This window comes from Arsukibacterium sp. UBA5043 (assembly GCA_002415085.1).
Taxonomy (GTDB): Bacteria; Pseudomonadota; Gammaproteobacteria; order Enterobacterales; family Alteromonadaceae; genus Alishewanella.
This window is the reverse complement of sequence record DIBV01000006.1, coordinates 285130-378529: the sequence shown is the minus strand read 5'-3', so window position 1 is coordinate 378529 and position 93400 is coordinate 285130. Positions and strand designations below refer to the sequence as shown.

Annotated in this window: 86 protein-coding genes, 3 tRNA genes, 1 other RNA gene and 1 pseudogene (2 of these 91 running past the window's edge); 25 read left to right on the top strand and 66 right to left on the bottom strand. The window is 48.4% G+C overall.

Features of this window, described 5'->3' with window-relative positions:
• The 8 genes from B2Q61_RS08310 to rlmE all read right to left on the bottom strand — a co-directional run.
• Positions 1 to 23: transfer RNA gene (locus B2Q61_RS08310), tRNA-Met, on the bottom strand; it reaches 211 nt to the left of the window's first position.
• 75 nt (positions 24 to 98) lie between these two features.
• Positions 99 to 183 (bottom strand) — tRNA-Leu (locus B2Q61_RS08305).
• 12 nt (positions 184 to 195) lie between these two features.
• Positions 196 to 519 carry a preprotein translocase subunit SecG gene (secG, locus tag B2Q61_RS08300; RefSeq protein ID WP_290618808.1) on the bottom strand — a complete coding sequence of 108 codons (324 nt, stop codon included), beginning with the start codon at positions 517 to 519 and terminating at the stop codon, positions 196 to 198.
• Positions 520 to 521: 2 nt separating this feature from the next.
• On the bottom strand, positions 522 to 1259 hold the full coding sequence (tpiA, locus tag B2Q61_RS08295) for a triose-phosphate isomerase (protein ID WP_290618810.1): 738 nt from the start codon (positions 1257 to 1259) through the stop codon (positions 522 to 524).
• Between the two features lie 119 nt (positions 1260 to 1378).
• The gene (glmM, locus tag B2Q61_RS08290) at positions 1379 to 2713 is read right to left on the bottom strand and encodes a phosphoglucosamine mutase (protein ID WP_290618812.1); all 1335 of its coding nucleotides are present in this window, start codon (positions 2711 to 2713) and stop codon (positions 1379 to 1381) included.
• Positions 2710 to 3549: a dihydropteroate synthase gene (folP, locus tag B2Q61_RS08285; RefSeq protein ID WP_290618813.1), complete on the bottom strand. Its 840-nt coding sequence runs from the start codon at positions 3547 to 3549 to the stop codon at positions 2710 to 2712. Before folP ends, glmM begins: the two co-directional genes overlap by 4 nt.
• Before the next feature lie 145 nt (positions 3550 to 3694).
• Entirely contained in the window at positions 3695 to 5617 is a 1923-nt protein-coding gene (gene ftsH, locus B2Q61_RS08280; RefSeq protein WP_290618815.1) for an ATP-dependent zinc metalloprotease FtsH, read from the bottom strand.
• Positions 5618 to 5671: 54 nt separating this feature from the next.
• Positions 5672 to 6301 carry a 23S rRNA (uridine(2552)-2'-O)-methyltransferase RlmE gene (rlmE, locus tag B2Q61_RS08275; RefSeq protein WP_290618817.1) on the bottom strand — a complete coding sequence of 210 codons (630 nt, stop codon included), beginning with the start codon at positions 6299 to 6301 and terminating at the stop codon, positions 5672 to 5674.
• An 82-nt stretch (positions 6302 to 6383) separates the two neighbouring features.
• On the opposite strand from rlmE, the gene yhbY reads away from it, so the two are divergent.
• The gene (gene yhbY / locus B2Q61_RS08270; protein ID WP_290618819.1) at positions 6384 to 6680 is read left to right on the top strand and encodes a ribosome assembly RNA-binding protein YhbY; all 297 of its coding nucleotides are present in this window, start codon (positions 6384 to 6386) and stop codon (positions 6678 to 6680) included.
• Between the two features lies 1 nt (position 6681).
• Here the strand turns inward: yhbY and B2Q61_RS08265 are convergent, their stop codons facing one another.
• Positions 6682 to 7083 (bottom strand): hypothetical protein, encoded by a 402-nt coding sequence (locus tag B2Q61_RS08265; RefSeq protein ID WP_290618821.1) that lies wholly within the window; start codon positions 7081 to 7083, stop codon positions 6682 to 6684.
• Positions 7084 to 7237: 154 nt separating this feature from the next.
• Between B2Q61_RS08265 and B2Q61_RS08260 the strand changes: the two genes are divergently transcribed.
• Positions 7238 to 9001: a DEAD/DEAH box helicase gene (locus B2Q61_RS08260; protein WP_290618823.1), complete on the top strand. Its 1764-nt coding sequence runs from the start codon at positions 7238 to 7240 to the stop codon at positions 8999 to 9001.
• Positions 9002 to 9137: 136 nt separating this feature from the next.
• Here the strand turns inward: B2Q61_RS08260 and B2Q61_RS17800 are convergent.
• The 3 genes and pseudogenes from B2Q61_RS17800 to B2Q61_RS08250 form a co-directional block, all read right to left on the bottom strand.
• Positions 9138 to 9191: pseudogene (locus B2Q61_RS17800) on the bottom strand (hypothetical protein); the annotation flags it as partial.
• The gene (locus tag B2Q61_RS08255; protein ID WP_290618825.1) at positions 9184 to 9462 is read right to left on the bottom strand and encodes a hypothetical protein; all 279 of its coding nucleotides are present in this window, start codon (positions 9460 to 9462) and stop codon (positions 9184 to 9186) included. The pseudogene B2Q61_RS17800 and the gene B2Q61_RS08255, both read right to left, overlap by 8 nt.
• A gap of 53 nt (positions 9463 to 9515) precedes the next feature.
• On the bottom strand, positions 9516 to 9782 hold the full coding sequence (locus B2Q61_RS08250; protein WP_290618827.1) for a DksA/TraR family C4-type zinc finger protein: 267 nt from the start codon (positions 9780 to 9782) through the stop codon (positions 9516 to 9518).
• 211 nt (positions 9783 to 9993) lie between these two features.
• Here B2Q61_RS08250 and B2Q61_RS08245 point away from each other — a divergent pair.
• Positions 9994 to 10067: transfer RNA gene (locus tag B2Q61_RS08245), tRNA-Gly, on the top strand.
• A 63-nt stretch (positions 10068 to 10130) separates the two neighbouring features.
• Here B2Q61_RS08245 and greA read toward each other — a convergent pair.
• The 5 genes from greA to B2Q61_RS08220 form a co-directional block, all read right to left on the bottom strand.
• Positions 10131 to 10607, bottom strand: coding sequence for a transcription elongation factor GreA (greA, locus tag B2Q61_RS08240; RefSeq protein ID WP_290618829.1), 477 nt, complete (start codon positions 10605 to 10607; stop codon positions 10131 to 10133).
• On the bottom strand, positions 10604 to 13825 hold the full coding sequence (gene carB, locus B2Q61_RS08235; protein ID WP_290618832.1) for a carbamoyl-phosphate synthase large subunit: 3222 nt from the start codon (positions 13823 to 13825) through the stop codon (positions 10604 to 10606). The genes greA and carB overlap by 4 nt, the downstream gene beginning before the upstream one ends.
• A gap of 30 nt (positions 13826 to 13855) precedes the next feature.
• A complete protein-coding gene (gene carA / locus B2Q61_RS08230; RefSeq protein ID WP_290618834.1) occupies positions 13856 to 14986 on the bottom strand; it encodes a glutamine-hydrolyzing carbamoyl-phosphate synthase small subunit in 1131 nt (376 codons plus the stop codon).
• Between the two features lie 209 nt (positions 14987 to 15195).
• Positions 15196 to 16005: a 4-hydroxy-tetrahydrodipicolinate reductase gene (dapB, locus tag B2Q61_RS08225; RefSeq protein ID WP_290618836.1), complete on the bottom strand. Its 810-nt coding sequence runs from the start codon at positions 16003 to 16005 to the stop codon at positions 15196 to 15198.
• Between the two features lie 300 nt (positions 16006 to 16305).
• Complete coding sequence (locus B2Q61_RS08220) at positions 16306 to 17460, bottom strand: iron-containing alcohol dehydrogenase (protein WP_290618838.1); 1155 nt, start codon at positions 17458 to 17460, stop codon at positions 16306 to 16308.
• Between the two features lie 162 nt (positions 17461 to 17622).
• On the opposite strand from B2Q61_RS08220, the gene B2Q61_RS08215 reads away from it, so the two are divergent.
• The gene (locus tag B2Q61_RS08215; RefSeq protein ID WP_290618840.1) at positions 17623 to 18267 is read left to right on the top strand and encodes an SCO family protein; all 645 of its coding nucleotides are present in this window, start codon (positions 17623 to 17625) and stop codon (positions 18265 to 18267) included.
• Positions 18268 to 18271: 4 nt separating this feature from the next.
• On the opposite strand, the gene B2Q61_RS08210 is transcribed toward B2Q61_RS08215, so the two are convergent.
• Both B2Q61_RS08210 and B2Q61_RS08205 read right to left on the bottom strand, forming a co-directional pair.
• Positions 18272 to 19999 carry a tetratricopeptide repeat protein gene (locus B2Q61_RS08210; RefSeq protein ID WP_290618841.1) on the bottom strand — a complete coding sequence of 576 codons (1728 nt, stop codon included), beginning with the start codon at positions 19997 to 19999 and terminating at the stop codon, positions 18272 to 18274.
• Positions 20000 to 20079: 80 nt separating this feature from the next.
• On the bottom strand, positions 20080 to 21951 hold the full coding sequence (locus tag B2Q61_RS08205) for an MFS transporter (protein ID WP_290618843.1): 1872 nt from the start codon (positions 21949 to 21951) through the stop codon (positions 20080 to 20082).
• A gap of 166 nt (positions 21952 to 22117) precedes the next feature.
• Here B2Q61_RS08205 and B2Q61_RS08200 point away from each other — a divergent pair, with 166 nt between their 5' ends.
• A complete protein-coding gene (locus B2Q61_RS08200; RefSeq protein WP_290618845.1) occupies positions 22118 to 23455 on the top strand; it encodes a Na+/H+ antiporter NhaC family protein in 1338 nt (445 codons plus the stop codon).
• A gap of 17 nt (positions 23456 to 23472) precedes the next feature.
• Here B2Q61_RS08200 and B2Q61_RS08195 read toward each other — a convergent pair whose 3' ends face one another.
• From B2Q61_RS08195 to hrcA, 15 genes are all read right to left on the bottom strand, one after another.
• Entirely contained in the window at positions 23473 to 24531 is a 1059-nt protein-coding gene (locus B2Q61_RS08195; protein WP_290618847.1) for a nucleotidyltransferase family protein, read from the bottom strand.
• On the bottom strand, positions 24525 to 25391 hold the full coding sequence (locus B2Q61_RS08190; RefSeq protein ID WP_290621866.1) for an HprK-related kinase A: 867 nt from the start codon (positions 25389 to 25391) through the stop codon (positions 24525 to 24527). The genes B2Q61_RS08195 and B2Q61_RS08190 overlap by 7 nt, the downstream gene beginning before the upstream one ends.
• Positions 25388 to 25582 carry a hypothetical protein gene (locus B2Q61_RS08185; RefSeq protein WP_290618851.1) on the bottom strand — a complete coding sequence of 65 codons (195 nt, stop codon included), beginning with the start codon at positions 25580 to 25582 and terminating at the stop codon, positions 25388 to 25390. The genes B2Q61_RS08190 and B2Q61_RS08185 overlap by 4 nt, the downstream gene beginning before the upstream one ends.
• A gap of 2 nt (positions 25583 to 25584) precedes the next feature.
• A complete protein-coding gene (locus B2Q61_RS08180) occupies positions 25585 to 26172 on the bottom strand; it encodes a hypothetical protein (protein WP_290618853.1) in 588 nt (195 codons plus the stop codon).
• 175 nt (positions 26173 to 26347) lie between these two features.
• Positions 26348 to 27148 (bottom strand): M48 family metallopeptidase, encoded by an 801-nt coding sequence (locus B2Q61_RS08175; protein WP_290618855.1) that lies wholly within the window; start codon positions 27146 to 27148, stop codon positions 26348 to 26350.
• A 99-nt stretch (positions 27149 to 27247) separates the two neighbouring features.
• On the bottom strand, positions 27248 to 28393 hold the full coding sequence (gene dnaJ, locus B2Q61_RS08170; protein WP_290618857.1) for a molecular chaperone DnaJ: 1146 nt from the start codon (positions 28391 to 28393) through the stop codon (positions 27248 to 27250).
• A 57-nt stretch (positions 28394 to 28450) separates the two neighbouring features.
• Positions 28451 to 30364 carry a molecular chaperone DnaK gene (gene dnaK, locus B2Q61_RS08165; RefSeq protein WP_290618859.1) on the bottom strand — a complete coding sequence of 638 codons (1914 nt, stop codon included), beginning with the start codon at positions 30362 to 30364 and terminating at the stop codon, positions 28451 to 28453.
• 135 nt (positions 30365 to 30499) lie between these two features.
• Positions 30500 to 32131, bottom strand: coding sequence for a diguanylate cyclase (locus B2Q61_RS08160; protein ID WP_290618861.1), 1632 nt, complete (start codon positions 32129 to 32131; stop codon positions 30500 to 30502).
• Between the two features lie 66 nt (positions 32132 to 32197).
• Positions 32198 to 34594, bottom strand: a complete 2397-nt coding sequence (locus B2Q61_RS08155) for a PAS domain-containing protein (RefSeq protein ID WP_290618863.1) — start codon at positions 34592 to 34594, stop codon at positions 32198 to 32200.
• Positions 34595 to 34703: 109 nt separating this feature from the next.
• Complete coding sequence (locus B2Q61_RS08150) at positions 34704 to 35093, bottom strand: response regulator (RefSeq protein WP_290618865.1); 390 nt, start codon at positions 35091 to 35093, stop codon at positions 34704 to 34706.
• Positions 35094 to 35110: 17 nt separating this feature from the next.
• Positions 35111 to 38026, bottom strand: coding sequence for a response regulator (locus B2Q61_RS08145; RefSeq protein ID WP_290618867.1), 2916 nt, complete (start codon positions 38024 to 38026; stop codon positions 35111 to 35113).
• Positions 38027 to 38094: 68 nt separating this feature from the next.
• Positions 38095 to 40848, bottom strand: a complete 2754-nt coding sequence (locus B2Q61_RS08140) for an FAD-binding and (Fe-S)-binding domain-containing protein (RefSeq protein WP_290618869.1) — start codon at positions 40846 to 40848, stop codon at positions 38095 to 38097.
• A gap of 97 nt (positions 40849 to 40945) precedes the next feature.
• Entirely contained in the window at positions 40946 to 41902 is a 957-nt protein-coding gene (locus B2Q61_RS08135) for a sugar kinase (RefSeq protein ID WP_290618871.1), read from the bottom strand.
• Between the two features lie 232 nt (positions 41903 to 42134).
• Complete coding sequence (gene grpE, locus B2Q61_RS08130; RefSeq protein ID WP_290618873.1) at positions 42135 to 42728, bottom strand: nucleotide exchange factor GrpE; 594 nt, start codon at positions 42726 to 42728, stop codon at positions 42135 to 42137.
• A gap of 29 nt (positions 42729 to 42757) precedes the next feature.
• Positions 42758 to 43786, bottom strand: a complete 1029-nt coding sequence (gene hrcA / locus B2Q61_RS08125) for a heat-inducible transcriptional repressor HrcA (RefSeq protein ID WP_290618875.1) — start codon at positions 43784 to 43786, stop codon at positions 42758 to 42760.
• A gap of 146 nt (positions 43787 to 43932) precedes the next feature.
• On the opposite strand from hrcA, the gene nadK reads away from it, so the two are divergent.
• The 3 genes from nadK to B2Q61_RS08110 all read left to right on the top strand — a co-directional run bounded on the left by nadK (position 43933) and on the right by B2Q61_RS08110 (position 47061).
• Complete coding sequence (gene nadK / locus B2Q61_RS08120; protein WP_290618877.1) at positions 43933 to 44814, top strand: NAD(+) kinase; 882 nt, start codon at positions 43933 to 43935, stop codon at positions 44812 to 44814.
• Between the two features lie 155 nt (positions 44815 to 44969).
• The gene (recN, locus tag B2Q61_RS08115; RefSeq protein ID WP_290618879.1) at positions 44970 to 46643 is read left to right on the top strand and encodes a DNA repair protein RecN; all 1674 of its coding nucleotides are present in this window, start codon (positions 44970 to 44972) and stop codon (positions 46641 to 46643) included.
• A 64-nt stretch (positions 46644 to 46707) separates the two neighbouring features.
• Positions 46708 to 47061: an outer membrane protein assembly factor BamE gene (locus tag B2Q61_RS08110; protein ID WP_290618881.1), complete on the top strand. Its 354-nt coding sequence runs from the start codon at positions 46708 to 46710 to the stop codon at positions 47059 to 47061.
• A 54-nt stretch (positions 47062 to 47115) separates the two neighbouring features.
• On the opposite strand, the gene B2Q61_RS08105 is transcribed toward B2Q61_RS08110, so the two are convergent.
• Positions 47116 to 47448: an RnfH family protein gene (locus B2Q61_RS08105; RefSeq protein WP_290618883.1), complete on the bottom strand. Its 333-nt coding sequence runs from the start codon at positions 47446 to 47448 to the stop codon at positions 47116 to 47118.
• Complete coding sequence (locus B2Q61_RS08100) at positions 47441 to 47884, bottom strand: type II toxin-antitoxin system RatA family toxin (protein ID WP_290618885.1); 444 nt, start codon at positions 47882 to 47884, stop codon at positions 47441 to 47443. The genes B2Q61_RS08105 and B2Q61_RS08100 overlap by 8 nt, the downstream gene beginning before the upstream one ends.
• Before the next feature lie 127 nt (positions 47885 to 48011).
• Between B2Q61_RS08100 and smpB the strand changes: the two genes are divergently transcribed.
• From smpB to B2Q61_RS08080, 4 genes are all read left to right on the top strand, one after another.
• Entirely contained in the window at positions 48012 to 48494 is a 483-nt protein-coding gene (gene smpB / locus B2Q61_RS08095) for an SsrA-binding protein SmpB (RefSeq protein WP_290618887.1), read from the top strand.
• Positions 48495 to 48686: 192 nt separating this feature from the next.
• Positions 48687 to 49047, top strand: a transfer-messenger RNA (tmRNA) gene (gene ssrA, locus B2Q61_RS08090).
• A gap of 214 nt (positions 49048 to 49261) precedes the next feature.
• On the top strand, positions 49262 to 50983 hold the full coding sequence (locus B2Q61_RS08085) for a diguanylate cyclase (RefSeq protein ID WP_290618889.1): 1722 nt from the start codon (positions 49262 to 49264) through the stop codon (positions 50981 to 50983).
• Positions 50984 to 51099: 116 nt separating this feature from the next.
• Positions 51100 to 53169, top strand: a complete 2070-nt coding sequence (locus B2Q61_RS08080) for an amidohydrolase family protein (protein ID WP_290618891.1) — start codon at positions 51100 to 51102, stop codon at positions 53167 to 53169.
• Positions 53170 to 53236: 67 nt separating this feature from the next.
• Here the strand turns inward: B2Q61_RS08080 and arfB are convergent, their stop codons facing one another.
• A complete protein-coding gene (gene arfB / locus B2Q61_RS08075) occupies positions 53237 to 53656 on the bottom strand; it encodes an alternative ribosome rescue aminoacyl-tRNA hydrolase ArfB (RefSeq protein WP_290618893.1) in 420 nt (139 codons plus the stop codon).
• A 317-nt stretch (positions 53657 to 53973) separates the two neighbouring features.
• Between arfB and B2Q61_RS08070 the strand changes: the two genes are divergently transcribed.
• A complete protein-coding gene (locus tag B2Q61_RS08070; RefSeq protein ID WP_290618895.1) occupies positions 53974 to 54816 on the top strand; it encodes a PEP-CTERM/exosortase system-associated acyltransferase in 843 nt (280 codons plus the stop codon).
• Between the two features lie 43 nt (positions 54817 to 54859).
• Positions 54860 to 55828, top strand: a complete 969-nt coding sequence (locus B2Q61_RS08065) for a metal-dependent hydrolase (protein ID WP_290618897.1) — start codon at positions 54860 to 54862, stop codon at positions 55826 to 55828.
• A gap of 26 nt (positions 55829 to 55854) precedes the next feature.
• Here the strand turns inward: B2Q61_RS08065 and B2Q61_RS08060 are convergent, their stop codons facing one another.
• A complete protein-coding gene (locus B2Q61_RS08060) occupies positions 55855 to 57111 on the bottom strand; it encodes an ABC transporter permease (protein WP_290618899.1) in 1257 nt (418 codons plus the stop codon).
• Positions 57102 to 57815, bottom strand: a complete 714-nt coding sequence (locus B2Q61_RS08055; protein WP_290618901.1) for an ABC transporter ATP-binding protein — start codon at positions 57813 to 57815, stop codon at positions 57102 to 57104. The genes B2Q61_RS08060 and B2Q61_RS08055 overlap by 10 nt, the downstream gene beginning before the upstream one ends.
• Positions 57816 to 57872: 57 nt before the next feature.
• On the opposite strand from B2Q61_RS08055, the gene B2Q61_RS08050 reads away from it, so the two are divergent.
• Positions 57873 to 58418, top strand: a complete 546-nt coding sequence (locus B2Q61_RS08050) for a DUF3299 domain-containing protein (RefSeq protein WP_290618903.1) — start codon at positions 57873 to 57875, stop codon at positions 58416 to 58418.
• Positions 58419 to 58546: 128 nt separating this feature from the next.
• Here the strand turns inward: B2Q61_RS08050 and B2Q61_RS08045 are convergent, their stop codons facing one another.
• Positions 58547 to 59170 (bottom strand): ZrgA family zinc uptake protein, encoded by a 624-nt coding sequence (locus B2Q61_RS08045; protein WP_290618905.1) that lies wholly within the window; start codon positions 59168 to 59170, stop codon positions 58547 to 58549.
• A gap of 158 nt (positions 59171 to 59328) precedes the next feature.
• Between B2Q61_RS08045 and B2Q61_RS08040 the strand changes: the two genes are divergently transcribed.
• From B2Q61_RS08040 to B2Q61_RS08030, 3 genes are read left to right on the top strand one after another with little or no spacing between them, the layout of a single operon-like run.
• Positions 59329 to 60855 carry a cryptochrome/photolyase family protein gene (locus B2Q61_RS08040; RefSeq protein WP_290618907.1) on the top strand — a complete coding sequence of 509 codons (1527 nt, stop codon included), beginning with the start codon at positions 59329 to 59331 and terminating at the stop codon, positions 60853 to 60855.
• Positions 60852 to 62237 (top strand): DASH family cryptochrome, encoded by a 1386-nt coding sequence (locus B2Q61_RS08035; protein ID WP_290618909.1) that lies wholly within the window; start codon positions 60852 to 60854, stop codon positions 62235 to 62237. Before B2Q61_RS08040 ends, B2Q61_RS08035 begins: the two co-directional genes overlap by 4 nt.
• 4 nt (positions 62238 to 62241) lie before the next feature.
• On the top strand, positions 62242 to 63753 hold the full coding sequence (locus tag B2Q61_RS08030; RefSeq protein ID WP_290618911.1) for a cryptochrome/deoxyribodipyrimidine photo-lyase family protein: 1512 nt from the start codon (positions 62242 to 62244) through the stop codon (positions 63751 to 63753).
• Here B2Q61_RS08030 and B2Q61_RS08025 read toward each other — a convergent pair whose 3' ends face one another.
• Genes B2Q61_RS08025 through glnB form a run of 3 tightly spaced genes read right to left on the bottom strand, consistent with a single transcriptional unit; the run spans position 63754 to position 66204 of the window.
• Positions 63754 to 64659, bottom strand: a complete 906-nt coding sequence (locus B2Q61_RS08025; protein ID WP_290618913.1) for a M28 family peptidase — start codon at positions 64657 to 64659, stop codon at positions 63754 to 63756. It abuts the gene before it with no gap.
• Positions 64659 to 65834 carry a tetratricopeptide repeat protein gene (locus tag B2Q61_RS08020; RefSeq protein WP_290618915.1) on the bottom strand — a complete coding sequence of 392 codons (1176 nt, stop codon included), beginning with the start codon at positions 65832 to 65834 and terminating at the stop codon, positions 64659 to 64661. The genes B2Q61_RS08025 and B2Q61_RS08020 overlap by 1 nt, the downstream gene beginning before the upstream one ends.
• Before the next feature lie 31 nt (positions 65835 to 65865).
• Positions 65866 to 66204, bottom strand: coding sequence for a nitrogen regulatory protein P-II (gene glnB, locus B2Q61_RS08015; RefSeq protein WP_290613161.1), 339 nt, complete (start codon positions 66202 to 66204; stop codon positions 65866 to 65868).
• Between the two features lie 146 nt (positions 66205 to 66350).
• On the opposite strand from glnB, the gene nadE reads away from it, so the two are divergent.
• The gene (gene nadE / locus B2Q61_RS08010) at positions 66351 to 67181 is read left to right on the top strand and encodes an ammonia-dependent NAD(+) synthetase (protein WP_290618917.1); all 831 of its coding nucleotides are present in this window, start codon (positions 66351 to 66353) and stop codon (positions 67179 to 67181) included.
• A gap of 138 nt (positions 67182 to 67319) precedes the next feature.
• Positions 67320 to 67829, top strand: a complete 510-nt coding sequence (locus B2Q61_RS08005; RefSeq protein ID WP_290618919.1) for a GspH/FimT family pseudopilin — start codon at positions 67320 to 67322, stop codon at positions 67827 to 67829.
• 13 nt (positions 67830 to 67842) lie between these two features.
• Here the strand turns inward: B2Q61_RS08005 and B2Q61_RS08000 are convergent, their stop codons facing one another.
• The 19 genes from B2Q61_RS08000 to murJ all read right to left on the bottom strand — a co-directional run bounded on the left by B2Q61_RS08000 (position 67843) and on the right by murJ (position 86738).
• Positions 67843 to 68253 (bottom strand): type IV pilin protein, encoded by a 411-nt coding sequence (locus B2Q61_RS08000; RefSeq protein ID WP_290618921.1) that lies wholly within the window; start codon positions 68251 to 68253, stop codon positions 67843 to 67845.
• Positions 68253 to 69431 carry a hypothetical protein gene (locus B2Q61_RS07995; RefSeq protein ID WP_290618923.1) on the bottom strand — a complete coding sequence of 393 codons (1179 nt, stop codon included), beginning with the start codon at positions 69429 to 69431 and terminating at the stop codon, positions 68253 to 68255. Before B2Q61_RS07995 ends, B2Q61_RS08000 begins: the two co-directional genes overlap by 1 nt.
• On the bottom strand, positions 69421 to 69804 hold the full coding sequence (locus B2Q61_RS07990; protein ID WP_290618925.1) for a hypothetical protein: 384 nt from the start codon (positions 69802 to 69804) through the stop codon (positions 69421 to 69423). Before B2Q61_RS07990 ends, B2Q61_RS07995 begins: the two co-directional genes overlap by 11 nt.
• Before the next feature lie 92 nt (positions 69805 to 69896).
• Positions 69897 to 70847, bottom strand: a complete 951-nt coding sequence (locus B2Q61_RS07985; RefSeq protein WP_290618927.1) for a PilW family protein — start codon at positions 70845 to 70847, stop codon at positions 69897 to 69899.
• 2 nt (positions 70848 to 70849) lie between these two features.
• On the bottom strand, positions 70850 to 71347 hold the full coding sequence (locus B2Q61_RS07980) for a hypothetical protein (RefSeq protein WP_290618929.1): 498 nt from the start codon (positions 71345 to 71347) through the stop codon (positions 70850 to 70852).
• 78 nt (positions 71348 to 71425) lie between these two features.
• The gene (locus tag B2Q61_RS07975) at positions 71426 to 71848 is read right to left on the bottom strand and encodes a type IV pilin protein (RefSeq protein WP_290618931.1); all 423 of its coding nucleotides are present in this window, start codon (positions 71846 to 71848) and stop codon (positions 71426 to 71428) included.
• Positions 71848 to 74991 (bottom strand): pilus assembly protein, encoded by a 3144-nt coding sequence (locus tag B2Q61_RS07970; RefSeq protein ID WP_290618933.1) that lies wholly within the window; start codon positions 74989 to 74991, stop codon positions 71848 to 71850. Before B2Q61_RS07970 ends, B2Q61_RS07975 begins: the two co-directional genes overlap by 1 nt.
• A 19-nt stretch (positions 74992 to 75010) precedes the next feature.
• Positions 75011 to 75523 carry a pilus assembly PilX family protein gene (locus tag B2Q61_RS07965; protein ID WP_290618934.1) on the bottom strand — a complete coding sequence of 171 codons (513 nt, stop codon included), beginning with the start codon at positions 75521 to 75523 and terminating at the stop codon, positions 75011 to 75013.
• A 4-nt stretch (positions 75524 to 75527) separates the two neighbouring features.
• Positions 75528 to 76463, bottom strand: a complete 936-nt coding sequence (locus B2Q61_RS07960) for a PilW family protein (protein ID WP_290618936.1) — start codon at positions 76461 to 76463, stop codon at positions 75528 to 75530.
• Entirely contained in the window at positions 76460 to 76870 is a 411-nt protein-coding gene (gene pilV / locus B2Q61_RS07955) for a type IV pilus modification protein PilV (RefSeq protein WP_290618938.1), read from the bottom strand. The genes B2Q61_RS07960 and pilV overlap by 4 nt, the downstream gene beginning before the upstream one ends.
• A 10-nt stretch (positions 76871 to 76880) precedes the next feature.
• Positions 76881 to 77483, bottom strand: a complete 603-nt coding sequence (locus B2Q61_RS07950; protein ID WP_290618940.1) for a GspH/FimT family pseudopilin — start codon at positions 77481 to 77483, stop codon at positions 76881 to 76883.
• A 167-nt stretch (positions 77484 to 77650) separates the two neighbouring features.
• A complete protein-coding gene (locus B2Q61_RS07945; RefSeq protein ID WP_290618942.1) occupies positions 77651 to 78373 on the bottom strand; it encodes a LytR/AlgR family response regulator transcription factor in 723 nt (240 codons plus the stop codon).
• Complete coding sequence (locus B2Q61_RS07940; protein WP_290618944.1) at positions 78373 to 79419, bottom strand: sensor histidine kinase; 1047 nt, start codon at positions 79417 to 79419, stop codon at positions 78373 to 78375. Before B2Q61_RS07940 ends, B2Q61_RS07945 begins: the two co-directional genes overlap by 1 nt.
• Before the next feature lie 29 nt (positions 79420 to 79448).
• Positions 79449 to 80378 carry a 4-hydroxy-3-methylbut-2-enyl diphosphate reductase gene (gene ispH, locus B2Q61_RS07935; protein WP_290618946.1) on the bottom strand — a complete coding sequence of 310 codons (930 nt, stop codon included), beginning with the start codon at positions 80376 to 80378 and terminating at the stop codon, positions 79449 to 79451.
• A gap of 4 nt (positions 80379 to 80382) precedes the next feature.
• On the bottom strand, positions 80383 to 80820 hold the full coding sequence (fkpB, locus tag B2Q61_RS07930; RefSeq protein ID WP_290618948.1) for an FKBP-type peptidyl-prolyl cis-trans isomerase: 438 nt from the start codon (positions 80818 to 80820) through the stop codon (positions 80383 to 80385).
• The gene (lspA, locus tag B2Q61_RS07925) at positions 80817 to 81308 is read right to left on the bottom strand and encodes a signal peptidase II (protein WP_290618950.1); all 492 of its coding nucleotides are present in this window, start codon (positions 81306 to 81308) and stop codon (positions 80817 to 80819) included. The genes fkpB and lspA overlap by 4 nt, the downstream gene beginning before the upstream one ends.
• Positions 81308 to 84136: an isoleucine--tRNA ligase gene (gene ileS, locus B2Q61_RS07920; RefSeq protein WP_290618952.1), complete on the bottom strand. Its 2829-nt coding sequence runs from the start codon at positions 84134 to 84136 to the stop codon at positions 81308 to 81310. Before ileS ends, lspA begins: the two co-directional genes overlap by 1 nt.
• 22 nt (positions 84137 to 84158) lie before the next feature.
• Positions 84159 to 85109 carry a bifunctional riboflavin kinase/FAD synthetase gene (ribF, locus tag B2Q61_RS07915; RefSeq protein ID WP_290618954.1) on the bottom strand — a complete coding sequence of 317 codons (951 nt, stop codon included), beginning with the start codon at positions 85107 to 85109 and terminating at the stop codon, positions 84159 to 84161.
• A 54-nt stretch (positions 85110 to 85163) separates the two neighbouring features.
• Complete coding sequence (murJ, locus tag B2Q61_RS07910; protein WP_290618956.1) at positions 85164 to 86738, bottom strand: murein biosynthesis integral membrane protein MurJ; 1575 nt, start codon at positions 86736 to 86738, stop codon at positions 85164 to 85166.
• A 175-nt stretch (positions 86739 to 86913) separates the two neighbouring features.
• Between murJ and rpsT the strand changes: the two genes are divergently transcribed.
• Complete coding sequence (gene rpsT / locus B2Q61_RS07905) at positions 86914 to 87183, top strand: 30S ribosomal protein S20 (protein WP_046555958.1); 270 nt, start codon at positions 86914 to 86916, stop codon at positions 87181 to 87183.
• Positions 87184 to 87244: 61 nt separating this feature from the next.
• Here the strand turns inward: rpsT and B2Q61_RS07900 are convergent, their stop codons facing one another.
• On the bottom strand, positions 87245 to 87538 hold the full coding sequence (locus B2Q61_RS07900; protein ID WP_097111986.1) for an ArsR/SmtB family transcription factor: 294 nt from the start codon (positions 87536 to 87538) through the stop codon (positions 87245 to 87247).
• Positions 87539 to 87674: 136 nt separating this feature from the next.
• Entirely contained in the window at positions 87675 to 88052 is a 378-nt protein-coding gene (locus B2Q61_RS07895; protein WP_290618959.1) for a response regulator transcription factor, read from the bottom strand.
• Between the two features lie 150 nt (positions 88053 to 88202).
• On the opposite strand from B2Q61_RS07895, the gene B2Q61_RS07890 reads away from it, so the two are divergent.
• A complete protein-coding gene (locus B2Q61_RS07890; protein WP_290618961.1) occupies positions 88203 to 89543 on the top strand; it encodes a M20/M25/M40 family metallo-hydrolase in 1341 nt (446 codons plus the stop codon).
• A 2-nt stretch (positions 89544 to 89545) separates the two neighbouring features.
• Here the strand turns inward: B2Q61_RS07890 and B2Q61_RS07885 are convergent, their stop codons facing one another.
• Positions 89546 to 89929 (bottom strand): hypothetical protein, encoded by a 384-nt coding sequence (locus B2Q61_RS07885; RefSeq protein WP_290618963.1) that lies wholly within the window; start codon positions 89927 to 89929, stop codon positions 89546 to 89548.
• A 291-nt stretch (positions 89930 to 90220) separates the two neighbouring features.
• Between B2Q61_RS07885 and B2Q61_RS07880 the strand changes: the two genes are divergently transcribed.
• Both B2Q61_RS07880 and smrA read left to right on the top strand, forming a co-directional pair.
• Complete coding sequence (locus B2Q61_RS07880; protein WP_290618965.1) at positions 90221 to 90508, top strand: hypothetical protein; 288 nt, start codon at positions 90221 to 90223, stop codon at positions 90506 to 90508.
• 84 nt (positions 90509 to 90592) lie between these two features.
• A complete protein-coding gene (gene smrA / locus B2Q61_RS07875; protein ID WP_290618967.1) occupies positions 90593 to 91168 on the top strand; it encodes a DNA endonuclease SmrA in 576 nt (191 codons plus the stop codon).
• A gap of 368 nt (positions 91169 to 91536) precedes the next feature.
• On the opposite strand, the gene B2Q61_RS07870 is transcribed toward smrA, so the two are convergent.
• Entirely contained in the window at positions 91537 to 92457 is a 921-nt protein-coding gene (locus B2Q61_RS07870) for a 2-hydroxyacid dehydrogenase (RefSeq protein ID WP_290618969.1), read from the bottom strand.
• 174 nt (positions 92458 to 92631) lie between these two features.
• On the opposite strand from B2Q61_RS07870, the gene B2Q61_RS07865 reads away from it, so the two are divergent.
• Positions 92632 to 93400, top strand: the 5' portion of a protein-coding gene (locus B2Q61_RS07865) for a lysophospholipid acyltransferase family protein (protein ID WP_290618971.1). It continues 971 nt past the right edge of the window; only the first 769 of its 1740 coding nucleotides appear in the window; it begins with the start codon at positions 92632 to 92634; the stop codon falls past the right edge of the window.

Sequence of the window (93400 nt, the reverse complement as noted above, 5' to 3'; positions counted from 1 at the left end):
CTACCAGACTGCTCCATCCCGCGTCCGTGTAATGGCGCACATTATATAGCGCCTTGCCTGTTATCGCAAGCCTTGCATCACAAAGCTATTGATTTAGTTGGTGCCGAGAGCGGGACTTGAACCCGCACGTCCGAAGACACTACCCCCTCAAGATAGCGTGTCTACCAATTTCACCACCTCGGCTTTAAAGAGAGATTAACCTACCGGGATATCGCTGTTATCTTCTTTCTTCACCGGCGCTTGTTCAACAGCCGGAGCAGATAAATCCCATTCATCCACTGGCGTGCTTTGCTTGGCAGTGTAGTTACCCAATACGATACTCAGTACAAAAAACAACGTTGCCAGAATAGTAGTGGTTTTAGTTAAAAAGTTGCCGGTACCCGAAGAACCAAACACGGTGGACGAGGCACCTGCACCAAATGCAGCACCCATATCAGCGCCTTTACCGTGCTGAATCAATACCAGGCCAATCAGCGCCATGGCTACCAATAAATAAACTACAATTATAATCTCGTACATGCTTAGTCCTTTGCGCTTTGGCAAATTTGCATAAATTCTGCTGGTTTTAAGCTGGCACCGCCAACCAATGCACCATCAATATCGGCCTGTGTAAACAGTGCCTGGCAATTTGCCGCGTTTACACTGCCACCATATAGTATTCTTACCTTTGCCGCAGCGGCACTATCGTACTTTGCCAGCTCGCGACGGATAAACGCATGAGTTGCCTGCGCTTGTTCCGGTGTTGCCGATTCACCCGTGCCAATAGCCCATACTGGCTCGTAAGCAATTACTGATTTCACCAGTAATTCGGGGTGCGAAGCATACACCGCCGCTAATTGTTTCGCAATAACCTGCTCAGTATTTTCTTGCTGGCGTTCTGCTAATGTCTCGCCAATACAAAGTACTGGCGTCAAACCGGCATCAATTGCCTGCTTTATTTTTGCGCAAATCAGCTGATCTGACTCGCCATGATATTGCCGGCGTTCTGAATGACCGGCTAATACAAAACTGGCGCCCGCTTCGTTAATCAGCGCGCCGCTGAGTTCTCCGGTATAAGCGCCGTCAATATGCTCGCTAATATCCTGAGCACCCAGCGAAAAATGCTCACTTGGCGTAAAGAACGCCAACAATGTCGCCGGCGGACAGATCAAGACGTCAACCTCTGAATTTAAGGTTGCTAACTGCTGCGAAACAGTCTCAACCAGTGCCCTGGAACCATTCATTTTCCAGTTGGCAGCGATTAATTTTTTTGCAGACATAACGTTATTTCCTGATGTAATACGCCGAGATACTAACTAAGCGTGCCGCTAAGAACAAGTAATAACAACGCAATGGCGTACTAACTGCGTTTAAAATGGTCAACGGCGTTGATTCACTTTCAGCTTGCCAGTTTGACCGCTGCGGCTATTTGCTCTGCGTACTCACGCACCAGGGTAGCGTCTTCACCCTCCACCATTACCCTGATAAGAGGCTCAGTACCGGATTTACGGATTAACACCCGGCCTGTGCCGGCAAGCTGCTTTTCCACTTCAGCTATTTTCTGGATAACATGCTGTTTTTCAAGCGGCGCGGTACCTTTTTCAAATTTAACGTTTACCAATACTTGTGGCAGCTTATGCATGCCCTCGCTCAGTTGAGCCAGACTTTCACCGGTTACCAGCATGGCATTCAATACCTGCAAGGAAGCAATAATGCCATCGCCAGTACAGGCATAATCTAAATTAAGCACATGGCCAGAGTTTTCACCACCAATCCGCCAGTTCTTCTCACGCAGCAGTTCCATCACATAGCGATCACCTACCGCACTTCGGGCAAACGGGATATCCAGTGCTGCCAGCGCTAACTCCAAACCGAGATTACTCATCAGGGTTCCGACCACACCACCTTGTAAGGTTTTTTCACGTTGGGCGCAACGGGCAATAATATAGACAATTTCGTCACCGTCCAGCACCCGGCCTTGCTGATCAACCATCATAACCCGATCGCCGTCACCATCGAAGGCAATACCTAAGTCGGCTTGCTGCTCAAGCACCGTTTGCTGCAATAAATCAGTATGAGTTGCACCACACTTTTCATTAATATTTAAGCCATCTGGTTTGCAGCCAATTGCAACCACGTCGGCACCCAGTTCTTTAAATACTGAGGGCGCAATATGATAGGTAGCACCATGAGCGCAATCAATAACAATTTTCAGGCCTTTTAACGACAAGTGGTTTTTAAGATGACTCTTACAAAACTCTATATAACGCCCCGCCGCATCTTCAATCCGCATGGCGCGTCCCAGCTTCTCAGAGGGCTCACACACCATGGGCTGTTCCAGTTCATGTTCAATGGCCAGTTCGACTTCATCGGGCAATTTGGTGCCATCAGCAGAGAAAAACTTAATGCCATTGTCATAATAAGGATTGTGCGAGGCACTAATCACAATTCCCGCCTCAGCCCGGAATGTCCGGGTTAAATATGCTACTGCCGGAGTTGGCATAGGCCCCAGTAAACGAACATCAACGCCAGCAGCCACCAGGCCAGCTTCAAGCGCAGTCTCCAGTAAGTAGCCGGAGATCCGGGTATCTTTGCCTATTAGTACTTTCCGGGTACCGCGTGCTGATAATACCCGGCCTGCTGCCCAGCCCAGTTTCATCGCAAATTCCGGGGTGATTGGAAATTCTCCCACCCGGCCACGCACACCATCGGTACCAAAATATTTTCTACTCATGCTTCTACTCCATAGCGTACAGCAGTAGCTACCTGCACTGCCTGTACCGTCTCTTTCACGTCATGCGCCCGAATTATCCGGGCACCTTGTAATGCAGCAATTGTGGCACAGGCCAGACTGCCTGCCAAACGCTGTTCAACCGGCACCTGTAACAAATTGCCAATCATCGATTTTCTAGACATGCCTGCCAACACCGGATAACCCAGCTCGCTCAGCTGTGCTAACGCAGCCAGCAACTGATAGTTATGGGTCAGGTTTTTACCAAAGCCAAAACCTGGATCCAATATCAGCTGATTTTTGGCAATACCGGCAAACTGACAATCCATAGTCCGACGTTGCAAAAATTTTATAACGTCGACAACGACATCATCGTACTGCGGCTGTTGTTGCATAGTGCGTGGCTCACCCAGCATATGCATCAAACATACCGGCACCTGTAATTCTGCGGCGCACTGTAATGCACCATCGCCCTGCAAAGCCTGAACGTCGTTGATCATATCGGCACCTGCCTTAACCGCCGCTGACATGACGCCAGCTTTACTGGTGTCTATTGATATCACACAATCAAAACGTTGCCGTATAGCTTCAATGACCGGCACTACCCGGTCCAGCTCTTGTTGCAATGACACGGCTGTTGCTCCCGGCCGGGTGGACTCCCCCCCAAGATCAAGAATAGTCGCGCCATCAGCTAACATTTGTTCAGCCTGGCGCAACGCTGCATCCGGAGCGAAATGTTGACCACCATCTGAAAATGAATCGGGCGTAACATTTAAGATGCCCATAACCACCGGGCGGGCTAAGTCTAACTGGCGTTGGCGGGGAAGTTGAAGCAGCATAATGATGACCTTTAACCATATGACGTTAAAACCGGGTTCTGAAATAAACAAACCCCGGCGTGCCGGGGTTTGGAGTATAAACAGACTTTACGTTAAGTGCATGCTGTTAATGCATACTGGCAACGCAGAACTTTAACACCAGAGCTTAATGTAAATTACCTTCAGAAGGCTTATCTGTTGCTACCGGTCCATCGCTTTCAGCTTTCGCTTTACCCGATGTGTCGTCATCATTATTGCCTTTGTCACGCGGTTCCCAGTTTTCGGGCTGGCGAACTTCCCGGCGCTCCATCAAGTCATCAATCTGTTTAGCGTCTATGGTTTCATATTTCATCAGCGCATCTTTCATCGCATGTAATATGTCCATGTTCTGTTCAATTAACTCTTTGGCACGCACGTAGTTACGATCAATAAACACCCGGATCTCAGCATCTATCGCTTTTACCGTATCTTCCGACATATGCTTATTTTTACTGACCGAGCGACCTAAAAATACTTCACCCTCTTCTTCCGCGTACAGTAAAGGGCCAAGCGTTTCAGAGAACCCCCACTGGGTCACCATTTTGCGCGCCAGGTCGGTCGCTCGCTCAATATCGTTGGAGGCACCAGTAGTAACTAATTCAAAACCATAAATCACTTCTTCAGCAATCCGGCCGCCGAACAACGAACTAATCATGCTCTCCAGGTGACGCTTGCTGTGGCTGACCCGATCCCGCTCTGGCAGATACATGGTTACACCCAATGCCCGACCCCGCGGAATAATACTGACTTTATAAACCGGATCATGATCCGGAACCAGCCGGCCAACGATTGCATGCCCTGCTTCGTGGTACGCCGTTGCTTCCTTTTCTTTTTCGGTCATCACCATAGAGCGGCGCTCGGCACCCATCATGATTTTATCTTTAGCTTTTTCAAACTCGTCCATCGATACAACCCGACAACTGCTGCGCGCGGCAAACAACGCGGCTTCGTTAACCAGATTGGCCAAATCGGCGCCTGAGAAACCCGGCGTACCACGGGCAATCACTGAGGGATCAACCCCATCGGCTAATGGCACTTTACGCATGTGGACTTTCAAAATCTGCTCACGACCTTTGACATCGGGTAACCCTACCACTACCTGACGGTCAAACCTGCCCGGGCGTAACAATGCGGGGTCAAGCACATCTGGCCGGTTAGTGGCAGCGATGACGATAATCCCTTCGTTGCCGTCAAAACCATCCATCTCGACCAACATCTGGTTTAACGTTTGTTCACGCTCATCATGACCACCCCCCAAACCAGCACCGCGCTGCCGGCCGACCGCATCAATTTCATCGATGAAAATAATACAGGGTGCAGCCTTCTTGGCTTGTTCGAACATGTCGCGTACCCGCGATGCACCAACACCAACAAACATTTCAACAAAATCAGAACCAGAAATAGTGAAAAACGGCACTTTCGCTTCACCGGCTATCGCTTTAGCCAATAAGGTTTTACCCGTGCCAGGCGGGCCTACCATCAACACGCCTTTAGGAATTTTGCCACCGAGCTTTTGAAAACGTGACGGATCACGCAGATAGTCAACCAGCTCAGACACTTCTTCTTTGGCTTCGTCGCAGCCGGCAACATCGGCAAAAGTCGTTTTGATTTGGTCTTCGCCCATCAGACGCGCTTTACTCTTACCAAACGACATCGCACCTTTGCCACCGCCGCCCTGCATCTGGCGCATGAAGAAAATCCAAACCCCAATTAACAACAACATCGGGAACCAGGAAATAAAAATAGTGGCTAACCAGCTGCTTTCCTCTGGTTTAGCGCCAACAACCCGTACGTCATGGTCGAATAAATCTTTTATTAAACCAGGATCATTCACTGGCAATACCGTTTCAAACCGCTCGCCGCTGCTGCGTAAACCGGTAATCACGCCGCTGCGCTCAATCTTGACATCACGGATCTGGCCCTGATTTACGTCTTTAATAAACTGGGTGTAACTGGTTTGCCTGTCTGCATTTTCACTGGGGCCGAAGCTGTTAAACACCGACATCAGTACTACTGCGATAACCAACCAGACAATCAGATTTTTTGCCATGTCGCTCAAGGTTATAACCTCATCTTCGCTAAAAAAAATTTACCGGCTACTTTACTAGACTTTGAAGCCGGTCGCCACGATATATGTTTCCCGAGACCTGGCACGGGATGAATCGGGCTTGCGTATTTTTACTGTGGTAAATAACGCTCTGATATCCTTCAAAAAGGCTTCAAAGCCATCACCCTGAAACACTTTGACAACAAAACTACCATTTTGCTTCAATGTTTTTCCACACATATCTAAAGCCAGTTCTACCAGATACATTGAACGGGCCTGATCGGTTGTATCATTACCGCTCATATTTGGCGCCATATCAGATAGTACCACATCTACGGTTTTACCACCGATCCGGCTCAGTAATGCGTCCAAAACAGCTTCCTCCCGAAAATCTCCCTGCAAAAAAGCGACACCTGCCAGAGGATCCATCGGCAATATGTCACACGCTATCACCGTGCCACTTTGTCCGACGACACCTACAACGTATTGCGACCAGCTGCCTGGCGCTGAACCTAAGTCGACCACTGTCATTCCCGGCTTCATCAGCTTATCCTGCTGCTGAATTTCTTCCAACTTAAACGAAGCCCGCGACCGCAAACCCAACTTTTGTGCTTTTTGCACAAAATGATCATCAAAATGCTCTTTTAACCATCGGGTTGAACTGGCAGAACGCTTTTTCTTGGTCATAGTACCACTCTTAAATAGTGTTATGCCTGAGATGGCGCTACAATAGGCAAAAATCAAGCTTGAATCTGGATATTCTACCCATATGAGTTTAACCAATAAACAAAAACAATTTTTAAAAGCCAAAGCCCATGAGCTTAAACCCGTAATTTTACTGGGTGGCAATGGCCTGACGGAAGGCGTGATCGCTGAGATTGAAGTGGCGCTGGGTTTTCATGAGTTAATTAAAATTAAAGTGCCGACCGAAGATCGCGAGCAAAAAGTACTGATCATGGATGCAATTATCCGGGAAACCAAAGCTGAAAAAGTACAGGTTATTGGTAAAACGCTGGTACTGTATCGCCAGAGCGAAGCCAAAAAAATTCAGTTGCCACGTAACTGATTTATCCGGCCAGATAGCCCGCTGTCTGCAGCGCGATGCGGGCAGCTTTATCGTCTATTGCAACCTGACTGATCAAACTTGCCGGCCGGTTGTCCACTTCTGTCGCTTTCTCAAACTGCCACATCACCACTGCATTGTCGGCATAAATGATTTCAACGTGCATTAAATTATGCTCAAAGCACCAATGGGTATTGTCTTTTAAGATACCGAAAACCGCTGCCGGGCTAAGTTGCCAGTGCCGGATATCCAACACAATTGCCCAGGGCTGAGCGATCAGACCCTGCACCAGGGTGCGAAGCTCCAGCACATAATCTTTTGCGGTTCTTTCATTCCAGATGCCATCTGCCCGTACCCACAACACCCGTTGTTCAACAGCAAGACTGAACGCTTTTTTATTTTTCATTAATTACTCCCGCTATAGCCTGGTTACTGTACCCTATACGCGGTAAATCTAAACTCTGACCTGTGTTTAAATTGTAAATATTTATGAATAGATAGCTCATTGAAGTTACCAGCAGCTAATAAGCAAATTAAAAACCCGATAAGCCACTAAGATTATGAAATTAAGAGACTACCAGCAGCAGGCCGTTGCCACAGCTATCGCCCACTTTAAACAGAGTCATCAGTCCGCAGTCATGGTACTACCTACCGGCGCGGGCAAAAGCCTGGTGTTGGCAGAACTGGCCAGGATAGCGCACGGGCGGGTGCTTATTCTTACTCATGTGAAAGAGCTGGTTGCCCAGAACGCTGAGAAAGTGGGATTACTCAGCCAGCCTGCCAGTATTTATGCCGCTGGTCTTAATCAGAAAGACAGTTCGGCGAAAACGGTGATTGCCAGCGTCCAATCCGCTGCTCGTAATCTGGCGCAGTTCAATCAGGCATTTTCCTTACTGATTATTGACGAGTGTCACCGGGTTAGTTTGAATGCTGATAGCCAGTACCAACTGTTATTCACACAATTGCGCCGGCAAAACCCCGCGCTGAAAATTCTGGGCCTGACTGCCACCCCTTATCGATTAGGTACTGGCTGGATCTATCAGAGTCATTATCATGGCCGGATTGGCTCTGCTGAAAATGCCAGTTTCGAACATTGTATTTTCGATCTGCCGTTAAGACCGTTAATTAACCAAGGGTATCTGGCTAAACCGATATTGCTCGATGGGTTGGCCGCTCAGTATGACTTTAGCGCCCTGCAGCCTTTGAGCGGGATGGATTATAGCGAACAACAGATTGAATCTGTGCTGGGAAAAATGGGCCGGGCTACAAAGCTGATTGCTGGCCAGTTAGTTCAACTGGCCGCCAGTAAGCAGGGTGTTATTATTTTTGCGGCTACGGTGCGTCACGCCAATGAAGTGCTAAGCCTGCTGCAACAGCATAACCAGAACGCGGCGCTGCTTATCGCGACAACGCCTGACAAAGAACGTGATCAGTTGATCGCAGCATTTAAAGCAAAACAACTGAAGTTTCTGGTGAATGTGGCGGTATTGACTACCGGCTTCGATGCGCCTCATGTCGATTTAATTGCTATCTTGAGACCCACCGCATCGGTAAGTTTATTTCAGCAAATGGTCGGTAGAGGCCTGCGCAGTGCGCCGGACAAAAAGCAGTGCCTAATCATTGACTACGCGGCCAATGGCTACGATTTGTTTTATCCGGAAGTAGGCAGCCCGCGCCCGAGCAGCAAGTCGGTGCCGGTGCAGGTACCCTGCCCTGAGTGTGGCTTTGCCAATATTTTCTGGGGGCTTACTGATAGCGACGGCGATCTTATTGAGCACTATGGCAGGCGCTGCCAGGGATTACTGGCGCACCATACGGGCGCCGCAGCCAAGCAATGCAGTTACCGCTTCAGAGCCAGAATATGCCCGGACTGCGGCGGCGAGAATGATATTGCCGCCCGGCAATGCCAACAGTGTCAGTCACAGCTCATTGATCCGGATAAACGCTTAAAAGAAGTGCTCAGTAAGCAGCATCATCATTTATTTCGCTGCCAGCAGATGCAACTTTTTGATCATAATGGCGATTTAAAAGTACATTACCAGGACAATGACGGTAATCCGTTTTACCGCTATTTTAAAATGCAAACAGTGGCACAGCGCCGGGCTGTATATGCGTTATTTATTAAACCGCACAGTCGCACGCCCGGTATTACACAAAAGAAATATCATACTGCCAGCGAGCTGGTAGCGGATCAGCATATATTCCGCATGCCGCAACTTATTCTGCTTAAAAAGCAGGCCAAAGGCTGGCAGCAACTGGATATTTTCTTTGATTACAGTGGCCGTTACCATAATTCTGATACTTATTCTGATGCAGCCGAATAATCTGATTCGGTATTTAAAGAGTGTTACTTTCTTCAATTAACTGTAAAAGCCCAATAACGGCATCCGTCATTACTCTTCGCTGCTCTGCAGCAGAAATGGTGGCTTTTTTATCCATCGGCTGGAAACCATACCAGCCAAACTGGGAGTGATTCGCCCCTTCTATCCACAACCAGTGTGTATGTTCAGGCAATAAATAGGCGTTTGCTCTTACCTTCCGGGGTGATGCCAGTCCATCCCGGGAAAAACAGCTGTGTGGTTGGTTGCAACCCTATTGCAGGTTTAAACTGCCAGATACCGTCAGTAAAGCTAACCGCAACATTAGCATCACTGACGGCTGCCGTTTTAGCCTCAGTGTCGGCCCGGTAAGCATACAACGACCATATAACGAATATGGCCGTTGCACTGAGGGCCACGGTTATCCAGATGCGTCGAACTACACGCCAGTATTTACGAATTTCCATTTATGTCTGTTTATCCCTATAGCCATGTAATCAGACCAATTGTCGCTGTATCGTTATCTTAGTTGACTGTCCTTGCTGCCGCGACGGTTAATGCCACCAGCTTGCTTGTCCTTTTTTTCAAATGCGGCCTGGCAGGCAATACACAAACGAACGCCCGGCACCGCCTCACGCCGCTGCTCAGGAATACGCTTGTCACATTCCTCACAATGAACTGCACTATCACCCACTGTTAATTTATTCCGGACCCGTTGCACCGCATCATCCACGCTCGCATCAATTTGATCCTGCACCGCGCCATCACGCGACCATCCGCCTGCCATAGTGTGCTCCTTCTTTGGGGTCAGTAAGGTGTTGATACGGTCTTTCACCGCCGTTAATAACATAAAGGTTAGCAGCTGCTATTGCTGCTGCAACACAGATAGCGCTCGAATTAATCAGGAAAGTGCAACACCCTGATAAAAAGCAACCTACCCAGGTACCTGACAGTTGACTGCATAGTAAGCATTGCAGTAATTTAGCGCAGTGCTATTGGCGGGTGTAGTTCAATGGCAGAATGAAAGCTTCCCAAGCTTTAGACACGGGTTCGATTCCCGCCACCCGCTCCAGATTTTCAAATAAAAAAACGCCAGGGCAAGCCTGGCGTTTTTAGTCAGTTAACGCTTTTAGCGTCAGATATATTTAACGTCCGTTATTTCAAACTCAACCACACCTTTCGGGGTAGTAATATTTGCAACGTCATCGGTTGTTTTGCCAATTAAACCGCGGGCGATGGGTGAATTAACAGAAATTAAATTGTTTTTAATATCTGCTTCGTCATCACCTACGATGCGGTAAGTCACTTCTTCGTCGGTATCCAAGTTTAAAATAGAGACCGTGGCGCCAAAAATAACTTTGCCGTTGTTTGGCATTTTGCTGATATCAATAATCTGTGCATTAGACAGTTTACCTTCGATATCCTGAATACGGCCTTCACAAAAGCCTTGCTGCTCCCGGGCAGCGTGGTATTCGGCGTTTTCTTTTAAATCACCATGGGCGCGGGCTTCAGCAATAGCCTGAATAATGGCAGGCCGCTTTACCGATTTAAGCTCGTGCAGTTCAATCCGCAATGCTTCTGCGCCCTGAACTGTCATCGGAATTTGACTCATCCGTTCACTCTCTTATGTAATTCCTGAATAGAATTGACGTTATTAAAAGCACTGGCTGTATTTGCTTTACACGTCGCAAATGCAGCGTTAAGCGTTGTAGTATAGTTGGCTTTATGCTGCAGTGCACCACGGCGTAAAACTTTAGAGTCTTCAATAGCCTGGCGCCCTTCGGTGGTGTTAACAATGTAACTGTATTCGCCGTTTTTAATCCGGTCCAGAATATGCGGCCGGCCTTCGTACACTTTGTTCACAGTACGACATGGCACCCCTGCAGCCGCCAGTGCTCTAGCAGTGCCGCCAGTGGCGTCAAGCTCAAAACCAATTTCCACCATCCGTTTTGCCAGCTCAACAACGCGCACTTTATCGCTGTCACGTACCGAAAGCAAGGCACGGCCACCGGTTGGGATCAAGGTACCCGAACCCAGCTCACCTTTGGCAAAGGCTTCTTCGAAAGTATCGCCTATACCCATTACTTCACCAGTAGAACGCATCTCAGGGCCAAGAATAGGGTCAACGCCCGGGAATTTATTAAACGGAATGACCACTTCTTTCACCGAGAAATACGGTGGAATAATTTCTTTGGTAATACCTTGCGACGCCAGTGACTGCCCCGCCATACAGCGGGCACCAACTTTGGCCACCGCCACCCCTGTCGCTTTTGACACGAAAGGTACGGTACGGGCAGCACGTGGGTTAACTTCGATTAAGTAAACCTCATTGTCTTTTACCGCGAACTGGGTATTCATTAAGCCTACTACGCCCAGCTCCATTGCCAGCTTTTTAACCTGATCGCGCATCACGTCCTGAATAGCCGGACTTAAGCTGTGTGGTGGTAATGAGCAGGCCGAATCCCCGGAGTGCACCCCGGCTTGTTCGATATGCTCCATAATACCGCCGATAATGACTTCCTTGCCATCACAGATCGCATCGATATCCACCTCAATCGCATCATCAAGGAAGTTATCCAATAATACCGGCGAGTCATTCGACACGCTGACAGCTTCTGTCATGTAACGACGTAAATCCTGGTCATCGTAAACGATTTCCATAGCGCGGCCGCCCAATACGTACGACGGACGCACCACCATCGGAAAGCCAATTTCATGGGCACGCGATAACGCTTCTTCGACACTGGTTACCGTGGCATTTTGCGGCTGCTTTAAGCCCAAACGCTCTACGGCCTGCTGAAAGCGCTCGCGATCTTCAGCGCGGTCAATCGCGTCGGGCGAAGTGCCGATAATTGGCACGCCATTCGCTTCAAGAGCCCGGGCTAATTTTAATGGCGTCTGGCCGCCATACTGGACGATAACGCCTTTTGGCTGCTCGATGCGCACAATTTCCAGTACGTCTTCTAAGGTAATAGGCTCAAAGTATAGCCGGTCAGAGGTATCATAGTCGGTTGATACGGTTTCCGGGTTACAGTTAACCATAATGGTTTCATAACCATCTTCACGCAGCGCCAGGGCGGCATGCACACAGCAGTAATCGAATTCGATACCCTGACCAATCCGGTTAGGGCCGCCGCCAATAATCATTATTTTGTCACGATTGGTCGGCGCAGCTTCACACTCTTCATCGTAGGTGCTGTACATGTAGGCGGTATCTGAGGCAAACTCTGCCGCGCAGGTATCTACCCGCTTGTATACCGGATGTAACTTGTAGCCATGACGCTTTTTGCGTACTTCGTTTTCACTGACACCCAACACGGCCGCGATGCGACTGTCGGCGAAACCTTTGCGTTTCAGTCGCTTTAAGCGTACTTCGTCAAGGGCCGCAAAACCATCTGTCGCCAGCGACTGTTCTTCTTTCACTAAATCTTCAATCTGTACCAGAAACCAGCGGTCGATATTGGTCAGGCTGAAGATTTCATCCATGCTCATACCAAAACGGAACGCATCCGCAATGTACCAAATGCGGTGTGAACCAGGCTCACGCAGTTCACGGGTTAATTTTTCTTTCGCTTCAGGCTGACTCAGGTCGATGATCGGGTCCAGGCCAGAGACGCCGATTTCCAAACCACGTAACGCTTTTTGCAACGACTCCTGCTGGTTACGGCCGATGGCCATCACTTCACCCACCGATTTCATCTGAGTGGTCAGGCGATCGTTGGCTCCGGCAAACTTTTCAAAGTTAAACCGTGGCACCTTAGTCACCACATAATCGATGCTTGGCTCGAACGACGCCGGGGTACGGCCACCGGTAATGTCATTGGCCAGTTCATCCAGGGTATAACCCACTGCCAGTTTTGCCGCCACTTTAGCTATCGGGAAACCGGTTGCTTTTGACGCTAAGGCCGATGAGCGTGACACCCTGGGGTTCATCTCAATGATTACCATCCGGCCATCAACGGGGTTAATCCCAAACTGGACGTTAGAACCGCCGGTTTCAACGCCAATTTCCCTAAGTACCGCCAGCGATGCATTACGCATAATCTGATATTCTTTGTCGGTCAGGGTTTGCGCCGGAGCTACCGTGATCGAGTCGCCGGTATGTACGCCCATCGGATCAAAGTTCTCGATGGCACAGACGATAATACAGTTATCGTTTTTATCACGTACCACCTCCATTTCGTATTCTTTCCAGCCAATTAACGACTCATCAATGAGCAGCTCTTTGGTCGGCGATAAATCAAGGCCACGGGTACAGACTTCTTCAAATTCTTCGCGGTTATAAGCAATACCGCCGCCCGAACCACCCATGGTAAAAGACGGCCGGATAATACAGGGGAAACCAATATCATCCAGTACCTGATAAGCTTCTTCCATTGAATGGGCAAAGCCGGCCCGCGGGCAGGCCAGGCCAATGGAGCGCATCGCTTTATCAAAGCGGCTGCGGTCTTCTGCTTTGTCGATAGCATCCGCAGTCGCACCTATCATTTCCACGTTATATTTAGCCAGCACACCGTGCCGCTCTAAATCCAGCGCACAGTTAAGTGCAGTTTGGCCACCCATGGTAGGTAATACTGCACAAGGGCGTTCTTTTTCAATAATTTTTTCCACTACCTGCCAGTGAATCGGCTCAATGTAAGTGGCATCGGCCATTTCAGGATCGGTCATGATGGTAGCAGGGTTAGAGTTCACCAGAATGACCCGGTAACCTTCTTCGCGCAGTGCTTTACAAGCCTGGGCGCCTGAGTAGTCAAATTCGCAGGCCTGGCCAATTACGATAGGGCCGGCGCCAATAATCAGAATGCTTTTTATGTCGGTACGTTTTGGCATGGGGTCGCTCTCTCCGTAATTCGTGTTTGCTTAGGCTGTGTGCTGTTGCATCAGCGTAATAAAGTGGTCGAACAGCTCAGAGGCTTCATGCGGTCCGGGGCTGGCTTCAGGGTGACCCTGAAAACTAAATGCCGGCTTATCAGTGCGGTGAATACCCTGCAGTGAACCATCAAACAGCGATTTATGGGTGGCCCGTAAATTGGCCGGTAGTGTCGCTTCATCTACCGCAAAACCGTGGTTTTGGGCAGTAATCAGCACCTTTTTACTATCAACATTTTGCACCGGGTGGTTGGCACCATGGTGACCAAACTTCATTTTCGAGGTTTTGGCACCGCTGGCAAGCGCCAGTAATTGATGGCCTAAACAAATACCAAACATCGGAATATCGGTTTCTAAAAATTGTTTAATCGCAGCAATGGCATAGTCACACGGTGCCGGGTCGCCAGGACCATTTGACAGAAAAATACCATCGGGCTTCAGGGCCAACACATCACTGGCCGGGGTTTGTGCCGGCACTACGGTCAGTTTGCAGCCACGGTCAGCCAGCATGCGCAGAATATTGCGCTTAACGCCATAATCGTAAGCGACAACATGAAATTGCTCAGCTGCGCCCGCGCGATGGCCTTCACCTAAAGCCCAGCTGCCTTCAGTCCACTGATATTGCTGTTTTACGCTTACTTCCTTGGCTAAATCCATTCCGGCCAGGCCGGCAAAGCCTTTAGCAAGTTGCAGTGCTTTGGCCTGGTCAAGGTTGTCTCCGGCCAGAATACAGCCGTTTTGGGCACCTTTTTCGCGCAAAATGCGGGTTAACTTACGGGTATCGATATCGGCGATACCAAGGATATTATGTTGTGACAGGTATTGACTAAGAGAGAGTTGATTACGAAAGTTACTGGCTAACAGCGGAAGATCACGGATAATCAGGCCTTTGGCCCAAACCTGGCCGGATTCTTCGTCTTCACTATTGGTACCGGTGTTGCCAATATGTGGGTAAGTGAGTGTTACTATCTGCTCTGCGTATGAGGGATCAGTTAATATTTCCTGATACCCGGTCATCGAGGTGTTAAACACCACCTCACCTACAGAAACTCCTTCAGCGCCAATGGCTGTACCGTGAAATACGGTGCCGTCTTCCAGTACGAGCAGGGCGGACTTAGTCAAAATAACCTCCAAACAGCAAAAAACGGGCGAAAACTTACTGTGTTTTACAACCCGTTTTGACCCAAAATTCTAAACTTCGTATTCGACCGGGCAAGTGACCGGGCAAACCTGATTATTTTAGGCGATAAGCATGCTTTTGGCTATGGCTATTTTGCATTTTTACAAAAATACCTGCTTTAACTCATTTTTATGTTTAGTTGCTCAAAAGCTTATGTTAAGTCTGCCAATCCCAGCACTTGCTGCATAGAATAAAGTCCCGGCTGTTTATTTTGCAACCACAAAGCAGCACGCAGCGCGCCTTGGGCAAAGGTATTACGGCTGGATGCTTTGTGGCTTATTTCCAGTCTTTCGCCTAAATCTGCAAAAAGTGCGGTGTGATCGCCAATAATATCACCGCCCCGAACCGTGGCAAAACCAATGGTGTGCTGCTCCCGCTCACCCGTTATGCCCTCACGGCCATATACCGCCACGTCGTTTAAATTACGACCAAGTGTTTTGGCAATACTGGCGCCAATGGCCATGGCGGTGCCTGAAGGGGCGTCTTTTTTATAGCGGTGATGCGCTTCGATAATTTCTATATCGGCGGTCTGACCCATGACCCGGGCTGCCGTTTGCACCAGGTGCAGTAACAGGTTGACACCGACACTCATATTCGGCGCCCAGACAATCGGAATATGCTCACTGGCCTGTTGTAACTGCTGATACTGCTCATCAGTTAGGCCGGTTACGCCAATTACCATGGCTTTTTTCGCGGCGACTGCCAGCTTAAGATGGGTCAGCATGGCGTCAGGCATAGTGAAATCAACCCAGATATCGGCATTGTTGATACTGCTTGCGCCGGTTTCACTCAGCGCCAGCCCCAGCTTGCCACAGCCGGCCAGCTCACCGGCATCAACGCCAACTAATGTCGAACCGGCACGCACCGTCGCCGCCGTTAAATTCAACTGCTGCTCATTGGCAACAGTGGTAAGGGCACGCCCCATCCGGCCGTTCGCGCCGAAAATTCCGATTGCAGGCATATTCTGACTCAAAAATTAACAAGAATGGCCGCTATTAAAACAAAAGCGGCCGTTACTAGGAAGCAAAATAGCCATCTTAATGGCTATTTCTGAACTATTACAAATAATGTTGCGCAGTCCGGGCCCTAACACCTGCCGGGCTCGCCACAGCAACTACTGCAGGCGTCCAGCCTTTCGCCCTTCGGGCCAGCTAAGCTGTTCAAATTCGTTCCTGACGAATTTGTCGCTACCGCTTACGCGTTCGCTCAGACACTCTGTGTCGCCCCATCAGGTATTAGCCCCCTCCCCGATTAAACTTCGTTACACCGCTTTTTGCAAAATCTGCCGTGAAACGTCTAAATCAATATCGCCATGCTCGCCCAGTTTTACCATGCCATTGGCTTGCAGCTTGGCCAGCAGTTTATCCACCGCATCGGCAGCGATGCCATAATCCGCCAGGCGGGTTGGCACACCCATCTGCTCGAAAAACGCCCGGGTGTGGGTAATCGTGTCATCAATTAGCCGCTCTTCATCCTGATGACTCAGCTGCCAGACCCGCTGACCGAACTGCAGCAACTTGTCGCGCTTTTGCGCGCGCTGCTGTTGCATTAAGGCTGGTAACACGATGGCCAACGTCTGGGCATGGTCCAGGCCATACAGTGCGGTAATTTCATGGCCAATCATATGGGTCGCCCAGTCTTGTGGCACCCCCTGACCTATCAAGCCGTTGAGCGCCATCGTCGCGGCCCACATAATATTTGCCCGCACCTCGTAGTCATCCGGGTTACTTAGCGCTTTCGGCCCTTCTTCAATCAGGGTTTGCAATAAACCTTCAGCAAAACGGTCCTGCACCGGCGCATTAACCGGGTAGGTTAAATACTGCTCTATCACATGGACAAAGGCGTCAACCACACCGTTGGCAACCTGGCGCGGAGGCAGGCTGAAGGTGACAGAAGGGTCAAGAATAGCAAATTGTGGATACACTAACGGGCTGCTGAACGCTAGCTTTTGCTGGGTTTCATAACGGGTGACCACAGAATTACCATTACTCTCAGTGCCTGTCGCTGGCAGGGTTAACACGCAGCCAAGCGCTACCGCCTGCTCTACTGTGCCGCGATTGGCCAGAATATCCCAGGCATCACCCGGATATACCGCAGCAGCAGCGACAAATTTAGCACCATCAATCACACTGCCACCGCCTACCGGCAACAGAAAGTCAATTTTTTGTTCGCGGACTAAATCTGCTGCTTTCATCAGGGTTTCAAAGCTGGGGTTAGGTTCAATACCACTGAATTCCTGCCAGTCATAATCTGCCAGGGCGGTTGTAACCTGCTCATAAACGCCATTGTGCTTAATGGAGCCGCCGCCATACAACATCAACACCTTACTGCCAGCGGGAATTAATTTGGCTAACTGGCTGAGCTGATCTTTACCAAACACAATGCGGGTGGGGTTCTGATAGGAAAAATTAAGCATTTATACTCCGGGTAAGCTACTGCATCGTTGCAGACATTCCAGAGTTATGTGGGCAAACGCCGCTAGTTCAAGTTGCAGTTAGCTATTTTTACCTTTTACCGTAATACTCTTTAGTCTTACTATGAACGGACATAGCCGGCCATCCTGGATGAAATCACTGTTATGCCATCACTAAACCAAGCGATTGCCGTGCCGGTACTGGCACTGATGATGACGCTTATCGGCTGCACCGAACCTCAGCCAGCTTCGACACTGCCAACGGTATCCAGCCCCTCCTTGGCGCTGTCCCCATTGACGCTGCGCTATGGCACGGTGCTGCCAGCGCCACGGCCATTGGCGGCGTTTGTGCTGACTGATCAGCATGGTACTGCCTTTGCCAATGCCAATTTTGTGGGTCAATGGACCGTGATTTTCTCAGGTTTTACCTCCTGCCCTGATATCTGTCCGTTAACCCTGGCACTATTAAAGTCGGCCGAGGAACAGATGCGCGGACAACGACATCACCAGGTGGTATTTATAACGGTTGACCCAGAACGTGATACTGCAGCCAGCCTGAAACAATTTATAAACTGGTTTGAACCCCGCTGGACCGGCCTGACCGGGGCGAATAAAGAACTGAGTTCTTTATTGGCAAGTTTAGGCATGGCGCAGGTAAAACTGCCCGCCTTAGAGGGTGAAAATTATAGTATTGAACACTCAACCGCGCTGGTGTTGCTGGACCCGCAAGGTCGCATGGCCGGGTACTGGAAGGCGCCGTTGGATCCGGCTGAGCTGGCAGCGGATTTCTCAGCGCTGCCAGCGCCTTAGCCTGCTACAACCTGGACGCAGTCAGGGTAATATCGGCATGTATCCACGCCTGCTCAAACCGTTTTGCCACCGTATCCGCATCGTCAGTTTTACCTTGTTGCCGTAATGCCTGCTCCAGGCCGAACAGTGACCAGCCGTTCTCCGGGTTGCGGCGTAACTCTTCCTGGTATACGGTTTCAGCCTCGGCCGCCTGCCCTGAATTCAGCAGCATAAAACCAAGAGTCTGCCTGACCGGGGCATGCCATGCCGGTGGCTCGTCATACAAAAGCTTATCTTCAATTGTCAGCGCCTGACGCAGCGCCGTAAAGGCTGCATCAGGCTCTTTAGCCTGCCATGCCAGTTCTGCTGCGAGTATCCGCTCAGCCAGCTTTACCGAGTGGATCAGCGAATAGCGGTTCCAGACTGTCATCGCGTCGATGACTGGCGATGTGGTAAGCCCGGTTAAGGCTTCATGATGAGCAGTAGCCTGGCTGATATTACCGGTACGCAGCGCTGCCATTCCCCGGGCGTATTCCCATATCGCAACCATATAGGGTAAATCGTCAGCCGGTCTTGTCATAGCAGTGATATCCTGCCACTGACCAAACCGGACCATCGCAAACAACGGGGTAGACGCGAAATTCTGCATTGCCTCCATCCCCGGCATCCGCATCAGATTAGCGTCACTGGTTCGCTGATATGTTGAGTCGGCAGCAGCCAGAGCCACTTTTTTATTACCCGTCATCGTCGCCGCAAACCACAAAAAATGGTGATTGTGTGGCACATAACCAAGCGGATAAACACCCGGGCCAGGCCTGCATGCTGCAAGGTAAGCATCATCAGCTTCAATTGCCCGTTGGTTGGCAATCACTGCATCCTGCCAGCGCCCGACGCGGGCATAAATATGGGCTGGCATATGCACCAAATGGCCAGAGCCCGGGATCAGGGTGCGCAACCGATCAGCTGCGACCACACCGCGCTCTGGCTCAGCTGACGCTTCCACCGCATGAATATACAAATGCAGAGCACCGGCGTGATTGGCATCGCGCGCCATAACGCCTTCTAATACCTGGACAATGTTAAGGGTGTCACCAACAGGCTTACCGCTGTCGTCCCAGTAATTCCAGGGCTGCAGGTTCATCATTGCTTCGGCATACAAGGTAGCCGCTTCCAGATTATCCGGCAGGGACTTTGCCAGACTGGCCATCGCGCTGGCATAGGCTTTATCCAAAGCAGCGCGATCTGCGTTGGCCGGCACAGCATAACGTGCCGCTAACGCGCTAATAAATGCCTGCTCCCAGGGTTTGGCAGCGTCGGCCAGTGCTTGCGCCTTTTGCAACCGCTGCCATGCCGGCGCGTTGTTCGCCGGATCCATCGCGGCATTAACATGAGGCCCCAGTACCAAAGCCGCCCCCCACCAGCACATTGCACACGCAGGATCTGACTCAATCGCTTTCAGAAACGAGCGCTCTGCCGCCTGATGATTAAAACCATAGGTCAGAATCATCGCCTGATTAAACCAGCGCTGCGCTTCCGGGTTAGTCGTGCTGACTGGCAGGCTGAAGCTACCGAGGCCTTCGAGAAACGTGGCGCCGACAGGGGCAATTTCAGGTAAATAGTTTTTAGCGGCTATTGCTGCTGATGTTGATGCTGGTGTAGCCACTGCAGAATGATTCAGTTGCCTGCTGTACACGGTATAACTTATGCCGGCAACAGTACTGATTACAATCAATAACATAACTAGCTTTTTCATAGTGTATCTCCTTAAACTATTAAAAAAGTTTTTCGATACACGTCATATCAGGTGTGATTATTGATTGCCTATGAAATATCTCAGACTGCATCACCACGCAATAACCGCACTTTTTGCTCCAGTACTGCCGCACTTACGGTAATGGCTGGTATTGCGTTGCTGGCGTGCAGAGTAATTCTAGACCACAATCGGCCTTTTGGCTTAAAAGCGCCTTTGCCATGATGACTGAAAAACGATCCCCATAAGCCCTGCAGCGCCATGGGCACCACCGGTACCGGACTTTCAGCGATAATACGTTCGATACCGGGCCGGAAATTATCAATATCGCCGGTTTTGGTCAGCCGCCCTTCCGGAAAAATACACACCAGATTGCCTGCAGCCAGTTCACGCTTTATCGCAGTAAAGGCCGCTTCATACACCTGCTCATCTTTTTGTTTGCTGCAGATAGGAATAGTGCGGGCGGCCCGGAATAACCAGTTAGCAACCGGCAAATCATAAATCGCTTTTTCCATAACAAAGCGCACGGGCCGGCGCACCGCACCGGCAATCAGCAGCGCATCCACATAGCTGACATGGTTAGCCACCAATACCGCTGCACCTTCATCGGGAATATTATCCAGCCCCTGACTTTTAACCCGGTACAGGGTGTGGCTTAGCAGATAAATCACAAACCGCAGGGCAAATTCCGGTACCTGACTGTAAACATATAAAGCAACCACCGCATTCATAACGGCCAGAATTAAAAAATACTCCGGTATGGTTAATCCCAGCACTGCTAAAAACACGACAGCAGCCACGGCGCTCGCCACCATAAAAAGCGCATTAAAAATATTATTGGCCGCAATCATTCTGGCCCGCTGGCCAGGCTCAGCCCTTTTTTGCAATAACGCATACAAGGGCACAATAAACAAACCGCCGGAAACGCCAATTAGCGTAAGGTTAAACAGCACCCACCAGCCGTATCCTGATTGCAAAAATGCGCTTAGATTAAGTAGCTCGCCTGAGATAAATTGCGGTGTGCTGAAATATAAACTGCAACCAAATACTGTTAAGCCAAGAGAACCCAGCGGCACTATGCCAAGCTCCACCCGGTTACCCGATAAACGCTCGCACAACATGGAACCCAGCCCCACCCCAACCGAAAAAGCAACCAGTAATGCCGTGACCACCGTATTGTCACCGGCCAGCACCGTTTTGGTAAAATTTGGGAACTGGGTTAAATAGCTGGCCCCCAGAAACCAGAACCAGCTGATCGCCATTATGGCCAGATATAAGGTGCGGTTAGCATAACTGATTTTAATGGTCTGCAAGGTTTGCTTAAGGGGCGCGAAACGAAAACGCTCAGCATTATCTATTTTACCGACAGCTGGAATGGCCCGGCTGCTGAGATAGCCAAGCACTGCAAACACGATCACCATAGCGCCAATCCATAATGAAGCATGCGCCACCCCGACAACCAGTCCACCGACGATGGTGCCCAGTAATATCGCAATAAAAGTGCCCATTTCCACCCAGGCATTGCCTGCTAGTAATTCCTTGTCATCCAGTAACTGCGGCAATATGGCGTATTTTACCGGACCAAAAAACGCTGACTGGCTGCCCATCAGAAACAATAAGCCCAGCAGTACCAGATATTGCTGGAAAAAGAAGGCAACGGCAGCAGCTGCCATCAGGATAATTTCGGTGAGCTTCAGTACCCGGATAAGCCTGCTTTTACACATGCTGTCGGCCAGGGTGCCGGCCGTGGCCGAGAACAGCAGAAACGGCAAAATAAATAAGCCTGCAGCCAGGTTCATCGTCACGTCGGTACTCCAGGGCAAGGCCTGAGCGGCAGTAAATGTCAGTAATAACATCAGGGAGTTTTTAAATACGTTGTCGTTAAAGGCCCCCAGCGCCTGAGTTAAAAAAAACGGTAAAAAGCGACGACTGTTAATAATGTTACGCTCTGACATTGCAATACCCTATGTGACGGCGTCCAGGCTTTCGCTGCACTGAAAAACGGTAGGTTTTTTCATCAAAATACCCTAAGTTAGTCACCTGATACCAGCAGTTCCTGCAAATATTGACAAGACGTCTGGCCATCTATATAGTTCGCAGCCGTTTTTGATGAGGTAAATCATGGTTAACCCACTAAGCCCGCCTGGCGCTAAACGCTCTCTTATCCCGTTAGGGCTGTTTGTATTGCTGTTTTTAGGCAGTGGTTTGTATTTTCAGGCACAACAAATTGACTATGCGTTTTATCAGCTGCCTGGTCATGTGGCAATTATTCCGGCAATTATGTTGGCTATCTGGCTGCACCGGGCGCCACTGCAACAGTCAATAGACGTGCTGATTAAAGGTGCCGGTAACCATAATATTATTACCATGTGTCTGATTTATCTGCTGGCCGGTGCCTTTGCCAGCGTTGCCACTGCCACCGGCGGCGTAGATGCTGCGGTAAATGCCGGCCTGAGTATTGTTCCGGCGGCCTGGCTGTTACCGGGTTTATTTATTATTGCTGCGCTGATTTCGACAGCCATGGGCACGTCAATGGGTACCATCGGCTCTCTGGCGCCTATCGCTGCAGGTTTGGCTACCCAGGCTAACCTGGACCCGGCACTGGTAGCAGGGGTGCTGCTAAGCGGGGCGATGTTTGGCGATAATTTGTCAATTATTTCCGACACCACCATCGCTTCGACCCGTACCCAGGGCGCCAGAATGGCAGATAAATTTAAAGAAAATATAAAAATTGCCTTGCCCGCTGCCATTCTGACCCTGCTGCTGTACTCATTTCTGACCAGCGCTACGGCTCCGGTTGCAGCAGCTGATTTCAGCTGGACCGGGGTGCTGCCCTACGCCGCCATCCTAGTATTAGCCGTGCTGGGATTAAATGTATTTGTTGTACTGGTGCTTGGCATTATTCTGGCAGCATTGCAGGGCAGTATATTTGCTGACTATCAGCTTGCGGGTTTAGGTAAAGATATCGCGACCGGCTTTGTCAGCGTGCAGGAGATTTTCTTGCTGGCAATGCTGGTCAGCGGCTTAAGTGAGTTTATTAAACAACAGGGGGGCTTAAGTTGGATTTCCGCCCAAATTCAGCGCCTGACCGGCAGGCTGAAACTGGCGGGCAATAAAGCGCAGCAGCTGGCAATAGCGGCGCTGGCCTTTAGCAGCAACCTGTGTATCGCCAATAATACTGTTGCTATCGTGCTGACCGGCGATGTTGCTAAAAATCTGGCGCAGCAACACCAGATCACACCACGGCGAAGCGCCAGCTTACTGGATATCTTTGCCTGTATCAGTCAGGGCTTAGTGCCCTATGGTGCGCAGGCGCTGCTGCTTGGTGCCAGCTTTGGTATCTCGCCCTGGCAGGTGGTAACGCACAGCTTTTACTGCCTGATTTTACTGGTAGTTGCCAGCTTCGTTATTTTACTGCGCCAGGCTGATGTAAACGCAGCTAACACTGAAACCGCATAAGCCGAGCGCAGATGCGATCAACTGGTTCGCTGCCGGTACTGTCGGAGCATCAGGCTGCTTTTAACCCAGATATGGCGTAGTAATACCCGCCAGTGCATTTTGTGCCGGTAGCCCCGCAGGTACCAAATTGCACCGGCTAATGTTGCTATTGTCCCTGCTTGCAGTTGCCTGAGCAGTAAAGCCCGGGCAAAATTCCGGCGCTCAGGGCTATTAGCCAGTTGGCTGGCAATCTCTGCTGGCAACTGGCGGTTGAACAGTTTTTCAACCAGCAGCAGCGTATTCACAACAGGTTCCAGCGCACCAAACTGCTTGCTGTCGTTCAATAGCTGCTGCAACAGCTGTCTTTCAGCTAGCTGGTTGTACAGCAGATCCAAATCAATTAAATCTTTAATTAACTTATGCCGTTCTTCTTGCCAGAAGAAGTGGATAGCAGCATGAATATATAAATAACTCAGGCTGGGCACCTGAAAACAGGAACCCTCGAGTAGGCTGGCACTGGCAAAAACCTGCTCAGTGACGAGATTTTTGTGGCCTGCCAATGGAAACAAGGCAAAATGTAAATCCAGCGTCGTACCACGTTTTACATGGTAAAGCGGCGGGTTTTCATGCGACAGCTCCAGGTAAAAATGTTTGTCGTATGCTGACATGGCCGGTTCGAAAAAACCGGCAAAAAATAACTTAGCTTTGCAATCCGATAGCTGCGACCGGTTTACCAGCAAATCAATATCAGAATAGAGTCGTCCTTCACTTACTGCCAGGCCCAGCGCCTGATAGGCTGCGCCTTTAAGCAACACGCAAGGATAATTAGTCTGCGCCAGTGCGGGCTCAAGCTGCATTAATTCGTAAAATAAACTGGCTCGCTGTTTCTGATAATAACGCCAACCCCAGGCACAGTGCTTTTGTACTGTCTCCGGTAACTCGTTCAGCATATTATGACGTTCAAACAGCGCTTTCAGCTGTGCCGTCAACCCCAGACTCCGTGCCTGTTGCAACAAGTCACTCCAACAGGCAGCATTGGCTGTGGCCAGAAATTGCTTCGGGTTTCGAAAGCACTGAATCAACAATGGCACTAACATAGCACCTGCTCCAGTAATTCCAGCATTTGCCTGGTATCATGGTACTCCAGCCGGAAGCTCTCGGTGTTTTCTACCAGCTGACTTAATAAATTAAAACCTTCAGCCGCAAAAACGGCGTAATTAAAGCTGTTTTGCGCCAGATAAAGCAGGGTATCGGCTTTGGGCATAGTAAACAGCGCAACCGGCTCTGTTGCGTCAGCCTGATAGGCGGGAAATAGGATCCAGGCTGGCTTTGCCTGGGTGTCCAGTTGCTGCCAGCTGAAATCAGTGGGTCGTAAATAGGCGACAGTGCCTTTTTCAGTATCTGGAGTACGATGGAATACTTCCACCCCGGCTTGATGCTGCTGAACAACGTCAATTGAAGCATTTTTTAAACTTACCGGACGCACGTAAGGTTGCAACTGGCCGTTAGTTGGGTCAATCAGGCACATTTCGTCCGATAATAAGCGCCAGCCCTTTAGCATCAGCAGCGCACATAAGGTACTTTTACCACTACCTGGCGGCGCCGGCATAATTAACGCATTGCCATTTTTTTCCAATACTGCAGCATGAATGGCCAGATATTGCTGCTGATAAGCAGAGACACACCAGTTCAGCCCCCACTCAAAGGTAGGAATCAGCTGATTGGCATCGGCCATCCGGAAATGATCACTGCCAGCTCGAAAATGATAAGGCCGGCTTTTGCCGCTGAAATGTTTTTTATAATCGATTTGAAAGTCATAGATATGCTCAGCAAGAGGCGCAGAACGCAACACATCAGCTGGATAAAGCCTTAATAAATCGTTAAATAACGTCGGGCTGTCAGTTTCGATACGAACGGTGAACGGCGGGGTATGTAGTGAAAAAAACGGCAAGCTCACTCCTGCACAGCAGACTGTTCCGATATCACTTTGGCAGTAGCATAACTGATATTGTCAAAACTGACAGCAGTATTATCTGCAGAAAAACTAACGCTGACCAGATGCTGCTGTTCCGTTAATATCTGCCTGGCTTGATTTAGCCAGACAGCATAGCTACTCAATGACGTTAAAGGTGAGCCGTCATTGCTCATTGCTAATCAGGTACTCCATCTATATAGAGCACTAAAATTTCTTCCAGTTCTTTAGTTCTGCCATAAAGAATAGCATTATTATATGAACTAACAACGACTTCCGGATCAGGAAACATTTCCTGGTGTCTGTAAAACATAGAGTGAAGGAAAAGGCTAGTGATGTTTCTTCGTAGTGATGGACCACCACCTTGTAAGGCCATTTTAAGTTTAGTCGTATCGCCGCCACCAAAAATATCACTAAAAGTGGTATTCTCATTAATGCTCACGGATCCAAAATTAAAAGTTTCAGCGCCCTTTGAATGGTAGTTACTGTGTGTTGATAAAAAATAACCAAATTGTTCATTGCCAGAATTGGTTTTAAAATACTGCTTTCCTGAACCGTGAGATTTAAATCCCCCTACACAGGATTCAAACTGATCCGCCTGTGTCGACTGCATTTGCGACATCGACGCACTTAAATTACAATTCTGGGTAGTGTAACCCCAGGCACCCTTGCTTTTCAGGGCCATTAGCACTGGCAACGAACCCATACCTGCCCGCACTATAAATTTACGGCGGCTGTTCGTTGTTTTAATATCCTTATTATCCATAGACTCTGTCACCCTTGTCCTGATAGTGCAGTGCAAATTGAACTATTGCCTGCATCATGCAAATTCCAATCCAACACTGTAATTCGTTGAAAATAGCAGATTTATCAAAAATCGTGCTTCAGAAAACAGTTATATTGTAAATTTATCTGACGGCTACAGCCCGCTGCCGCCTCCATTATTTACGGCAAGCTGGTAAACGCCCCGCCTGTTTCCGTTCCGTAAAAGTAGCCATCGCAGCCGGCATTCTTGTGCGCAATTCCGCTATCCTGTTTTCCGGTATCGGATGGCTGGATAGAAACTGCGGGGTGTTATTGCTGCTGGCTGCTGCCATATTCTGCCACAAATTTACCGCCTGGCGTGGTTCAAAGCCAGCTTTAGCCATTAAATCCAGTCCGATTACATCTGCTTCAGTTTCATGCGTTCGGCTAAATGGCAGAGTTACCCCTAATTGTGCGCCCAAACCAAGAGCAGCCATAATTTCCTGTTGATACTGCACACCATAAGCCTTGGTGCCTGCATCGCCCAGCGCTAACGCGGACTGTAAAAACTGGTTGGTGGATAAGCGCTCATTACTGTGACTGGCAATAACGTGGGCTATTTCATGACCAATAACGGCAGCCAGTTGCTCTTGATTCTCGGCTACGTTTAACAGACCGGTATACACCCCTATTTTACCGCCAGGCAAAGCAAAGGCATTTACTTGTTCACTGTCAAATACCACAACTTCCCATGGGTTAATCAAATATTCTTCCGGCGTTACCCGCAATAAAGCACTGGCGATGCACTGCACATAATCATTGGTTCTGACGTCTTTACTGATCGGTGTTTCAGCCTTCATTGTTTCAAAAGTTTGCTCACCCATCGTACTCAACTGTTTGCTATCAAACAGCATAATCTGATTACGCCCCGTTGGTGATTGTGCGCATGACATAACAACCATAGCAGCTACTGCAGCCAGTGAAAACTTCTTCAACATATCAAAATCCTTATTAAGGCAGGGCCACCGAATGTACCCATGTTGTTAATTGTATCGGCAGTTGAAAAAAAAACCACCCGAAGGTGGTTTTATGTTTATTTAACCAGTTAAATCATCGAAGAATTTTTTTACACCATCAAAAAAACCCTTTGATTTAGGCCGATGTTTTGCTTCACCTTCACCGCCCATGGTGTCTTCAAGCTGTCGCAACAACTCTTTCTGCTTGTCGCTCAGGTTAACTGGCGTTTCAATCACCACTTTGCAAACCAAATCGCCCACCCCGCCACCGCGGACCGATTGCACACCTTTGCCCCGCAAGCGGAACATTTTGTCGGTCTGGGTTTCCGCTGGTATTTTCAGCTTGATCCGTCCATCCAGCGTAGGCACCGCAATTTCACCACCAAGGGCTGCAGTAGCAAAGCTCAGTGGTACATCACAGTACAAGTTATTACCATCGCGTTGAAAAATAGGGTGCGCTTTAACATTAACCTGCACATACAAATCGCCTGCTGGCGCACCATGCATGCCTGCTTCGCCTTCGCCGGTTAGACGAATACGATCGCCGGTATCAACACCTGCCGGAATTTTAACCGATAGCGTTTTGGTTTTCTCAACCCGGCCTTCGCCATGACATTTGCTACAAGGCTCCGGAATAATTTTACCGCGACCATTACAGGTAGGACATGTTTGCTGTACTGCAAAAAAGCCCTGACGCATGGTTACCTGACCCGCGCCATGGCAGGTTGGACAACTTTTGGCAGACGTACCTTTTTTTGCACCTGAACCATCACAGCTGTCACAGTTAACGTAAGTTGGTACTTTAATATCAACCGACTTACCTTTAACCGCTTCTTCCAGATTGAGTTCCAGATTGTAACGCAGATCTGAACCACGCTGCGCCCGCGACTGGCCGCGACGAGCACCGCCGCCACCAAAAATATCGCCGAACACATCGCCAAAAATATCACCAAAGTCGCCAGCGCCCGCGCCGCCACCAAAACCACCGCCGCCGCGGTTAGGATCTACCCCGGCATGGCCAAAACGATCATAGGCAGCGCGTTTTTGCTCGTCTGATAAAACCTCATAGGCTTCCTGAACTTCTTTAAACTTCTCCTCCATGCCTTTATCACCCTGAGTACGGTCAGGGTGAAATTTCATAGCGAGGCGTTTATAAGCCTTTTTGATGTCTTTATCATCGGCGCCTTTAGCGACACCCAATACTTCATAGTAGTCACGCTTTGACATAAATTCAGTACTTACTTCTTAGTCATAGGGCTGCATTAGATGCAGCCCGGGCCCGTATTATTTGTTGTCGTCTTTTACTTCTTCAAACTCAGCGTCAACAACATCGTCAGCACCAGCAGATTGTTGCTGGCCGGCATCGGCACCGCCCTGTTGGGCTTTCGCCTGAGCCGCTTCCATCAACTTCTGTGAAGCCTGAATCAGCGCCTGCGATTTAGCATCAATTTCTGCCTTATCGCTGCCTTTCAGTGCAGTTTCCAGCTCGTTGATTGCCGTTTCAATAGCGGCTTTGTCTTCACTGGCTAAACTATCACCTGCTTCTTCCAGTTGCTTACGGGTAGCATGTACCATCGCATCAGCCTGATTACGGGTTTGCACCAGTTCTTCAAACTTTTTGTCTTCCTCAGCGTGTGCTTCTGCATCACGTACCATGGCAGCAATTTCATCTTCTGATAAACCTGAAGACGACTTGATGGTAATCTTCTGCTCTTTACCGGTGTCTTTATCTTTCGCCGACACATGTAAAATACCATCAGCATCCAAATCGAAGGTCACTTCAATTTGTGGCTCACCACGACGCCCCGGACGAATACCTTCCAGGTTGAACTGGCCTAGTGATTTATTGTCTGTGGCGCGCTTACGCTCGCCCTGCAACACATGAATGGTAACTGCCGCCTGATTATCATCGGCGGTTGAGAACACTTGCGACTTTTTAGTCGGGATAGTGGTGTTTTTCTCAATCAGCGCGGTCATCACGCTACCCATCGTTTCAATACCCAGCGACAGCGGAGTAACATCCAGCAGCAATACGTCTTTAACGTCACCAGAGAGTACCGCACCCTGGATGGCTGCACCTACCGCTACCGCCTCATCCGGGTTGACATCTTTACGTGGCTCTTTACCGAAGAAAGCCGTTACCGCTTCCTGCACTTTAGGCATCCGGGTCTGGCCACCAACCAGGATAATTTCATTAATTTCGCTTACGCTTAAATCGGCATCAGCTAAGGCTTTTTTCAGCGGCTCTAAAGTACGCTGCACCAAATCTTCTACTAAAGATTCCAGCTTGGCGCGGGTCACTTTAATATTTAAATGTTTCGGGCCTGACGCATCCGCAGTGATGTAAGGCAAATTAACTTCAGTTTGCGAGGCGGATGACAACTCAATCTTAGCTTTTTCAGCAGCTTCTTTTACCCGCTGCATCGCTAACGAATCGTTACGCAGGTCCATGCCCTGCTCTTTTTTGAATTCATCAACCAGATAGTTAATTACCCGGTTATCGAAGTCTTCTCCACCTAAGTGGGTATCACCATTGGTGGACAACACTTCAAAGGTTTGCTCGCCGTCTACATCGTCAATTTCAATGATAGAAATATCGAAGGTACCGCCACCTAAGTCATACACTGCAATCTTGGTGTCGCCTTTCTTCTTATCCATACCATAAGCCAGCGCCGCAGCAGTTGGCTCGTTGATAATCCGTTTTACGTCTAAACCAGCAATGCGGCCAGCATCTTTGGTTGCCTGGCGCTGTGCATCATTAAAATAGGCCGGCACCGTAATAACGGCGGCGGTAACCGGTTCGCCTAAGAAATCTTCAGCCGTTTTCTTCATTTTTTTCAGCACTTCAGCTGAAATTTGCGGCGCGGCCAGTTTTTTGTCTTTAACTTCAACCCAGGCATCGCCGTTATCCGCTTTAATAATTTTAAACGGCATAATTTTAATGTCGCGTTGCACTTCTTCGTCTTCAAAGCGACGACCAATTAAACGCTTTATCGCATACAGGGTATTTTTAGGATTAGTAACAGCCTGACGTTTTGCTGGCTGACCTACTAATACTTCACCATCTTCAGCATAAGCAATAATTGAAGGCGTAGTACGTGTGCCTTCTGCGTTCTCTAAAACCCGAGGTTTGTCGCCATCTAACACAGCAACACATGAATTGGTTGTACCCAAGTCAATACCGATTATTCTACCCATAACTGCTCTCCACTTATATTCTGAACAATTAAAAATTGCGTTGACTGATTAGTGGGGATTAGCCCTGATCGATTCAAGGTTATTAGTTAAAAAAATTTAGAAAGAGTGGCTGTTATGTGCAAACCGGCAAAATAACTAACATACCTGATTGCGTCCGGCACGTTTTGCCCGGTATAAGGCCTCATCGGCAGCGTTAATTAATTCTGCTGCGCTTGCAATATTATTGGCTGGTGCCGACGCAACTCCAGCCGAAAAGGTACAGGAAAATGGCCGATCATTAATGTTGAACTGCAAGGTGGCAAAAGCCGTCAATAACTGATTGGCCAGCATTCTGGCTTGCTCTGCAGGACACTCTGGCAATACCAGCATAAACTCCTCCCCCCCGTAGCGACCAGCCCGGTCGGTTTTACGGATCCTTTTGCGCAGCAGTGTCGCCAATGATGTAATAACTAAATCACCCACCGCGTGGCCATAGCTGTCATTGACCTTTTTAAAATGGTCGATATCCAGCATCACCACACTCATTGGTTTTTTGCTCCGTTCACTGCGTTCGTATTCCAGTTCAGCAGCCTCTTTGATAGCGCTGTGCTTAATCAGTGCCGTTAAACTGTCTTTTTCAATCAGGTTTTTAATTTGTAAACTACGTGCCAGCCGCACTTTTATTGCCTGAGCTAGTTGCAGGTCATCTATAGGTTTGGTAATAAAATCATCAGCGCCATGAGCCATGGCTTTTATTTGCAATGTTTTGTTGGTTTCAGAAGAAAGATAAACGATCGGCAGTCTTTTTAACGATTTATATTGGCGGATTAACCCTGCCACCTCGGCACCGGAGAATTCCGGCATATACATATCCATCAAGATCAAATCAGGCTGAAACCGGGTTAACTCATCGATAATATTACGGATCCGACCCACTACCTGGGTTTCGATTCCCATACTACTCAACACCAGTGCATAATGCTCTGCCAGCAACTTATCATCTTCGACAATAAAAACTCTGCCGGTTTTACCAATGCTTTCTTCAAGCATTTCGCCAATGGATGTAACCATGTCTGGAATATTCAATGGCGAAATAAAAAAAGCAGCCGCCCTGTATTCTGCTGCTTTAATTCTCAGTTCAAAGCTATCGGTGGTTGAATATACCAGCAATCGCGCGTGTCTTTTAACCAGAGACTCCAGCAATAGCTTTTGCTGAAACAGTGAGCCGCCCCGCTTCAGTTCAGTGTCGGCGAACAGCACTGCGGGTGCTGTTTGCTGCAACTGTCTTAAACAGCTGTCAAAATCTGAAAACAAGGTCACGTTATGACCAAAAGCCTCTAGCTGCCCGGTAAGCTCAGCAATAAGCTGCTGGTTATCAAGCAATAACCATACACTGGTATTTTCAGCCAGCGGCATGATGCTGGCAACTGTATCATGCTGACCAGACTGCAATGCCATACTCACGGCAACATCAAATTCCAGCAATAAGTGCTTTAATTGTGATAATGAATACAGCTGCTCTGCGGATGTTTTACCCTGCACCGCCACCGCCAACTGTTCAATCTGGCGGGCAAGACTACCCAGAGTAGCAAAGCCAAAGGTACCACAAGCTCCCGCCAGTTTATGCGCTTCATTGATCACTGACGGTAATAAAGCGGCAGCTTCAGTGTCGGCGGCGGCCAGTATAACCTGCAAATTTGCGGCGCGTTCCGGTAATGTTTGCTCGAACCTCAGACGCAAGGCGGAAAATGCGGATGACAAATCAACTTTACTTTTGCTACTACTCATTCAAATACTGCCCGGGCTAATAGTGTTGTCGCCACATGCCATTGCTCACCATTTTGCATAAACGGCTTAATGGTCACTGTTGTCACTGATACTAACGGACACCAGCGGCAATTCAAAATAAAAAGTAGTTCCAACATCCTGCTGCGTCTGAAAACCGATTTGACCATTCATTTGCATAAGTAAACTTTTACTGATGGCCAGGCCTAAGCCAGTGCCCCCTTTATGGCCACGGTTGGAGCCATCAGCTTGCGCAAACCGTTCAAATAATCGGGATTGAAATTCTAACGGGATCCCAGGGCCCTGATCCTGTACTGATACTCTGATGTTATCCGCTACAACGGCTGCTGATAACGTTACCGTTTTACCGGCTCCGGAAAACTTAATCGCATTTGACAGCAGATTTGCCAGTATCTGCTGTAATCGCTGGCTATCGGCAACTATTTGCAATTGCGTTGAGCAGGGTTTTAATGCCAACCTTACCTGATAGTCCAACGCGTAGGGTTGCAAATTACTTAGCGCCAACTCAAGCTGAGGCTGTAGCAATAAGGCCTCTGTATTCAGCTCAATCTTACCTGCTGTCAGTTTTTCAATATCCAGCAAATCATTAATCAAATGCTGTAAGCGATTATTATTACTCTGCGCAATATGCAGCAACTTACTCACTTTGGGATCAAATTCAGCAAGCTGGCCAGACAGCAGCAGACCGAGCGCACCATTCATTGCGGTTAATGGAGTACGTAGCTCATGACTTACCGTTGATACAAACTGATCTTTCATCTGCTGCAGCTGCATTCTCTCGGTAACATCCTGAACTGACCCTACCATAATCAGCTGGGGATTTTCCTCTGGCGGTAACATTCTGGCAAGTTCATGTACCCAACGGATCGTGCCGTCTTGCCTGATAATCCGGTGCACAACATCGTGCAGCCCGGTTTCAAGTGCGCGCTGTTCACTTTCTGCAACCAACTGAGCATCTTGCGGGTGTAAGGTGCTTTTAAACAATTCAACACTTGGCGTTATTGTTTCACTAAAACCAAATATCTGGTAAATCACCGGCGACCACCAGAGTTCTCCGGTTTTCAACGAAGCCTGCCAAAAACCAATTAGCGCATTTTCACTAGCGGTATCGAGTCGTTGTTGGGTTATTTTTAACGCTTTATTTACGCGCTCAAGCTCCAGATAGTGCAGCTTGATGTCGGTAATATCCTCAATATATCCATGCCAAAGGGTACTGCCATCAGCCATTCGCTCTGGAGTGCCGCGACCAGACAGCCATATTGGTTGTTCATTATCCTGATAAATCCGGTACTGATACTGCCAAAGCGATAAATTCTTTGCTGACTTTTCTATACTCAGAGCCAGGCCTTCCAGGTCATCCTGATGAATTTTATCAAACAGGAAAGTAGAATCCTGTTTAACCTGCTCTGCTGTTACCCCATAAATCTTCTTTATGTTATCACTGGTGTAGGGAAAGGCGGCTTTGCCATCAGGCCACTGCTGATACTGGTAAACCATACCCGGAATATTGGCTAATAAATTTTTAAACTGGTCACGGCTGGCTTTTACCTCCAGCTCGACTTGCTTTTGTTCAGTAATATCGGCATGGGTGCCGTACATCATTAACGGCTTGCCATCTTCGGTCCGGCTGACGACCCGGCCACGGTCATGCACCCATACCCAATGTCCGTCTTTGTGGCGCATCCGGCATTTACAATCATAGAAAGCTAACTCACCATTAAAATGCTGCTCCAGTAATCGACCCGATTCAGCCAAATCTTCCGGGTGGGCCAAACCCATCCAGGTGTCGATGGATACCGGTGCTAATGACTCGAGAGTATGCCCGACAATTTCCGCCCAGCGCTCGTTAAATACCGTTTCTCCGGTCTGAACATTCCACTGCCAGGTACCAATTCGGGTGCCATCTAGTACAGATCTGTGCATCAGTTCACTGGCAGCAAGTTTTTGATGTGCTTGCTCTTGTAACCGGTCCGCAATTTCCTGCTCAATAACATTAGCAAAATTGCACAGGATTAGCCGCTCTGTGTCTGTTAACTGCCTGGGCTTTGACTCAATAATACAAAGTGTACCAATGCGTTGATCATTAAATTGCAGCGGAGCCCCGGCGTAAAAGCGAATAAAAGGGGCACTGGTAACTAAAGGGTTATCAGCAAAGCGAGGGTCCTTACTGGCATCAGCCACTTCAAAAATATCTGCATCCAAAATAGCATGCCCGCAAAAAGAGATATCGCGCCCCGTTTCACAAGCATCCAGCCCCTGGCGGGACTTAAACCACTGCCGATTGCTGTCAATTAATGAAATAAGAACAATTTCGGTATTCAGGCATTGCTGCACCAGCTGGGTTAGCCGATCAAACCTGGTCTCGGCAACAGTATCAAGAAGTGCAGTATCAAACAGAGCCTGCAGGCGTTCTTTTTCGTTTGCGGGTACTGGCGGCTGTTGCATATTATCTCCAGGTGTCACAATTTAGGCGTAAGCGTCGCAGCGTTTACCGGTTTTTAAATTTCTAGCTGAAGCTTGCGCAAAAGGATGACGCCCTCATTTTATCTGTGCGTTAACGACTGCCAGATTGCTGATTATACAACTGATGTAAAGTATCCCCCAATAGCATGGGGTCGAATGGCTTTTCAATCACCGCAATGGCGCCGGCATCGATATATTGCTGCTTTTCATTTTGCTGAATTTTTGCCGTCATAAACACTACCGGTGTGTGTGTTGTTACCGGTAACTGCCGCAACGCAGCCAGGGTCTGCAAGCCATCCATTTGCGGCATCATTACATCCAGCAGAATAAGCTGCGGTGCAAAATCTGCGGCCTGAGCCAGTGCGCTTTGACCACTATCGCAGCTAAGTAACTCAAAACCGGCCACATCTACCAGGGCAATTTCTGCGACCGTACGGATTGATTCATCATCTTCGACATGCATTACCCGTTTTAGTACCATTTCTGCCTCTTGTATACTTAATCAAGGATGTTTTTTAAATACTTTGCCAGTATCTCAGTATTTATACGGCTTTTACTAAATACAGCACGTACTTTTTGTTTATTTTCAACGCTTAAATCCTGTGCAGAGAAAATGACTACCGGAATGTCTCCCTGACAATCGGTAATATCATGCAACAAACTCATGCCATTACCATCAGGCAAGCCCAAGTCCAGTAAGATAAGATCAAATTGTTGCTGCTGCAGCATTTTTTTTGCTTGCTCCAGCGATGAAGCTGCATGATATTCACAAAGATTCGCCAGCTGCAGCCGCATTATAGTGATGATATCGTTATCATCTTCAACATGTAAAATGCGTTGGTGGCGGTTTGCATAAGGTAGTTCAGTTAATAACCGCCCAAGTTTCACGCTTAATAGCTCTGGGGTCACCGGCTTTTCCAGCCAATCCAGCGCATTCGCTATAGCGGCTAACTGCAATTTCCCTTGTTCGATAAAGGCAGAGATAACAAGTACCGGTAAATTGGCTGTTGCGGGGTTATCACGCAGCCGCAGAAAGAAATCAGCTCCGCTTTCTTCATCCAACTTCAAATCCAGCGTTATCGCCGCATAATCCTTTTCTGCTAACCGCTGCCATGCGGTTGCACTATCTGGCGCCCAATCGGCAATATAATGCTGAGTCTGCAAAAACTCACACAGCACCATTGCCGTATCTGCATCATCTTCTATTACCAGTATCGCTTCATGAAGCCCGGGATGAACTAGTGTCTGATGAATTGGCAACTCCAGCCAAAACGTAGCCCCCTCACCCGAGACGGAGTTAACACCAATATCCCCTGCCGATTGCAACGCTATTTCGCGGCTAATCGCCAAACCAAGTCCGGTACCTGTTTTGGCCTGATTATCTTCATGCTTTAACTGAGAAAAACGCTTAAATAGCTGCCCCTGGTCTGCCAAAGCAATGCCCGGCCCTTGGTCCTGCACCCATATTTTTACCATTTGGCCGTGCACTTCTGCTCCCACTGAAACCGTTGCTTGTGGCGGCGAAAACTTGACTGCATTGGATAAAAAATTAGCCAACACCTGCTGCACACGGGCTGCATCTACCCACAACAGCACATCCGGAACCGGATTTAGCGTTAGCGTAACGTTATGCTGCTGTGCAAATGGCTGATGCTGCTCCAGTGCGTCCTGCAGTATACCTGGTAATGCTACCGCAACTTCGTCAAAGCGCATTTTTCCAGCTACAAGCTTTTCGATATCGAGCAAATCGTTGATAAGCAAATTTAAGCGCTGGCTATTCTTATGAGCAATACCAAGCAATTTTTCCGCTTTTGGACTGAGCGCGCCACCGGCCCCGCCCAACACTAACCCGAGCGATCCACTAATTGAGGTTAATGGCGTTCTCAGCTCGTGGCTAACAGTAGAAACAAAATCATCTTTGAGTTTCTCTATGCGTTTAATTTCACGGATATCTTTGATGATTGTCCAAATAAACTTTTCATCGCGATCATCACTAAACAGTACACCGTTAAGTTCAATATCTATCAGCTCGCCGTTTTTATGCCGGTACTGCTTAATATAAGGGCCGTAGCGACCGTATTCTGTCAGCGCTTTTAGTTGCTCCTGCTCCGCAGCAGCATAATGCTCCGGGGTCAGATCCCAATAACTTAATTGCTTTATTTCGGCCAGTGAATAGCCGGTAAGTTTCTCCATGGCCGGATTCGACTCAACAAAAGCACCGTCACTAAACCGGTTTAATAAAATAGGGAGCGGCGATAACTGATATAACGCAGACAACTTTTGTTCTGACTGTTTAACCAGTTTTTGTTGCTGCGATACTTCGCGCCGGGCCTGGCGTCGCAAAAAGGTTATAAGCAACACCGCAAGAAATAACATGCTAAAACAGGCTGCCAGCCATATCAGCCAGATAATTTTATCTGTTCGCTGTTGCGTATTCACCTGGGCGCTAATATCGTGCCAGCTCAGACTGACTACTTGTCCGTTTTGCTGGTTATTTTGCCCCCACACCGGCCATGGTAATAATGACACAGCATAAATTCTTTCGTTAAATTCTAAAATAAGCTGCTGCGGGCTGCTGACGTTTTCAGGTATCAGCTGATTGTTCAACCAGAATTGCAACATATCTGATTGGGTAGGACTGTGCCAGAGCCGTGACGTCAACCATTTTGCTTTGACATCATCATGCAGGGCAATTGTCATTGTGGGTTTAACCAGTAATATCGTACTCTGTCTGGCTTCTTTAACCAAGTTGTCAGTAGAAACTCCACTTGCTGCATAGTATTGCTGGCGAGCGGCAAAAACGGATTGCAAATCAAAACCAAGCTCAACAGCGGCCTGCACTTCATGCCGACTATTAAACACCGGCACTACCGCTCGCAGGCTTAAACCGTGGCGGCCAAGTTCTGTTCCGGTAACCCGGGTACCACTGGTTAAGCTGTGCATCACCAGCGGCCGGATATTTATTAAGCTGTCACTATGACGTTCCGGCCGATGAGCACGCAGTAAGGTAAAGGCATCCGGCGCCAGATGCAGGTGTAACTGACTGGCGCCATACAGTGTAACTTTCTGCCAATAACCATTGAGGATTGGTAAAAGTTGCTGACGAATTGCGCTAAGGTCAGCCTTGGGCCCTTGTTGCTGATAGCGTTCGACAGCTTGCAACAGCAACTGTTGCAGGGTGGGGTCAGCAGCAATAAGATCGACGGCTAATTCAAGTTTTCGTTCAGCTTCCTGTTGCAGCAATTGTTGTTTTGTCAGTTGCAGCAGCTGAATGTCATTGAGTCGTGACTGAAAGTGACTTTCCCGCTGCGTATTGGCATACCAGGCAGCCAACAGAAAAGTAATCAGGATCATCAGTGCGGCAACTATGTAGCTTTTAGTAACATTACTTTTTTGCTGATCAGATTCTGTCAACTTGCTGTCTCCTGATACTCTATCCCTTGCAGCATCATGTATTTGCGGGTGCTATGCAAACTATTACATTACCGTGCGCACTTATCCAGCAAATAAATAATATGCTGATATTCAATACCACTATGATGAGATAAGCCAATTTCGCAGGTGCGGCTGGTCGATACCCCCCGTGAGCACTTACTTACCTGAGCAGCTAAATCGGACAAGGCTGAGGCATTAAGCTCTGGTAGCACAAAACCTTTGTCACCGGCAAAACCGCAGCAGCTGATCCCCTCAGGGATCACTACCTGGCCGGTACAGGCAGCAGTTAATTGCTTAAGCGTTGCCGCCTGCCCTAACTGACTGGCGCTGCAACTGGTATGCAGCGCCACCGGCTCTGGCTGCGGTATTATGCTCAGCTTTGGCAGTACCTGCTGATACAGAAAATCGACGCTGTCGATGATTGTCAGGCGTGGGTCCAGCTTGCCCTGCAAGGTTAAACTGCAGGGGCTGCTGTCGGAATAAATCGGGATCTGACCCCCATTACTGGTTTCTAACAACCACTGGTTAAGCGCGGTTTGCTTAAGTTCAGCTGCAGCAAGCTGACCTTTTGATAAAAACGGCATGCCGCAGCACTGGCTAGCCAGCCCGGGCGCCGTGATCAGCTGATAACCGGCTTTAGCCAGTAAGTCAGTACTTACCTGCATCAGGCTGCGGCTGTCCTGACTATCAGCCTGCGGCGCCATTACCCGGCTGCTGCAACTGGCCAGATAGATAACAGGCTTACGCGCAGGATTTGTTTTATTTAATGCAGCATCCTTAACATTGGGCATAGCAGTAGGCATGGCACGGTGCCAGCCGGGTAACACCTTAGCCAAGCGCTGCCCTGCGTTAAGGCCAAAGCGTGCCATCGAGCTTACCACGGCAAAATGGCGGGCCATAAAGATTGCCAGCCCCTGCCAGCGCCGGTTGTTTTCAGCGCGAAGAAGCCGGGTTAAATCACCGGTATTAATACCAACCGGGCAAGCGCTGCTGCACATACCGCAGGCTGCACAGGTATCATTGCCGGCATACTGATAAGCTTTATTCAGGGCCTTCAGCCGCACTGCATCCTCGCCCGTTGTTTGCAACCGTGAAATTTCCCGCTGCGTGACAATGCGCTGGCGCGGGGTCAGGGTTAACTTACGCGACGGGCAAACCGGCTCGCAAAAACCGCACTCAATGCATTTATCGACCAGTGGATTAGTCGCCGGCAATGGTTTTAAATTCTGCAAATGCAACTGCGGGTTATCACTAAGTACCACGTCCGGGTTAAGAATATGCTGTGGGTCCAACAACTTTTTCAGCCGCCACATCAGCTGATAGGCATCCTGTCCCCACTCCAGCGCAACAAACGGCGCCATATTCCGACCCGTGCCATGCTCGGCTTTAAGCGAGCCGCCAAATTCGACGGCCACCAGTTGGGTGACCTCCTGCATAAAGCTGGCATAGCGCTTAACTTCAGCCGGATCGTCAAAGCCCTGGGTAAACACAAAATGCAGATTGCCCTCTAAAGCATGACCAAAAATAATCGCTTCATCATAGCGGTATTTAGCAAATAACTGCTGCAGTCGGGCCACGCCATCTGCCAGCTGCGAAAGCTCAAAAGTGACATCTTCAATAATCACCGTAGTGCCGGTCTGGCGTACTGCACCCACTGCCGGAAAAGTGCCTTTGCGAATGGCCCAAAGCTGGTTAAAGACTTTCGGATCAGTACTGAAATCCACCTGCTGCTCCAGGGTAAAGCCCTGCACAATCGTACGAAGCTCAGCAAGCTGCTGCTGTAATACCTGAGCGGATACCGCGGTAGTTTCAATCAGTAAGGCGCAGGCATTATCTGATACCTGCTTAACCCACCCTGGCATGCCGGCTTTATGTTCAACCGAGCGTAAACTGCGCCGGTCGAGCAGCTCCACCGCAGATACCCTCAATGGCTTTAGTACAGTTACTGCCTGACAGCACTCATTAACCGAGGGAAATACCAGCAGGCCACTGGCCCGGTGCGGATAATCCGGCACCGTGTTATAGGTTACGGCACTGATAAAACCGAGGCAGCCCTCAGAGCCGACCATTAAATGAGTAAGAATATCAATCGGATCAGTAAATTCGGTTAACGCATTCAGCGAAAAGCCCGTGGTGTTTTTTAAACGGTATTTATGGCGGATTTTGGCACAAAGTTCTTCGTCCTGCCGGGTTTGCTCAGCCAGCAACGCCAAATCGGCCAGCAAGCTGGCGTGGCTTTGCCTAAAAGATGCGACACTGTCACCGTCTTCGGTATCCAGCACCGTGCCATCGAACAGCACCAGACGCATCGCGGCCAGGGTATTAAAGCTGTTGTGGGCAGTACCGCAACACATACCACTGGCATTATTGGCGACAATACCACCAATTTTGCAGCTGTTAATTGATGCCGGATCAGGGCCGATTTTGCGCTGAAACTTACTCAGGACACTATTGGCCGCGGCGCCAATTACCCCGGGCTGCAAGCGAATTTGTTCACCCAGACCACGCACCTCGCGCTGCTGCCAGTTTTCCCCCAATACCAGCAGCACCGAGTCGGTGACTGCCTGGCCGGATAAACTGGTACCCGCCGCCCGAAAGGTAATGGCTACCTTATGCTGATTCGCCAGTTTCAGCAGCGCCACCACCTCGGCCTCAGATTCTACCCGCAGCACAAGTTTGGGTAACAGGCGATAAAAGCTGGCGTCGGTACCATAAGCTAACGTAGCGATAGGGTCGTCAAAATAGCGCTTAGCGGGAATAAGCTGTTTTACGGCTTTTTGGAATGCAACAGGTAATGGCACAGCAAAACGTCTCAAAACTACAGTTAGCTTAAGTGATATCAGGTTTTAACTTTTTTGGCTATGCCCTGATCAGCAAGACATAACAGAATGCATAACTTTAATTTGCAAAATCTGATGGCCGGTGGCTGGCACCAAAGCGTTTAAATTGCTCTTCGCCGACAATAGCACCGACATGCCCGACCACAAAGCCAGCCAGCCGGGCAGCGAACTTAACAGCTTGTTGTGGGGCAATGCCGCCAAGGCGGGCTGCTAAGTATCCACCGTTGAAAGCGTCACCGGCAGCCGTGGTATCAACCACTTTTTTCACCGGATGGGCCATGACGCTAAAGCATTGTTGTTCAACACGACCATTAATGCCGTTTTTGCCATCTTTAACAATAATTTCAGCTACACCCAGTTCCGTTAGCTGTTCCACCACCTGATCGGTGCGCTCAGCGTCAAACAGCACTTTATGGTCAGCCAATCCAGGCAGGGCGATATCGGCTAACCGGTACGCCTGGACAAAGGCCGCTTTAGCAATATTGGCATTGGGCCACAGTGTCGGCCGGTAATTAGGATCAAACACAATCTGGCTGCCGTCCTGTTTTAGTTGTTCCAGCAAGGTGAATAAAGTGGTGCGGTCAGCATCGGATAACATCGCCAGGGTAATGCCAGTAAAATAAAACATATCACAGCCTTTAAGCGCATCGTAGTTACGTTGCACCGTATAACACTGCATGACCTGTTTGGCGGCAGAGTTGTCACGCCAGTAAACAAAGCTGCGCTCGCCAACGGCATCGGAATTGATCATATACAGGCCGGGGCGGGCTGTTTTGCTGCGCAGCATCAGAGTGGTATCAATTTTTTCTTGCTCAGCCGCCGTTAGCAGCTTGTCACTTATTCTGTCGGTGCCCACTGCGGTGAAAAACTGCACGTTTACCGGCACTTCGCAGCTGCGCGTTAAATAGACAGCAGTATTAAACACATCGCCGGCAAAGTTCAGCTGATAATTGTTCCTTTCTACCTGCCAAAACTCAACCAGACATTCGCCCATCAGCACAATACGTTTGATCATATATTGCTCCTTAAAAGACGGTTTTTAGTTGGTTAGCAATGTCAGTGGGTTGCCAATGCGCGTGTCTTTCCCGCCTACTGGCTTATTAACTATCACTGTCTATTTATAACAATAGCAGCTGGCTAATCCAGACACTAACTAATCGCTGGTTCTGCCAGCCTTATTTTAAGCAGTCAATTATTCTGGCAATAAAAAAACCGGCTGCCGCCGGTTTTTTTATTAATCAGATAGTTTATTCCGGTGCTTTTGACACCCCAACCATGGCCGGACGTAATAACCGGCCATTTAATTCATAGCCTTTTTGCATCACAAAAGTCACAGTATTCGGCGCAACATCAGCAGAAGGTTGAATAGTCATCGCCTGATGCTGATCCGGGTTAAAGGGCTCACCTTGCGGGTCAATTTGCTGCACACCGTATTTGGCGACCGTATCCAGAAAGCTTTTCATGGTCAGCTCTACGCCTTCAATAATACCGGCAAAGGCTTCATCTTCGCGGTTAATAAACGCCAGCGCCCGCTCCAGATTATCGACCACCGGCAACAAATCACCTGCAAATTTTTCCAGCGCAAATTTGTGGGCTTTTTCCACATCCTGACTGGCGCGACGACGGGCATTTTCCGCATCTGCTTTAATGCGCAGCATTAAATCCTGCTGATCTGCCAGTTTGGCCTGGGCCTGAGCCAGTTCGGTTTCCAGTTTCGAAATTACCGCTTGTTCACCAGACAATTCAACAGTATCGGCTTGATCATTAGCCTGGCTTTCCTGGTTCGGGTTATCCTGCTTAATCTCTTCAGCCTGCTCGTTCGGCTTTGCTTGCTCTGTCATGCTAACTACTCCAAATGAAAGTAGGTCTATTATGGGGATGGATTCTGTCGATTCAAGTTTAAATTTAAACGATGCGCACAAGCTTCCACCAGTGGCACCAACCTGGCGTAATTCATGCGCCGTGGTCCAAGCAATGCGATAAAGCGATGCGGCTCTGTTTGATAACGCTGACTGATAATACTCACCGGGGCCAGCTCCACAAACCCCGATTCTTTGCCCAATATAAGCTTTGGGTGCGCGTCACTGGAAATCTTTTGCAATAAATTAATTAAGCCGGCAGGTTGCTCCAGCATTTGAAATACTTGCTGAAGTACCGGATTTTGCTGGTACTCCGGGCTCAACAGTAATTGGTGCTGACCAAAAATAAGGGGTTGATGCTGCAAAAACTCATCCAGGCTAAGTTGCCCCAACACTTTGTTAATCAATAATTGACTACAGCCACTTTCATTTCTGGCAATGCCTGCCAGACGGGCAATGCCGTCCTGCCACTGGCCGTTCGACAAAGCTGCATTGAGCAAACACAATACTTTGCTCAATGTAGCGCTGTCGATACTCTGGGCGCAGTCAAGAACCCGGTGTAAAATATCGCCATCTTCATCCACCACCACCAGCAGTAAGCGGTCACTGGCCAGGCGCACCAGATCGATTTGCCGCACTTCGCGGCCACTGGCTTTGGGCGCACTGATAATGGCAACACAGCCGGTCAGGTTAGTTAATAACTGGCCGGCTTGCTGACACAACAACGATACCGGCAACGTCGGTACCAGCTGGCGCTGTATTTCAGCCTGCCAGCGACCATTTAACGGTTGCATGGTTAGCATTTTATCTATGAATAAGCGGATACCACTGGTGGTGGGCACACGACCGGCCGATGTATGGGGTGAGCGAATAAAGCCTTGCTGTTCAAGCTGCACCATAGTGTTGCGCACGGTGGCAGAGCTGACATCCAGTGCCTTATTTTCAGCAATAAGCTTACTGGATACCGGCAGACCATCAGCCAGATATTGCTCTACGATCAGCTTTAAGATCAGCTCAGTCCTGCTGAGGTCCACCGCCATACTACATAATACCTTATTCAGTGTTGGTTATGGATCTGGGGGCTAAAACAGCAATATCAAGTTGATAAATCACCAAAATAGCGCAGAGGCTGGTCGTCGGCTAATGTGACCGCTATACTGGCACAACACCAGCCAGGAACCCTTATATGAGTCATGCTTTTACAAAAATTGGTTTGATTGGAAAACCCAATCATCAGGGTGCTAACCATACCCTGGTTAGCCTGTATCATTTCCTTTGTGCTAAAGGCCTTGAGGTGTTTGTTGAAGAGCGGGTTGCCCATTCACTTGCTTTGGCCGATGCCAGGGTTCTCGACTTAGTGGACCTGGGTAAAACCTGTGATCTGGCCATTGTGGTCGGTGGTGATGGTAATATGCTTGGTGCCGCAAGGGTGCTGGCCCGGTTTGATGTGGCAGTGCTTGGTGTTAATCGGGGCAATTTAGGCTTTTTAACGGATTTATCACCCGAGCTTTTTGAACAACCTTTAGCCGATGTGCTGGACGGCAACTTTGTTACCGAAAAAAGAAACCTACTGGAAATATCGGTACACCGGCATGGCAGCATTAAAAGCAGCAACAGCGCAGTGAATGAGGCCGTATTGCATGCTGATAAAGTGGCTCATATGATTGAGTTCGAAGCCTATATTAACAACGAGTTCGTTTATAGCCAGCGTTCTGACGGTTTAATCGTTAGCACGCCCACTGGCTCAACGGCTTATTCACTCTCTGGCGGCGGACCAATACTTACCCCGGATCTGGACGCTATGTGTCTGGTGCCCATGTATCCCCATACGTTAAGCAGCCGGCCACTGGTCGTGTCAGGCAACAGTGAAATTTGCCTGAAAGTAGCCGACACTAACGACGCTCACCTGCAGATCAGTTGCGACAGCCATGTGATTCTGGCAGTGATGCCAGGAGATGAAATCTACATCCGCAAACACCCTACCCCACTGCGATTGGTGCATCCCCCCGGCTACAGCTATTACCACGTATTACGCAATAAACTGGGCTGGGGTAAAAAACTTTACTAAACAGTCGCACTTTTCTAAAGGCAAGCTTGCAAATTCGACAATTACTGTATAAATTTACACTGTATACATGCACAGTTATTGATAGCTGTTGCTGAGTTAATTAAAACAGGCGTTACCAACAGTATTTAACAGTCGATTCAGCCGGGAGTCACCGTATGCTTAGCCACCTTCATATCAGCAATTTTGCCATCGTGCGCGCTTTAGAAATAGACTGGCTGGCAGGCATGTCTACCATAACCGGTGAAACGGGTGCAGGTAAATCTATTGCCATCGATGCGTTGTCACTATGTTTAGGTGAACGGGCCGACGCTACAGTAGTGCGCCCAGGTGCCGACAAAGCTGATATTGTTGCAACCTTTGATATTGCAACACTGCCTCAGGCGCAGCACTGGCTGGAACAACAGGATTTAGCAATGGGCAATGAATGTATTGTCCGACGGGTAATCAATAATGAAGGTCGTTCCCGCGGCTATATCAACGGTGTGCAGGTACCAGCGCAGCAACTTAAAGCGCTGGGCCAGTATCTTCTGAGCATCCATGGCCAGCATGCCCATCAGCAATTATTAAAACCCGATTATCAGCGCCAGTTACTGGATGCTTTTGCCGAAAACGTGCCCCTGCGTAGCGAGTTAAAGCAATGCTATCAGCAGTGGCAGGCGTTAAAACAAGAATACCAGCAATTGCAGCATAGTCAGCAGCAGCGTGACGCACAACGCCAGTTGCTGGAGTATCAGGTGGCCGAGCTGGATCAATTTGCGCCCGCTGAACACGAGTTCAGCCAGCTGGAAGCGGAGCAAAGTCGGCTCAGTCATGGCCAAACCTTACTCAGCCAAAGCCAGCAATGTCTGGAGCAATTATATGATAGCGACGATAGCTCAATATACCAGGCGCTCTCTGCAGTAAATCAACAACTGCAACAACTCTGTGAGCTGGATAATAGCTTAACCCCGCTGCAACAGATGCTGGCAGAAGCTTTAATGCAAACTGAAGAAGCCAGCCGCGAGCTTCGCCGTTATGCCGACAAAGTGGAACTCGATCCACAACGGTTACAGCAGGTTGATGAGCGACTGGGCCAATGGCTGAATTTAAGCCGGAAACATCAGGTAAGTTTTGAACAATTGCCGGATTTTCACCAGCAACTGGCGCAGCAACTGGCAGAGATAACCGGCGATGACCGACGATTAGTGCAATTAGAAGCAGAACTTACTGAAGCAGAACAAGGTTATCAGCAGTTTGCCACAGATTTACATCAGCAACGCCAACAGGCTGCTGAAAAACTCAGTGCAATGATCGCCAGAAGTATGCATGAACTGAGCATGGCCAATTCGCAATTTGAAATTAAGGTTCAAGCGCTTAGCTTAGAACACGCCAGTAGCCATGGCTGGGACCAAATCAGCTTTACGGTATCCACCAACCCGGGCCAGCCATTACAACCGCTGGCAAAGGTAGCATCGGGCGGCGAGTTATCCAGAATAAGCCTGGCGGTGCAAGTCATTCTGGCAGATAAAATTACTACACCAACCCTGATTTTCGATGAAGTAGATGTTGGCATAAGTGGCCCGGTGGCCGCTGGGGTGGGTAAACTGTTACGTCAGCTTGGCGAAACCACTCAGATAATCTGTGTAACCCATTTGCCACAAGTGGCCAGCCAGGGACATCAGCAGTTGTTTGTTGAAAAATATACTGATGGTCAGGCTACCGAAACCAGGATGCGGATCCTGAATGATGAGCAACGTATTGGCGAAATTGCCCGTTTACTGGCCGGTGAAAATATCAGTGCCAGTGCACTGGCCAATGCCCGCGAACTTTTGTGTGCACCAGCAGTCTGAAAAGAGATTTTTCAGCAAGGCTGTCATAGGGTATGATAGGCGCAACCGGACTTAACAGACGAAAATGATGAATAAAGTAGTACAGATTTTAGTAGTAATTGGCCTGCTTGCCAGCTTAAGTGCATGCTCTAACGTAATTTACCGGATAGATGTTCCTCAGGGAAACTTTCTGGAGCAAAAAGACATTGATAAATTGCGGGTGGCGATGACCAAAGAGCAGGTGAAATTTGTGCTGGGCAGCCCTGTTGCCGAAAACGCATTTGACAATGACACCTGGCATTATTTTTATTCATTGAAAGGTGGCCGTGGTAATAACTTTAAAAAGCAATTAATCGTCGAATTTGAAGACGATAAACTGCAAGATATTTCTGGCGACTTTGAAAAATCTGAAGACTTCAATACGCCGCTGGATATCTGATTTACTCAGAGAGTATTTAAAAATAAAAAGGCCTGCTTGCAGGCCTTTTTATTTTTAATGTTCCTGCTTTCTTCCACCCGTCACTTTATCTGCCCGCCCTTCTTCTTTGGCTTTCTCTGCCCGGCGCCGGCGTAAATCTTTCGGATCAGCTATTAAAGGCCGGTATATTTCGATTCTGTCGCCGTCATTTACTTGTTCATCATGCTTAACAGGCCGGCTCCAGACACCTATTTTTTGCTGACTTAAATCAATTTCCGGATATTGCTGCAAAATGCCTGATTGCTCAATAACTTGCATAACCGTGCTGCCGATAGGTACCGTTATGGTTAATAAGCTTTGCTGGGTGGGCAAAGCATAAGCTACTTCTACCGTAACATGCTCAGCCATGGCTCGCTCCGTAAACTACCTTGGCCCGCTGAGTAAACGCATTAACCATGGCCGCGGTAACTTCTGTGAATATTTTTCCAAAGGCAAACTGTACCAGCCTGCTGGAAAACTCAAACTCTAAATGCAGCACCACTTTACAGGAGTGTTCATTCAGAGGTACAAAGTGCCAGCCTCCCTGCAAACGTTTAAACGGCCCATCGACTAATTGCATATCTATCCGTTCATTCGGATGCAAAATATTACGGGTAGTAAAAGATTGACCAATACCCGCCTTGGAAACCTGCAACTTCGCCACCATCTCATTTTCTGACTGGCTTAATATATTTGCTGAAGTACAGCCAGGCAGAAATTGTGGGTAATCTGGTATGGTGTTTACCAGGTCAAACATTTGCTGCGCACTGTAAAAAACCAAGGCACTGCGCTCAATTTGTGGCATACTCACTCCCCTTAAACTCGCTGCTGATTGTAACAGAATAACGCGGGGCAACAAGGCCGGCATAGCACGGCTTCATCGGGATCCAGAGCAGCGTACCCGGTCTACGCGTTAGTAAAAATAGCGAATTATGAGCAAAAAAAAATCAACTAAAAACACAAATGGTACTATCGCCACCAATAAAAAAGCCCGCCATGAATACTTTCTGGAGGACAGATACGAGGCCGGCATTAGCTTGCAGGGCTGGGAAGTTAAAAGTATCCGTGAAGGCAAAGTAAACTTGTCTGATGCTTACGTTATTCTGAAAGACGGCGAAGCCTTTTTGTTTGGTGCACAAATTCAAGCCCTAAAAAGTGCCTCCAGCCATGTTATCTGTGACCCGGATCGCAGCCGTAAATTATTACTCAACAAACGTGAGTTAATGAAGCTGATTGGCTTAAAAGAGCGTGATGGCTACACCCTTATTGCCACAGCCATGTACTGGAAAGCCTGTTGGGTAAAAGTAGAATTTCATCTGGCCAAGGGTAAAAAGCAGCACGATAAGCGCGATGACATTAAAGATCGCGACTGGTCACGCGAAAAAGAACGGATGATGAAACACAGTAAACGTTAATTTTTCAATTACCCTTGAAACTAACGTTCACTAACACCATCTAAAGACGTGTGACAGATGGTAATTGTCACAGTCAGTTTGCTGGTAAAAACGGCGTTTGGACAAACTGCGACTCTTTGCTCCTTGTGATAAGCAGATAGCAGGCGTACAATAGCCAAACACTGAGAGTTTAAGTGTTACACCACAGAATTCGGGGCTGATACTGGATTCGACGGGATTCACGAACTCCTAGGTGCATGCCGAGGTGCGGTAGGCCTCGTAAAAAAACCGCAAAAAACTAGTCGCAAACGACGAAAACTACGCACTCGCTGCTTAATAGGCAGTAGAGAGCTCTTCCCCTCACGCATGTCTGTAAGCTGAGACTCTGGAAGATCACCCCTAACAGAATCGCGTCGCGTCTTCGCCTGGAGACAACACGTTAAAACCAATCAGGCTCGCCCGACGATAGCCTGCCATTCGGCGCTCATAGGGTTAACTAAATGAATGTGCTAAGCATGTAGTACCGAAGATGTAGGTTTTTCGGACGGGGGTTCAACTCCCCCCAGCTCCACCACACAAAGCAAAAGGCCACCGCAAGGTGGCCTTTTGCTTTTCTGCTTTGTTGGCTAATCGATGTCTTACCAGCACTTGCTTTATGGGCTGAGATATAGGCTATAGTTAATGGTGTTGGCAATATTGCGGTTTAATTTAATGTTATGGTCCGAAACCAAGTGAGCCGGTAACCTTAAATAAATTATTTTGTGTACAAAGGATAACAACAACCAGGTATGAGCCGTTACCAAATGCTCGGTAGAGCACTCTTTTTTTCTTTGTTTGGTGCGTGGACTTTTTTCGCGACGGCAAATACTCCCTCTTCTGATCCGCCAATAATATTGGTTAATGACCGTTTGTTTTTACTGGAAGATCAAACATCCCACTTAAATCCTCAGCAAGCTTTTGCGGCATACAAGCAGGGTGCATTTACTCAGAATATTCATAATAAAGTGAGTCTTGGTTTTACTCAAAGCACCATCTGGGCGGTATTGCCGATTGAAAACATTACAGACGGGCCTTTGCAGCGGGTTATAAAAATCGACAATGCCTGGCTGGACAATGTTGAGCTTTATTTTTTCACTGCCGGCGCATTAGTTAACCAGGTGTCGATAGGCGATAACGTGCCTTTTACCCGGCGCATGCGAAAAGAAAGGATGCCCTCGGTGGCGCATCAATTTCCGGTGGGCACCTCTCATGTGCTTTTTCGGTTTAACTCTGAAGACCCTTTAACTATTCCTATATACATCGGTAGCGAAAAAGCAATGGTGTCCGCTTTTGCCGCCAATGCTTATTTTTACGGCGCTTTATATGGTGGGTTACTGATACTGCTTATTTATAACCTCGCATTGTATTTTTACTTAAGGGAACTTCGGTATTTACTCTACCCTACCTATTTGTTTGCGTTTACCGCATTCAATTTCACTTATACCGGCCATGGCTTTTGGCTGGTTTGGTCTGACTCTGTCTCCATGCAACAATGGTTAATGCCCAGCCTAATGTTCTGCTATATATTTTCGGCGGTGATGTTTACCATAGGCTTTTTAAATACGCGTACTTTTTTACCCTCTTTGTTCGCCTACAGACACCGAATATATGTCAGTCTCATCGTAATAGCCGGCCTGATTTTTTTGTTAGGCGATCGCTCGCTGATCATAATGATTCAGTTGATTATGTTAACCAGCCTATCCGTCTGGATGCTCCTGGTGGGATACATGGCATACAAAAATAATGATCCCCTTGCCAAGTTTTTTGTTCCGGCAATTATTATGGGAACCGGAGGCGCCACCATTTCCAGTTTTGCAACCTGGGGCGTTATTCCTTATTCACAATGGGCGTTTCGAGGGATAGAGGTGGGCATGCTATTAGAGATGTCATTATTGTCTATATCGCTTGGTTTTAATTTCAAATTAGCGCAAGAAGCCCGTAAAAGTGCCGAAAGCAACGCCCTGCACGACCCATTGACCAACTTATATAACCGCAGGGCATTCTCAAAACTTGTTCAGCCAAGTTGGGAGTTGGGTAAAAGGAATAATAGTCCAATGTCCATTATGTTGATGGATTTAGATTGGTTTAAACGAATTAATGACCAATTTGGTCATGCCGCAGGAGACCTTGTACTAGAGGGGGTAGCCAAGGAAATTAAAAGTCGTATTCGGGAGTCTGATCTCGCCTTGCGCTGGGGGGGAGAGGAGTTTTTAATCTTTTTACCCAATACCGATAGTAACCAGGCAAAACAACTCGCAAAAGATCTACGTGCACAAATTGAAAAAATTAATATTAATAAAATAGGCAGTGTGACGATAAGTATCGGCGTTGTGAGTACGACGCCAGATCAAATAACGCTGGATAAATTAATTACCCTGGCTGACGATGCACTTTACTCGGCGAAGGAAAAAGGCAGAAATACCGTGGTTGTCACGAGTTATAGCAAGTCCACCCCGAAGGCAAACATCTGATCAATCATCATTGCTTATGTGTTGAATAAACTAAAACTTCTGGCAACCCTGCTGATTGTCTTTTTCATAAGCTGTGCAATACTGGTTGCTGACTTACTTTAATACAGGCCGTTCTCATGTTTAAACACCTGACGCTTAGCTTATTATGTCTTGCCCTATTCAGTTGCTCACCAGCAGATAAAGCGCAGGCTCTCGCCAATAAACCCACAACGTCGCCAAGCTCTGAAACCTATGCGGTGTTATTTGGCGGCGTCAAAGTTGGTGAGCTTAACGTAGAGAAAATCAATAATGAGCTGAGTATTGATTATGGTTATAGCAATAATGGTCGCGGGGCAAGCAGCGTTGAAAGCCTGCGACTGTCTGATACCGGTTTGCCGTTAGCATGGCAAATTGACGGCAAAACCGTGTTTGGCAATGCCGTTGCTGAGTCTTTTCAGGCCGCTGACGGTAGCGCCTCATGGCAAGATGCCGCTGGCGGCGGTAAAGCCAGCTTTTCAGCTGAATCGATGTATGTGGCGCAAAACGCCAGCCCTTATTCATTGTATATTTATGCCAGTGCGCTGCTCAATAATGAAAACAATACGTTGCCTGCGCTACCTGGCGGCGAACTTCGGATAGACAAAATTGATACCGTTACCTTAAAAAGTGCCAATGCCGATACGCCAGTCGACGCCAGTATTTATGCTATTTCCGGCATCAGTTTAGACCCAAGCTTTATTGCACTGACCAATGACGGGGCCATGCTCGGCTTTTTGTCGCCTCGCTTTACCCTACTTAGAAATGATCTGATCGACGAGGATCAAACACTACGGCAGCTGGCGGCAGAGCTAAATGCATCCCGCTTTGAAGCAATTGCAAAACGTGCCACCAATACATTTAACAAGCCAGTTCGTATCAATAATGTAAGGATTTTCGAACCACAGACGTTATCGCTTTCCGAGCCAAAATCAGTGCTATTAAACCAAAATAAAATTGCGGCAATTGAGCCGGTAGTGCAAACGCCTTCCCCGAATGAGGTCGTCATAGAAGGCAACGGTGGCACCCTTATTCCGGGCTTATATGAAATGCATGGCCATATGAGTGATGACGATGCCTTGCTAAATGTAATGGCTGGCGTTACCTCGGTACGCGATATGGGTAATGAAATGGAGGTACTTGAGGCGCTGGAAGATAAAATTAAGCGCAATGTGTTAATTGGCCCAAGGATCAGCAAAAGTGCCTTTATCGAAGGCAAAAGTCCGTTTTCTAACGCTACCGGCGAGTTGGCAGCAAGCGAACAAGAAGCAGTAGATTTGATCAAAATGTATGCTGAGCGCGGTGGCTATCATCAGATTAAAATTTACAGCTCTGTTAAAGGTGAATGGGTGCCAGCGATGGCGGAGGAGGCCAAAAAGCACGGCATGCGGGTGGCTGGCCATATTCCGGCATTTTCTAAAGTTGATGAAATGATGCTAAGCGGCTATGACGAAGTAACGCATATTAATCAGCTTATGTTGAGCTGGGTGCTGGACAGAGAAGAGGACACCCGCACCTTGTTCCGGATCACCGGCATGAAACGCTTTGCAGATTTGGACCTTAATAGCAAAGCGGTTAAAACGTCACTGGATATTATGGTGGATAAAAATATCGCCATCGACCCCACCATGGTGATCCATGAATTCGGGCTTACCGGCCGCAACGGCGAAACCAGGATTGGGATGGTAGATTACATTGATCACATGCCTATTGGGGTGCAGCGCTCTGCCAAACAAGCCCTGTTGAATGTGGCAGATGATGCCGAAGATAAAGCGTATAACGCGGCGTTTGATAAAATTCTGGCCACGTTAAGCCTGATGCATCAACGGGGCATTTTTATCGTTCCCGGCACCGATTTGGGCGGCGCATTTGAGCTACATCGCGAATTAGAACTGTTTTCAAAAATAGGGATGTCTAATGCCGAAGTGTTACGGCGGGCCTCTTACGATATGGCTCACTATTTAGCTTATGGTGAGCAACTAGGTAGTATTGAAGCAGGTAAACTGGCTGACTTTTTCTTAGTGCCGGGCAATCCGCTGGCAGACTTACGCGCAATTAAAACAATATCGATGGTGTCTAAGGATGGCCAGATTTATTTCCCCTCTGAGGTTTACCCTGAATTTGGTATTAAACCCTTCACGGATATACCGCAGATACATTACGGCGAGTAACCTTCTTTATCAATCTGCTGAAAAGACCACCTCGAGGTGGTCTTTTGTTTGCTGTAGCTATAACACACTAGTGATCAGGCTTGCCCTGGCGCAACGCCTTGGTTTTACTGCGCTGCTTTTTGCCTTCTAACCGTCGTTGCTGGCTGCCATAAGTCGGCTTGGTTGCTACCCTTCTTTTCTGTACTTTGGCGACAGACTGCACCAGCTCAATAAACTGTACCAGCGCCTGTTCCCGGTTCATTTCCTGACTACGGCTTTGCTGACACTTAATAATAACTTTACCGCTTTTGGTAATCCGGTGATCACTGCGATTCAGTAAGCGATGTTTATAAAACTCAGGCAACGACGAGGCATTGATATCGAAGATAATCTGCACGGCTGTCGATACTTTATTAACGTGTTGACCACCGGCTCCGGACGCACGAATATATTGCCATTCAAGCTCACTGTCGGCGATACTGACACTTGTAGAAATTGTAATTGCCACGCATTTCCTTCCTCTTTCCGCTTAAATTGCCGTTTTATGAACTTAAGCTTAATTTATCAACGAACTGGTGATAAAAAAGTTTAAAAAATTAACAACTGTAAAATCAAGTTATTATTCGAAAATTAGCTTTTATTGGAACAGATCTGGCGACTTTGGGTTTGACCCACAAAAAGATGATCTGCATAGTAATTGTGCCTGAGCACAGTGAAGTGCCCTACTTTATCATGGACGGTTAGGACTTAGCAGGCTAAGCACTGAAACATAAACCGTAATTTTATCGATAGCTTGGGTAGTACTATCATCTTTAGGGTATAACGATGACACTGTTTAATCCGACATTGCCAACGCCGGAGCAAAATGCTTTTGTGCCAACAATTTCATCACCGAAATCAGCAACCGAACTAAACTTATCTGACTTTAGTACTTTTTTCCAAGCGTCTCAGGCTATCAGCCCCAATGAAAAGAATAACGTATTTCGCTTACGTCATAAAGTTTACTGCGAAGAACTGAATTTTGAGCCGCCCCGACCGTCAGGGCTTGAACAGGATGATGATGACCAACGGGCATTGCATTGCAGCCTGACTGAAGCGCACAGCGGTGAGATAGCCGGTACCGTGCGATTAATTCATTGTCAGCAAGAACCTGGTCCATTGCCCATTGAAAAGTATTATGCTGGCCGCTTTACTGCCCCGCACTTAATCCCACAGTGTTTTCCGCGGGAACATGTCTGTGAGATCTCCAGGCTGGCTGTTGCTGCTAAGTTCAGACGCCGCTTAAAAGATGCGGCCGCAAAGGATTTACCTGCGCTAAGCACCGCCAATCAGCCGTTTCATCGTTATATTGCTATTGGACTTTATCTGATTGCGACAGCAATGTGCCTTGAAAAAGGGTATTTCCACGGTTTTGTCAGCATTGAGCCCAGTCTGGCCAGAATTCTGCAGCGTATCGGCATTAGTTTTACCCAGATTGGCGAAGCCATCGACTTTAACGGTAAACGTGCGCCCTATTATTTGGATGGTCGCGAGGTTTTCGCCAATCTGCAACCTGAGTACCGGCAATTAATGCACAGTTTAAGTCAGCAATTGCTCAGCAAGAGCGCGCAACATAGTGTGCGGCAGCAAATTAATCCAGGTTCTGATTTACACTGGGCCACAGCCTGATAGATTGCGTATCTGAATTATCATTGATTAACAGATAGTCACTATGGACTCATTAAGTCAGATATGTTTAGGTGCCGGCGTTGCCACACTGGTTATGGGGCAAAAAGTCCCGCTAAAGCAAGCGTTAATATGGGGTGCGGTAGCGGGTACACTACCAGACTTGGATGTACTGTTCGGCGCTGGCGACGCGATCGATAAGATGGTTAGCCACCGTGGTAACTCTCACGCTCTGCTTTATCTGGCTTTACTAAGCCCATTTCTTGCCTGGCTGATTTCAGCTATCCACCGCCAGTCTTCGCTGTTTTTGCGCTGGTGGCTGGCCATCAGCCTGGTACTGATTACTCACCCATTGCTGGATGTGATGACCATATATGGCACCCGGCTGGGTTTACCCTTTACCGATACCCCATTTGGTATCGGCAGCATTTTTATTATTGATCCCCTGTATACCTTACCGCTGTTAATTGCGTTAATAGTAGCGCTATTCAGGCCTGCATGGTGCAGTTTGGCTGCGGCATGCGGCCTGGGGCTATCTTCACTCTATTTAGTCTGGAGTTTCAGCGCCCAGCAATGGATAACGGTAAGAGTTAACGCACAACTTCCCTCACCGGCAGCAAAAGCGGTACTGGTTACGCCCACCCCCTTGAATACCCTGCTATGGCGGATACTTATCATGACTGAGCAAGGATATTACGAAGGTTTTTATAATGTGCTTGACCAAGATGCAGCCATTGACTATCAGTTCTTTTCTCAGGATAGCGATTTACGCCAGCAGTATGCCGATCACCCGGATATTGCTCGTATTGCCTCTTTTAGCCATGGCTTTTATAGCTTAACGCGCCAGCAGAATAAACTTATTCTGACCGACTTAAGAATGGGCCTGCGCCAGAATTATGCTTTTAATTTTGAAGTGACGCCTGATGCCAATGCTGCGCCACAGGCGCTTCCCAGAGCTTATGATATGGCTGTTACATTGCGTTGGCTGCAGCAAAAGTTGGCAGCAGCCGATTAATGCTGCTGCCATTTTCAGCTGGTGTTTTACAACCGGATTGCCAAGCCGTCACTTAGCGCCCGCTTGTATGCGGTAAACGCCGGAATACATGCCAGCAGGGCACTGACAGCCAGCACAGCCACCGCCCAGTACAGGCTTTGCAGGCTAAACGGATTAATATTAATAAACAGGCCGTAACGGCTGGCCAGGATATCCTGTAAGCCCCACAAAGCTACCAGCAACGTGATTGCCGCTGCCAGCAATGCAAAAGCAGTAAGGAGTAGTACCTCAAGCTGAATAAGCACAAACAAATACCAGGGATGAGCACCAACCGCCCGTAGCACGGCCATTTCCCGCTGTCGCTCTTTCATTGAAGCCAGGAGCGTGGTCATCATGCCCACTAAACCAGCAATCAGCACCAGCAAGGTAATTAATAACAGCAGGTTTTCAACCATTGCCAGCATTTGCCATAATTCAGCCAGGGCAACGCCTGGCAATATCGCCGATAATGCTTCGCCTTTAAATTCGTTTATCTGGCGCTGCACCACGAAGGTGGCCATCCGGGATTCTAATCCGACCATAAAGGCAGTAATGGCTTTTGGTGTTAAATCTTGCTGTACCGCTTGTTCCGCGCTCATTCTACGCCCTGGCACCGGCGCCCCTTGCTGCCAGTCGATATGAATAGCCTCTATGCCTTCCAAGCTCACATGAACGGTTTGATCCAGCGGGGTGCCGGTGGCGGCAAGAATACCCGTCACCGTAAACGGTTTGTCCTTGTGTTCACTGAAACTGACCGCGCCCACACCGTGAGCCAGGGTTATTTCATCGCCAACCTTATAACCAAGCTTGCTGGCAACCTCAGCACCTAATACTGTCTCGTACACGTCGTTGAATTGTTGGCCTTTGCTAAACTGCAATTTCTGCTCGTTTGCGTAACGATAGTGTACAAAGTAATCGGTATTAGTACCCAGCACCCGGTAGCCGCGATGTGAGTCGCCAAGGGCGATTGGGATAGTCCAGCTAATTTGTGGGTGTTTACTAATCCGCTGATATGTCGCCCAGTTCACGTTGGCGGTGGCGTTGCCAATTCGAAATACCGAATACAATAGCAAATTAAGCTGACCGGACCGTGCGCCGACGATTAAATCGGTACCGGAGATGGTACTGGTAAAACTTTGCCGCGCTTCTTTTCGTAAATGATCGATGCCAAACAGTAATACCAGGCTTATCGTTAACGAAAACAAGGTCATTATCGCTGTGCCACGGCGATTCCACAGGCTTTGCCGGGCAAGTTTTAATAACATGGCTGTACTCCCTTCGCCAGATGTTGCATATCAAGTTGCATATCGAAATAACGACGTAATCCGGGGTCATGGCTGACAAATATCACCGTGGTGCGGCAGGCATTAGCCTGTTCCAGCAATATCTGCATAAAGCTATCCCGGTTGTCGGCATCAAGAGCAGAGGTAGGTTCATCGGCAATTAGCAGTGCGGGCCGGGTTAGCAAAGCACGGGCAATGGCAACCCGCTGCTGCTGACCAACACTTAACGCTGCAGCTTGCTGATGATTGAGCTCTGGTTCAAGCCCCAGACTTTGCAGCAGCACTTTTGCCCGTTGTTCACTTTCATGTTTATCACTGCCAGCAAAATGCGCACTTAACAAGACATTGTCCAGCACCGACAAATAAGAAATAAGATTAAGTTGCTGAAACACGACGCCGATATGACGAGCCCGCAGCGTATCCCGTTTTGCCGCTGAAACAGTGCTAAAAGGCGCGCCATTTAGCCTGATATCGCCTTGTCGGGGTGAAATAATACCGGCCAGTAAATTAAGCAATGTCGTTTTGCCACTACCCGAAGCACCTTTAATAAATAAATGCTGCCCTGGCAGCAACGACAGTTCTGGCAAACTCAGCTGCCAGCCCGCGCGCTGGTAATAAAACACCACATTTTTGAGCTCAATAGCAGGAATTTTCGGCTTGTCGGTCACAGGTTTAATCCCGGTCATGTTATGATTACTCCATTAATTGGCGTCTATTATGCAAAATTAAGAGGGTAAGCTCCAATGCTTAACAAGTTATCTGTTACGTTATCTATGGTATTGGTCGCAAGCTTTAGCATGTTGCTAAGTGCCAGCGAAGTGAAAACAATCGAATGGACCGATTTAATGCCGGAAGAAGATTTAGCGGCATTACAAGCCATGCCTGAAGTTCAGCATGATTACAGTCAGCCATCGCCGTTTGATGATAACTATAATGGAGACGACCCGGCTGCAGGTGCATGGGAACAGATCCTGCAATCAGCCAAGGTAAAAGAAGAATACAATAATACCAAAGTCCGTATTCCGGGTTTTATTGTCCCGCTGGAGTTTGACAGCGAGCAAAATGTTACCAGTTTTTTTCTGGTACCCTACTTTGGCGCTTGTATTCATGTGCCACCACCACCACCCAATCAGATTATTTACGTCAGCGGCGCAAAAAACCTGAAGGCCGATATGATTTATTCGCCATTCTGGATTAGTGGTACCATTACCACCCAGCCAATGAGCCATGATTTAGCCAATGCGGCCTATAGTTTAAAAGCAGATTCGGTGGAAGAGTATACCTACTGACGAGTTAGCGATTGCCCAAGAGTACAAGCCCCCGCGACCATCTGGCGTAACGGGGGCTTTTTACATCGGCTGCAGTACCCCTAAAAGAAACCTGTCATTACCGCAAAAATCTGAAGCTCAAACCGACTTTAAAAACTGACGGTATTATTTACTAAACTTAATTCAGTCGCGCCCTGCTGGCCATTAATGACCCATTGCACTGATATGGTTTCGACTGTTGGCACCAGCTTAAACAAGCCAACTGTCAATTCATTAAATCGCGCCGGTTGCTGACAAATTAAACTGATGTTGGCGTAAAAGTCGCTATGTTTGCTGCTCACCTCAGCGGTTAAATCGGTGTTGGCATCGGCGTCTCCAACATCACAGCCGGCTTGGGGATTCACACTAAACCAGTTCCCCTGGCGCAATATATCCAGAGCAGCTGCGATTTCCTGGCGCTGCTCTGCATTATTTGGTGCATGTTCAAAGCCAACAATGTTGTAAGCCGCAGATTGCAGGGCCACCATCGCCTCGTTGCCCTCTACTACGATGGTAAGAGTGGCCTGACCATGAACATGCATCCCAGGACTGCTGAAATCGTCGTCGTGCTGATGTTGCTGCTCATGCTCATGCTGGTGCTGGTGCTCTTGTTGGTGATCATGCTGTTTATTCGGTGGTTGAGCCAGCGCTAATGATGGTGCTAATAACGCGCCGCCCAGGGCTATGGCCTGCAACCAGCAGCTTGTTGCTGTGTTAAAACGAAAAAATGCCATCTGTCAGATCCTTGCTCTTTCTCAGTGTTGTTATCATACCTGCTTGCTAATCCAACGCAATATGTTGCCGCCCCCTGCTAGTAGCTTCACAGTAAAATTGCTGATCTGGCTGCGGCAGCCAGGCGTAAGATTGGCTATTATTCTCAAGAGTCAGGATTATGGCCAAGCTTATCGTTATCCTCGCAGACCAGCTTAGTCCGGCACTGCCCTCGCTGCGTGAAGCAAAAGGTGACGACGTTATTTTACTAGCTGAAGTAAAACAGGAAGCCAGCTACGTTAAACACCACAAGCACAAAATTATTTTGCTGTTTAGCGCGATGCGGCATTTTGCTGAAGTGTTACGCCAGCAAGACCGGAATGTTATTTATGTAGATTATCAACAAGGTTGCAGCTCGCTAACGTCCGCGGTTGAGCATGTCCTGAAACAGCAGTCGCAACTTAGTGGCATTATGTTGACGAAATGTGGTGAGTATCGCCTGCAACAGGAAATTAATGGCTGGCAGCAGGCTTTCGATGTGCCGGTCGATATGTTAGAAGATGACCGCTTTTTGTGCAGTACCAGTATGTTTGCCAAGTGGGCAGATGGGCGCAAGCAACTTCGAATGGAATACTTCTATCGCGAGATGCGCCGCTACACCGGTCTGTTACTCGACTCAAAACAACAACCTCTGGGTGGCCAGTGGAACTTTGACAAAGCCAATCGGAAGAGCCCTCCAGCAGACCTGGAAGCCGTTGCCCCTTTACAATTTGAACCTGATCAGATCACTGCTGATGTGATAACCCTGGTGCGGCAGAACTTTGCAGATAATCCGGGCTCAGCTGATAACTTCTGCTACGCTGTTACCGGTAAGCAAGCCAGAGAAGCCTTTAAGCACTTTATTGAAATGCAGCTGGCTAAATTTGGCGACTATCAGGATGCCATGGTGCTGGACCAGCCTTTCCTGTTTCATAGCATTTGTTCTATTTACTTAAATTGCGGCTTGCTTGATGTGCGCTGGATGTGTCAGAAAGTTGAGGCGGCGTATCAGGAGGATAAGGTCGCGATAAATGCGGCTGAAGGATTTATCCGGCAATTGATTGGCTGGCGCGAATACGTCCGTGGCTTATATTGGTTGCTGATGCCAGAGTATAAACAACGCAACTTTTTAGAGGCTAAACGCCCTTTACCCGGTTTTTACTGGCATGGTAAAACCAAAATGCGCTGCATGCAGCAAGCCGTCAGCCATACCATGACTCACGCTTACTCCCACCATATTCAACGACTGATGATAACCGGTAATTTCGCGCTGCTCAGCGGTCTTGATGTTGATGAAGTGACAGATTGGTATCTGGCGGTGTACGCCGATGCGTATGAGTGGGTAGAGTTGCCCAACACATTGGGCATGGCATTGTTTGCCGATGAAGGCGTGCTTGCCTCAAAACCCTATGCCGCCAGTGGTGCCTACATTAACCGGATGAGTAACTACTGTCAGCATTGCCACTACAAGGTAAAAGAAAGCACTGGCGAGGATGCGTGTCCGTTTAATTCACTTTACTGGGACTTTCTGGCCAGAAACGAACAAAAACTTGGCGGTAATGCCCGCATGCAATTAGCCTACAAAAACTGGTACAACAAAACAGCAGATCAACAACAGGCATTGCGCGATAAAGCAGAAGAATACCTGATACATCTGGAGCAACTGTGACCTGCCTGGTTTTGCTGGATAAAGCACTGCGGATCCATGACAACCCCTTGTTATGTCAGGCAGGCAAGGCTGATAGCAGCCAGCTTTTAGTTGCGGTTGTTTGCCTTGATAAAGCGGCTTATTTTGGCCATCAGTACGGTGTAGCGCGTGCCAGCTTGTTGCGACTGCAACAACAGTTGCAACTGATCGCAGATAGCAAACAGGCACTGGCTAAATTAAACATTGGCTTAGTGACCTTATTTGGTGATCCGCTAGCAGAGTTAACGGCGCTGGCCCAAGCACTTAATGTCAGGCAAATTCTTACTGCAACTCCGGTTGGCTATACCGAGCAACAGCTCGTTAAGCAATTAGCACAGCGCTTTGAGGTGATTACCAACGATATAAACAGTTTACTCGGTAGCCCCTCACTTGCACCGGAATTATGTAAATTGCCGGATAGCTTTAGTCAGTTTCGCAAGCAGCGTGAACCCCTACTACTGGTTGAATCTGCACTTCCAGAGTTTACACCGCTGCCGGATCAGCAATGGCTGACACCCGCACAGACCGCTCCATTTTGTGAGAACTTCAGCCAGTTAGCGCCATTCAGTCAACCCGAAAGCCTTGCGGGTAGCGGCGAACAACAGGCATTGGCCCGGCTTGATGATTTTATCTGGCAAAAACAGGCTATCCGTCATTATAAAACCAGCCGCAATGGCTTGCTGGGGGATTATTACGCCAGCAAGTTTTCAGCAGCACTGGCTGCGGGCAGTTTATCTGTGCGATTTTGCTGGCAGCAGATCTTACAATTTGAGCAACAGCACCTGGCAAATGATTCTACCTACTGGCTTAAATTCGAATTATTGTGGCGCGAGTTTTTCCGCTGGCAGTTTCGTAAATATGGTAAGGCCTGGTTTAGCAAAAGCGCGATAAAAGGCCCACCAGATTTCAGCACGCCTGCTCTTACCGCACTGCAGCAAAACACATTTAATCACTGGTGCGCCGGACAAACGGGCGTCCCCTTTATTGATGCCAATATGCGATTGCTCAACACCACAGGTTTAATGAGTAATCGTGGCCGGCAGAACGTCGCCAGCTACCTGATCCATGATCTTAAGCTAGATTGGCGCCTCGGCGCAGCCTATTTTGAACAGCGTCTGCTCGATTATGATGTTGCCAGCAACTGGGGCAACTGGGCCTATATCGCTGGCAGCGGCAATAGCGGGGAACGCCAGTTTAATGCTATTAAGCAGGCGCTTAACTATGATGCAAACGGTGACTTTGTCCGTACCATGTTGCCGGAGCTTTCGGCGCCAGGCAGGATGATCCATCAGCCCGGCCCGGGAGTCAGCGTACCAGCTCACTGGCAGTACTGGCTGTCGAAACTGACCGCTAGCAAAACCTGAGCAAATGACCAGTCTGGTATGGTTTAAGCGGGATTTACGGCTGCAGGATCATCAGCCCTTATGGCATGCAGTCAAAGAAGGCGCAGTATTGCCAGTCTACATTGTTGAACCCGATTACTGGCAGCAACCGGATACCTCACTACGTCACTGGCAGTATATTGCGCCGGCCCTGCAGCAGCTCAACCAGCAACTGACGGCGCTTGGTCAGCCACTATTAGTGGTAAAAGGTGCTGCCACTGTGGTGTTGCGCCAACTTTGCCAGCAGTTTGCGATACAAGGTGTATTCAGCCATGAAGAAACCGGTAATTTATGGACATACCAGCGTGATTTGGCCGTTGGCAGATTGCTGCAGAGCTTGCATATCCCCTGGCATCAGTATCGCCAGTTTGCGGTATTTCGCAAATTAGTAAACCGGGACAATTGGTTTGAACTGGCAGACAACTGGCTTAAATCGCCCGTATGTCCAACACCTGAAACGCTGCCCTGGCTTACCGCAACCCACGACAACATCATGTCACTCCCGATGCATCGTGGCAAAGATTTACCCGCAATCAGCTCATTGCAGAAAGCGGCAGACGTCCACAATACGTTTAACTACTTTATTACTACTCGCAGCCGTTACTACCGACAGCATATTTCATCGCCGGCTAAAGCAGAACGCAGCGGTTCCCGTTTAAGCCCGGCTATTAGTTATGGCCAGTTAAGTATGCGCCAGTTGCAGCAACAGAGTCTGCAGGCCCTGAAACACCAAACCGAGCCGCGGCAGAAACAAGGGTTGCACGCTTTTTTTAGCCGTTTACGCTGGCATTGTCACTTTATGCAAAAACTGGAAGATGAACCAGCGATTGAGTTTTTTAATATGCATCGCGGTTTTGATGGCATGCGCGAGGCTGAATTTAACCCGGCCTTGTTCAAGGCCTGGCAAAACGGTCAAACCGGCTACCCGTTAATTGACGCCGCCATGCGTTGCCTGCTGGCAACCGGCTGGTTGCATTTTCGTGGTCGAGCCATGTTAGTAGCTTTTGCCAGTTATCATCTGTGGCTGCACTGGCGCCCCATCGCACTGCATTTAGCGCAATGTTTTGTTGATTACGAACCAGGTATTCATTACTCACAAATTCAGATGCAGGCGGGCACTACCGGGATTAATCCCAATCGCATGTATAATCCGGTAAAACAAAGCCAGCAAAAAGATGCCGATGGTCAATTTATCCGCCAGTGGCTGCCGGAACTGCGGCAATTACCAAACAGCTGGCTGCATACCCCCTGGTTACTGCCGCCATCACTGCAACAGCGTTATGGCTGTATTATTGATGTCACTTATCCGGCACCAATCGTCGATTTACAGCACGCGCAGCAACAAGCCAGAGCAAAATTAGGGTTGTGGCTTAACAAGCGGCAAAAAAACCAGTGGCAACAGCAAAAACTGGCAGTAGTGCAGCGCCACGCCAGTCGCAAGCGGCCTGCGGCTCGTACCACAGCGAAAAGCAGCAACCAACTTAGTTTTGACTGGTAGCTAGCTGGATTCGGGACGTAAAGCGGTGGGAGGTTGCAGCTCAATCCACTGCACGGTCTGCCAGATAGCCTGCATTGCCAATTGTACAAACTGGGGGTCAAGACGTTGCCAGGTATCATCAGGGGTATGATAGTAGCGGTGAACTTGTCCACCAAAGAATAAGTAAGGTATTCCCGCCCGATAAAAAGGACCGTGATCACTGGCATTTGGCCAGTCATAGCGCTGTCTGTCACGCAATTTACGTGCTGGACCACGATGATGCAGGAATTTCAGCGGCGTTAATTCGGGTTTCAGCTGTGCTATTAATGCCGGATAACGGTTGGCCCCGGTCAAATATAATTTCCCGCGCCGGTCTGGATGGGCAATCATATCCAGATTTACATTCAACACTATGTTGCTTAACGGTACCGGAGGCGAGTCAACAAATGCCTTAGCACCAAACAGGCCATTTTCTTCCGCATCTGTAGCAACCAGCAGATATGAGTATACCGGACAGTTGTCGCTGAGCCGGGCAGCCAGCTCCAACATCGCTGCTACCCCGGAGGCATTGTCATCGGCGCCATGAAATACCGTTCTCCCTTGCGTACCCAGGTGATCATAATGCGCTGTTACCACCACATAGTGCTCTGGGTAAGTGCAGCCCCGCAGGTAGCCTACCAGATTGACACCCGTTTTTTTTTGCTGAAAACCGTAGGTAAATGGCTGTTGATAAACCGCGTTAAATGCTCCTAGCTGCAACTTGGCATATCGATCTGCAATATAATTTCGGGCCCGTGCAGCTCCTGGCGAACCTGTCTCACGGCCCTGCATTTCGGTACTGCTGAGTGACTTAATATCGACCAATAATTGGGCCTGAACGCCAAACCCCCAGCATGCGACGATTAAGATAAGATTAAGCCGCATCATTACTGTGCTAACTGATACAATTTTAATGTTTCAAGTTTCGCATAATAGCGTTGTTGCACCTTATCAGACGGCGCCAGCTGTGAGGCTTGCTCTAATGTTTGATATGCCAGCACAAGCTGTTTATTTTTAAAATATGCCAGGGCAAGTTCTAATTGCAGCTTGTCGATGTAAGGTGCTTGCTGAACGGCTTTTTTAAAGTAGCTTACTGCGTCATGATGCCTGTACTGCGAGGATGCTGTTTTACCCAATACATACCATTGGTATGGATCGCGTTCATCCAGGGTTGTTAATTCTTGGAATAATGCCTCTGCTCCTTCCCGATCGCCGATGCTCTGTTTATATACGGCAAAATTGCTTATCAGTGCAATCTTATTATCTGCTACCGTAAGACCATATTGATAAAATTGCTCTGCTAACGCTGGGTAACTCAGCCGCCTGTGCAGTACCGCAGCCAGATTAATACTTGCACTGTAGGTTGGCGCATATTCGATCGCTTTACGGATGAGAACTAAGGCATGTTCGTATCGTTCTGCCAGCATTGCCTCGGCTGCAAGATTACGATAAAACATCGCAACAAAAGTATCATCTGAAATAACAGGGCCTGGTAGTCGACTGCCAAACTCAGGCAGATAATCAATAACCACTACCGACTGCCCTTTAAATGATGGATCTTCACCAGAAGACAACGCAGGATTATATAGAAGTGACCGGATATGATCTGACGCCAACATCACGTCATGATCAATACTATAGACAGGCGCAGAAACAATATTTTGAAATTTAACTTTGACTCCAGCCAGATCAGCTAATGCCTTGGTTAATACAGCCAAAGAGATACAGTTACCGCTATTAAGCGCGTAGGCTTCTGATGCTGTATGATTTTCACCCAGATAATTAAAGCCAGAAACTTTATTTTCGAGAAACCGGTAAAGTCGCTTATTTGCAGCAAGGTGTTGGCGTTCAGGCGAATGAAAATAAACCAGAAACTCAGCTTGCTGAGCTGCAGTCAGAGAAAAAATTTCGTGCAACGTTGGTACAGCTCCCTGTGCCGTTGCCAGTGGCAGAGAATAGGGAGGTTGAGGCTTTTCGTTAACCGGATATTGCACAGTACTGCATGCACTGAGCATTATGATAGCGGCTACCGCTATCATTTTCTGGCTTAAGAAAGTCGGCATAATTTTCCAAAGTTAATTAAGCATTAACATGTTATATCGCATCTTCATCCTCTTCACCAGTGCGGATCCGAACCACCCGTTCCACTTCAAACACGAATATTTTACCATCGCCAATCCGGCCGGTTTGTGCGGTTTTCATTATTGCTTCAACACAACGCTCAACCAGCTCATCACCAACAATAATTTCCAACTTAACCTTGGGTAGAAAATCAACCATATATTCTGCACCACGATACAGTTCGGTGTGACCTTTTTGCCGGCCAAAGCCTTTTACCTCAGTAACGGTCATGCCGGTGATTTTGATATCGGCCAGTGCCTCCCGTACATCGTCAAGTTTAAAAGGCTTAATAATAGCTTCAATTTTTTTCATTACGGATTCCAAAGCTTAGGGCCAGAAGTTAGCGCCAGTATAATACATGCATCCGCCGGCATCAGCTTTTTAGCAGCAATTAGTTGATCCTATTTCCCGCAGATACGTTAAGATATTGTGCTTTTTATAATGACAGGCTAAATAGAATGCAGGCAGAACACATTATTGCCCAAATGCGGGTTTTACCTGAAATAGATACACAAGTTGAGATCCAGCGCCGGGTTAAGTTTATAAAACAGCAATTGCGCAATGCCGGCATGACCAGTCTGATTCTAGGCATAAGTGGCGGAGTGGATTCTACTACCTGTGGCCGTCTGGCTCAGTTGGCCATCGACGAATTAAACCAAGAACATGGTGCTGGCTATCAGTTTATTGCGGTTCGTCTGCCCTACGGTACTCAACGTGATGAAGAAGAAGCCCAGTTGGCCATCAGCTTTATTAAGCCGAGCAAATCAATAAGCGTCGATATTAAAGCATCGGTTGATGCGATGCATCGGAGCACGCTGATAGCACTGGCTGATGCCAGCAACAGTGCGATAAGTGAAGCCAAAGCAGACTTTGCCAAAGGTAATGTTAAAGCCCGGTGCCGGATGATAGCGCAATATCACATTGCTGCACTGAATAACGGCCTGGTGCTGGGCACCGATCATTCAGCTGAAAACATTACTGGCTTTTATACCAAATGGGGTGACGGAGCCTGTGATTTAGCCCCGCTTTTTGGGTTAAGTAAACGGCAGGTTCGCGCCATCGCTGCCAAATTAGCTGCACCTGATATATTAGTGCGCAAAACGCCAACGGCCGATTTGGAATGTCTTGCACCGCAAAAAGCCGATGAAGCCGCGTTGGGCTTAACGTACGATCAAATTGATGATTTTCTTGAGGGAAAACATGTGGCACCTGAAGTGGCACAGCGTTTAATTAATATTTACCTCAAAACTCAGCATAAACGCGACCCTATACCGACCATCTATGATTAACGCATAGCCCCCGTAAATAACAGCCTTAAAAGCGGCCCTTAACACAGGGCCATTTTGCTGCCAGCACGCATTTAAAACATTTTTTAAATATATTTGCTACACTTTGCTTACCATTTCCCGTTTGCAAAGGGTGGATAAATGAATACCTTGTCAAAGCAATCAGGACTGACTCTGCTTGAATTAGTCCTTGGCCTGGCCATTATGGCTATTTTGCTGCAAATTGTGTTACCCACGATGGCAGAACTGATTAATAAACAGCGGGCAGGCAGCTATATGGCGCAATTTAGCCGTCATCTTGGGTTTGCCAGGATCCAGGCTGCGAACAGCCAGCAGCCGGTTAGGCTATGTCCATTGTCAGGGAGCGAATGTCAGAGCGACTGGCGCACTTACCCGCTGGTACTAAGCTTAATTAACCCGCACACTGATACAGAATTTGTGCTGCGGCAAATCCCGCCCGTTTTCAGCAAGCACCAGCTGAAATATAACCGCAGTCAATTACAATTCAGGCGGGATGGCAGCTTAAATGCATTAGAGAATGGCACCTTTTACTATTGCCCACAGCCAACGTTCAACTGGCATTACACGCTGGTGCTAAATCAGGCAGGGCGTAATCGTTTACTCTTTCATCGGGCGCCATGCCCTGACTAATTGGGAAAACTGACTAGTCCCAACAAAATAATGAAGAAGGCATACTACGATTACGCTGGCCGGTATGCTCGAGGGTAAAAACCAGACAATCATTATCCGCCCGCTGCGGCCCCTGTGCTGTTGCTTCAAGGGTATAGCTGCTGGCATCACTCAGCAGTACCTGTAACTGATAACGACCACTTGCGGTGATACCGTCTGGCGCCACCCCCAGTAAAGCAACATTATCGGTATAACGGCCGTGATCTGCTAACTGTCTTTCCTGAATATTAGCTGCGGTCAATAATAGTTTGCTCGCTTCAGCCCGATGGGTTTTTAACACATACTGCTGGTAAGACGGGTAAGCGATTGCACTTAATATGCCCACTATCGCCACCGCAACCATCAACTCAATTAACGTAAAGCCGTTGCGAAATATCGCGATCATCAGTGTGCTCCTGTTTCATGCCGATAGGTTGCCAATTTCAGCCAGCGTGGGTACTCGTCCAGTTTTAATTGCTCGGTACAGTTCGGGCACAGCGGCGAGATCATTTTTAAATCTGCCAGTACGTGTTGCTGCCCATCGCGACTGTCTAATACCAGCGCTGCGGTGCCGTCAGTTTGCCGCTGTAGTTTTAACTGCCCCTCGCCATTAAGCAGCCGAAAACGGCGTTGACTGTACACCAGACCAGCACTGTGCAGTTGCATGGCAACAACATCGTGGTCTGCGCTGTGCTCTGCGCACTCATCTGCAGTAAAATCGCTGGTAGCGACCGCACTATATATTACCCCGGCAACGACTTTTGGTGGTTGGGTAACCTGACCAGATAACCTGGTCCACCAGCCTGCACTAGCAACGATACTTAGCCATTGTTCGTTGCTAAGCCCCTCCTCCTGCTCGGTGTCAGTTAATACGGTACGGTCGACTAAATCGGCAAAGTGCACAGGTGTTGCTACCGGTACACCAGTTGGCAGGCGCAACGTAAACAAAGCATCTTCACCGGTAATAATATTTCTGGCGATAAGTAGTAATTTTTGGTGCCGACCTGCCAGCCCATCAGGACGCAATCCCAAGGGCAGGCTAACCTCTATTACACCTGCACTTGCTATAAACAACCAGTCGGGATGGCTTAAATTTGCCAACAAGCGCGTAGCTGTAAACCCTGTCGCGTTTACCCTGGTTAACCAAATCCGGCCAGTGATATCGGTAATGACAAGTTGATCTACCAGACCGTCGTAGTCACTATCCAACGGTTCGGGGCTGGCGTAAAAGGCGGCTGCGGCCCCGGTACCGTCGGCTAATGGCCAGCGGTACAATGATGCCAGGGCTATCGGACTATCCGATGAATACAATTCAAGCTGACCATCTCCATCTCGCTCGTTATGATGCAGAAATCGCTGCAAAGGTCCGGAACTGCTGCTACCTTCCAGTTCCAGCAAACGTGGTTCTGCCGGCGCCCGCCAGCATTCTGGCGTTGATGCCAGTGCACTGAAACAAAACACTACAGCAGCGAGCAAAGTCAGTACAACGATGGCCAATACCGGCGCAAGTTTGAGCCATTGCTGGATTTGCTCAGAGGTCTGTCTGCTGGCATCAGAGGACGTACTTAAACGGTTATTCTGCATCCAGCACCTCCCCGTCGACCACTTGCTGGCGTAGCAACATGCTGCTGTAACCTGCGGCAAACTTGTGATCATCCGATAATAAGTTGGTTGCCAGAGTCAATAGATCACATTGCACTAGCGACTCAGACCACACCGCATAACTGGCCGGGCAGCGGCTGACTAGGGTTAAATCTGCTTCGCTAACCGCACTGGTAGTATCAGTTACGGCACGCAGATGAAATGCCAGAGCCTGATGTTCAAACCGTAATTGCCGCTGCGCAGCCTGTGCCGATTTAGTACTCATCTGGCTGATGACTAAATTTGTACTGACAATTAACAGCATTACCAGCAGAAAGATTAGAGCGCTTATCAGCGCCATACCACTCTGTCGCATACAACCTCCCTGTTGTGGGTAGTCATTCTATGTGGATGAAATAACTGCTTGTCGTTTGTTAAGCTGATAATTGGCTCGCGTGGCAATTTCTTTTAAAATGCTGCGTTATTAAAATACACGCTACCCGCCAGTAACAGACGTCGGTAATGATCATCGGGCGCTTCAAACCGGCTGCTACCCATCTGATACGATTGCTGATTAAGGTAGCGCGGATCCGGTGCCGTGCTGCGCAATAAGATGTAAAACCGGATGCTGACAATCTTGCCTAACTGCTGCTGCCAGTGCTCCTTACTCATTAATACCGTCGGCAGCATATAATTTAAGCTGCCGTCAGCATCGGTATCAATGCCAAACTCAAAATGCAGGCGCTCTACCCCGTCGATAACTGAATCGGTTGCGATCCGGGCGCTACCAGCAGCGGAACGAACTAACCTTTTTCGCATCAATACCGGAATGATCTGTCCATCAACCCGCTGATTTTGAATATAAAAAACTAAGTGCTGATAAGGATAATAAACACTGTCAACGTCGATCCCCGCGCTGTCCTGGCTGACAAAACGGCTCTGCTGCCAGTGTGGTGTTATATAAAACCGATTTGGCCGCAATTCTGCCGCAGTTACAGCCAGGCCAATCGCTCTTTTAAGTTGTAGTATTTCGCTATCGACAGCTAGCGATGTCAGACAGTTGAGCTGACGCCCCGATGTCGCGACTTTGCCATACAAGCTGGTAAAAATCTGACCCTCTACCGGAAAACTGCCGCTATCCATATCATCTTCGACACAGTCAGGCGTCGGTGCCATTATCTCAACCGCCGCCTGGCTAATATCGCTCAGACTAACCCCACCCCAAAAGCCGGTATTTTGTAATTCGTTATGCAACAGATTAAGTGCCAACTGACCATTTTGTTGTAACTGCGCCAATTGCTGGGCTTGCCGTGACGACGCTGCCAGACTGGCAAAAATTTGCACGGTAAAACCCAGTAGTACTAACCCTAACAGCATGGCGATTAATAACTCTACCAACGAAAAACCACGAGGTAACATAATCAGGGGATCCGCGCGGTTAATGCCAGACCTGATCGGCCCGGACCAGCTTCGCAACTGAGCGTCGTGGCACCATTTGCATTAGCCCTTTGCTGCCAGCTGGCCTGTAACTGTAAGTTGTTATCAGCAAACTGGAGGCAGAACTGCGGTGAAAAGATAGGTGCCCCGGTCTCGGCTCGGAGCTGCCACAACTGCTGCCAGCGCGCCAACTGATAATCGCGCAACTCAGTGTCGTTGCAGGCAACCGCAGCAGAACAACCTGGTATCTCTGCCAGGCTATCAGCATTAAGTTCAAGGCTAAAATCAGGGGAATCGGTTATTACGGCGCCAAGCTCCTGCACTAAGGCAGCACTCAGCGCCACCGCGGTGGTTCGTTGCGTAGCATCTATAATATATTGTAAAGCAAGGGTTTGCCCGGCTAACACGCCAAGCAACCCCAGTTTAAGGATCAGTAAGGTGATTAAAACTTCCAGCAGACTAACGCCGTGTTGTAACCGCATATCCGTATGCCATAGTTAATTAATTTAACTATAAAGTTACAACATTATTTCAAAAGATCAAATTTTAACCAAAATAAATTACCAGCATTCCGCAACCGTGGCTGCAACGCTGGCATTACTTACCAGTTTCGTACCAGCCTGATCCATACCTAGCGTTGGACAGGCAGTATCATTTGCCTGTGGTCCTATTGCTGTTGCAGTAACGGTATAGGTTCGCTGTGCTTGCACGCTAGTGTAATCATATCGGTTGGCAGACTCCGTCATACATTGCAGGTTTGGCAAGGCAAAACCTACTGAATCATAGCGCATATTTTGGGTATAATTTCGCTCCATAAACTGCGCTAATTCCAATAGGCAGCTGGTTGCGGCTGAACGATGGCTGCGCAACACATAATTCTGATACGAAGGGTAAGCAATTGAGGCAAGAATGCCGACAATTGCTACCACAATCATTATCTCGATTAAGGTCATACCTTTTTGTTTAACATTATAAGACATCATTAGTTAATCAACTCCCGCCAAGAAAGTCTTCCGCGAAGAATCCCCACATTTACAGGGGTATTATTTAAACCGACAGTCGAATCAGGTGTAATCATTGTAGATTTGTCACCCTCAGTAAAGAATACCGGCTCTCCTGGCATACCATCAAATTTTACGCCGCTAGCAGCCGCACCATCAGGTAAGCCATCCGCGCCTTCAAACTTTTCATCACCAGATAAATCAAAGAAGTGATAATTCAAACGCGATCCTTTGAAAGGGTCAACTGCCATTATCCAACCGTCACCCTGAGGATTACACAGATCTGTATCCGGTATAATTGTATTCATCACTAAATTGCCACTAATAAATCTTGGTTTGGAGGTGATTCGCTCACGGGTGTCAACCAAATCCATTACCCAACCACGCTTGCCGTCCATGTCGTTACCTTCTACGTAGGGTAAACTACGGGCACTGCGGACCTCGCCAGTATCTGGATTAGTATAATCAACATTAGTCATAGTTCTTGATACCAGCTCGCTTCTGCTACTAATTCGTTCACCATCTTTAATACCATACCAGCTTTGCGTATCAGCATTGACACTATCGCCCGTCTCTATAAATTTACCGGTACCGAAAAATACCCAAAGCTCAGCGTTATCCGGATGGCTTTGCAGTGTCACACCTCCCGTAATAGGCTGCCGCTTTCCCGCAGTATCTTTAGCGACAAACAATGGTGCTCCACCATACGCGACTTGCCAGGAACTGGCAGACGTCGAGCTTAAATCAAATTTCCACACATTGCCGTTGATGTCAGCGGCAAATACCCAGTCTGTATTCCCGTTTTTATTCTGGTCCCAACCCTCTACCTGAGCCAAACCGACAGCATCACTGTCAGACGTTTCCAGCTTTCTTATTGGCAAACTTGCGCCTTGCTCCAAATCAACGACCAGCAAACCTGATTTGCCTGGGCTATTATTGTAGCCATACCCTACTAACACTGACCAGCGGCCATTATTCAGACGGGTGATAACAGGTTTGTGCGGCATAATCCCTAACTCAGGAACTTTAATATCCCATAGTACTTTTATTTCTGATGGATCTGTAATATCAAGTGCAAACATCCAGTCGCCACCACGGCCAAGTGTACCCACCAAGACAGTACGCCAGGCTCCACCAATAAACACATCTGCCACAATAGGAGAGCCATCCACATAAAACCGATGTTCATAATCAATGCTGGCAAAATCTGTCAGTCGGGATGTCTCAGTCAACATAGCCTGTGGCACATAGGCGAACGTCTCTTCGCCCGCGTCGGAAACAGTTGCATCAGCATTAAAAGAGTGCAACATACCATCATTTGCGCCTACAAATATCCTTGGCGCCCGCGTTTTAGTCGTTGTCAAAAACGATTGATAGCTACTGGCTTCAGGCCAGCTGTAGCGCTGATAATTTCTATTTTGTGACTCAGCAACGTAAACAGGTGATGAGTGAGCGATATCACCTAGCAATGAAGCTCTTTCACGAAACAGCGTTAACTCATTAACCCTTTCGCCCCGCAAATAATTTACGGTTTGCTCATTGTCTAATGCCGTTTTTTCAGCAGAATTCAACTCAGCCCATTCAAAGCTAAACTGCGCAGGATTAGCACCACTTCCCCGACTGGTTTCAATAACCCGGTCGCCCCAATCTGGAAAGTTAGCAGTCCATTGTACAGAGAAGTCTTCTACATCGACACCAACCAGTTCACCACTCCAGGTAGAAGTATTAAATGATGCTTGAAACACGCTATTGTCTTCTTGCAACGTCGTGGTGGTCGCGGCCAGATTTGACGCTGAAGCCACCCTGTTCACGATATTGCGTAAAGTATTCGTCAGTTCAGTGTTAAAGGTTTCCGGATCCCTGGCACTAAAAAAGCCTCCTCGACTGTTTACCCCCGCATGGAGCAAATCGTCTATTTTTCTTGGATTACTATCGGGCTTTGGCCAACGGCTATCATTAATTGGCCATTTTTTGGCATCATCAACATTAGTTATAGTACCATCAACTCCCAACCCTACCCCGTAGGTAACCATATGCTGCCAATTGGCCGGATCCAACGTACCACTCGGTACATTATTTTCTAAATCGGAGCGCAAGTCAGTTTTCCAGTAATGGTGCGCAATATCTGCCAGGGTATCACCATCACCATCGCCATCTGAGTCCCCAAAGCCGCGACTCTGGTTGGTATAAAAGCCGTCGGTCATCAACACAGTAAAATTCTGCCGGCATGACACCAGGCCACTACTGGTATTTTCCGGTTCAGCCCGGTAAGGTTCAGCCGTTTTATAATAATCACCGGCAGCCTGCAGGGTAGATTTAAGTGGCGTGCCAGATGTGGTATCGGGCCGACCATAAAGCCAAGTATAAAACTGATTTTTATTCGAGCCTTCAAATGCTCTGACCCCCCGTTCCACTTCTGGATTGCGGTTTAAACGGCCATAACCAACGCGCATTCTCTCAGGCAAGGTTTGGAAAGCTCTGCCAATACCAGCTTTAGACAACATTAAGCGTGAACGATAGTAAGAATACCAATTGGCAAAGTTCTGTTTAATGGCATCACTCTGCTCGTCGACAATATACCTCCGATAACATTCCTCATCATCTTCATCGTCATCATCATCACATAATGCCGGCTCATATAAATAGTAATCTGCAGCGCCTGCAGAGCCACAAAACGCATCGCTGCCACCATCCTGATATTGCCAGGTTGCTCTAAAACTCGTTTTCAAATTAACTATCGCGGACGACGAACTATAGCCGTTAGTTCGGGCAGCAGTGAAACTAGCATTTGCAAATGGGGTACCGTTAGCCTGCAGCGGTGCAACATAATTTACAGCTGGATCAAAATAGGCTTTGTTTATATGAGGCGATCGCCCCATTGCTCTATCTTCAACATCCGTTGAATTTCTGCAGATACCACTAATACTGTCTGGCATATAAGACCAGGCCATAGACCCTGAGTCATCCAGCATAAACAGAATATTGGGCGGCACATCACTACCTGTTTGCAATGGCACCTGAGGAATTGACAGCGTTGTCGCGGCATGAGCGCTTGATAAACCCATAAGCATACCCATGCTAAACATCAGCCAAGCATTTTTTGAGACGGTATTATATTTACTCATTTTAGAGTTCCTCATAACCTTACAAACGCCAGATGGTTTGCATCAAAACTTCCGGCGTGCCGGGTGTTACGATATTGCGGGCAGTAATACGAAAAGTAGGCGACAGACATTCAGGCTCAATAGTGGTCGAGCTGGCGCAATCAGGAGCGGTAGGTGACGGCCATTCACCCAGATATTCAATAAAATACTGGGCACTGTTTGCCATATCAGTATTAATTGCTGGCGCATCTCGCCACACCGTTAACGGATCTTGCCAACGGTCAACTGCGGCAACCACTGGCACATTATAGAACCAGGCGTTCGCGGGTATTTGAACTCTTGGATCAGGTAACTGTGCCGCCACCCAATTTTCCGCTGAACGCAAAGCTGCCTCAACTTGCTGCACAGCCAATTGCCGCTCATATAAATTAGCTGTCATGCGCTCTTGCAGCACAGAACGTTGCATGCTAGCAACTGACACCAACGTTATTACCAATAACAGCAATAACGCAACAACCAGTACTGCACCTTTTTGACGATAATAGTTTTTCATGGCGCTACCTCAATCTGTTACGCACAGAGGCAAAAAATTGAATGGTCCGCATCGCCAGCGGCAAATTAGCATTGGTATAGGCATTCGGATCCATGACAAGTATAACTTGGACACCAACAACATTGTTCATGACAACTGCAGGTGAAAATGCAACAGGACCAAATACAAATGGAACACTTCCATCCTGATAAGCAAAATTAAGGCTGGAAACACCGAACAATACTTCTTCGCGAACGACATTACCGCCAATAATAATTTCACGGTACAAAGAGTTTATAGCCGGATTATCAGCACTGGCAGCAACCAACCATAATGCTGATTCAAACCGCATCAACATAGCGCCACCCGGAAATACTCTGGGACGTGAGTCAGCACAAACCAACGGCGACTGAAAGCCCAAATCCTGAGAACAATTCAATGGTGCAGCGACGGCATGGCTTACAACATTTGGCGCTGTGGCCGCTACCTGGAAAATTGCAGCCAGTGTGTCATCGCATAACATAGCAATATCACCAGTTTGCAGTGTTGTATTTTCGTTTAAAGTTAGTAACGGCGGTACATGGTTAAGTACTGACGTTGTGTTACCTGAACCATACATTAAACGCAACGACTCGCTTACGCCATTAGTACCAACACCAAAACCTTCCAAACCTCTCGCATCTTCCCGCCATTGTGACCAGGCCGGTGCGCCGTTTATTACACTAACAACACGATTTGAGTTATTACAACCGGCAAAGCCAGCACTGCGAATATCCTGTGACATTAACTGGAAGGCTAAACGGGCGCTGCTTTGTAAAGATGCCAGCTCGTTATTCACCCTATTGGTAGTTTGGTTAGATAAAAATACGCCTATCACACCACCCAACAACACCAATCCCAGGACCAGAGCAATCATTAACTCTACCAAAGTAAAGCCCCGGTTCGCCTTGAACTGCATCATGGCCTTACCTCCATCACCACAACAGAGTTGGCATTAAGTCGCTCATCACTCCAGTCCATCGTTACGGTATAAACGCCGTCAGCCCACTCTACCAAGGCACATTCAGACGTTGCCTGTTTAACATCTTGCTGCCAGGCCGCGGTAACTGGAATGCCACCAACACCTTCGCAGGTACTCATTGCAAAAGCGCCGGTCCTGGCAACCGGACCTTCAGTTCGCATTACTTCAAATAAGGTCTCAGATAATATTACCGCCATTGCCCGTTCGTGCGCGGTATTGGTGCTTCTCAGACTTACTGATTGCAAACCAACAACACCCAGAATACCAATTGCTAAAACCAGCACGGCAATTAATACTTCAAGTAAACTGGTGCCTTGCTGTTTGGTGTAACCACTGATTTTCTTCATTTTCATATTCCTAAGGGGCTGGGCAGCCATCGTTTTGCTCGCCAATAACAGCTAATTGGCCACCTGAACGAATTCTAACATTCCGACTATTTGGGTTAATCGAAGACGTTGGGTGACATACACGCAACGTTGCCTGCAGTGGCAAACGAGCATCAGTTCTCAATAATCCTTGCGGTGTAATTCTTATTTGATCACCTGCATTTGTAAGTGTTTCACTACCGCGAATTACCAACTGCGCCGACTCCAGGGTTCCGGCTCGCATTGTACTCCCTGCTTCAATACCAGTAGGGTTTGCTGCTACACCAATCAACCAACCCTGCCACCCTGCAGTACCGGCAGCGCTGCAAGTACTACCATCATCGGAATGACAAAAGGTAATAACAGTATTGTTTTTTACTGCTTCAGTTTTGGCATATTCTATGGCAGCTAACAATTGATTCGCTTGTGCATTCAAACGGTTACTATTCACCAGACTGGCGAAACTCGGCACGGCCACAGTCAGCACTATGGCTAACACTGCTACTGTCACCATCAATTCAATCAGAGTGAAACCATACTGCAGGCCGCTTGGCGTAAGCGGGTTCTGTCTGTTATCTGCAACCACTAATGCCATAGTGTTTCCCATTTCTCTGTTATTTAATTCATTACAACTTTTTGATACCGTTACCCTAGCAAAAGCCGTTGTCTATTCCTATTACGACCCGGACTAAAGGTTTATTCTGCCGATAAACGGCACAGCTTATAAAAAATCAGCGGCGTCATTTTCATATCAATCCAACGTTAATTTCGATGCAATTTTAAAGCCTGCTTTACCTGGCTAAGCGCCCGGCGACTCACTTCAAGCCGGATCTCCTGGTTGGTTAACTCAACGTAATGTTTGCCATCGGCTGCTGCTCGCAGCGCACTAAAATAGTGCTTATTTATCAGCGTGCTACGGTGAACCCGCACTAACTGCTCAGGAAAACGCTGCTGCAACTGATTCAAGGTAAGCTCCAGTAAAGCTTCACCGTCTTCAAAAACCATCCGTACGTATTTACTGTCTGCAATAAAATACTGCACTTTGCTCAGCGCAACCTGCCTGGTTGTCGAGCCCAACTGATAGCTGATAGCCTCATCCGTTACCGCCTGTCGCTCGATATGCGCCCGGGTGCGATTGCCCAGGCGCGCCAGGGCCGCAGCCAGACGTTCAGCCGATACCGGCTTTAAAATATAGTCAGCAGGGCAAACCTGATAAGCATCCAGCGCATGTTGTGGATGGGCAGTAACAAATATAATGGCCGGCGGCACTGGCTGGCTGGTCAGGGTAGCTGCCAACTGCAAACCATCACCACCCGGCATGGCGATATCTAACAGCAATACGTCAGGCTGCAACTGCTGGCACATTTTCATTGCCTGCTGGCTGTTGTGTGCCTCACCGACACAACTGAAACCCGCAATTGGCCCCAGCAGACGCTGCAGCCGGGCGCGAGCTAAGGGTTCATCGTCTACAATCAGTACTTTCATCAGCCTGGCCCAGTCTGAGCTTTTGGAAGCACTAGCTTAACCCGGAACTTGCCGTTGACAATACTGCGATTTAAACTGGCACTGTCGCCAAAATACAGCTGCAAACGTTGTCGGATATTGGTAAGCGCTACGCCATTACTGCGACTTTTATCCAGCGCCGGAGCAAAAGGATTAGTAATAAGTACGGTAACAGACTGCTTGCTGTCAATCAGTTCAATATCAATGGTGCCACCATATTGAGAACTTTCAATGCCGTGACGTACAGCATTTTCCAGTAATGGCTGTATGGTCAGCGCCGGCACCAGAAGTTTGGGTAAGCTTGCTGGTAACTGCCAGTTCTGGCGCATGCGCTCACCCAGCCGCCACTGCTCCAGCGCCAGATATTGCCTGGCAAGGGTGAGTTCGTCTGTCAGACTAATCTGTTCACCCGCGTGCATTGCAGCACGAAATAAATCGGCCAGATTTAATAATGCCTGTTCAGCAGCCTGGCTGTCGTGCTGAGTAAGTTCTGCTGCGGTATTTAAACTATTAAATAAAAAATGTGGCTGGATCCGCGCCTGCAACGCCCCTAACTCTGCGCGGCTCTGCGCCGCCAGTTGCTGACTGCGTTCGGCATGCATCAGTCCGAGCTGAATAGCCATCAACCCCACTACCAGAGCTATCATCAGGTTGGCCAGAATAAAATGGACAAAATGCTGGGACAGCAACACACCAGCGTCATGCAACCATAACCAGGCGAGACTGCTGATCAAAGCCGTGATCGCAAACAGCAGTAACAAACAACTGGCGGCTATGGTTATCGGCCTTTGCCGGGCCAGCACCGGCCGCAGTTTGCAATAACTGTACCCTGACAGCAAGGCTATCCAATGGACGAATAAACTGATTAAGCCTAGTCGTTGCCAGGGGCTTTCTGCCGTACCCGGCGCAAAGGCCAGCAAAATAGCCACAGCCTGCGCCAGCACCAGCACTCGGAGTACCATCCTGCCGTGGCATAAATCAGGCAGTGGAAATAGCAGGGCAGACGAGCCGGTTACTGCATTATTCACCTGTCCTCCTGCCCGATCTCATGTAACGGTTAACGCAGCTCTGCCGGTATGGCAAACACCACGTTCTCCGGCCTGCCCGGATTTTCATTTACCGTTTGGCCGCCCCACATTTTCAGCTGAGCTACCACTTGCTGCACTAGTACCTCGGGAGCTGATGCCCCTGCGGTAACGCCAACAGCCTTGATATTTTCCAGCCAGCTTTGCTGAATATCATTGGCGGTATCAATTAAATAAGCCGTACAGCCCATTTTCTCTGCCAGCTCACGTAAGCGGTTTGAATTACTGCTGTTTTTTGCACCTACTACCAGCAGCAAATCAGCTTTTGATGCTAAATCGCGTACTGCATCCTGCCGGTTTTGGGTGGCATAGCAAATATCATCCTTACGCGGACCGTCTATTTGTGGAAAACGTTGGCGCAGAGCTGCTATCACGTCCGCCGTATCATCAACCGACAACGTGGTCTGGCTGGAATAACACAGCTGTGCCGGATTTTTCACCTGCAACCGGGCGACATCCTCTACCGATTCAACCAGATAAATACCGCCTTGCGGGTTATCATACTGGCCCATGGTGCCTTCTACTTCCGGATGGCCAGCATGGCCGATTAAAATACATTCAATGCCTTTACGACTGGCCCGGGTAACTTCCATATGTACTTTGGTTACTAAAGGACAGGTAGCGTCAAAAACCTTTAAACCACGCTGCTTAGCGTTTTCGCGCACGGCTTGCGATACACCATGGGCACTGAAAATAACGATGTTACCATCTGGCACCTCATCCAGCTCATCAACAAATACTGCGCCACTGCGGCGCAGACCATCTACCACAAACTTGTTGTGTACCACTTCATGGCGCACATAAATAGGATGCTCATATAATTCCAGTGCCCGCTCGACAATACTGATGGCGCGGTCGACCCCGGCACAAAAACCACGCGGGTTGGCTAATAAAATATCCATCTGCTTAGCTCACTTTTACGATTTCAATGTTAAAAGTCAGGGTTTGTCCGGCCAGCGGATGATTAAAATCTACCGTCACTGAATCGCCCACCACGTCGCGCACCAGGCCCGGGAGTTCGGAACCATCTGGCATCGCAAAGCCAATAATACTTCCTACTTTGGCCGGGGCATCGCCAGAAAATTTACTACGATCAACATAGTAAATATTATCAGGATTAGGCATCCCGTAAGCGTCCTGCGGCGCCAGGGTAAAAGATTTTTTCTCGCCGGCAACCAAGCCCAATAACTGAGCTTCAAACGCAGGAGAGATACTATTGTCACCCATTTGCAGCTTGGCCGGTTTATTTTGCACCCGGGTACTCTCCGCAGCACTGCCATCGGCCAGAGTGATATCAAAATGAAACAATACGGTACTGTTGGTGGTAATTGCTGCCTGCGTCATACTTTAACCTCGGGTTTACTGCTAAAACTATCCCATATTAGTAAGATGGCGCCAATGAAGATCACCGAATCTGCCAGGTTAAACACCGGATAACTCCAGCTTTTATAGAACACATGTAGCATATCAATAACATAGCCATACATTACCCGGTCAATTAAATTGCCAATGGCGCCAGCCAACACTAACGCCAGGGCCAGACTAAGTTTTTGTTGCCCGCGCCCCACCCGGCTTAACCAGATAGCAATAACGATACTGATCACCACCGCAATAGCCGTAAAAAACCAGCGCTGCCAGCCACCAGCATTGCTTAAAAATGAAAATGCCGCGCCGGTGTTATATACATGTGCCAGCTCGAACACCGGGAGTAGCGGAATACTGCCCTGATAAGGAATAGCATGCAGTACCCATTGCTTTGAAATCTGATCCACAACAATAAGCAGCAAGATTAACCACCACCAGCGCCAGCCCGTTTGTTTAAATAACTGCATCAGGCAAATTTCCTCAGCTCACCAATGCCGGCAACATTACTGACGCACCGTAAACAAATACCGGGGTGAGCACTATCGGCACCAACATCATGCCGGTGATGCCAGCATCGCTCACATTTGGCCGCTGCTGAGGCAGTAACCAACACTTTTAAGCCGGCAATATCGGTGGCAACAGCTTGTTCAGGTGCCGCATCGCTGCTGACCTGTGCCGTTGAGGTAATCAACGCAAAACGTAATTCATCGCCAAGTTTACCAAGCGCTGCTGCCAGCTCAGTGCCAGCATACAAGGTAACCTCAGCCTGCAGTGAAGCACCGATTTTGTCTTCACGTCTGGCCGCTTCCAGCACTTTATTAACTTCATCCCGAACCTGCAGAAGTTGTTGCCAGTAATCGTCATCAAACTTTCCGGCCGGCATGGCAGCGAGCGCATCGTACCAGACATCCGTAAAGACATACTTGCTGCGCTCACCTGGCAGAGCCTGCCAGATTTCCTGAGCGGTAAAGCTCATTACCGGGGCCATCCAGCGCACCATACCTTCAGCAATATGATATAGTGCTGTCTGGCATGACTTACGGGCAACGCTATCTTTATGCGCGGTGTATTGGCGGTCTTTAATCACATCCAGATAAAAACTGCCCAGCTCTACCGTACAAAAATTCATTAACTTTTGGCTCACCTGTAAAAACTGATAGTTATCATACGCTTCGATAATTTCCTGCTGCAGTTTTGCCGCCCGGCTTACCATCCACAGGTCAAGTTCAACCATTTCATTAAATGGCACCAAATCCGTTGCCGGATTAAAACCATTCAGATTAGCCAGTAAAAAACGTGCGGTATTACGGATCCGTCGGTATTTATCGGCGGCCCGGTTTAGGATCTCATCAGATACCGTCATTTCCGAGGTGTAGTCGGTAGTGGCTACCCATAACCGTAAAATATCAGCCCCTAATTTATTCATGACCTCTTGCGGAGAAACAACATTACCCAGTGACTTCGACATTTTGCGACCTTCACCGTCAACAGTGAAGCCGTGGGTCAGGACCTGACGGTATGGTGCATGCGTTTTACTTGCTACGCCAGTCATTAATGATGACATAAACCAGCCGCGATGTTGATCAGAGCCTTCGAGGTACAAATCTGCCTGCTTCGCATGATTGAACTCAGGGCGTTGGTCGACCACAAAAGCATGAGTTACCCCTGAATCAAACCAGACATCCAGGGTGTCAGTCACTTTGACATAACGCTCTGCATCGGCGCCCAGCAGCTCGCTTGCTTCCAAATCAAACCAGGCTTGAATCCCGCCCTGCTCGACCTTTTGAGCAACCTGCTCCAGCAAAGCCTGAGTTTGGGGATGCAAAGCCCCGGTGTCTTTATCAACAAATAACGCAATCGGCACGCCCCAGGTACGCTGGCGGGAAATACACCAATCCGGCCGACCGGCAACCATCTTTTCTATCCGCTGCTGACCCCAATCCGGGATCCAACGCGTATTGGCGATCTCTGCAAGTGATTGCTGGCGTAAGCTTTGTTTATCCATGCTGATAAACCACTGCGGTGTGGCACGGAAAATAATCGGCGTTTTATGGCGCCAGCAATGCGGATAACTGTGTTTGTATGCCTTATGTACCAGCAGCGCACCGGCGGCTTTTAACGCCTCTACTACGCTGTCATTGGCTTTAAACACGTGCTGCCCGGCAAACAGCGGCGTATCAGGCAGGTACACACCATTTGCCCCTACCGGGTTGGCGACTTCCAGCCCATATTGTTTGCCGACCACAAAATCTTCCTGGCCATGGCCTGGTGCCGTATGCACGCAGCCGGTGCCAGATTCAGTGGTAACATGCTCACCCAGAATAATCGGTACGCTGAAATCATACAGTGGATGGCGGATCTGCACCAAATCCAGTGCTTCACCTTTACAAAAACCCAGCGCATGATAGTGCTCAATATTCGACCGGGCCATCACCTCATTCACCAGATCGGTAGCAATGATTAATCGCTCGGCACCATTCGGGCCCTGCTCTATCTGCACCAGGCTGTAATCCAGTTTAGCATTGACAGCGACGGCCCGGTTAGCCGGAATCGTCCAGGGCGTTGTCGTCCAGATCACCACTGAGACCGGCCCCTGACCACGATGTTGTTCAGGGTGGTCGAATTTATCAACCATTTGCTCATCAACTACCTGAAAACGCACATCAATTGCCGGCGATACTTTATCCTGATACTCCACCTCAGCTTCGGCCAGCGCCGAACCACAGTCGGTACACCAATGCACTGGCTTAAACCCCTGCTGCAAATGACCGTTATCAATTATCCGGCCGAGCACCCGGATAATATTGGCCTCAGAGCTAAAATCCATGGTCCGGTAAGGATTATCCCAATCGCCCAGCACCCCTAAGCGCACAAAATCGGTTTTTTGCGCTTCAATCTGGGTTTGCGCGTAATCACGACAATGCTGGCGAAACTCGGCTACCGTCAGTTTGGTGCCCGGCTTACCGTGTTTCTTTTCCACAACCAGCTCAATTGGCAAGCCGTGACAATCCCAGCCGGGTACATAAGGGGCATCAAAATCTGACAGCGTTTTTGCTTTAACAATAATGTCTTTTAAAATTTTATTAACGGCGTGGCCAATATGAATGTTGCCGTTGGCATACGGAGGACCGTCGTGCAAAACAAAAGTTTTTTTGCCTTTTTTAGCACTGCGGATCTGCTGATACAGGCCATCTTCTGTCCATTTCGCCAGCATTTGCGGCTCACGCTGCGCCAGATTGCCACGCATAGCAAAGGCCGTTTCGGGCAGGTTAAGGGTATGCTTATAATCGCTCATCCGTTTTATTCCGTTTTAAAAGTTAGCTTACGCTACTGGCGTTCGTAGCCAGGCGACTAAAATACATTTTGGCAGCATGCATATCTGCCGTAATTTGTTGCTGCAAGGCGGCCAGATCAGCGAAACGCTGTTCAGAGCGTAACTTATGACACAAGGTTACTGCTATCTGACTACCATATAAATCGGCCTTGAAATCAAAAAGGTGTGCCTCCAGCTGCTCTCGCTGCCCCTGCACAGTCGGGCGGTTACCAATATTCGCCACCCCCTGAAAACTACCATATTTGGTCTTTGCGGTAATGGCGTAAACCCCGCTAACCGGCAATTTACGCCGATACAACCAGACATTAGCCGTGGGAAAGCCTAAATCCCGCCCCAGCTTGCGGCCATGCCGCACCCGGCCGGTTAAACTAAAAGGGCGCCCCAGCATAGCTTCAGCCGCGGCTAAATCATCCTGCTGCAGTGCCTGCCGGATCAAAGTACTACTTACCCGTTGCTGGCCAAGTTTCAAACTGGAGGTACTGGTAAGACCAAACTGGTACCGCTCTGCTGCCGCCGCCAGCATGCTAAAATCACCGGCACGATTATTACCAAACCGGAAATCATCACCGACAATCAGCTGCTTTGCCCCCAGTTGGGTTAACAACAACTGCTCAATAAATACTTCTGGCTGCATTGCGGCAAAGCGCGGATTAAACCCTACACACAGTAAACGGTCGATGCCCAGCCTGGCCAACTGGCTATACTTTTCCCGAAAGCGGCTTAACCTGGCAGGTGCGGCGCTACCGGCAAATAATTCCAGCGGTTGCGGCTCAAACACCATCACGCAAGAGGGTAACTTAAGTTGCTCCGCTATTGCCTGCACCTTTTGCAGCACAGCCTGATGGCCAAGATGCACACCATCAAAATTACCTATGGTCAACACACAGCCATGATGCCGGGGTTGTATGTTATGTAAGCCGCGAATTAACTCCATGCCTGCCTTAAGGTTGCTGTTACTGCTGATAAACGCGGCATTATAACCACTAACTTAATTGCTTTCAGCAACAGTTTGCACCCGAAAATGTGATAACCGCACCCCTAACAACCATAACATGACAAAGTAGCTGACAATACCCAAGGCACATAATAGCGCCAACCGGCCAGCCTGGCTCCAGAAATCCAGGGCAAGCCACAACGAAAAAGGCGGACTTAGCCAGAATAAACCACCTGCCATCACAATGCTTGCCAGGGCAATTTTTGCCAGAAATAACCAGCTACTTTTACTAAAATGAAATACGCCCGCCAGCGCCAGCCCACGGTACAGTAAAAACGCATTTAAGCTGGCCGACATCGCCGTAGCCAGTGCCAACCCGACATAACTAAGCCAGGGGGCCAGCATCAGGTTAAACGCCATATTGGCTACCATGGCAATAATCCCGATACGCACCGGCGTTTTAATGTCCTGCCGGGCATAAAATCCGGGGGCCAGCACTTTAATCAGCATAAAGCTCAAAAGCCCCGTGGCATAGGCCATCAGGCTGTACGACACCATCATCACATCTTGCTGACTGAACTCACCACGCATAAATAACAGCATAATGATAGGTTGCGCCAGCACAATTAGTGCCGCCATTGCCGGTAAACCAAACATGGCAACAAAACGAATAGCCCAATCCAGCGTCTGGCTAAATTTGGCGGCACTGGAGGTAGCATGATGGCGCGACAGATTTGGCAAAATAACCGTCGCAATGGCAATGCCAAACAGCCCCAGCGGAAACTCGATTAGCCGGTCTGAATAATAAAGCCAGCTTACTGCTCCGGTAAGCAAAAATGAGGCAATAACCGTATCAAGCAATAAATTAATCTGGCTTACCGACACGCCAAACAATGCAGGCAACATTAATGTCCGGATTTTCTTAACACCAGGGTCACGCCAGCCCCATTTGGGCATGACCAACAAGCCGGCTTTGGCCAGAAACGGTAGCTGAAACAACAACTGCACCAATCCGCCAATAAATACCCCCCAGGCCAGCGCCATAGCAGGCTCACTGAGTTGGGGCGCCAGATAAAGCGCCGAGCCAATAATCGCAATATTTAAAAAAACGGGTGTAAAGGCGGCAACCGCAAAACGATTGTAAGTATTTAGTAATGCTCCACTTAGCGCAACCAGACTGATAAACCACAAATAGGGGAAAGTAATTTTCAGCATCAGGCTGGCGAGCTCAAACTTATGGGCATCAGGCCCATCATTCAGCCACTCAACAAACCAGCCCATACCAAATAACATAGCGATAACCGGCGACGCTATCACACCAAATAAGGTTACCAGGGTGACAATGACCCCCAGGGTACCGGCAACTTTTGCAACCAACTCCCTTACCGCATCGTCACCATGATGGGCTTTGACTTCACTTAATACCGGCACAAAGGCTTGTGAAAAAGCACCTTCAGCAAACAGACGCCGCAAAAAGTTAGGGATCCGGTTAGCAAAAAAGAACACATCGGCCGCCGCCCCGGCGCCAACAAAATTTGCCACCACCACATCACGAACTAAACCTAATACTCGTGAAATCAGCGTCATAGCACTGACGATCAAACCAGATCTTAATAATTTTCCCGACACCCGCAGCTCCTTTATTTACGCTATGGCTATTTTGGCTCTTTATTAGTAATGATTACCAGTAGCTGCCACAATTTAATTCCTGCACTTTAATGCTAAAGCATTTGACAACGGGCCATTAAATAGGCATATTATGCGGCCTTTAAAGAGTCCGGTTTTAGTTTTTAGGAGTGTTACCTTGGCTAACATTAAGTCTGCTAAGAAGCGCGCAATTCAATCAGAAAAACGTCGTCAGCAAAACGCCAGTCAACGTTCTATGATGCGTACTTTCATCAAGAAAACCTACGCAGCGGTATTAACTGCTGACGTAACCGCTTCTACTGAAGCGTTCAACAAAATGGTACCTGTAATTGATCGTATGGCGGCCAAAGGCCTTATCCATAAGAACAAAGCAGCACGTCATAAAGCTCGTTTAAATGCGCATGTTAAGGCATTAAAAACTGCTTAATTGATAGCGACCAACAAAAAAGCCAGCGCAAGCTGGCTTTTTTGTTGGTCGGCGTTTGTAGTTAGCTGCAATACAATTTGTGCATTAACGCAATAAGTTGCTCTGCTTCGTCACTACTTAACCGATAATATACGGTTTGCGCCACTTTACGGGTTTTAACCAGCTTGTGCCGACGTAACAATGCAAGATGCTGGGACAGGGCCGACTGACTTAAATCCAGCTTGTCATTAATATCGCCTACCGACATTTCACCTTCCAGCAAATGGCATAGAATTATTAAACGCCGCTCATTCGACACCGCTTTTAACAGTTTCACTGCTTGCGCTGAATTTTCCAGCATGTCATTCAAGTTCATTTTCATTTCTCTGACTTTCAATTTTTGGCAAAATAAAATAGTACCGATTAGACCTGAATGCGACAAGATAATCATTCTTATTTAACAAATTAAAACAATAAACAAACATGAAACAAGCAACACATAGCCATTGCAGTTAATGCTGAATTGACTGTACTAAATTACATATCCGTTTTGCCGAGAATGGCTTAACTACAAAAGCGTTGGCACCACCGGCAATCGCATCCTTCAGATTTTCTACACTGGAATAAGCAGACACCATAAATACCTTGGCCTGATTATCCAATTGTTTGAAACGCCGCAATAGTACCTTGCCATTGATGTCTGGCAGCTGAATATCAAGAAAAACTAACTGAGGATGATAAGTGGAAAAAAGCTGATCAGCGCTGGCGCCATCAGCGGCTTCATAAATAGTGGCAATACCAAGCTGGCCTAATATCTGGCGTAAGTAGTCCCTTACAGTGCTGGTGTCATCAACCAGCAATGCTGAAGTATAAGGTTGTCGTGCTTGCATCCCTGAAGCCTCATTGCAGAAAAAACCTTAAAAAGCGTTGTCAGGAAGCCTTATCCTGAACAAAATGCATTTCACCGCCCGCCGCTAGGGCTGGTCTGGAAAGCATGCTAGAGTCCCGATAATGTAACAACACCAAGGCAGAATGAAAAGATGAAATTGTGGTTTACAACAATAATTGCGGCAACCAGCTTAGCCATTAGTGGCAGCGTTCAGGCAAAACCGCTGGAGCTGAATAATGATTTACCTTATAAATTGGTAGAATCGCTGACGGTGGAAGTAGGCCCCCGCCTTGCTGGCAGTGAGGCTGATGCCCGGGCCGTGGCATGGGCAGAGCAAAAATTTAAACAACTGGGATTTGACAAAGTCTGGAGCGAACCTTTTACCATGCAATACTGGGAGCGCGGCAATGCCAGCCTGCGCGTTGAGGCGCCCTTTAATCAGGCGCTGGTTCTGACCGCCCTCGGTGGTTCAGTTGGTACGCCATTCGATGGTATCACCAGCCAGGTAGTGATGTTTGACAGTTTACAACAGCTACAGCAAGCTGATCCGAAAACCGTAACAGATAAAATCGTTTTCATTAACCAGACTTTGCGCAAAGATATCCGCGGCAGCTTTTATGGCCAGGTAGTCGGCGCCCGCGCTCAGGGTGCCGTCGAAGCTGCGAAACTGGGTGCCAGCGCTATCATTATCCGGTCGGTGGGCACCAGCAATAACCGCTTTGCTCACACTGGTATTATGCGTTATCAGGAGGATGTTCCGAGGATCCCTGCTGCTGCTATTTCAGTACCCGACGCCCAGCAGCTGAGTAAAATGCTGGCACTTAACCCCGAAACCCGTTTAAGCATGCATATGCAAAACAACCTGCCAGGTGAAGTGACCAGCCATAATATTATTGCTGAAATCACCGGTAGTAAACGACCTGACGAAATCGTATTAATTGGCGCCCATATCGACTCCTGGGATGAAGGTACCGGTGCCCTGGATGATGGCGCTGGTGTAGGTCTGGTGATGGCAACGGCTGCGCTGCTGAAGCAGCAAAAGCCTGAACGCACCATCCGGGTAGTATTATTTGGTAATGAAGAAGGTGGCTTAATTGGTGCCCGTGCCTATGCTGCGCGTCATGCAGCTAAGTTGAAAAACCATGTATTTGCCTCAGAGTCAGATTTTGGCGCCGGCCGGATCTGGCGTTTTGACACCGGCTTCGGTGAACAAGCGCTGGCGTTTGGCGCTGATATTCAACAGCAACTAAAACATCTTGGAATTGAAGCAGGTAGCAATACCGCCTCCGGCGGACCGGATGTGTCAGTGCTAAAAGCCATGGGTGTGCCGGTTGCCAGCTTACAGCAGGATGGTACCGATTATTTCGATTTTCACCACACACCTAACGACACGCTGGACAAGATTGACCCGGCCGCATTGCAGCAAAACCTGCAAGCCTGGCTAATAATGACCCAGGCCATAGCCAATAGCAGTGTTGATCTTAGAAAGTGACGTCAAGATAATTGATTAAACAGTGCCGGCCGATGCCGGCGCTGCATATTGCGGGTTAACCACAATTGTATGCCCACTATCAGCAAGATAAAGGCTGACGGGTAATAGAACTGACTAAATGGCAGAATAAAAATTGCCACTGCACTAAGCAGGCAGACAAAAGGCAGTAATTCATAAACCCAAAAGGGCACCGGCCCGTTTTTTCGTTCAGCAAATACATCGTCCTCCCGTCTGTGCTCAGATCGCACTATCCACACCAGCGCACCGGCCAGAAATAACAACATACCGGATAACAGCCCCAGCAACGACGGTATTACTACCATACTGATACAACCGGCCAGCATATAACTGTAAGGTAAAGGTTCATATATTTTAGTGGGTAGCACAGCATCACCTTCTGATATCAACCATAACAACACCTGTAAGTATAGAAGCGCTGCCGGGCTTTGCCGGTTTTTTGTTCAAAAGTAAGTCGATTGTCTTTATTCGATTAGCTATTCTGACGGTACAAGCAGCCTGAACCACGCCAAATCAATCACTTAACTGAAAAAGTCAGCTACCCTCAGCAAATAAACATTAGATAATCTAATCATTAAACACTAAAATTACTCAGTTGATGGAATCTTAGCCACTGCGCATAATGCGCGCCATTTCAGTCGACTCTAACGCGGTACAGTATGGAAAATATGATGTATGACATTATCAGCTGGGTTGGTTTAACCATCTGTATCGGTGCCTTTTTTATTAAAGACGTGTTCTGGCTCAGATTAGCTACATTAATAGGTTGCAGCCTGTTATTTGTCTATTACAGCCATATCGCTATCCCGCAGGGCGTTATTTCCAACCTGTTGGTATTATTAATTAATGCTTACTATTTAGTGCGCTTTGCCACTGTCCGTAGAAAAGCATTAAATGCCGTTAAAGTAGCTGCACCATCCGCTGCAACATTAACAACGGAAAACTAGCCGCAGTGTGCGACATTGTTGCAGGCTTTTTTCAGGCCGACTGACAGGCTATACTTAGCGGTCCTGAGTAGTTGGAGCCGGCCTATGCAAGATAATGACCTTGACCTGTTTCTGCAGGAAATGACTGATGTGAAACCTTTATCGCAAGATGAAGTGCGTCAGCAGACTGAATTCAGCCCTACCTTAGCGCAACAAGCCCGGCGTAAGGCGGCTGAGCTGGAAATGGAATACGATCCGAACTATCTGAGCATGGAATATGTTGATTTAGTGAAACCGGATGACCCTTTTGCCTTTTGTAAAGACGGTGTGCAGCAAGGTGTATACCGCAATTTACGGCTAGGCAAATATCAATTAGATGCCACCCTTAATCTGTTGGGCAAAACCCTGACCGAGGCGCGCAGCCAGTTGTTACATTTTATCGAAGACTGCCATAATCGTGGGATCCGAACCTTATTGATCCATCACGGCATGGGCCGCCACAGTAAGCCACACCCGGCAATATTGCGCAGCTATGTGTTCAAATGGTTACCCCAGTTACCTGCCGTGCTTGCAGCGCATACTGCCCAGCGCCAACACGGAGGTTACAGTGCCACCTATGTATTGTTACAAAAAAATGCCGAGCAAAAACGGCAGAACCGCGAGCGCCACAGTAAAAGTTAAAACACGGGGGGGGGCTAAAAACATCAAGGGGTCAGCGTTATTAACCAGCTTGCGCTGACAACAACACTAACCCCTTGATTTTTGGTCATTCCACTTGACCGAATCATTTCCTGCAGCCGTAAGTTTAATTAACCGTTCAGATTAACAACCAGGCCGCTTCGGCTTTGGTCAGAAACGCCGATAGTGCCATAAGACACACAACAACGGCGATTGCAGTAAAGCCAAAACCACGACTGGACGCTTTACTCATAACATACCTCAGTGACGCATTTTGTTATTTTTATTAGATTTTCAGGCTAAGTTTCCTTAAACCGCCGCAAAGTGTAGTTAACTTGTAACAAATTTACAATAACTGTGTTTTTAACCAGTTAGTATCCCCTAAGCCGATCCACCGGATTAAGCAGATGGCCGCCCTGCTGCGCCCGGCGATAATTTTCGGCAATCTGGCTAACGACGGTACTGACATTAGTTACCGCTGAAACATGCGGGGTTATCAGGATCGCCGGATGCTGCCATAACGGGCTGCTCTGCGCTAACGGTTCCTGGCGGAATACATCCAGACAGGCTGCCGCCAGAGGCCCGTGATTCAAGGCAGCCAGTAATGCCGTCTCATCAACAATAGCCCCGCGGGCGACATTAATAAAAATAGCACCGGGTTTTAACGTCTGAAAAAAATCCTGATTAAGCCGGTTTTCTGTTGCCGGGGTCAGCGGTAACAGACAAATGACAATATCTGCATCTGCTACCGCTTGCTGCAACTGCGCATCGCCAGCGTAGCACTGAACATTTTGCAAGCGTTTACCGCTGCGTGCCCAACCAGCAACCTGATAGCCTGCTTTGTGAAAATGAGTTACTACTGCCCCACCCAGCTCGCCCAGCCCAAGCACAGTAATAGTGTTTAACTTGCGCGGACTTTTCGGTCGCCATAGCGACTGCTGCTGCTGGCGACTGAAAAGATCAAGTTGCAACCGGTAATAATTCACTATGCCATCGAGATAACCGACCATCGCATCAGTTAATGCCGGGTCGACTATTCTGCTGACGGGTAAATCGGGTAAGGTCGGGTCCGTCAGGATTGAATCGACACCGGCGCCAAAACACTGAATGGCTTTTAAGTTAACCAGGCCATTCAGACAACCATGCGGTTGCTTCCAAACCACAGCAAATTCCACCGCAGCAGGGTCTTCCAGTTCTGGCCAGATTTCAATCAGAGTATCCGGCAATGCTTGCTGCAGCCGTTGTTGTAAGTCATCCAGTTTTCGATCAGGAATGATCAAGGCAATGCTCATAGCCCAATTCCATTTTTGTAGCTGCCAGAAAGTTATCTAATTCTAACGCAAAACCAACAAAGCTGGCACTACAGTAATCTTCTGTAAATTGCCATAAAACTGTCGCCCCGCTGTCACATTACCGGTTTAGCCTGCAGATACAGGCCGTTGAACCGGTATTATGCGGGAGGTTATATGTTTAATGTCGAGCAGGTTATTCAGCAACAAATGCCCGGGATCACCAGTAAACCCTGGTTGTACAAACCGGTCAAAGGCGCCTTGAGCTATTTGCTGCACGAACAGCAGTTTGCTGACTTTAGCCAGCAATATCCGCATTTAAAGGGCCTGGACTTTGTGGAGCAGGTGCTGGATTACTTTAACTTTAGTTTCAGTGCCCGCGATAATGAAATTGCCCGGATCCCCTCCAGCGGCAAAGTGGTTATTATTGCTAACCATCCGATAGGTTCTTTAGATGGTCTGGCATTGATTAAACTGATTAGCGATATCAGACCCGATGTCAAAATAATAGCTAATCAGCTGCTTATGTCAGTCACTGCATTACATAGCCTGTTGTTACCGGTTAACAATATGGAAGGTGGTACCGAGCGCAGTCGCTTAGGCGAGATTAGCAAGCACTTGCAACAGGAAGGTGCGCTGGTACTGTTCCCGGCCGGCGAAGTGTCAAGGCTTAAGCCCAATGGCGTGCGGGATGGCAAATGGCATAATGGCTTTTTACGCTTAGCCAGCAGTGCTCAGGCCCCTATTTTACCTATTTATATCGACGGCAGAAATTCAGCGCTGTTTTATGGCGCTTCAATGCTTTATAAGCCCCTGGCGACCATGTTGCTGGTGCAGGAGATGTTTAAGCAGCAACGCAAAAATATTACGATGCGGATTGGCGAGCAAATCCCGTTTGACAGCTATGGTCAGTTGCCATTATCAGGCAAAGAGCAGCTGAAACTAT

Coding starts and splice junctions, on each gene's coding strand:
- fkpB (WP_290618948.1), bottom strand. CDS start 80,820: ATGACGCAGGCAGCAATTACCACCAACAGTACCGTATTGTTTCATTTT.
- B2Q61_RS07895 (WP_290618959.1), bottom strand. CDS start 88,052: ATGCAAGCACGACAACCTTATACTTCAGCATTGCTGGTTGATGACACC.
- B2Q61_RS07965 (WP_290618934.1), bottom strand. CDS start 75,523: ATGAAAAACTATTATCGTCAAAAAGGTGCAGTACTGGTTGTTGCGTTA.
- nadK (WP_290618877.1), top strand. CDS start 43,933: ATGAGTCATGCTTTTACAAAAATTGGTTTGATTGGAAAACCCAATCAT.
- hrcA (WP_290618875.1), bottom strand. CDS start 43,786: ATGGCGGTGGACCTCAGCAGGACTGAGCTGATCTTAAAGCTGATCGTA.
- B2Q61_RS08060 (WP_290618899.1), bottom strand. CDS start 57,111: ATGTTATTAAAACTTGCCCGGCAAAGCCTGTGGAATCGCCGTGGCACA.
- B2Q61_RS07945 (WP_290618942.1), bottom strand. CDS start 78,373: ATGAAAGTACTGATTGTAGACGATGAACCCTTAGCTCGCGCCCGGCTG.
- dapB (WP_290618836.1), bottom strand. CDS start 16,005: ATGCCTGCAATCGGAATTTTCGGCGCGAACGGCCGGATGGGGCGTGCC.
- ribF (WP_290618954.1), bottom strand. CDS start 85,109: ATGGAGTTAATTCGCGGCTTACATAACATACAACCCCGGCATCATGGC.
- B2Q61_RS08180 (WP_290618853.1), bottom strand. CDS start 26,172: ATGGATAATAAGGATATTAAAACAACGAACAGCCGCCGTAAATTTATA.
- B2Q61_RS07990 (WP_290618925.1), bottom strand. CDS start 69,804: ATGCGACAGAGTGGTATGGCGCTGATAAGCGCTCTAATCTTTCTGCTG.
- ftsH (WP_290618815.1), bottom strand. CDS start 5,617: ATGGCAAAAAATCTGATTGTCTGGTTGGTTATCGCAGTAGTACTGATG.
- B2Q61_RS08205 (WP_290618843.1), bottom strand. CDS start 21,951: ATGTCAGAGCGTAACATTATTAACAGTCGTCGCTTTTTACCGTTTTTT.
- B2Q61_RS07890 (WP_290618961.1), top strand. CDS start 88,203: ATGAAATTGTGGTTTACAACAATAATTGCGGCAACCAGCTTAGCCATT.
- nadE (WP_290618917.1), top strand. CDS start 66,351: ATGCAGGCAGAACACATTATTGCCCAAATGCGGGTTTTACCTGAAATA.
- dnaJ (WP_290618857.1), bottom strand. CDS start 28,393: ATGTCAAAGCGTGACTACTATGAAGTATTGGGTGTCGCTAAAGGCGCC.
- B2Q61_RS08045 (WP_290618905.1), bottom strand. CDS start 59,170: ATGGCATTTTTTCGTTTTAACACAGCAACAAGCTGCTGGTTGCAGGCC.
- glmM (WP_290618812.1), bottom strand. CDS start 2,713: ATGAGTAGAAAATATTTTGGTACCGATGGTGTGCGTGGCCGGGTGGGA.
- B2Q61_RS08150 (WP_290618865.1), bottom strand. CDS start 35,093: ATGGTACTAAAACGGGTAATGCATGTCGAAGATGATGAATCAATCCGT.
- B2Q61_RS08185 (WP_290618851.1), bottom strand. CDS start 25,582: ATGAGCAATGACGGCTCACCTTTAACGTCATTGAGTAGCTATGCTGTC.
- B2Q61_RS08175 (WP_290618855.1), bottom strand. CDS start 27,148: ATGTTGAAGAAGTTTTCACTGGCTGCAGTAGCTGCTATGGTTGTTATG.
- B2Q61_RS08030 (WP_290618911.1), top strand. CDS start 62,242: ATGACCAGTCTGGTATGGTTTAAGCGGGATTTACGGCTGCAGGATCAT.
- carB (WP_290618832.1), bottom strand. CDS start 13,825: ATGCCAAAACGTACCGACATAAAAAGCATTCTGATTATTGGCGCCGGC.
- B2Q61_RS07900 (WP_097111986.1), bottom strand. CDS start 87,538: ATGAACTTGAATGACATGCTGGAAAATTCAGCGCAAGCAGTGAAACTG.
- B2Q61_RS08135 (WP_290618871.1), bottom strand. CDS start 41,902: ATGATCAAACGTATTGTGCTGATGGGCGAATGTCTGGTTGAGTTTTGG.
- B2Q61_RS08220 (WP_290618838.1), bottom strand. CDS start 17,460: ATGCTTAATTTTTCCTATCAGAACCCCACCCGCATTGTGTTTGGTAAA.
- B2Q61_RS08040 (WP_290618907.1), top strand. CDS start 59,329: ATGGCCAAGCTTATCGTTATCCTCGCAGACCAGCTTAGTCCGGCACTG.
- B2Q61_RS08085 (WP_290618889.1), top strand. CDS start 49,262: ATGAGCCGTTACCAAATGCTCGGTAGAGCACTCTTTTTTTCTTTGTTT.
- B2Q61_RS08215 (WP_290618840.1), top strand. CDS start 17,623: ATGCCATCACTAAACCAAGCGATTGCCGTGCCGGTACTGGCACTGATG.
- B2Q61_RS08195 (WP_290618847.1), bottom strand. CDS start 24,531: ATGTTAGTGCCATTGTTGATTCAGTGCTTTCGAAACCCGAAGCAATTT.
- greA (WP_290618829.1), bottom strand. CDS start 10,607: ATGAGTCAAATTCCGATGACAGTTCAGGGCGCAGAAGCATTGCGGATT.
- B2Q61_RS08255 (WP_290618825.1), bottom strand. CDS start 9,462: ATGGAAATTCGTAAATACTGGCGTGTAGTTCGACGCATCTGGATAACC.
- B2Q61_RS08105 (WP_290618883.1), bottom strand. CDS start 47,448: ATGGCTGAGCATGTTACGGTAGAAGTAGCTTATGCTTTGCCCACCCAG.
- B2Q61_RS07975 (WP_290618931.1), bottom strand. CDS start 71,848: ATGATGTCTTATAATGTTAAACAAAAAGGTATGACCTTAATCGAGATA.
- B2Q61_RS08005 (WP_290618919.1), top strand. CDS start 67,320: ATGAATACCTTGTCAAAGCAATCAGGACTGACTCTGCTTGAATTAGTC.
- B2Q61_RS08265 (WP_290618821.1), bottom strand. CDS start 7,083: ATGAAAAATAAAAAAGCGTTCAGTCTTGCTGTTGAACAACGGGTGTTG.
- B2Q61_RS07950 (WP_290618940.1), bottom strand. CDS start 77,483: ATGGCATTAGTGGTTGCAGATAACAGACAGAACCCGCTTACGCCAAGC.
- lspA (WP_290618950.1), bottom strand. CDS start 81,308: ATGCAGTTATTTAAACAAACGGGCTGGCGCTGGTGGTGGTTAATCTTG.
- ispH (WP_290618946.1), bottom strand. CDS start 80,378: ATGGATATTTTATTAGCCAACCCGCGTGGTTTTTGTGCCGGGGTCGAC.
- grpE (WP_290618873.1), bottom strand. CDS start 42,728: ATGACAGAGCAAGCAAAGCCGAACGAGCAGGCTGAAGAGATTAAGCAG.
- B2Q61_RS08050 (WP_290618903.1), top strand. CDS start 57,873: ATGCTTAACAAGTTATCTGTTACGTTATCTATGGTATTGGTCGCAAGC.
- yhbY (WP_290618819.1), top strand. CDS start 6,384: ATGAGTTTAACCAATAAACAAAAACAATTTTTAAAAGCCAAAGCCCAT.
- B2Q61_RS07870 (WP_290618969.1), bottom strand. CDS start 92,457: ATGAGCATTGCCTTGATCATTCCTGATCGAAAACTGGATGACTTACAA.
- B2Q61_RS08260 (WP_290618823.1), top strand. CDS start 7,238: ATGAAATTAAGAGACTACCAGCAGCAGGCCGTTGCCACAGCTATCGCC.
- smpB (WP_290618887.1), top strand. CDS start 48,012: ATGAGCAAAAAAAAATCAACTAAAAACACAAATGGTACTATCGCCACC.
- ileS (WP_290618952.1), bottom strand. CDS start 84,136: ATGAGCGATTATAAGCATACCCTTAACCTGCCCGAAACGGCCTTTGCT.
- B2Q61_RS08080 (WP_290618891.1), top strand. CDS start 51,100: ATGTTTAAACACCTGACGCTTAGCTTATTATGTCTTGCCCTATTCAGT.
- B2Q61_RS08200 (WP_290618845.1), top strand. CDS start 22,118: ATGGTTAACCCACTAAGCCCGCCTGGCGCTAAACGCTCTCTTATCCCG.
- B2Q61_RS08250 (WP_290618827.1), bottom strand. CDS start 9,782: ATGGCAGGCGGATGGTCGCGTGATGGCGCGGTGCAGGATCAAATTGAT.
- B2Q61_RS07880 (WP_290618965.1), top strand. CDS start 90,221: ATGGAAAATATGATGTATGACATTATCAGCTGGGTTGGTTTAACCATC.
- B2Q61_RS07980 (WP_290618929.1), bottom strand. CDS start 71,347: ATGCGGTTACAACACGGCGTTAGTCTGCTGGAAGTTTTAATCACCTTA.
- glnB (WP_290613161.1), bottom strand. CDS start 66,204: ATGAAAAAAATTGAAGCTATTATTAAGCCTTTTAAACTTGACGATGTA.
- B2Q61_RS07970 (WP_290618933.1), bottom strand. CDS start 74,991: ATGAGTAAATATAATACCGTCTCAAAAAATGCTTGGCTGATGTTTAGC.
- B2Q61_RS08070 (WP_290618895.1), top strand. CDS start 53,974: ATGACACTGTTTAATCCGACATTGCCAACGCCGGAGCAAAATGCTTTT.
- pilV (WP_290618938.1), bottom strand. CDS start 76,870: ATGAAGAAAATCAGTGGTTACACCAAACAGCAAGGCACCAGTTTACTT.
- B2Q61_RS08055 (WP_290618901.1), bottom strand. CDS start 57,815: ATGACCGGGATTAAACCTGTGACCGACAAGCCGAAAATTCCTGCTATT.
- B2Q61_RS08100 (WP_290618885.1), bottom strand. CDS start 47,884: ATGCCACAAATTGAGCGCAGTGCCTTGGTTTTTTACAGTGCGCAGCAA.
- B2Q61_RS08025 (WP_290618913.1), bottom strand. CDS start 64,659: ATGATGCGGCTTAATCTTATCTTAATCGTCGCATGCTGGGGGTTTGGC.
- B2Q61_RS08065 (WP_290618897.1), top strand. CDS start 54,860: ATGGACTCATTAAGTCAGATATGTTTAGGTGCCGGCGTTGCCACACTG.
- tpiA (WP_290618810.1), bottom strand. CDS start 1,259: ATGTCTGCAAAAAAATTAATCGCTGCCAACTGGAAAATGAATGGTTCC.
- B2Q61_RS08160 (WP_290618861.1), bottom strand. CDS start 32,131: ATGAGTAGTAGCAAAAGTAAAGTTGATTTGTCATCCGCATTTTCCGCC.
- secG (WP_290618808.1), bottom strand. CDS start 519: ATGTACGAGATTATAATTGTAGTTTATTTATTGGTAGCCATGGCGCTG.
- B2Q61_RS07985 (WP_290618927.1), bottom strand. CDS start 70,847: ATGTTACCTCGTGGTTTTTCGTTGGTAGAGTTATTAATCGCCATGCTG.
- B2Q61_RS08155 (WP_290618863.1), bottom strand. CDS start 34,594: ATGCAACAGCCGCCAGTACCCGCAAACGAAAAAGAACGCCTGCAGGCT.
- B2Q61_RS07960 (WP_290618936.1), bottom strand. CDS start 76,463: ATGATGCAGTTCAAGGCGAACCGGGGCTTTACTTTGGTAGAGTTAATG.
- B2Q61_RS08210 (WP_290618841.1), bottom strand. CDS start 19,999: ATGAAAAAGCTAGTTATGTTATTGATTGTAATCAGTACTGTTGCCGGC.
- B2Q61_RS08000 (WP_290618921.1), bottom strand. CDS start 68,253: ATGATCGCGATATTTCGCAACGGCTTTACGTTAATTGAGTTGATGGTT.
- dnaK (WP_290618859.1), bottom strand. CDS start 30,364: ATGGGTAGAATAATCGGTATTGACTTGGGTACAACCAATTCATGTGTT.
- rlmE (WP_290618817.1), bottom strand. CDS start 6,301: ATGACCAAGAAAAAGCGTTCTGCCAGTTCAACCCGATGGTTAAAAGAG.
- folP (WP_290618813.1), bottom strand. CDS start 3,549: ATGCTGCTTCAACTTCCCCGCCAACGCCAGTTAGACTTAGCCCGCCCG.
- recN (WP_290618879.1), top strand. CDS start 44,970: ATGCTTAGCCACCTTCATATCAGCAATTTTGCCATCGTGCGCGCTTTA.
- B2Q61_RS08020 (WP_290618915.1), bottom strand. CDS start 65,834: ATGCCGACTTTCTTAAGCCAGAAAATGATAGCGGTAGCCGCTATCATA.
- B2Q61_RS08110 (WP_290618881.1), top strand. CDS start 46,708: ATGATGAATAAAGTAGTACAGATTTTAGTAGTAATTGGCCTGCTTGCC.
- smrA (WP_290618967.1), top strand. CDS start 90,593: ATGCAAGATAATGACCTTGACCTGTTTCTGCAGGAAATGACTGATGTG.
- B2Q61_RS07995 (WP_290618923.1), bottom strand. CDS start 69,431: ATGCAGAATAACCGTTTAAGTACGTCCTCTGATGCCAGCAGACAGACC.